The sequence below is a fragment of the Nonlabens sp. SY33080 genome (genome assembly GCF_011784885.1).
Lineage (GTDB): Bacteria > Bacteroidota > Bacteroidia > Flavobacteriales > Flavobacteriaceae > Nonlabens > Nonlabens tegetincola.
Genome location: NZ_CP050461.1, coordinates 2,191,513 through 2,306,855, shown reverse-complemented (window position 1 = coordinate 2,306,855; position 115,343 = coordinate 2,191,513). Strand labels below are relative to the sequence as shown.

Below are 115,343 nucleotides of genomic sequence, written 5' to 3'. Positions count from 1 at the left end.
AATTACAAAACCTCACAGGCCATCGTAGTCCACGACATGGAAACTGCCCTTGCAGCAGCAAGTGAAGATGAAAAACCGTTTATAATAGGTGGTGGAGAAATTTATCAACTAGCTCTACCGTACGCCACTCACATTGAACTTACTAGAGTTCATGGCTCTTTCACTGCTGATGCTTTTTTTCCAGAAATCGATACGAACGAGTGGAATCTTATAAATAAAGAACATCATCCTAAGGATGATAAGCATGACTATGCTTTTGATTTTGAAACTTGGAAGCGTAAATAACAATAATCAAGATAAAGGACACCTGCAAACAAGTTATAGCAAGTAAACCTACAAAAGCCTACTTTTACAACCTGAAAAATTACTAATATGAAAGCATACGTTTTTCCTGGACAAGGAGCCCAGTTCACAGGAATGGGAAAAGACTTATATGATAATCACGCCTCTGCAAGGGCTTTATTTGAAAAAGCAAACGAGCAACTAGGATTTGACATTGCCAAAATCATGTTTGAAGGAACAGCAGAAGAACTTAAGCAAACTAAGGTTACACAACCTGCCGTTTTTTTACATTCTGTAATTCTAGCAAAAACGATGGGCGATGCCTTTAATCCGGATATGGTAGCTGGACATTCTTTAGGAGAATTAAGTGCACTTACTGCTACAAATTGTTTAAAATTTGAGGACGGACTTAATCTAGTTTCTAAACGAGCACTAGCGATGCAAGCCGCATGTGAAATACAGTCTAGTACTATGGCCGCAATTTTAGGCTTGACAGATGATGTTGTAGAACAGGTTTGTAAAGAAGTAAAAGGAACTGTTGTTGCTGCCAACTATAATTGTCCTGGACAATTAGTAATTTCTGGAGCAGTACCTGCTGTTGAGGAAGCTTGTGAAAGATTAAAGGCGGCAGGAGCAAAACGTGCTTTAATACTTCCAGTAGGTGGTGCTTTTCATTCTCCGTTAATGGAACCTGCAAGAGAAGAACTAGCCGCAGCTATTGAAGCTACAGAATTTTCAAAACCAATTTGTCCTATTTACCAGAACGTAACCACGTTTGCTCTAAACAATACCGACGATATAAAAACAAACCTTATTTATCAACTTACGGCACCTGTAAAATGGACACAATCCATTCAAGAAATGATCAAGGATGGTGCTAATGAGTTTATTGAAGTAGGGCCTGGTCGCGCGCTGCAAGGAATGATTAAAAAGATCGATAGAGAAGTTACCACAAGTAGTGCAACTATAGAATAATTCATACTAGAACAAAAGCAAAAAACCCTATTCAATTAAGAATAGGGTTTTTTTTATTCCTTTTAAAATGTTTTACATTTCAAGCGCTTTCTTCACATCGCCATCCATCAATAAATTGATAGGATCTTCTAGTGCTTCTTTAATAGCTACTAAGAAGCCTACAGATTCCTTACCATCGATAATTCTATGATCGTAAGATAAAGCTAGGTACATCATAGGACGTATTACAACTTGTCCATTTTCTGCAATTGGTCGCTCAATAATATTGTGCATTCCCAAAATACCACTTTGAGGTGGATTAATAATAGGAGTACTCATCATGCTACCGAAAACTCCTCCATTTGAAATAGTAAAGGTTCCACCCGTCATCTCATCAACTGTGATTTGTCCATCACGAGCACGCAATGCTAGACGTTTTACTTCTGCCTCTACTCCTCTAAAACTTAGATTCTCTGCATTTCGTATTACAGGCACCATTAATCCTTTAGGACCTGATACTGCAATAGAAATATCTTTATAATCATAAGTAATCATTTCTTTACCATCAATCATACTGTTCACAGCAGGATATAAATCTAGGGCACGTACTACTGCCTTGGTAAAGAAGGACATAAAGCCTAGAGAAACTCCGTGTTTTGCTTTAAAGTCTTCTTTATATTCTTTACGTAAGTCAAAAATAGGTTGCATGTTTGCCTCGTTAAAGGTGGTCAACATTGCTGTTTCATTTTTTGCACTTACTAAACGTTCTGCTACTTTACGACGCAGCATGGATAATTTAGATCGAGAAACTCCTCTAGAGCCAGCTCCAGGTGTTCCCATAGAAGGTGTTGCGCTTACCGCATCTTCTTTTGTTATACGACCATCGCGACCAGTACCTTTAACACTACCAGCATCGATACCTTTTTCATCTAAAATTTTCTTAGCTGCTGGACTAGCTGTACCTGTAGCATAAGACTCTTTAGCCTGTGTAGGTTGTGGTGCTTTATCATGACTAGTAGATTTTGAGTCGGGTGCACTTTTTGCCTGCTCTTTTTCAGCTGCTTGTCCACCACCTTCATCACCACCTTCATAGGTTGAGCTCTCGTTATTTACATCTTGAGAACCTCCATTTGGATTTGGAGCTTCAGTATCAATTAAACAAACTACTTCACCTACTGCAACAGCATCACCTTCTTCTGCTTTTAAGGTTATAATACCACTAGCTTCTGCTGGTAATTCTAGGGTTGCTTTATCACTATCTACCTCGGCAATTGCCTGGTCTTTTTCTACCCAGTCGCCATCGGCAACGAGCCATTCTGCGATTTCTACTTCTGTAATCGACTCGCCTGGTGAAGGCACTTTCATTTCTAGAGCCATAATTTACTTATTGTTATTAAAAACGTCTTCTATTACTTTACTATGACGCAATTTTGAACGAGTTGCACTACCCGTTGCTGGTGCGGCATACATATTTCTTGAACATACTCGCCAGTTTCTTGTTTCTGGCATGTGTAGTAGCAAGTGAGCATATGCTCCCATGTTACGAGGCTCTTCTTGAGCCCAAACGATGTCCTCGCTACCGTAATTTTTTATAATTTCTTGAATTTGATTTACTGGTAAAGGGAATAGTTGTTCAATACGTACGATGGCAACATCGTTACGATTATTCTCTTTTCTATACTCTAATAAATCGTAGTAGAATTTACCTGATGTAAACACTAGTGTTTTTGCTTTCGCGAAAGCGGAATCACCAGCATCACTATCGATAATTTCTTGGAAATGTCCATTTTCAAACTCTTCTACTTTACTTACCGCTGCCGGCAATCTAAGCAAGGATTTTGGAGTGAACACGATAAGTGGTTTACGATAATCCACAACCATTTGACGACGCAATAGGTGGAACATGTTTGCCGGAGTTGTACAATTTGCAACAAACATATTATCTCTAGCACATAGTTGCAGGTAACGTTCGGGACGAGCACTAGAGTGTTCAGCTCCTTGACCTTCATAACCATGTGGTAAAAGCATTACCAGCCCGTTTTGGTTTTTCCACTTATCTTCTCCAGCACTGATATACTGGTCAATCATGATCTGTGCACCATTTGAGAAATCTCCAAACTGGGCTTCCCAAATAGTCAATGTTTTTGGCCTTGCTAGTGCATATCCATACTCAAACCCTACAACACCATATTCTGAAAGATGTGAATTGTAAATCTCAAATTTACCAGTTGCGTCTAGATTGTTATGAAGGATAAACTCTTGCTCTTGATTTTCTGACTTTACAACTGCATGACGGTGTGAGAATGTACCGCGTTCTACATCCTGACCACTCATACGTATGTTATATCCTTCAAGCATTAAGCTACCATAGGCTAGGTGTTCTCCCATTGCCCAGTCTAGCTCATCCTTATCAAACATGGTTTGTCTAACCTCAACAATTTTCTTGATTTTACGTATGAAATTACGATCCTCTGGAAGTTGGGAGATTGTTTTGGTGATTTTTTCAAGCACCTCTCTTTTTACTCCAGTAGGCACTTTTTCCATCATTTTATCCTCAGTTGCTGTGTGGTATCCTTCCCACTCATCTTGCATGAAAGGTGTGATGATGGTATTTTCTTTTTTTCGCGAACTTTCTAGTTCTTCTTCTAATCCTTCTTTGTAGGACTTCTCAAGATTCTTTATGTGATCCTTATTGATCAGTCCTTCTTTAAGCAATTTATCAGCATAAATATCTCTAGAATTCTTATGCTTTTTTATTGCTTTATATAATTGGGGTTGGGTGAACATAGGTTCATCACCTTCATTGTGACCGTATTTTCTATAACCTAATAGGTCAATAAAAACATCACGCCCAAATTCCATTCTGTAATCTAGCGCAAAATTCATCGCATGGACTACAGCTTCGGCATCATCGGCATTTACATGAAGAACTGGTGATAAAGTAACTTTTGCTATATCAGTACAATATGTACTTGATCTAGCATCTAAGTAATTAGTTGTAAAACCTACCTGATTATTAACAACAACATGAATAGTTCCTCCTGTTTTATAAGCTTCTAGCTGTGCCATTTGCACCACTTCATAAACAATACCCTGTCCAGCGACAGCAGCATCACCATGTAATACGATAGGTAATGTCTTACTCATATCATTAGGTGTGTGCATGTCCTGTTTAGCTCTTGCTATACCTTCTACGACCGCTCCTACAGTTTCAAGGTGTGATGGATTAGGAACAATATTGATATTTATATCATTTCCATTATCAGTCTTGCGCTTGCTTGTGTAACCTAAGTGGTACTTAACATCACCATCAAAGATGTCTTGTTCATAATCCTTTCCATCAAATTCTGAAAAGATATCAGTTACTGGCTTACCAAATATATTGGTAAGAACATTAAGACGTCCACGGTGTGCCATTCCTAGTACAAATTGATTAACGCCTTTATCGGCAGCGTTTTCAATTAATGCATCAAGACCAGGAATTAAAGACTCGTTACCTTCTAATGAGAATCTTTTTTGACCTACATATTTTGTATGTAAGAAAGATTCAAAAGATACTGCTTCGTTTAATTTTTTCAGAATTTGTTTTTTCTGATTTTCATTAAATTTTGCGTGATTATTATTTTGGTGTAACCAGTTTTGTATCCACTTTACCTCATCTGGTTTTCTTATATACATATACTCTACACCTATACTTTCACAGTAAACCATCTTAAGATGATCTATGATAGTTTGAAGTGTAGCTTTACCTATACCTATAAGTTCTCCAGAATCAAACTCTTTGCCCAAATCTTCATTAGACAATCCAAAGTTCTGGATATCTAATTTAGGCTCATAGTTACGTCGCTCTCTTACCGGATTTGTTCTTGTAAACAAATGTCCTCTAGAACGATAGGCATCTATAAGTTTAACAACTTGAAATTCTTTTTTAACATTATCGGGAACTGTAACGCTGCTTCCCTGATGTTCTACTACTAAGTCACCTTCATGAGCACTTTCCATACCGAAATCAAAGCCTTGGAAGAAAGCTCTCCATGAAGGTTCAATGCGATCTGGATTGATCAAATATTCGTCGTAAAGCTGAGCAAAGTAAGCAGTGTGTGCTGCGTTCAGAAATGAATACTTATCCATAAAATTGTAAGGAAATTTCCTTTTTTTCAAATATGATAGCAAAAGTAAAGAAAAGTGCTCGCTTGACATCGACTTTTGTATATTTATAACGATTGAAATTCCTAAAACTCAGAATAATGAAAAACAGACATTCTAACATTATTGCATTTTTCATAATTTTTACCTTAGTAATTTGTAAATCTTTCAGTCAGTCTACTACCACAGAGTCAGATTTTTGGAATAAAGTAAGATTTGGAGGAAATATTGGAGCTGGATTTAATAACAATTTCACCTCAATCATTATTGCTCCACAAGCTATTTATCAACTTAAACCTAATTTTGGGGTTGGTTTAGGCTTAAATTACAGCTATTCTGAAAGAGATGTTAATAATGCTAGTTTTCAAGATTTCTCGTCAAATATTTATGGAACTAGTATAATTGGTATTGCAAATCCTATTGATTATTTGCAGGTAAGCGCCGATTTTGAATATTTCTACGTGAATCAAAATTTTGAAAACAGCGCTTTGGATAGAGAGTACTGGGTACCTGCACTATTTCTAGGTGCTGGTTATCGACAAGGGAATTTTGTTATTGGATTTAGGTACGACATTCTTTACAATGATGATAAAAGCATCTACAACAATGGTTTACAACCCTTTGTAAGATTACTATTCTAATTATTGCCTCAATCTAAATTGAATTTTCACCCATTCTCGATACAAGAACCCCATTACTATACCATGTTCCAAATGTCGTTCCTGCACATCTGCCAGGTAATACAATTGCTGTAACTTGGGATCGCTATCTTCTATTGCATCTGACAATAATTGGATAACAGATTCCAGAAAATCGTCTGGCGTGTCAGACTGCACAACTGGATAACCACTGCGCTCCAAATCTTTATTGATTTGATTGCGATACAGACTGAACACATGATGTCGTTGCAGCTTATCTTTAATAAGCTCTAATTGATGAGACATTTTATACTTTTTTGTAAATGGTTTGTTTCACGCTTTCGCGAAAGCGAATCTTTTAATAATTCACTCAAACAACAAATTAAGGTAATAGTAACAACTTTTTACAGACAAAAAGAGTAAAATTGGATAGCATACTCAATACATGACCAATAAAGATCTATTTAAAATTGCCGAAACTTTTTTTGAAGATAAAGGATGGACATCGTTTCCTTTTCAAAAAAACTCATGGAATGCCTTTTTAAAAGGAAAACACGGCTTGCTCAATGCACCAACGGGTAGTGGTAAAACGTATGCTCTCTGGATCGCGATAGTATTAAATTACATCAAACAAAATCCCGATTATAAGAAAAAGCCCAGTAAAGGATTAAAAGCTGTCTGGATAACACCTTTACGATCTCTATCAAATGAAATCGCACAAACCACACAATCCTTTGTAGATGCTATTGAACTACCCTTCAAAGTAGGAATAAGAACAGGTGATACATCGAGCAAGGAAAGAAGCGCTCAAAAAAAGAGCATGCCGGATTTATTAATTACAACTCCTGAAAGTTTACATTTATTACTAGCAAGTAAAGATCGTAATAATACTTTTAAAACCTGTGAAGCTCTAGTCATTGATGAATGGCATGAGCTGCTGGGCACTAAACGAGGTGTACAAATGGAACTAGCCATTTCCCGTTTGAGAACAATAAGTTCAGGAATAAGGATTTGGGGAATTAGTGCTACCATTGGAAATTTAAATCAGGCTCAAGATGTCTTATTAGGCGTTCCTACCCACGAACATAATACGCAATTGAATGACAATGTAATCCCTAAAGATCGTGTTTTAATAAAGGCAAATATTAAAAAGGACATTAAGGTACAATCCATCATCCCAAAAAAGATGGATAAAATGCCATGGAGAGGCCACTTAGGTTTGCACTTATTGGAAGACGTTGTACACATAATAAACTCCAGTAAAAGCACTTTAATATTTACAAACACAAGAGCGCAATGTGAAATATGGTTTCAAGCATTGATGAGCAGCCATCCAGAATTTGCTGGTGAGGTAGCTATGCATCATGGATCTATTAATAAAGAAACTCGCATATGGGTAGAAAACGCGATACGCAATGAGTCGTTAAAGGCTTGTGTTTGTACCTCATCATTAGATTTAGGAGTAGATTTTGCACCGGTAGAAACAATCATCCAAGTAGGTGGTCCAAAAGGGGTTGCGCGATTTTTACAAAGGGCTGGTCGTAGTGGCCATAGACCTGGCGAGACCAGTGTAATCTACTTTTTACCTACACACGCACTTGAACTTATTGAAGCAAGTGCGCTGCAAAAAGCGGTAACAAATCAAGCCGTTGAAGACAGGCTGCCCTACCTATTATGTTACGATGTGCTCATTCAATATCTATGTACACTAGCGGTAGGTGGTGGTTTTTATCCCGATCAAATTTATAAGGAAATTAAACAAACATTTTGCTTTCAATCCATTAGCCAGGAAGAATGGCAATGGTGTCTCAATTTTATTGTTCATGGAAGCAATAGTTTAAGTAACTACGATGAATATAAAAAAGTAGAAATAGATGATACCGGTCGGTATTTTATCGATTCTAGAGCAATAGCGATGAGACATCGATTACAAATAGGAACCATCGTTACAGGACAAGATGTGACTGTGAAATACGTGACAGGCGGATATGTAGGAACTATTGAAGAGTATTTTATAAGTAAACTTAATCGTGGTGATGTGTTTGTATTTGCTGGACGCACTTTAGAATTTGTAAGACTAAAGGGAATGGTAGCACAAGTACGCATTTCAAATAAAAAGAAAGGACAAGTGAGCAATTGGCAAGGTAGTCGTTTACCGCTGAGCTCTCAATTAGGTGAATTGCTTAGGGAGGAGATGATAAATTTTCAAACAGGAAAAAAGAAATCACCAGAGGTGCAAGCTCTTAAAGATATTATTAAACGTCAACAACAAGAAAGCATCATACCACTACCTGATCAATTTTTAATAGAAACCTTTAAAACTAGAGAAGGATACCATTCGGTATTTTATCCGTTTGAAGGAAGATTTGTTCATGAAGCCATGGCAGGTTTGATCGCTTATAGAGTAAGTTTGCTTCAGCCCATTTCTTTTTCACTTGCCTTTAACGATTACGGTTTTGAATTACTAAGTGATCAGCCTTTTAATATGCAAGACCTATTGGATAACAATCTACTTACACCCGATATGCTATCCCAAGACATGATAGCTAGTGTTAATGCCACAGAATTAGCTAAAAGACAGTTTAGAGATATCGCAGTAATTGCAGGATTGGTCTTTACTGGTTATCCTAACAAAATCATTAAAACAAAACATTTACAAAACAGCAGTCAATTATTATTTGAAGTATTCAAAGACAATGAACCAGATAATCTTCTCTTGCGACAAGCTTATACAGAAACTTACGAGCAACAAATAGAAGAATACCGCTTGCGCGAAAGCCTAGAACGTATCAAGTCGCAAGATATCATCTGGAATCAGTGTGATAAACCTACACCCTTTTCATTCCCCATAATTACCGATAGATTGAGAGCTAAATTATCGAGTGAAAAACTAGCTGACCGCATTAAACGAATGCAATTGAAATGGGAATAATTGTATTATGTTCCAGTAAATAAGTATTGTGATAAATCAAGTCTAAACGCCTTGAGAAAAGTAATGCTTACAAGATTTAAAAAGCTATTAAAACTCGTACCTTTTCCCTACTTTTGCACACCTTAAAACACTGGTGACATGAGTACTAAATTCAATGAATACAAAGGTTTAAATCTTCCTGAAGTTGATAAGAAAATCAAACAATTCTGGAAAGATCAGGACATCTTCAACAAGTCGGTAACTACAAGAGAAGGTAACGAACCTTTTATTTTCTTTGAAGGACCACCATCGGCAAATGGATTACCTGGTATTCACCATGTTATGGGTCGTACTATCAAGGATTTGTTCTGTCGTTTTAAGACACAGCAAGGCTACCAAGTGAATCGTAAAGCCGGATGGGACACGCACGGTTTACCAGTGGAACTAGGTGTGGAAAAAGCTTTAGGCATTACCAAAGAAGATATAGGTACTAAAATATCTATTGAAGAATACAACCAAGCCTGTAAAGACGCTGTATTAAAATACACCGATATATGGAGTAACTTAACTGAGGATATGGGTTATTGGGTAGACATGGAAGATCCATACATAACCTACAAGCCTAAATACATGGAAAGTGTATGGTGGTTACTTAAAGAAATTTATAATAAAGATTTACTTTATAAAGGTTACACCATCCAACCTTATTCACCAGCTGCCGGAACAGGTTTGAGTTCGCACGAATTAAATCAACCAGGATGCTACCGTGATGTTACAGATACTACTGTGACTGCGCAGTTTAAAGTAACTGATCCTGCACAGTTACCGTTTACCACTCAAGGTGAAGTTTTCTTCCTAGCATGGACTACTACTCCATGGACTTTACCATCTAACACAGCGCTTACTGTTGGACCAAAAATTGACTACGTACTTGTAGAAACTTTCAACCAATATACGGGTGAATCAATGCAAGTAATACTAGCAGAAGCCCTTGTAAACTATCAGTTTGGTAAGAAATATGAACATTTTGATAATGACGCTTTCGCGAAAGCGAAACAAGAATACAAACTGGGCGACAAAAAAATACCATATACGCTATTAGGAACTTGTAAAGGAGTAGATCTGGTAAATATTAAATACGACCAACTACTGGAATATGCATTACCTTATGAAAATGCAGAAAATGCTTTTAGAGTAATAGCAGGCGATTTTGTAACTACAGAAGATGGAACTGGTATTGTACACACTGCCCCAACCTTCGGTGCAGACGATGCACTTGTAGCAAAACAAGCAACTCCAGAAATTCCACCAATGCTAGTATTGGATGAAAACAATAATCCAGTACCGCTTGTAGATTTACAAGGTAAATTTAGAAGAGACTTACCTTTTATAGGTGGCAAGTATGTGAAAAACGAATACTATAAAGACAATGCTCCAGGACGCAGTGTCGATGTAGAAATAGCCATCGCCCTAAAAGAACAAAATCGTGCTTTTAAAGTAGAAAAATATGTACACAGTTATCCACATTGTTGGAGAACTGACAAGCCTGTACTTTATTATCCACTAGATAGCTGGTTTATCAAAGCTACGGCTTTCAAAGACCGTATGCACGAGTTAAATAAGACCATTAATTGGAAACCAAAATCAACTGGAGAAGGAAGATTTGGTAACTGGCTGGCTAATGCCAATGATTGGAATCTTTCTAGATCACGTTTTTGGGGTATCCCACTACCTATATGGCGCAATGAGACAGGGACGAAAGAAATCATAATAGGCTCTGTAGAAGAACTGGTAAACGAGATAGAAAAATCTATCGCCGCTGGTGTTATGTCAAAAAATCCGTTTGAAGGATTTACACCTGGTGACATGAGTGATCAAAATTATGATTTGATTGATCTACACAAAAATGTTGTAGATCAAATAACACTTGTTGCTGATAATGGAGAGCACTTGCACCGCGAGGCAGACTTGATAGACGTGTGGTTTGATAGTGGTTCAATGCCGTATTCCCAATGGCACTATCCTTTTGAAAACAAAGAAGCCGTAGAGAACGGTTTACGCAAGGCAGATTTTATAGCCGAAGGTGTGGATCAAACTCGTGGATGGTTTTACACACTACATGCTATTGCTACTATGATTAGTGACGATGTTGCTTACAAAAATGTAGTATCAAACGGACTGGTTCTGGATAAGAATGGTCAAAAAATGTCTAAGCGATTAGGGAATGCAGTGGACCCATTTGAGACTTTAGGCAAATATGGCGCCGATGCCACAAGATGGTACATGGTGAGTAATGCAAATCCTTGGGACAACCTAAGATTTGATACTGATGGTATACAAGAAGTGCAGCGTAAGTTTTTTGGAACCTTGTATAATACCTATAGCTTTTTTGCCCTGTATGCAAATGTTGATGGCTTTAAATACGATGAAAAGGATATTCCATTAAATGAACGTCCAGAAATTGATCGATGGATCCTATCTGAACTTAATACTCTTATCAAAGACACAACAGCTTTCTACGAGGAATACGAACCAACTAGAGCTGCAAGAGCAATCACCACCTTTGTGACAGAGAATTTAAGTAACTGGTACGTAAGATTATGTAGAAGACGTTTTTGGAAAGGTAGTTACGAGCAAGATAAAATCGCTGCTTATCAAACCCTATATACTTGTTTAAAAACAGTAGCTCAATTAGGCGCTCCTATCGCTCCTTTTTTCATGGATCAATTATACCGTGACTTGACAAGTGTTTGCGAGAGCAACAGCAGTGAAAGTGTACACCTATCCCAATTCCCTATCGCAAACAACGATCTTATCAATAGTGAGTTAGAGGAAAAAATGCACAAAGCACAAGTGATTTCAAGCCTTACACTTTCATTACGTAAAAAAGAAAGCATTAAAGTAAGACAACCCTTGCAACGTGTTATGATTCCCGTTTTAGACACTAAGGACAAGGCTCAAATAGAAGCTATTGCAGATCTAGTAAAGAGCGAGGTAAATGTTAAAGAAGTGGAGTTAATCGATGACGCAAGTGGGATACTTGTTAAAGAAATAAAGCCAAACTTTAAAGTTCTGGGACCTCGTTTTGGTAAGGAAATGGGCATGATCGCTGGGAAAATCAAAAGTTTTCAACAAGAAGACATCGCTTTGTTAGAAAAAAATGGAGAAATTAACATAAACATTAATGGTACTGATACTATATTGAGCCTCGAAGACGTTGAGATAACATCTTCGGATATAGAAGGATGGCTAGTTGCTAATCAATCAGGCATTACAGTTGCGCTCGATGTAACTATTTCTCCAGAGCTCAAACAGGAAGGGATTTCACGTGAATTAGTGAATCGTATTCAAAACATAAGAAAGGACTCCGGACTCGAGGTAACAGACCGCATAACGATCACAATGCAATCGCACCCAGAAATGGATGCTGCGGTAGAGAAAAATGCCCAGTATATTAAAGATGAAACATTAGCCAATGATTTAACAATAACACAATCTGTAGATAACGGTACGATAATTGAGTTTGACGACATTGCGACCGCAATACAGATAACAAAACAATAAATTATGAGCGATGTAGAAGTAAAAAAGGAACGTTATAGCGATGAAGATCTAGCATACTTTAAAGAGTTAATTGAAGCTAAAATTAAAGATGCACAAGAGCAGTATGAGCTTATTAAAAGCTCCTATGCAAACGATGCTAATAATGGTACTGATGATACCGCACCACAATTCAAAGCATTTGATGAAGGTAGTGAGGTCATGAGCAAGGAAGCAAACGCGCAACTTGCGATTCGTCAAGAGAAATTTATAAGAGATCTTAAAAATGCTCTTATAAGAATTGAGAACAAAACGTACGGTATTTGCCGTAAACTAGGCAAAAAGATCAAGAAAGAACGCCTAGAACTTGTTCCACATGCCACTCTAAGTATAGAGGCTAAAAACATGCAATAACAAATTACTTCTCCCTAAATACAGGCCTTTTATGAGCTATCTGCATGGTATTACAAATCAGATAACTTGTAAAAGGTTTTTTTATACCAGTGTTTTAGTGTTGTTCGCTTTCGCGAAAGCGTACTCTCAAGACAACTCTTCAAATACTAGAGCTACAACATTTACCGCAGGTAACCTGCGCACCTTAATGATTGAACTTAATGAGTATGCCGAAATCCATTTACAAGCTTCTCAAACAACTAATATCTCCATAACGACAACACAACGTGGTGAATATAAAGAAGCCGTTGAACTCACTCATTATATTAAAAATGACACGGTATTTTTTAAAGATCCAATCTCAAATATCTATCAAAAACCTGATGATAAACTAGCTGCTCACAAAGTGACAGACGCAGTAGTAAAAATGGTAATACCACACGATATGAATCTAAATATTGTTGCGCAAAGTGCTTCAATCCATACACGAGGTTCATTTTCTTATATTCAGATTAATTGTACATCTGGGGCTATCACTATTGAAGACCCTAATTGCGACCTGGACATCACCAACATTCTAGGTTCTACGACTATTTATTGCGATTCTATTTCACCAGAAATTAGCCTAGGAAAAAAAGCAACGTTTATTGATAAAAGAAGAAAAAAACGCCCCAATAAAAATGGTGGTATCATTCAAACGTCTTCTGGGAATATTAGCATTTTAAATACAGAGGATAAGTAGTATTTTAGCAGTTCACAAAAGCCGTACATGAAATTATCAAAAGCATTACTTATTGTTTTGTCAGTTCTCCTACTGGATCAAATAAGTAAGATATATATTAAACTTAATTATCAACTAGCAAGTAATTCAAATGATGCCATACTAGATTGGGGTAAATTCAAATTAGTTTTTTATGAAAATGCTGGGGCAGCATGGGGAACCGAAATCCCAGGAGATTATGGTAAGATAATCTTAGTAGTTTTCAGAATTTTTGCTGTAATGGGAATAGGTTATTGGCTATGGAGCAGTATTAAAAAACACAGTCATAAAATACTAATCATATGCATATCATTAATTCTCGCTGGTGCGATAGGAAATATAATCGATAGTGTGTTCTATGGTGTGTTATTTTCTGACAGCTACCATGGTGTAGCAGAATTTTTACCAGAGGAAGGTGGATACGCTCCTATTTTCTATGGAAAGGTAGTAGACATGCTTTACTTCCCTTTATTTGATGGAACTTTTCCTAATTGGGTTCCAGGTATAGGAGGAAATAAATTTACATTTTTCAATGCTGTTTTTAATATTGCAGATAGTGCGATTACGATTGGTGTAATTCTGCTGCTACTTTTCAGTAAAAAAGCTTTTCCTAAAAATTAATTCTAGGAAGAAATCTTATTGAAAATTTCGAGTAAATTTGTTTTAGATAGTGGTTTTGTAATGAAATCACTTACAAGAGCGTGTTTCTTTGCTTTAGCAATTTCATTTTGATTAATACTAGAACTTACCACTAATAAATGTATTCCTTTTTCTTGTAAGGCAGCGGTGTGATCTTCTAAGACATCTAGTAATTCCCATCCATTCATGATAGGCATATTCAGATCTAATAAGACAACCTGCGGCGCCTCGATTTTATCTTTTAAAACGAGCTCAAAAAACTTTAATGCCTGATCACCATTCTCAAAAAGTACAAGTTCATCAACGAGATCATATTTATCTACAATCATACTCATCAAGCTCACATAGAGCCGATCATCATCAATAATACAAGCTTTTTTTAAAACGCTCATTTTTAAAATTTAATAGTAAACGACGTTCCTTTATTTAATTTGCTTTTTACCATGACATCACCACCTAAGCTTTCTACTTGATTTTTAAGAACAAATAAACCTATACCTTGTGACTCACCACTAGCATCAGTTGATTCAAACATTTTAAAGATATAATCTGCCTGTTTGTTCATATCTATACCGACGCCGTTATCTTTAAAAACCAATAGTTTCCTCTTATTTTTAACCTTCGTTCTTACCTTAATTCTAAGAGGTTCTTTTCTACTTCTAAATTTAATACTATTAGATATAAGTTGAATGAAAATATTTTTTAAAAACGAAGGCACATAATTTATCACGGATAGATCTGTGAAATCACTTTTAACTTTTGCATCAATAGCAAGAAGCTCTTCTTTAAACTCAAGTAAACACTCTTTGAAAATTGTTTCTAAGTTAACCCGTTGAACCTTTTTTTCTTCTATATTAATAGTAACGACTTGGTTAAGATGCTCCAATGTGGATGACAGGTTGTTGCTTATTTCGGTTAGATAGTTAAAGAAAGTATCTGTTTGTTGATCTTTATCTCTTATATCATTAAATGCATCTAAAGTAAGCTGTAAATTGCTAGCGTGAGATCTAAGGTTGTGCGAAACTATATGTGCAAAATGGACCAATCTATCATTTTGTTCTTGAATAAGTTTTGCTCTATTTTCAAGCTCATTGCCTCTTCTTACAAACCTATCAATACTGGTGAACACACCTCTAACCCCAACAATGTTATGCTCGCTATCATGTAAAGGTTTACCACTGGCCTTTGCCCAGAAGACATTACCATGATAATCTTTCATTTCAATATCGAGAACAAAGCTACCGCCATTGATACAAGAGTAAAACAGTTCTACTGCTTTCTTACGATCAGCAAAAAAACTGAGTGCAGAGTGAATGTCTAGATTATAGTTTTTAGGTATATCCAAAATATTTCTTCCAATATCATCGATATAACCTTCTCCTGTCTTTAAATTACCACTGTAAGCTCCAGTAACGGTAAGCTCTGCAGTTTCACTTAAAAAATATTCTTTATCCTCTAATAATTTTTTAAGAGGTTGATTGGATTTTTCTATCATCGTTCTTAGGGAAAAACGTGAATCTTATTTATTAGGAACAATTCCTTTAGAATCTAAAACTATGAATTAAATGTTAATTAACAAAAGTCAAAATTTAACTTAGGTAATATTTTTAATCATTCTTTGTTGTGTGGTATACTTTTTCTGGCGTAACAACCATATCTAATGCAGCATCCATGTCGTGAACATCCTCAATTTCATCTATTGGTTCAAAAAAAGAAATACCTATTTTTAATACGTTTGGTCGGCAATTGGCTAAAAACCTATCATAAAAACCTTTCCCGTAACCTACCCTGTAACCTTCTTGATCTGTTATTAATAAAGGAACAAAAACTACATCCATAAGATGATCACTAATTCTTTCTCCATTAATAGGCTCTGGGATTCCATATTTGTTTTCTTTTATTACAGTTTGCTCTTCTAATAAAATATTGATCATTTGAATAGAATCAAAATCACTATGACTAATAACAATATTTTTATCCTTGGACATAAGGATATTCATAATAGGTTGGGTATCGACTTCATTCCACTTCTTTATAGGTAGGAACAAATGGTAATAATCATAATGCCAAATATCTAATTGAAGTAAGTTATTAGCAATTTGAACGCTCTTGTGCTGCACCTCATCTGTAGATAAGGATAGGCGCTTTTTTTTATAAAGTTTACGTAACTGAGCCTTATTCATCTTTAGAAATATGAAAAATAGCATCGCCCTGATAAACTACTGGTCCATAATTAACATTGAGCAAGAAGGTATCATGCGGTGCTTTTATTTCATGTCGCAATTTTCCATACGGATCCGTAATACTAGCGATAATTTCATCTTTTTTTACTTTATCGCCTGCCAGAGCTTTAGGATGAATAAAGCCGGATTTTTTCGCTCTTAACCATGAAGATTTAGTAATCTCTACAGTAGTATGATTAACAGAAATATCCGGTAGACCTTCTGTTACCATATCTAAATGCTCTAAAACTCTTAAAACACCTTTTACAGCCTCGACGGCAATCGTTTTGTCGCTATCGCCTGATTTACCACCTTCATACAACAAATAAGGAATACCTTTTTTTGAACATGTTGCTCTAAAAGTTTTTGAAATATTACTTGAAAAGTACAAGCAAGGTGCGTTGAATACTTTTGCCAATTCAATAGATTTACTCTCTGCGGCATCAACTCTTAGGTGAGGTGCATTATAACGTTGAGCTCCACCGGTATGAAAATCCATAACAATATCAACTATTGGCAACACTTCATTAGAAAGTTGATAAGCAAAACGGCTAGCTAAAGAACCCTTTTTTGTTCCAGGAAAAACTCTATTCAAGTCTCTACCATCAGGAAACTCTCTTTTTAACTGCAAGAAACCAAAAATATTAACTACCGGAATACATATTATGGTCCCACGTTTAGGTTTGTTCCAGCCGTGCGCTATAATTTGACGCACAACCTCAATCCCGTTAATCTCATCGCCATGAATACCACCTGTAAGTAACACAACAGGTCCATCTAGTTCACCACGCTCAATAATGACTGGCACTTCAACTTCAGAAGTTGAATAAAGTTTTACTTTATTGAGATTGAGTGTATAACTATTACCTGCTTTAATTTCGGTTCCTAATATTCTCAATGCTTACATGTTTTTTTCTATGAACTTGATAATTTCACGAGCGATATTATACCCAGTCGCTCCTTCAATTCCTTCTAATCCAGGAGAACTGTTCACCTCGAGGACTAAAGGTCCTCGTGAACTTTGTAATAAATCAACACCACAAACCCCTAATCCTAGCGCTTTGGCCGCGGCAAGAGCCGTGCGTTCTTCTTCAGGAGTTAATTTAATTTTTGATGCTGTTCCACCACGATGTAAATTGGATCTAAACTCGCCTTTTTTGGCTTGTCTTTTCATCGCTCCTACCACTTTATTCCCAACCACAAAGGCTCTTAAATCGGCGCCACCAGCTTCTTTAATAAATTCCTGAATTATTACCCTTGTTCTTAGATCATTATGAGCATCTATAATGGCGTCTGCAGCCTCTAGAGATTCTGCTAGATTTACACCTATTCCTTGTGTCCCTTCTAGCACTTTGATGACTACTGGTGGTCCACCTACTTGCTCACAAATTTCATCTGTGTGTTCACCAAAATTAGTGAAAACCGTTTTGGGCATTCCCACACCGCTACGAGCTAGTTTTTGCAAACTTTGTAATTTATCTCTTGAGGTGACTAGCGCCTGACTACTCACAGTTGTAAAACAATTCATCATCTCAAATTGTCGTACAATAGCGGTTCCATAAAAAGTGATACTAGCTCCTATTCTAGGTATTACAGCATCTGGCACGGGTAATCTCTCACCGTGATAATAAACACTGGGCTTATGTTTTTCTAATTTTATATCGCAATGCAATACATTTATAGCCCTGGCTTTATGTCCTGCATTTTTTGCCTCTTCTAGTAATCGCTTTGTACTGTATAATGTGGTACTGCGTGATAGAATATCAATTTTCATTTTGTGAAAGTATAAAAGAAAGGTCTTGTAATTCGGTATCCACTACAAATTTCTTAGATAAAAATTTACGCCCTATTAAAACAGGGTACCTCATTTCCTTGCGATCGGATAGTGTAAGGGATATTACATAATGTTTTTTGAATAAGGTAATAATAGTTTTTACCTCATACCTTAATTGTGACTGACCGTTACTACTGCGTACTTGGGTAATTTCATACTCCTCAAAATACATTTTACGACCGTTGTACTTAGGATGTTCTGGATCAAGAAAATTTGCAGTAAGCGCACCGTCTTCCTCTCCAATATCAGTACAATAAATGGACGATGTATAAGCTCCTGTATCGATTTTTATATCAATATCTAGAAATCCAAGTTCAGGAAAATGAGCACGATCTGTGCGACCTATGGTTATTTTTTTTGTCAAGTATTTAAAATGATTTAAAAAATGGTTTCTGTTTCGCTTTCGCGAAAGCGAAATCAAGACATTCCATCACATATTACGAAAATTCGCGGCAAAAAAAGACAATTCTTCTCATATATTTATAATGATAACATTCCATTAACGCACACTAAAAATTTTGAGCAGAAATTTGAAAAAAAATTATAATGAATAAATTTTGGATTTTCCTTTTGTTAGTAGCCACTACTTTAAACGCTCAACAAGACTTATTGCAGTCTGGTCCTATGGTAGGATATTCTGCTTATCGAGAAGCCTTAATTTGGGTTCAAACTACACAGCCAGCTCAGGTCAAAATAGGTTATTATAAAGAAGGTGAACAAGAGGTTTTTACTCCGACAGTAACGACAAGTATTGAGGATGATTTTATTGCAAAACTATATCCTAGACAGGTAGAATTTGGTACTCAGTATACCTATAAATTATACATCAATAATGTACATGTACCTAGAGATTACAAGTTGTCATTCAAAACGCAGGCATTATGGCAATATCGTACAGAACCGCCTAACTTTTCATTTGCTATAGGCTCATGTGCTTTTATAAATGAAAAGAAAGACGACAGGCCTAGTCCTTATGGAGGTGGTTATGAAATATTTAATAGTATACTCGCAAAACAGCCTGATTTTATGCTATGGACTGGTGATAATACTTATTTACGCACACCTGATTTTATGACTGAAACAGGAATACGCCATCGTCATAGACATACTCGCAGTACTCCAGAACTACAACCTCTTTTAGGTAGTGTACATCACTATGCTACATGGGACGATCATGATTATGGCCCTAATAATGCAGACAGGAGTTATGTAAATAAACATATTGCAGAAAAAGCCTTTAACGATTACTGGGGTAATCTTAATACAAATGCTGCTGGTAATGGTGGTGTAGCCCAACACTTTTCCTGGGCCGATGTTGAAGTATTCATGCTAGACAACAGGTATCATAGAGCTCCTAATGATAGTAGAGAAAAAAACAAAGCTTATTTTGGAATGGAGCAAGTTAATTGGTTAATCGACGCTCTTCAAAATAGTCGTGCTCCTTTTAAGATTATCGTGAGTGGTGGTCAGGTTGTGAGCGATGCTGCAAAGTTTGAAAACTATGCTACCTATCCTGAGGAAAGAGATTATTTATTCAAGCGTTTACATGAAGAAAGAATAAGTGGTGTTTTATTTATGAGTGGTGATAGGCATCACACAGAAATATCTAGACTAGAACGAGAAAACGCCTATCCTCTTATCGACATTACTTGTTCTCCATTGACCTCTGGAACACATGCTGCGAGAGACGAAGGAAACACACTTCAGGTGAAAGGCAAGACTTTTTATGAAAAAAACTTTGGGATTGTAGAAGTGAGTGGACCGCGTAAAGAACGCAAATTAGTCCTCACTATATATGACCAAAAAGGTAAAAAAGTATTTGACTATAGCATTACCGCAAAAGAATTGAGATATTAGAAAAGTAGTCCTAGCGGCACTACTTTTCTAATGCCTGCTCTAGGTCCTTTATTAAATCCTCAACATCTTCTATACCTATACTTAAACGAATAAGGGAATCCACTACACCAGTCTTTTCTCTTTCTTCCTTAGGAATACTTCCATGGGTCATTGTAACAGGATGACCAGCCAAGGATTCAATGCCTCCTAGGGATTCGGCTAGGGTAAATAAATGTAGATTTTCTAAAATGGTAAGCGCACTTTCTTTGGTATCATTTTTAGTACTGAAAGATATCATACCGCCGAAGTCTCTCATTTGACTGCTGGCAATTTCATGATTAGGATGACTTTTAAGACCAGGCCAGTATACCTTATCAACTTTAGAATGAGATTGAAGGAAGTTAGCAATTTGAGCAGCATTTTCACAGTGCCGTTGCATGCGCACATGCAGCGTTTTAATACCACGCAACACTAGAAAACAATCTTGCGGACCAGGAATGGCTCCGCTTGCATTTTGAATAAAGTACAGTTTTTTAGCAAGTATTTCGTCATCAACCACAAGAGCGCCCAAAACCACATCACTATGACCACCTAAATATTTAGTTGCGCTATGCATTACTATATGAGCACCTAGCTCGATAGGGTTTTGAAGATAGGGCGTTGCAAATGTATTATCAACCACTACGAGTATATCTCTACTCTCTGTCAGTGTAGCTATAGCACGTATATCAATTATACTCATAGTAGGATTTGTAGGTGTTTCTACCCATATCATTTTGGTAGCGCTTGTGATATGCTCCTCAATTAAATGAGCATCTTTCATATCTACAAACTTGAATTTAACACCTAATTGTTCAAAAATTTGGGTGAATAATCGATAAGATCCACCATAAAGGTCACTAGTGGAAATGACTTCATCTCCTGGTTTTAATAATTTAAGAACCGCGTCTATGGCCGCCATACCTGATCCAAAGGTTATTCCGTACTGAGCATTCTCTATACTAGCAATGGCATTTTCTAGCGCTGTTCTAGTAGGATTTGCACTACGTGAATAAGCATAACCTTTATTTTTACCTGGACTCGATTGTTTGTAGGATGTTGTTTGATATATGGGTGGCATTACAGCATTATAAGCTGGATCGATATTTTTTTGACCACCATGTATAGCTTTGGTATTGAATTTCATTTTCTCTTTTTCTAACTTGTGGTTGAAGATAACAAATTGCTATTATAGCGTGGCAATTGATGATTATTACGCTTTCGCGAAAGCGTATACCTTTCTATTTCAATACATAAAATTATATCATAATTCACATTAAGCTAGCGTACCTTTGCAACATGGAAAATAGATTCATTTATTTAAATACATGTAATACATGTAAACGTATTCAGAAAGAGTTGCATCTACCTGAATCTGTTATTCTTCAAAATACCAAAGAAGAACCTGTGACTGAAGAACAAGTGGATTTTTTAAAAGATCAAGCAGGATCTTATGAAGCCTTATTTAATAGAAGATCCCAACAGTACAGAGGTCGTGGTTTACATGAACAAGAGTTATCTGAAAAAGACTATAGATCACTATTGCTGGATCATTACTCCTTTATTAAACGCCCTATTCTAATACTTGATGGAGTTGCTTTTATAGGAAATAGTAAGAAAACTGTAGCAGCAGCTGCACAAGCACTTGGAAATGAGTAAAAGAGCAATTGCTATTGTATGTGCTTTTCTAGTCGCACTTTTTTACGCGTTTAATTTTACCGCAGCCAAAGAGGTTACTCCTGCACATATAGGTCCTTACGGGCTTACTTTGTACCGTGTTTTAATTACCGGACTAATATTCTGGGGTTTAAGTTTTGTTTTTGCTCCTAGAACAAAAATGACCTTAAAGGAGCTTGCTCATATTGCATTGGCAGCTTTTTGCGGTGTGGGATTTAACATGCTTACCTTTATGAAAGGTTTGTCGCTTACATCACCTATAAGCGCAGCAGTTTTAATGGTTACTACTCCTATTTTGGTTCTTGTATTAAGCGCAATATTTCTTAAAGAAAAATTATTTGGGATTCGTATACTTGGGATTTTAATAGGTTTTTCTGGTGCTACTTTTCTTATTTTACAATCAACTGGTATAGGAGCAGATGCTTCAAACCCAACACTGGGGAATTTTTTGATTTTTGTAAATGCTCTTAGTTATGCGTTTTACATTATTCTAGCAAAAAAGCTCACACAGAAATACCATGTTCTAATCTTACTTAGGTGGCTGTATTTCTTTGGAGTATTATTTATTTTACCATTTGGCTATAATGAGGTTGTTACATTTGATATAAGTAGCGCCAGCTGGGAAACTTTAATGTTTATAGGTTACGTGATTGTGTTTGCTACATTAGGAACTTATGGTCTTAATATTATAGCGATCAAAAACCTAAAACCTAGTGTAGTAGCCGTGTTTGTCTATTTACAACCTTTACTGGCGACTATTATCGCTGTAAGTTTAGATAAGGATACTATTACCTGGCAAAAAATAGCCGCTGGGATAATGATTTTTTCTGGAGTGTTTTTAAGCAGTTTAAAGCAAAAGCAAAAAATCAGGACGACTTAACTAGCTCATCATGCAATGCAGCTGCCCATTGAACTGCATCAAGTAAACTTTGGAAGGTTTTGAATTTAGATTTCATGAACAAAGATTCAAGCTTTGCATTCTGTGTACCAACACTTGAATCGGTAACAACGGCATAACCTTTTAGAGAGAAAGTATGCATGAAAAATTTAAGCCAATCTACTGGCTTTACGTCATACTTATTAATCCTATTTGTTATGTATATTAAATTGCTACCATCGGTTTGATCGTAAAAATCAGTTACCTCTTCAATAACTAATTTTGCATGAGTCCAAGAAAAGGTAATACCTTCATCAACTTCGGCAATGACAAATTTTTCAAACAAGTAGAACTTACCAAAAGGAAAATGAAGTTCCTTTAGCACCGAAGGATAAAATGGTGATTGTTCAACTGACTGCATATCTGCAATTTAATAGAATTGCCTGTTTTAAGCAAATAATATCATCGAACAAATCACCACTTTTATCTAATCAACTGATAAGATCATTAGGAGCTTGACCATGTGAACGAGTATCTTCTCGTGTTAACCATTTAAAATCATCTGCTCGTTCCACATTATTAATCTTCTGCAACAATTCATCGGGTAAAGCCGTCATTCGACGTGACGATAGATCCATCCATGCACCCATCATTGTTCCTCTAGTAAGGTTACGACCTTTATAATCGTAAAAATTGTGTCTGAAACTGAATAAACTACCGTCTTCACTTAGACCAATAAGCTCACAAGTAACTGTTATTGGTTTCCCTTGATGAACTTCTTTAAAATAAAAAATATTCTCATTAAAGATGACAGGACCTATATTGTGCTCATGCATTTCTCGTTGTCCAAATCCCATTTCAATGAGATAACCCATACGGGTATGACTCATAAAGTTTTGATAGGCACTATTTGCTAGATGCCTATTGGCATCTATATCGCTCCATCTTACATCAAATTCTTTTTTGTACATTTTTTATTAGTTTAAATGATTAAATTCCGGCGACTTCACAGCCGAATTATCTTTTAATTTCTTCATGGCTTTCCATAGAAAATAAGCCGTAATTAAAGTGGAACTTATATCTGCAATAGGAAAACTTATCCAAACTCCTGTTTCTCCAAAAAAATTGGGTAAAATCAAAAGTAAAGGAATTAAGATAATCGCAGTTCGTAGTAGGGTGAGCAATAAAGCAGGTATTGCTTTACCTATTGCTTGATAGTAAGCCGCTCCAATTAATTGTATACTTATAATAGGCAAGGAAAGAAAAACAAGACCCAACGCAAATGAAGTACGATCAATCACTTGTTGGGTGTCTGTAAAAACATCTCCTATAAAATCCGTATTTAAAATTAATAATAGGAAAATGATAGTTCCTAAAATACAAGCCCAAATAATACTTGTGAAAATCACCTCTCTTACACGGTCATACTTCTTTGCTCCATAATTAAATCCAGCAATAGGTAAAAAACCTTGAGTAATTCCAAGTACAGGGAACAATGCAAACATCATCATTCTACCTATAATTCCAAATACAGCAACACTTTCTTCGCCACCCAGCTCAAACAATATGTTATTTAAAATTAAGTAAAGCACACTGGTAGTTGCTTGTCTGGATAAGGAAACAAAACCCAAAGCTCCTATTTCTCTTATTATTGAAAAGTTAGGCACAAAATCTTTAATTGAGCACAGCAATTCACTTTTACCAGAAATAAAAAAACCGGCTACGTAAAGAAAGCATAATCCATAACTCGCCGTGGTAGCCCATGCGGCACCCATCATTCCCCAACCTAAATACTTAATAAAGACGTAATCCAGCAGCAGGTTACCTATAGAAGGAATAAGCATGGCTATCATTGCGTGAATAGGAGCTCCTTCAGCTCTTATGACATTATTCCCCATCATGCACATAGCAAGAATAGGCACTCCATAAAGTACAATGCGATAGTAAATAGCAGCAGGTTCGTAGATGGCTCCTTTTCCACCAAATGCAGGTACTAAATTCTCAATAAATAACAACCCAACAACAACCAAGACTACGGTTATTATTAAGGTGATGCTTATCATATTACCAAAGGTCGTTTTGGCCTTTGAATAATTATTATCACCCATTGCTCGGGATATAATACTTGAGCCTCCTATACCGATCGCCATTCCCAAAGCGGCTATAAAAAAAGATACTGGCAGAACGACGTTTATCGCTGCAATGGCGACATCTCCAATCCAATTACCTACAAAAATGGTATCTACTAAAATATTTAAGGACATTACAAGAATTCCAATACTTGCAGGAATTGCTTGTTTTATCAATAATCCTTTAATTGGTAAAATACCTAAAGACTGTGATTTATTATGTGCTACAGAGGTTTGGGACATGGCGCACAAAGTTACAGCACGAGTAGCACTCTTGTCTTATAAGAATGTTATTTATACGGTGGCTTCAGCTCCTTGTAATGCCCATTCATCAATCCATCTAGACATTACTTTCACCCAATCTTCTCTTGTATTTAAGCATGGAATAACGTGAAACTGTTTCCCACCCACTTCGTGAAAGATTTCTTCACCTTCCATAGCAATTTCTTCCAAGGTTTCTAGACAGTCACTTACAAAAGCTGGTGTTGCGATAGCGAGCTTTTTAACTCCACCTAGACCCATTTTTTCAATAGTTCGATCGGTATAAGGAGTTAACCATGGATCAAAGCCTAATCTAGATTGAAATGTAGTGCTGTAGGTACCATCTTCTAAATTTAAGTACTCACCTACTAATCTTGTAACCTCATGGCATTGATGACTATAACAAAACTCATGTGCTGGTGATGGTGTAGCACAACAAGTACCATTCATTTTACAATGACCATTTGTTATATCGCTTTTTCTTATATGACGTTTAGGGACTCCGTGATATGAGAATAAAAGATGTTCATAATCCTTACCTTCTAACGATTCCTTAATCGATTCAGACAATACTCTGATATAATCAGGGTGATTATAAAAAGGAGGCAATACAGTAAATTCCATTTGTGGAAATTGTTCCTTTCTTATTTCCTCGGCTAACACAAGTATGGTTTCAGTAGTTGCCATTGCGTATTGAGGATATAACGGAATAAGTAGGACCTCATCAACTCCTTGGTCGTGTAGCTCCTTAAGACCATTCTCAATAGTCATAGAGCCGTATCTCATAGCAAGCGAAATAGGCACACTGGTGTATGCATCTATTTTTTCCTGAAGACGCTCTGAAAGGACGATCAACGGACTTCCTTCTTCCCACCAAATCTTACTATAAGCTTCTGCACTTTTCTTTGGTCTCGTATTAAGTATAATTCCTTTTACTAAAAGAGCTCTTAATATGTAAGGTAAATCAACTACCCGTTCGTCCATTAAAAACTCATCTAGATATTTCTTTACATCTTTAGGATCGGTACTATCTGGCGAACCCAGATTAACAAGAAGAACTCCTTTTTTCATTGAACAAATTTAGAACTACAAAATTAACTTTTGTGTGGTCGTTATTATTTTTAGTCAATTACTATTACTTATAGTAATATTTGGAAATTTTAATCCCAATTTACTCCATTTTCATCAATATCTTCCTTCTCCTTGTCTTTATTCAGGTTGAAACCTGATAAGTCCTTTTTACTATATCTAACCCAAATAAAGGCAGGCATTATGATGAAAAAAATAAACAAGGTAGATAAACCTATAAGTTTATGCCCCATAGCAACGGCATTACCTAAATGCACTAGATAAAACCCTGCACCTATAACGATAACAGCTAGTATCAATAAGACTGCAAGGATTTTCAATGGTTTCATTTAACTAAAGGATATTTGACTAATTATTCTACTGTTACCTTTAAATTTAATTCTTGTAATTGCTCCTGATCAATTGCTGCAGGTGCATCAATCATAACGTCGCGACCACTATTATTCTTAGGAAATGCGATGAAATCACGAATAGTTTCCTGACCACCTAGAATAGAAACCAATCTATCAAATCCAAAAGCAAGTCCTGCGTGAGGTGGTGCCCCATATTCAAAAGCATCCATTAAAAAGCCAAATTGAGCTCTAGCCTCTTCAGGCGTAAAACCTAAATGGTTAAACATAAGCGCCTGTAATTCCTTATCAAATATTCTTACCGATCCACCACCTATTTCATTTCCATTAAGGACAAGATCATATGCATTGGCTCTTACATTACCAGGATCTGTAGAAAGTTTCTCAATATCTTCAGGTTTTGGTGATGTGAATGGGTGATGCATTGCGTGATAGCGCTCTGTATCCTCATCCCATTCTAATAATGGAAAATCAATTACCCACAAAGGAGCAAATTCTTCTGGGTTACGCAGTCCTAATCTTTCTGCCATTTCCATACGTAGTGCGCTTAATTGTGTGCGCGTTTTATTTGTAGGTCCAGACAATACACAAATCAAGTCACCAGCCTGTGCTCCTGTAGCTTCTGCCCATTGAGCTAGATCTTCTTGTGAATAAAATTTATCTACACTAGATTTAAAACTACCATCCTCATTGCACTTTACATACACCATTCCTAGAGCGCCTACTTGAGGACGTTTTACCCAATCAATTAACTTATCAATTTCCTTACGAGTCATGCTAGCTGCACCTGGAACAGCAATTCCAACTACAATTTCTGCTTCATTAAAGATTTTAAAATCTCTCGCTTTCGCGAAAGCGGAAAGATCACCAAACTCCATCCCAAAGCGAATATCTGGTTTGTCATTACCGTATTTTTCCATCGCTTCCTGATAAGTCATACGAGGAAACTTATCAACCTGGACATTCTTAACTTCTTTTAATAAATGTCTCGTCATTTCCTCAAAAATGTTGAGTACATCTTCCTGCTCAACAAATGACATTTCACAGTCTATTTGTGTGAATTCCGGCTGCCTGTCTGCTCTTAAGTCCTCATCACGGAAACATTTAACTATCTGAAAATATTTATCCAGTCCACCTACCATAAGCAACTGCTTAAAGGTTTGTGGAGATTGTGGTAGTGCATAAAACTGACCTTCATTCATTCGACTAGGGACTACAAAGTCACGAGCGCCTTCAGGAGTTGATTTGATCAAAACAGGTGTTTCTACCTCTACAAAATCCTTAGATGCAAGAAAATTACGCACCTGCATAGCTACCTTAGATCGGAAAATCAGATTTTCACGCACGGGATTACGACGTATATCTAGGTAGCGGTATTTCATTCTAAGTTCTTCACCACCATCTGTTTCATCTTCAATAGTAAACGGTGGCGTTTTTGAAGCACTTAGAATTTTTAATTCCTTTACAAGTATTTCAACATCACCTGTAGGTATTTTAGCATTTTTTGATTCACGCTCGATTACGGTACCTTTTACTTGTATTACATACTCGCGACCTAACGTTTGAGCGGTTTTCATAACTATCTCATCTGTACGGTCCTCATCAAAAATAAGCTGTGTAATACCGTAACGATCTCTCAAATCAACCCAAATCATAAATCCTTTGTCACGAGATTTTTGAACCCAACCAGATAGGGTTACCTCTTTATTTACATCGCTCACTCTTAAACTTCCGCAGTCGTGTGTTCTATACATAATATGTTCTATAAGGAGCAGCAAAAATAAACCGATTCCAACGGATATTAAACATTAAATACTTAACATTTTAAATCATAGCAATGACAAAACACGATAAAATATGTGATTTTTAAAATTAATAATATACTATTATTCAATAGCTTACATCTCTAATGTAAATTTAACGTTACCTAATTGTTGTGTATATGTAATTTTAAAGTTAACTTTGGGTAGAACTTAAAAAGTATAGGTCATGAAAAACGTATTGATGGTAGCAGCATTGCTTGTAGGTTTTATAGTAAGCGCTCAAGAAGAAAACAAGCCCCAGTTTGAACAATTAGAAAATGGTATGGTTAAGGCGACTTATTTCCATGACAACGGTTCAATTGCAGAGGAAGGAACATTTTTAAACAAAAAACGCCATGGTGAATGGATTTCTTATGATCAAAATGGTAATAAGATAGCACAAGCAGAATATTCACAAAATGAAAGAAGTGGTAAGTGGTTTTTTTGGAAAGGTGAAACACTAGTAGAGGTTGATTATTCTAATAATGCAATTGTTGCTGTAAACAACTGGACAAATAAGGAGGCAGTAGCCATTAATAAACCTTAACTTTAAAAATTAATACAAAAAAACCTCGCCAAATGGCGAGGTTTTTTTGTTTCTAGTTTTAAGTTCTGAGATCTATTAACGACTAATCTTTAACAAATCTTTGTTTAACTTAATTAACGTATTTGTTAAACAAAATTGTATTTTTACCAAAAGGATTAATTGTTATGGCCACAGTAAAAAAATCTACCACAAAAAAGACAACTAAAAAGAAAACTCCTAATCGCCAGGATATTATAACGGCTTACATGGAATACGTTTTAGAGCATGAAAAAGAACCTAAAAGTGTATACAAGTTTGCCAAGGAAAATAAAATGGAAGAGCAAGAATTCTATGCACATTTTGGAAGCATAGAAGGTTTACGCAAGGAAATTTGGAATACCTTTTTTACTATGACATTGGACGTTGCTCATAAGAATGAGGATTATGCACATTTTTCTAATCGTGAAAAAATACTCACTTTTTTCTACACCTTTTTTGAATTACTAACTATGAATCGTAGTTATGTTTTATTTACTCTAAATGGTAAACAAAGCATGATGAACAAAATGGATGAACTTAAAGGTTTAAGAAAACATGTAAAGGATTTTGCCCGAACATTAATTCAAGAACGTAATGAAAGTAAGACCAATATTTTACTAGAGCGTTCAGAAAGTATCTACAGCGAGGGCGCATGGATTCAAATGCTTTTCCTTTTAAAATTTTGGATGGATGACGATAGTCCAGGATTTGAAAAAACAGACATGGCTATTGAAAAATCCGTTAATACCATTTTTGATGTTTTTGATAACACACCCTTAGATGCAGTTTTAGACTTTGGCAAATTCCTATGGAAGGAGCGCATGGCTTAAAATCTAAATTGATATAAAGAATTTTAAGGTGTAAAAGCATCTAAATCGTTTTGCAATCGGTTACAGCTATAAGCCTTTTGCATGTAAATCAGGTTTTACATTTTCTTGTTATGAAAACAATTGACAAAATACCTACTAGTAAAATAGGCCGCACTACAGAGCTAGTAAAGACTGGTGCCAAAATAGGTGCCAACTACCTAAAGTATTATTCAAAAAAAGCTGTTAATCCAACTCTTGACCGTAGTACTTTGGACGAGGACAATGCTGCCGATATTTATGATGGATTAAAAAGTTTAAAAGGTAGCGCTCTTAAAGTAGCTCAAATGCTTTCTATGGATAAGAGCTTGTTACCTGGTGCTTACGTAGAAAAATTTAGTCTAGCTCAATTTAGCGTTCCACCATTATCAGCACCCTTAGTTCGTAAAACATTTAGAAAGTATCAAAACGCATATCCTGAAGATATATATGATTCGTTTTCAAAAGATTCTGTAAATGCAGCTAGTATCGGTCAAGTGCACAAAGCGACTAAGGATGGTAAACAGCTCGCTGTAAAAATTCAATATCCAGGAGTGGCAGATTCTATAAGTAGTGACCTTGCCCTTGTAAAGCCTATCGCCATCAAAATGTTCAATTTGAAAGGCGAAGACAGCAAGCGTTATTTTGCCGAAGTAGAAGAAAAACTTTTAGAAGAAACCGACTATGAATTAGAGGTAAAGCAAAGTATAGAAGTTACTGAGGCTTGTAGCCATATACCTGGATTAAAATTTCCATCTTATTATCCAGAGCTTTCTAGCAAGCGCATTATAACCATGGATTGGATGCAAGGAACACACTTAAGTGAATTTGCAAAAACAGATTTTAACTCCAAAACTGGGAATAAATTAGGTCAAACGCTTTGGGATTTTTACATGTTTCAAATGCACGGCCTTAAAGCCGTACATGCAGATCCTCATCCTGGTAATTTTCTAATTTCAGAGGATAATGAATTAATTGCAATAGATTTTGGATGTATCAAACAAGTACCTGAAGAATTTTACCAGCCTTACTTTGAGCTTGCGGTACCAGAACATATCAACAACCCTGATACATTCAAGGAAAAATTGAAACAGCTAGAAATCCTACGTCCAGACGATACTGATCAAGAAATTGAATATTTCTCTGCTTTATTCCATGAGATGCTTAGTTTGTTTACTAAACCTTTTCAAGAAAAAACTTTCGACTTTTCTGATGAATCTTTTTGGGATGAAATATCCTCTTTAAGTGAAAAGTATAGCAACGATAAGGAATTGCGTAAAATGAACGGTAATAGAGGTAGTAAGCATTTCCTATATATCAATCGTACTTTCTTTGGACTATATAATCTATTACACGATTTAAAAGCAACTGTAAACACTCACGATTATATAAAGTATCTAAAAGAAAAAGGTCTTAAAAATCATAGTGCGCTCTCATAATGTGAAGCGCGCTATTAGAAATTATAGTATTAAGCAGTTTATAGAATCGATACTTAGTTTTTATAAACCACTCCATCCTTCATAACAAAATCTATTTGCTCTAGAATGGCGATATTCTTTTCTGGATTTTCTGTTACCGCTACCACATCTGCATAGAAACCAGGTTGCAACTGTCCGATTTCATTTTCCATATTAAGGATTATAGCTGGTGTAATAGTGGCGCTTTGTAAGGCTTCCATAGGTTTCATTCCAGCTTCCACCATATAGCCAAATTCCTTGGCATTTTTACCATGGGCAAACACACCAGCATCAGTACCAAAAACAATAGGCACACCTCGCTTGTAGGCTCTCGCAAAGGTCCCTTGTATTTGTGGACCAACTTCTCTCGCCTTGGGTACAACCACTTCTGGATAAAAACCTTCTTCCTCTGCTTTGAGTGCCACTTCTTTACCTGCCGTTATGGTAGGAACTAGATAGCAATTTTTCTCAATCATAAGATCCATTGTTTCTTCACTCATATAGGTACCATGCTCAATGGTTTTAACACCACCTTTAACAGCCCTACGCATGCCCTCGTCACCGTGAGCATGAGCAGCTACATGAAATCCATAATCAGCAGCGGTTTGTGTAATCGAGCGTATTTCTTCAATAGTAAATTGTGGGTTACTGCCGTTTTTTGCAACGCTTAAAACACCACCAGTTGCTGTAATCTTTATACAGTCTGCGCCATTTTTATACCTATGTCTAACAGCTTCCCTACCTTCTTCGGGAGAATTAATTACTCCTTGTCTGGGACCTGGATCACCCATTAATTTTTGATTACTACCATTTGTAGGGTCTGCATGACCGCCGGTACTAGCGATAGATTTTCCAGCCGTAAAAATACGCGGTCCCGGCACTTTCCCTTTATTAATAGCATCTCGCAAGGAAATATTTATACCACTACCACCTAAATCTCTTACTGTTGTAAAACCTGAAAGAAGTGTGATTTCAGCATACTTTACTGAGTCATAAGCAACATCTGCTGGATCGTCTACATATTTTTGGACATATGCATGTGGATTGTATTCTGTCTCCATATGCACATGCATATCTGTAAATCCTGGCATCACCCATTGATCTTTTAAATCTATAAGGTTTATTTGTCCTGTAGGTGTTTTGTATCCCTTCTGCACTGATTGTATTTTATTCCCTTCAATGATTAAAGTCATTTCGGTTTGCCACTCACCTTTTTTGGCATCTAGTAGGTGACCTGCGTGTATGAACGTTGTGGTTGAAGTTTGTTGTGAGTACGCTTTCGCGAAAGCGAGACATACCAACAACATCAGTGCTGCGATATTTTTCATGATTAAGAATTTACAAACTCTAATACTTTGTCTGTTATAAATTTGATTTGCTCGTCATCCAATTCTGTGTGCATAGGTAATGATATACATTCCTTTACTAATCTATTTGTTACTCCAAAGTCCTTTTCTTGATAGCGATCATCGGCATAGGCTTTTTGAAGGTGTAATGGTATAGGATAATACACACCGCAAGGAATATCATGTTGGTTCAAATAGGCTACGAGCGCATCGCGATCGGTATCTTTTACAAGTAAGGTATATTGATGAAACACATGACAATCACAGTTATCACAAATGAGCGGCGTGATAATCTTCTCGTTACCAGCAAGTGCTGCCGTGTATTTTCTAGCAGCGGTTCTACGAGCCTCATTGTATTGATCTAGACGACGTAATTTTGATCTAAGAACAGTTGCCTGAACAGAATCCAATCGTGAATTGACTCCTACAACATCGTGGTGATATCTAACATACATTCCATGATTTACGATTCCTCTTATGGTATGAGCAAGATCATCATCATTAGTAAAAATAGCGCCACCATCACCATAACAACCTAAATTTTTGGAAGGAAAAAAGGAAGTAGTACCTACATTACCTATTGTTCCAGTCTTGGACTTAGTACCATCCTCATTTAGGTAGTTAGCTCCAATAGCTTGTGCATTATCCTCAATCACATACAAGTCATGCTCTCTTGCAATTTCCATGATTTCACTCATGTTTGCTACTTGCCCAAATAAATGAACAGGTACGATGGCCTTAGTCTTAGGAGTAATGGCTTTTCTTATAGCCTCTGGATCAATATTAAAATTGAAAGGATTGACATCTACTAGAACTGGTGTAAGCCTAAGTAGCGCAATTACCTCAACTGTCGCTGCAAACGTAAAGTCGGCAGTAATCACTTCATCACCTGGCTCTAGACCCAATCCCATCATAGCTATTTGAAGAGCATCAGTACCATTGGCACATGGTATCACATGTTTTACATCTAGGTACTCTTCTAGCTCTTTTTGAAAAGCGTGAACTTCGGGACCATTTATATATGCGGTAGATTCTATCACATTCATGATACCTGCATCTACCTCTTCTTTTATTTTTTCATATTGACCTTTGAGGTCAACCATTTGAATCTTACGCATTTGTAATTTAATTTTTGGAAAAAGTCAACGTTTTGACTCTACTTGTAAAAATACGCAATATTAGGAGCATGACCCAAGCGTATTTTTTGTACTATTTTTGAGTAAAATCAATTGTTTTTTGAAAGTTTTATATCGTATTATAATCGCTGCAGCAAAGGCTGGCTTGCCCCTAATCGGATTATTTAATAAAAAGATTAACCTAGGGGCAAAAGGTCGTGGTGCTACGTGGGATATCCTTGATCAAAAGGTAAAGAAAACTACTCCAAAAATCTGGGTTCACGCAGCCAGCCTAGGAGAGTTTGAACAAGTAGTCCCAGTGCTAGAAAAAATTAATCGAGAAAAATATCAAGTTATTTTAAGCTTTTTCTCACCTAGTGGTTATGAAAATAAAAAGCATACTTCGCTGGCTGATGTTGTTTGTTACCTACCTCTTGACACAAGGACTAATGCTCAAAAATTCATAAAGGTTGTTGACCCCAGTCTCGCAATTATGGTAAAATATGAGTTTTGGCCACAATACCTTAATCAACTTAAACTTAAAAAGATTCACACCATACTAGTAAGTGGAGTTTTTAGAGAAAAAATGCCTTTTAATTCCTGGTACGGCAAGTGGATGACACCTTCTTTAGAAGCCTTTTCTCATTTCTTTTTACAAGATGAACATTCATTATACCATCTTAAAAATCTGGGATATACAAATGCAACCGTGAGCGGCGATACTAGGTTTGATCGTGCCAGCCAACTCATTGAGCGTAGTAACCATCTAGATTTCTTAGATGAATTTCTCGCTAACAAAAAGTGCCTCGTGGTAGGTAGTAGCTGGCCAGAGGATATTTCGGTTATGAAGAACTGGTTAAACTCCAATAGTCAAAATGAAGATTACAAGGTAATCATAGCACCACACGAAGTTCATAGTAATGCGATAAAGCAATTAATAGATCAACTTGATCATCCTGTACAATTGTACAGTGAGATTGAGAAAAATAAAGTAGTCGAAGAAACAACTACCCTTATAATCGACAGTATAGGAAAGCTTACTCTAGCCTATAGCTACGCTAGTATTGCTTATGTAGGTGGAGCTATGGGTACAAAAGGATTGCACAATATTCTCGAGGCCGCAACCTTTGGAATACCGGTAGTGATTGGAAAAAACTATGAAAAATTTCCTGAGGCAGGAAAACTTGAAGATTTAGGCGGACTGTTTTCAATAGAAAACAAACAAGAATTCAATGAGATAATCAATAAACTTTTTGAAGATGATTATTTAAGAGACAAAACTGGTATGATTTCTGGACATTGGATTAACAGCAATACGGGTGCCACTCGATTAATACTTAATTATTTAAAAGAATACAATGAAGACATGGTTGTTCATAATTAGCCTTTTCATAAGTTTAATTAATAATGCTCAGGATAACATTGTTGTAGTGGACAATGAAACAAAAGAGGGCATTGCATTTGCTACGGTAAGTTTTGGAAACGGTAATGGAACCTTTGCCGATGGTGATGGCGTATTAAAATTCTCAAAGGCCCTTTATAAGGATGTTGATTCTTTATTTATTAGCTCAATAGGCTATCAAGAACTGGCTTTATCATCAAGTAAAATCGCAGACACTTTATTCCTCAAAGCCAAACAAAACAATCTGGAAACAGTTATTATAAACGCACAACTTACAGGAAAACATAAACGAAAGAAAAAGAAAGAGCTAGCTCATGATAATTATCATGATTGCTGGCTACCTACTGTAGAAAGTGAAATCGCTGTAAGATTTGATCGCTATGAAAACGCACCTACTCAAATCAAAACATTAAAACTACCTATATTACTAGAAGACACGCAGCGCAGCAAAAATCGTAAACAGACCAGAAGATTCTCTACCATGTTTAGAGTTGTGTTTTACGACGTATCACCTGATGGCAAACCAGTAAGAGAATCTATGTGGCCTTCAAAAACTTTTATAATTACCCAAGAAGCTGGCGACGTGTACGAGCTGGATATTGAAGAACTCAATATTAATATTCCTCAAGAAGGCATTTTTGCTTCCATACAAGTTTTAGGCTATACCACGCCCAAGGGCGAATTAATAAAAGCAAAAAAATATCGTGAATTCAAATCTAAGTACGGTACCCAAAAAATAGCCACAACTTATAGACCTCTATTACCTTTTACTGACGAGATAGAAGGAAAGAAAACGTATGTACGTCGTATATTTTTAAACAACAAGCAATGGACACTTTTTGATTTTTCCTATAATCCAAAAAGCAAATTACTGCGCAGTGGTCATGAAAATTACGGCATGGGCGCCGAGTTTAAAGTGTTCTACAAAGACTAATCCAAAGAAAAAATCTAGACTAAACAGTTACCGCCTTATTCAAATAGTCTCTAAAGGGCATCATCTCTTTATAAACATGCACACAATGATCCATAAAATCGGCTTGCATAATTTCCTTTTGGGTAAGAGAATGCGATACAGCATGTGTTTTTTTACGCAATAAATCAATATGTTCATGATCTTGTAAAAATCCTTTAGGCGCGATTTTCAAACTTTCGCCGTCATCGATAAGGTCAAAAGTGTCTTTAAAAGACTTCTTATTAAGCACCTTCTTGAATTCATCGCCATTATAATCAATAGCATCCCTTATAGAGTCTAGCAATTCCTTTTTAGGTTTCCAATAACCACCAGCCAGAAAAGACTCATTTACACCTAAATGGATATAAAAATCACCCTGCTTTCCGCTAGCGTTTAAATCTAATCCTGCCCCAAAATGATCTTTATATATAGGCTTGTTAGGATGATATAACAGGTTGTTATTAATTCGATTAAGCGCCTTTCGTCCATCGGTTGAAATATAATTATCATCAACTTGCATTAGTTTTTGATCCAGCTCATTCAACCAGACTATGTAATCGTCCCGTACCTCATGGTAGCGTTTCCGATTTTGATCCATCCATTCTTTATTATTGTTTTTTTGCAATTCACGCAAAAATTCAAACATCTTTCTAAAATTCATATTTTAAACAATTTGTGTTAAAATAGTTTCGCTTTCGCGAAAGCGTAAACAATTTAACAGTTTTTATAAGTACTTAATATAATTATAAGACTAACTGCTAGGTGAGCTACATATCTTTGATCAAAACAAACACCGACATGAAAAAAATAGTTTTATTACTTGCGATTGCTTGTACCACATTAGTCGTTTCTTGTAGAGAAACTGAAACTAAAACAGTAATCAAAGAAGTTGAAAAGGAAGCTGAAGAAACTGAAGGAGCTCTTGAACGTGCTGCTAAAAAAGTAGATAAGGAAGTTAATGAAGAGATTGATGAGCAAATAGAAAAAATAGGCGACGATAATTAAAAAATTGCTATGAAAAAGATATTATTAGGTCTATTATTCTTATTCACCTTAAGCTTAACCAGTTGTCGTGACGAACGACCTGGGATGGACAAAGTTGAAGTACAAGGACTAGGTGAAGACGCTAACGACAGCGATGCTCAAGAAAGCTATGACACAAACCCTACTCCAGCAGATCCCGATTAATTAACGGCTAAAAATATTAAAGGCACTTTTAAGTGCCTTTTTTTATGCTTTGGATTTAAAGTCTTGCTAAATTCAACCCATAAGTTCAACACATTTGTTTATTTATCTGTTCGATAGGCTTATTATAATTAAACTTATTTAATGCACTTTTCATTTCAATTTAGATTGATGTTGTAAGAATAGTAAAAACATTTAACCTATATTAATCATGAACAACACTGCTCAGTAATACTGGAAAATGATATTGGTTCTACGTCTACTAACATCCAAGCACCTTCGCTTTGTTCATAAAAACCGATCATGCCATTTTCACCAATGAAAGAACCACTACAACAGCCTGTTTCATCTTCTACACTATACTTTATCAAACCTGTCTCAAAATTCCCACAATCACAGTTTTTTCCAAAAGAAAAGTTTAGAAAAAACATAGATATAATTAATACATAGATTTTTAGCTTCATAACAAATTAATTTAAGAATTGCAGTTTATTAAGCTGTCCTAATTTCTGTTTTTGAAGTTCTTGATTATTCCAAGAAGCATTCTCTAAATACATTTTGTTTTTATTATAAAAATCATCCAATAATTTTTTCCTTTTTGGGTCTGATAATTTATAATTTTTGTTTACCAATGAATAAAAAGTAGCCATTGAGGGGATATTAGAATTCATCCTTGACATGTCATTTATTAAAACATTGACTTGCTCTTCATTTAATTGAGAAGTCCTACTATAAAAATTAGTGTGCCACATAGCTAATAAATTGTTATAATACAATTCCGATCGATGTTCATTTTTTTCAGCTTTGTAAACATCAAACAAATCATCAATTGACAACTTATTAAATTTATCCGAATTCCAGCTGACAGAAGATTTTGGAACTGCATACTTTTCTACTTCTGATGGAATGGTCCCTTTTTCTGAATCATCTTTAATCTGTTCAGAATTGTTAGTACACGCCATAAGTATTATAGCTAGTAAAACAAAATAGAATAATTTATTTTTTTTCATAATATAAAAATTTAAACGTTTTGACCTGAACAACAAGATTCTTGTGCGGCTGCCGGTGAAATAAATTCCCTACCAATCCAATGCCATGCTTCACCCTCATTTACATAAGTATCGTAATAAGCGTATTCACCGACCACAGTCCCAGTACAGCAACCTCTACCATTATTCAAAATTTGGTAATGTGTAATACCTCCTTCAAAATCCCCACATCCACAATAATTGTAATCAGATGTTGAAAAATTTGAAAAAGTCATTAATAATCCAATAAGATAAAATGTTTTCATAATTCATTAATTTCCATAAAGTTAAATAAAAAAAAAATTGCATTGTTTAACTTATTAACAAAATATTGATACTATTGTTAATATTAAAAATTAATTATAGCTCTTTATTTTTTTAATTTCTTCTCTTAAACTTTCTAAACCTTCTTGTAAGCTAATCATAGCTTCTTGACCTTCTCGTACCTCTAGGTCAAAACTTAGTTTTGAATTCACTTCCCATAGTTCTGTAATTTCTTCTACAGGTTGTTCAATAACTGGATATTCTCTATTTAATGAAATCAAGTATACCTCGCGACTAGATTCGGTTTTACGTAGTTTTTTAACTAGAACACTATCAGGTGTTACTACAACATGAATACGATTGTTATTTGCAGCAGCCATACTTTCTACCGCTTTACCCATTACCCATTCTTTAGGTTGAAGTACGGGTAACATACTATCTCCTTTTACTTGAAAAGCTCTATAACTACCTTCCTTATATTGAGGTAATGGTATATTAAAAGCAGGCAATTCATTATACCAATCTGTATCTTGCACATTACTGGCATAACCGGCACTAGCTTTAATAGGCACCATAATCATATTCTCGCGTTCATTTGAATCTAGAGTTACCACTTTTGGTGAAGTACTAGCGCTTGTATCCAGCTTCTTATTATAACTTGTACCATACAGCCACATAGGGTTTACTTGAAATTGCTTTAATAGTTCAACTACTACGCTTCCTGTAATCTTCTTTTTGCCGCGTTCAATATCTGCGGTTGATGATCCAGCTCCTAGCAATTGAGCAAATTCAGATTGGGTTTTACCTAACTCTTCTCTAATTATTTTAAAGCGTTTAGCCTCTATTGGAATGTCTTGTGCCATAAAACAAATATACATATTAATGGAATATTTCCAATTTTAACACTGGAATATTTCCTACTTAATGGAATTATTCCATATATTTGACCTGTTAAACGGAATTTTTATTGGAATTATTCCAAAATAAGATTTATTATGTGTGGAAGAGCAACTTTACTATCGTCACAAGCAACATTAGAAAAACGATTTAATGCAAGATTTGCTAGTAAAATACCATTAGTAGAAAATGTAAACATAAGCGCCGGTGACCTCATACCTGTAGTTACATCTAGTAACCCACATCACATACAAATGTTTACATTAGGATTTACTCCACACTGGGCACACAAGCAAACTTATATGCTTAATGCTCGTGCAGAAGGAAGTAACAATAAAGAAAACAACAGTCAATATGATGGAGCACTAGGTATATTCCAGAAACCTATGTTTCGTAAAGCGATAAAAAGCCAGCGTTGTTTAGTGCTAGTCGATGGTTTTATTGAAGGACCTAAACACCAGAAACTAAATAGACCTTATTTTATTTATCCAAATCAAAATCAAGGTCCATTTGCACTAGCTGGTATTTACGACATATGGCAACATCCTCTTACAGGTCAATTACATCACACAGTAGCGATAGTAACCACAGCTGCAAACCGTATCACAAAACGTATCGAGCATCACCGCGCTCCTTTAGTCCTTACAAAAAAACAAGAAGAGCTCTGGCTAGACACAGATCTAGATGCAAAACAGTTATCATCAATTATGAAGCCTTTTGACCCTAAAGGTTTTAACGCATATCCTATTTCTCAAAAAATTAAAAATCCAAAATCTAACGGTTTAGACTTATTAAAACCAATAGGAGATAAATTATTTATGGACTTTAATCGCAGTCCTTATGAAAAGTTGAAATACAAGGAAGAGCATTCTTATAGTATAAGAGAAGAACGCCTGGTTGAAGGGGATCAATTTGTATTGTTTTAATCACCAATACCGTGAATGAAATGTCAATAGAAAAAATTAAATGTGAGGTTGCATCAAGGATTGAACAACTCATGCAGCACAGGAAAAAATCATTACTAGTAGCTCAACTTTTAAAACAAAATGTAAAAAGCTGGCCAGAAAAAGTTGCAGAGACTAATGAACTAGTTAATAAAGCTTACGAGGTCATCAACGAAGTATTGTTACAGCATCAAATCAAATGGAATAATGACCTAGAACGCGAGGGAATAATTAGTTATTTGGAACCTACCGTGCATGACATTGTCATAAAAAACATGGACGATTAAAAATAAAGCTTCCTTTATAACACGAATTGCACCTCACAGGATTTCCTAGTGAGGTTTTTTAACCTCTAATTTTAAAGTAAAGACATAAATGTCAGTTCAAAAAAAGCACATCATGCATTTAGATCTAGATACCTTTTACGTTTCTGTTGAACGCAAAATGGATTCTAGGTTAAAAACAAAACCTATACTAGTAGGTGGCACAAGTGATCGTGGTGTAGTAGCGGCATGCAGTTATGAAACTCGCGGTTATGGGGTACACAGTGGTATGTCCATGAAACTGGCCAGGCAACTGTGTCCAGAAGCTATCGTTATCAGGGGTAATGCTGGTGTGTATTCAAAGCATTCAGACGAAATAACCGAAATAATAAAAGAAGAGGTTCCTCTTTTTGAGAAATCTAGCATAGATGAATTTTATGCCGATTTAACAGGAATGGACAAATTCTACGGCTGTTACAAGTTTGCTACTGAGATGAGGCGTAGGATTATAAGAGAGACCGGATTACCTATTTCATTTGGTTTGTCCATCAATAAGGTTGTTTCTAAAGTAGCTACCGGCGAGGCAAAACCTAACAATCAACTTATGATTGATTATGGTTTAGAAAAACCTTTTCTAGCGCCATTGTCCATAAAAAAGATTCCTCAAGTCGGAGATAAAACATATCAAACCCTACGTAACCTAGGAATCAAAAAAATAAAAACCATACAAGAAATGCCTAGTGATGTTATGCAAAATGTCTTAGGTAAAAATGGTTTACTCATATGGCGTAGAGCACATGGTATAGACAACACGCCTGTTATTGCATTTAACGAACGTAAGTCTATATCAACCGAACGCACATTTGACAAAGACACGATAGACGTAAAACGATTACACAGCATACTTACCGCTATGACAGAAAACCTAGCTTTTCAATTAAGACGCGGTGAGAAATTAACCGCTTGTGTGAGTATTAAAATACGTTACTCTGATTTTAACACCTATAGTAAACAAGTCAAAATACCCTATTGCAGTGCAGATCATATTTTGATTCCCAAGGTGCTAGAATTATTTAAACAACTATACAATCGTAGGTTAAGAGTGCGATTAATAGGTGTGAGATTTTCACACCTAGTCACTGGCAACTATCAAATAAACCTATTTGATGATACAGAACAAGCACTCAATTTATACCACGCCCTAGACCACATAAGAGAAAAATATGGTGACCGCAAAGTAATACGCGCCTCTGGAATGGGTGCCAAAACTATAGGACGTATGATGAATCCATTCAATGGCTTACCACCCGTAGTACTAGCTCATCGCAAGCAATAAATAAGAAAAAACACAATCATATTAGGGATTAAGCTTCAGACAACATGTATTTAAACAATCACACCTATTACTCTTTAAGATACGGTACCTATGATGAGCAATCATTGATTGATTTAAGCTTACAATGTGGTGTAAAACATTTTGTGATTACTGATATCAACAACACTAGTGCTTGTCTAAATTTTGTAAGATTGTGCACCCTGCAAAACCTAAAAAGTATTGTAGGAATCGATTTTCGCAATGACAATAAGCAGTTGTATGTAGGTATAGCTCGTAATAATTTAGGATTTCAAGAACTCAACTCCTTCCTATCCGATCATTTACACAGTAAAAAAACTCTACCCGATAGAGCTCCTGTATTTAAACACGCTTATGTAGTCTATCCTCTAGAACGAGTGATGGAAATGGGAATAGTACGCTTACGCGAAAGCGAAAAAATAGGAATCTCAACAGCATCGATACGCAAATTGATTTTTACCAAGTATGCGAGCTACAAGGACCACCTTGTTATTTTACAAACTACAAGTTTTAGAAACAAAAGGGATTATAACGCACACAGATTGCTACGTGCTATTGATCGTAATCTTTTATTAAGTCAATTACCCGAAGATCAACAAGGACATCCTAACGATAAAATGATTCCCGTAGAAGAACTACAGGAGCACTTTAAATCATTTCCTGAGTTAATCGAGAATACAGAAAAGCTACTGCAACAATGCTCTATAGATTTTAATTTTGATAATGCCCAACTCAATGAAAATCAGCAAATTTTTACAGAAAATAAAGAAGATGATTTCAAGTTACTTAGTCAACTAGCACATGACGGGATTAACTTGCGATATCAGGACGTGGTTGACAAAACTGCTATTTACGAGCGCATTGAAAAAGAACTTACTACTGTAAAACGCAAAGGTTTTGTCGCTTACTTTTTGATTAATTGGGAAATTTGCCGGTATGCCCGTGAACGTAATTATTTCTATGTAGGTCGTGGTAGCGGCGCAAACAGTATACTTGCGTATTTACTACAAATAACAGAGGTTGACCCTATAGATCTAGACTTATACTTTGAAAGGTTCATTAATGACTACCGGACCAGCCCACCAGATTTTGATCTAGATTTCTCATGGGACGACCGTGAAGATATTACACAGTTTATCTTTAAAAGATTCAAAAACACAGCTCTATTAGGAACCTACAACACTTTTCAATTTAGAGCCGTAATAAGAGAATTGGGTAAAGTATTTGGACTACCTAAAAGCGATATTGACAAACTTACCAGCGGGCAACTACCTGCTCATGAAATGGACGATATGCACCGACTGGTTTTTAAGTACGGTAACCTTATACAAGGTATGCCCAATTATATAAGTATTCATGCTGGTGGTATTTTAATTACACAAAAAAATATTCATTATTACAGCGCTACCTACTTGCCTCCTAAAGGATTTGCTACTGTTCAATTTGACATGCACATTGCAGAGGATGCCGGAATTCACAAATTTGATATTCTGGCACAACGAGGTTTAGGAAAAATACGAGATACTGTGAGTATCGTTAAATACAACCAGCCAAATGCCGATATTAAGGATTTGAGAGCTTGTGTAAAAGAGTTTAAAGAAGATCCTGAGATTAATGCCATGATATCGCAAGCAAAGTGTATAGGCTGCTTTTATATTGAATCGCCAGCCATGCGCATGTTGTTAAGCAAATTGCGCACCCATGATTACTTAGGTTTAGTAGCAGCCAGTTCTGTGATAAGACCAGGAGTAGCGCAAAGCGGTATGATGAGAGAGTACATACTGCGTACTAGATATCCCGAGCGTCGCAAGCAAGCACACCCAATCATGTCTAGTATTATGCCAGACACGTATGGAATAATGGTGTATCAAGAAGACGTTATCAAGGTCGCTCATTATTATGCAAAATTAGATTTAGGTGCTGCAGATGTTTTACGTAGGGGAATGAGCGGTAAGTATAGATCTAGAGAGGAATTTAAAGCCGTAGAAAAACAATATTTTGACAATTGTAAAAAACATGGCCGTGACGATAAGCAAGCAAAAGAAATTTGGGAACAAATTAAAAGCTTTGCAGGATATGCCTTTGCCAAAGGACACTCGGCATCATATGCTGTTGAGAGTTATCAAAGCCTGTATTTAAAACGCTATTTCCCATTAGAGTACATGACAGCTACACTTAATAATGGCGGTGGCTTTTACAGACCAGAATTATATGTTCATGAGGCTAAAATGTGTGGAGCAACCATAGAGGCACCTTGTATAAATAACAGTGATTTTCAGAATACTATAAAAGGAACAACCATTTACCTAGCCTTAGGTTACTTAAAAGAACTAGAAAAACGTACTATACAGCGCCTTCTTGAGAGTAGAAATTTTGATGGGCCTTTTAATTCATTTGACGATTTTATAAATCGAGTTCCTATAAGCGCAGACCAAGCGGCTATTCTAATAAGGATAAATGCTTTTAGATTTACGGGTTTAGACAGATGTATTTTACTGTGGCAGGCATACTTTAAACTCAACAAAAAAACCGCAGTTGATGTGCAAAGTAAATTGTTTGCTCCACAAAATAAAAAGGTCAATTTACCGCAACTAAAAACTTCAAAACTAGAACATGCTTTTGAGCAAATGGAACTACTAGGTTTTCCGTTATGTTCCCATTTTGGACTTTTGGCTCAACAGCCCGACAACGATTTAACTCACAAAGATTTACCATCAAAAAAAGGTAAAACAATAACAATATACGGGTATGTAATCAACATTAAAACTACTCATACTTCAAATAGAAAACGTATGCAGTTTGGTACTTTTTTAGACCGTGATGGTGGTTTTTTTGATACCGTAATGTTTCCTCAAGTGGCTTCAAAATTACGCTTTCGCGGAAGCGGAATATATAAAGTCACCGGCAAGGTAGTAGAAGAATTTGACTTTTACTCTATTGAGGTCACACATATGGACAAAATGGATTATATCCAAGATCCTAGATACGCTGAAGACAACCCACAAACCATTCACAGGCTAGATAAACAAACCAGTTTGAGAGATCGCAGACTAGGTAATTCAACCGGAAAACGCAGTGATGAAGTAAACATGAATTAAAATGAATTACGAAAGAATCAAAGAAAAATTAGAAATCCTGGCTGATGCAGCAAAATACGATGTGAGTTGTAGTAGTAGCGGAAGTAAAAGGGCAAATAAAAATGGCGGATTGGGTAATTCTAACGGCACAGGGATTTGTCATAGCTATACGGAAGACGGTAGGTGTGTTTCGTTGCTTAAAATATTGCTTACCAACCATTGCATATTTGATTGTGCATACTGTGTTACTAGAAAATCTAATGATATAAAACGTGCTGCTTTTACAGTACAAGAAGTAGTAGATCTAACTATAAATTTCTATAGGCGTAATTATATAGAAGGGCTGTTTTTGAGTTCTGGAATATTTAAAAATCCAGATACCACGATGGAGAGGCTCATAAGAGTAGCCAAAAAACTGAGAGAAGAAGAGAATTTTAACGGTTACATACATTTAAAATCTATTCCAGGTGCTAGCGATGAGCTTATGAAAGAAGCTGGTCTATACGCTGATCGTTTATCAGTGAACATAGAGATCCCTACAAAAGAAGGTCTTAAACTATTAGCCCCAGACAAGGATCATAAAGATTTTATACAACCCATGAAGGCGGTTAAATCTAACATTGAGATATATCAATCGGAGAAAAGATTAATAAAAAACACACCTATATACGCTCCTGCTGGACAAAGCACACAAATGATTGTCGGAGCAACAGGCGAGTCAGACAAGGATATTATGTATAGTGCTCATTTTTTTTACGAGAAATTTAAAATGAAAAGAGTTTACTACTCTGGGTATATTCCCGTAGCAGATGATAAAAGACTGCCTTCGATAGGTACTGCAGTACCCGTGATACGAGAGAATAGACTTTATCAAACAGATTGGCTACTTAGGTTCTACGGTTTTAATATCAAAGAGTTGTTAAATGAAGATCAACCAAATTTAGATATGGATATTGATCCTAAATTAAGCTGGGCACTACGAAACTTACATTTATTTCCTTTAGATATTAATAGATGTTCCAAGGAAATGCTATCGCGTATTCCCGGTGTCGGAATGAAATCGGTAAGAAAAATAATTAATGCACGTAGATATCGAAAGTTGAATTGGGAACATCTCAAAAAAATTGGAATCGCTTTAAACAGAAGTAGGTATTTTATTACATGTGATTCAACGTATTTTGAGAAAAAAGACCTTACTCCATTACAATTAAAAAATAAGATACTGCAAGAGAGTAGCAGTAAATACTCAACCCATCTAAATAATCAGTTAACCTTGTTTTCATGATTTTAGTATATGATGATACTTTTGACGGTTTACTTAGTGCAATATTCGACAGCTATCTTTATAAGTTTGATTCGGTAGAAATTCGATCCATTCGCGTCTATCAGCCTGAAATATTTAACAAAACCCAAGAAGTAATTACAGACGAGATAAAAGTAAAAAGACTTCAAAAAAAATTGTTGCAACTTTTTGGCATATCTGGTTTACACAAAATTTTTAAAGCTTTCCTTAGTGAGAGTCAGGATGTAGAAAATTTACTCTTCTATATAATTAAAACAAGTATCTCTAATAACAAATCTATTTTAAATGATGCGGCTAATGACATTGTTCTAAGCTTTGATAAACTTGTAAAAAAAGTTCATCGAGAAAAACATCGTATGGAAGCCTTTGTAAGATTTCATTTGATTGAAGGAGATATTTATTATGCTAACATTGAGCCCGATTTTAATGTTCTTCCGCTAATTTCAAAACATTTTAAATCCAGGTACGCGGATCAAAAATGGATTATATATGATCTTAAAAGATCTTATGGCATATTCTATGACCTAAAAACAGTTAAGGAAATAACAATTGATCTAACCACTCAAAATAAAAAAGGAATTTATAACACTATTCAGACTGGACAAGGAGTTAAAAATTTACTCACCACTAAACAACTTAAAGAAAATAATTACACGAATCTTTGGAATCAATATTTTAAGAGTACCAACATAGAATATAGAAAAAATTTAAAACTTCATATACAGCACGTTCCAAAAAGGTACTGGAAATACTTGAGTGAAAAAGTATAACTTTCCCCCTGTTTTTAATCGATGAAAGGTGTAAATCATGGAACAAATTTGATTTTATAACAAATTTTACTGTAGTTTTCTTAAAAAACATACATTTGTTAAATCAATTATCAAAATAAACAAAAAATGAAAAAATTATTAATGGGTGCTGCTGCACTAGCAATGATCTTTGCAGTAAGCTGTAAAGAAGTTAAAGAAGGAATGGAGGATGCGAAAGATGGTGTTGAAAATGCTACTGATAGCGCAAAAGAAGGACTAGAAGAGGCTGGTGAAGGATTAGAAAATGCTGCTGATAAAGCAATGGAAACTGCTGATGAAGCAATGGAAGACGCTAAGGAAGGATTAAATGAGGCTGGAGAGGCGATGGATAATGCAGCAGAAAACCTTGAAGGTGCTGCTAAAGAAGGAGTTCAAAAAGCAAAAGAAGGTATTAAAGATGCTGGAGAGGCTCTAGAGCAGGCAGGTGATGATATGAAAAAAGCCGCTGGAGATGCTAAAGAAGGAATGAAAGATGCTGCCAAAAAAGTTACTGGTAAGTAAATTCTCAAACTTTAATTCATAAAAAAATCCGCTGGAGTTCCAGCGGATTTTTTTATTGGAAACATTTTTATTTTAATATAATAAAAAAGCTCCTGAAATTACAGGAGCTTTTATAAGTACTGAAGACGGGACTTGAACCCGTACGGGCATTACTGCCCATTGGATTTTAAGTCCAACGTGTCTACCAATTCCACCACTTCAGCATGGAAGTGCCCGCGGCACTGTTTAATTCGTATTAATCGAACTTAGAGCGAAAGACGGGATTTGAACCCGCGACCCTCACCTTGGCAAGGTGATGCTCTACCCCTGAGCTACTTTCGCAATTCATTTTGTTGATGAACAATCGACTTTTTCAAATCGGATTGCAAATTTAACAACTTTAATCACAAGTCAAAGAAAAAAATGAAAAATTATTAATCTACTTTGTTTTTACCAATCAACATCCTCTTTATTTCATTAAGTTTCATCAAAGCTTCTACTGGGGTAAGTGTATCAATATCAACCTGTAATATTTCATTTTTAATATCCTCTAACAACGGATCGTCTAATTGAAAAAAACTAAGTTGCATTTCCTCATCCTGTAAAGCACTTATTGCATTTTGATCATCTTGCTGCTTGTGAGAGTGCTCTAACGTCTTTAGAATTTTATTTGCTTTAAGAATAACTTGCTGTGGCATTCCTGCCATCTTTGCTACGTGAATTCCAAAACTATGGTGACTACCGCCTGGAACTAGCTTACGCATAAAAAGAACCTTATCAGTAAGTTCTTTAACCTCAACATTATAATTTTTGATACGTTCAAATTTGTCCGTCATCTCATTAAGCTCATGGTAGTGAGTTGCAAATAAGGTTTTAGGTTTAAAAGGATGCTCGTGCAAATATTCAGTTATAGCCCAAGCAATAGAAATACCATCATAAGTACTAGTCCCACGACCGATTTCATCTAAAAGCACCAAACTATTTTCAGAGATGTTATTAAGAATACTAGCGCTCTCATTCATTTCTGTCATAAATGTTGACTCTCCTTGAGAAATATTATCACTAGCGCCCACACGGGTGAATATTTTATCTACAATTCCCATTTGAACATTCTCCGCAGGAACAAAACTTCCTATTTGGGCTAATAACACTATAAGTGCAGTTTGCCTAAGAATAGCAGATTTACCACTCATATTGGGTCCAGTAATCATAATTATTTGCTGGGATTCCCTATCCAACCTAACATCGTTAGGAATATAAGGAGTATCTGCTGGCAACATTTTTTCAATTACCGGATGACGACCACTTTTTATTTCCAAAACGTCTTCCTCCAGTAATTCTGGTCTAACATAATTGGAAATCATGGCATGATCTGCAAAGGAGATTAAGCAATCTATCTTTCCTAATAACTGTGCGTTTAGTTGAATTGCTTTAATAAAAGGCATTATTTCTCTTACCACCTCTTCATACAATTCTTGTTGTAAAACATTAATGCGCTCTTCTGCACCTAAAATTTTACTTTCATACTCTTTTAATTCATCAGTAATATAACGCTCTGCATTTACTAGGGTTTGCTTTCTAATCCAGGTATCTGGAACCTTATCCTTATGAGCATTTCTCACCTCAATATAGTATCCAAATACGTTATTACTGCTTATTTTTAGACTTGAAATACCGGTTTCTTGAGAACACCTTTCTAGCATTTTATCAAGATATTCCTTACCAGAAGTTGCTAATTCCCTTATCTCATCTAATTCCTTATGATATCCATATGCAATTGTGGTCCCTTTTAAAATATTTACAGGAGCTTCTTCATGTATAGCACTTTTTATAGTGTCTATCAAATGCAAACATGGATTTAATTGTTCACCAATTATATTAAGTGCTTTGTTTCCTGCCGTTTGAGCAAGCTCTTTAATAGGCGCTACAGCCTCGAGACTATTTTTAAGCTGAACAACCTCTCGTGGACAAATTTTGCCTGTAGCGACTTTAGACACTAATCGCTCTAAATCACTCATTTGCTTAAGAAGATCCTTAACACTCTCACGTTGTTCTATTTGTTTTGTAAAAAACTCTACTACATCATGTCTACGTTTGATCTCCTGAATACTTTTTAGCGGAAAAGCCATCCATCTTTTCAACATCCTACCACCCATCGCGGTAGTGGTTTTATCAATCACATCAATTAGTGTGACAGCACCTGAACTAAGCGCTTGATAAAGCTCTAGGTTACGCACAGTAAACCTATCCATCCATACGTAGTTATCATCCTCAATACGGGAAATGCTGGCTATATGGTCTATTTTGTTGTGTTGAGTTTCGGCAAGGTAATGTAGAATCGCTCCAGACGAAATAAGCGCAGTTTCTAGGTTTTCTACACCAAATCCTTTTAAAGAATTTACCTTAAAATGATTTAAAAGCGATTCCCGTGAATAATCTATTTGAAAAACCCAGTCTTCAAGATGGAAAAATGGCAAGTCATAAGGAAACTGTTGTGCAAGCTCTTTCTTCAAGCTACGTGACACCAGCAGTTCACTAGGATTGAAGTTCTGTAATAATTTATCAACTTCCTCTTTATTACCTTGAGACACTAAAAATTCACCAGTACTAATGTCTAGAAAAGCAACACCGTAAATGTTTTTTGAAAAGGTAATTGCTGCTAAAAAGTTGTTCGATTTTGAAGACAGCACTTCATCGTTAAGCGCTACTCCAGGTGTAATTAATTCAGTTACTCCACGCTTAACAATACCTTTTACTGATTTTGGGTCTTCTAATTGATCACAAATTGCAACACGCTCACCTGCCCTTACTAACTTGGGTAAGTAGGTGTTTAAAGAATGGTGTGGAAACCCTGCAAGTTCAGTCTTTTCACCACCATTGTTTCTATTAGTAAGTACTATATTTAATATGCGCGCTGCTCTTACTGCGTCCTCACCAAAGGTTTCATAAAAATCTCCTACCCTAAACAACAGTAAAGCATCTGGATACTTACTTTTTATCCTGTTGTATTGTTGCATTAATGGGGTAACCTTTTTTGCTTTTGAAGCCAAAACCTTTTTTATTTCTGATGAAAATCAAAGGTACAATTACGTGTCGTGATGCGCTATTCAACGCAGGTTCTTTTTTCCACATTTTGTAAAAAGCAAAACGTGCTGTTTTCTACTTCAATTAAACACAGTAGAAAGCTACAAACAGCACGTTTCTATTAAAACTCAAAATTCAACCCTTTATTTCCACGTGTAGTTCTTTTTTTCTGCTTGCTTTTGGATCGCCTTAAAAATGGCTGTTTCTAGGCCATTACCTTCGGCCATATTTTGCTCACTAATGTACTTTTCACGTTTTATGTTTAACCCAGCTATTTGATTTTGTAGTTGTTTTCTAGTTTTTAATTCCGCTTTCGCGAAAGCGACCACCTCATCCACACTTTTATTCTTAAGTGAATCTGGTAAAGTAGATTTATTTTCTTTTATAATCTTTTTCAAAAGCTTGTCATCACCTGCATTATCGACAAGATCCCAGCTCGCATTTTGGTAATTCGAAGACGATTTTGCCACCGATCTTTTTACCTGAACCTCTTCAGACACAACCATTGCCTCAACATCCATCTCAATTTGCAATTTTTGTTTTTGATTACCATAATCACCATAAGCGATATAGGTAGAGTTGAGTTGATTATTAAGTTCCAAAATTTTATCATCATAAGGTGTGGCGACATATACCGTTCTTTTATTAGCATCAATATTGGTGTACTCTCCATTACCTAGTGAAGCACCTTCTTTCCACTTGAGGTTTATACCGGTTTGATATTCACCACAAAAAATAGTGTTTACTGTAATATCTTTTTTTTGCGCATCAATGATACTCTCCTTAAACGAAATTGTTCCTTGTGTAAAACCTTCGTTTCCTGCGATAAAAATCATTTTAAGATCCTGTTTTCCATCACGCCACTCCAGTTTCTTTATAGAATTGTCAATTACTGCTCCACAATACTCGTCACCGCCATTAGTGCGCAGGGCAAATAACTCTTTACTCAACATATCTAGATCTGTAGAAAAAGGTAACACCTGTCTGATGTAATCGTCTTTTTCAGAAAGGCCGGAATTCCCGTACTCATATAATGCAATCTCTAATCCTGCCTGTTGATCGTTACAATGAGCCGAAGTCATTTTATTGACCACATCCCATAGCTGAGATTTTGCCTGATTGATAAGTCCATCCATACTATTGCTCGTATCTAATAATAAAGCGATTTGAATGGTTGCTTTTTTGGATCTATCAACCGATTGATTAATAGGTGCTTGTTGATTAATCGAAAGTCGCACCTTGGTTTCTTTTTTCTCGGCGTTGCATGCTATACTTATTAAAGCTAGTCCTAGCATCAATATTTTCTTTTTCATAGTTATTTATTTTTATTTATTAAGACCAGTCCATAGGGATGATATTTAATCTCCTCGCGCCATACACTGCCATACTTTTGATCCAAATAGGCAGCTATTGCGCAATTGTTTTTAGTAACTTTTACTGACGATAGTGGATCAATAACACATCCCATTGATATAGAGCTAACTCCATATTTATCTTGGAATTCCTTGACATCGTCTCTGGAAGGCGGCACCAAACCGTAAAAAATGAACTGTTTAGGTAAACTATCATTTACCACAATCGCCTCTCGCTCCTGTGCATGACTTAAAACAGTTGCTAGCAGGAATAGCATAATACACACATGCTTTTTCATCTTTCTATATTTTTAAGAATCCGGCATTTGTTTAATGTGAACTGGTCCATCTGGCGAGATCACATATACTTTAGGTTTAGGTGGTGCTGGAGCAGGTGGCGCCGGTTTAGGCTCCTTAGGTTTTTCTGGTTTTGGTTGATATCGTAAGCTCAAATCCATGCCCAGTTGTATTACAGGTTTTGATATACCTGCATTAACCACAACATCATATCCATCGTAAGAGATTGGGTCGTAGTAATAGGAAGTTGGTTTTTTTACTCTGGTTACTTTCTTTTTTTGAGCAGCTTCTACGCTTACATTTTCGGCAGCTTGGTAACTGCGGTAATAATCCTTAGGCACATGATAGTACTTTTTATCGGCCATGAAAACATCGTAGGTACTCATATCAAAACCTAATGCTTCATAATAATTCTTTTTTGCACTAACTTCTTCTAACAGCTTTTCTTGCAGTTTTTTATAGATCTCGTCTAGGTTATTCACATAGTAATCTACCTTGACTAGATTATAAACCTCATTATTTGCACATGCAGTGAGAATTTTTTGAAAGTCATCGTCGTTTTTGTAACTAATCAATAAATTTTGTTGCAGCTCAAATCCTACAGGAACCTCGGTGTAAGTTTTGGAAAATAATTTTTTAGTAACCTCTATCTCATACTGCGGTACAAACGAGATCATATCCATGGAAAACTGTCCTGTGAATCCATCTTGTTTGAGAGCAGCTTTTATAGCATCTACTTTTTGATTCATTAAATCTGTTGCCTCCTGAGCGCTGGCACCTACTTGATTGATATTGAAAACCGCGGTATAATCTGTAGCTTCAATATTGTATAAGGATTTTAAATTTAAGGTAAGTACATTACTAGGTTGCAAGGGTTGAGAATGGTGGCGCTTTTGTTGATTGATATATCCATTACCCATGGACGTAGCAATATTTGCACGTGAGATATCCATTTGAACCGCTTGATTATTAAAATTTCCTAGGTGTTGGGCTGGCATAGCGCTGCATACAGCTAGAAAACAGATACATAGAATAGTTTTCATGTCAATTATTTTTATCAAATGTACCGGCTTGAACTACGTCTATCACAATTATAATGAGTGAACGATAGGTTTGAATGAGTGAAGTATTGTAGGTGTTGAGTACGCTTTCGCGAAAGCATAATAAAAACCCTTAAATCGGCCCATTCTAGGAACTCGACGAGTAACTATCAAATTAATAATGACTAGTTTTACCACATGATGAAAAAGATTCTTGTCATAATAATGTTACTTATAAGCTGCACGTCCTTAAATGCGCAGTCCAAGTTTTCTAAAACCAAAACAGAGCAGACAAGCCTATCCATTTCGGGTAGAGTACTCACGGAAGATGGAAAGCCTATTGTAGGAGTTAATATTGAAGGTCCAAATGGCAGATACGCCAGTACAGATAGTCGCGGGAATTTTCAAATTCCTGCCAATTATGGAGATAGATTAGTTATACGAGGTATTGATTTTGAAACTGTTTATCATACTGTATACAGCAACGACGATTTAGAGATTAGGGTAACTGATGAGGATGATTCCTTAAATAATCTTACTTACTCACAAGCCATAGATAGTGCCCAAGTATATTTTAATAAGGATCCAAAAAAAACGGCAGATTTCCTAATCGCCGCCTTATCAAACAATCCAAAATCATTATCAAAACGACAACAGGCCGTAGCCTATGAAAAATTAGGTGACTTATACTTTAATAATAAACAATATGATCTTGCAATTGACAATTTTAAAGCGTCAATAAACTTTATTGCAAATAAAAGTGTCTCCCTAAAAAGAGCCTCAGCTTTAAGAGAAAATGGTAATTATCAAGAATCCATAAAGGCTTTTATTGAACTAGGTCCTTTTAAAAACAAGGATGATGAAATTAAACGCTTAAAAGGTCTAGCAGATGCTTATGCTGCAACTAACGATCAACAACAAGCCATTGCTGTGTATCAAAAGGCATTACTACTTTCTGAAGAAGTAGGTAACTTAAATGAGGTAACCACCCTAAACACTAAAATAGGAAACAATCTTGATCGCGCTGGACAAACTGAAAAAGCTGAAGGATATTTTAATAAAGCCATTTCAAATTCCACCGTTGAAGGTCGTTCAAACACCATAGTAACCCAATCTCAAACTGCCGATTTTTATAATGCTAATCAGCAATATGACAAAGAAATTGCCCTGCGTAAAAAAAACATACAGCTGTTTGAAGAAGAAGCCAAAGAAAAGGACTCGATAACACCTGATCGTGAGGCATTTTCAGACCCTAGCATATTGTCAAATAAAACAGCTGTTATTACTCCTGAGGCACCAAAGCTTACTCTTCAAAAAGAGCAACTTAAAATTGCTACCGCTCTTAAAGAGCAAAACAAAATTGATGATGCTATTGATTACTATTTAAAAAGTCTGAATGAAGCCGAGAAAAACGAGGATCTAGATGTATTAAAAGATGCATCTAAGGAGCTTTCAAAATTATATCGAATTAAAGGAAACTCTAGCAAGGCGTTAACCTACAGTGAAAAGTACATTGAAGCCGTCGACCAATTGTACCTTGAGAAAGAAAATCAATTAGAAGAAGCTACTCGCAATGCCAAAGAATTAGTCGCAAAACAAACACGTATTCTCACTCTAGAAAAAGACCGTAAACTGACTGACAATAAACTAGCCCTGGCAAGTGCAGAACAGGCATTGTCCATTGAAGCAAATCGCAGACAGCGCTGGATTATCTACTCACTAGGTGCCGCTGTAATCCTGCTTCTTACGTTAGCCTATTTCATGTACCGTAACAATAAACAGCAAAAAATTAATAATCATTTACTAGCGCTTAAATCCCTGCGCAGTCAAATGAATCCTCATTTCATTTTCAACGCGCTTAATTCAGTCAATAACTTTATCGCTACTAATGATGAACGTAAAGCCAATAAATATCTAGCAGATTTTTCCAAACTAATGCGAAGCGTGCTAGAAAACAGTGAATTAGACTTTATTCCTGCTAGTAAGGAAATTGAGTTGCTCAATCTTTACCTACATCTAGAACATGAGAGATTCAAGGACAAATTTGAATTTGAATTAAGTGTAGACCCATCTATAAAGGAGTCTAATATTCCTGTTCCACCTATGCTACTGCAACCAATAATTGAAAACGCTGTATGGCATGGCCTACGATACAAAAAGGAAAAGGGCCTGCTTAAAGTAAGTTTTGAACCGCATAATCAATCTGGGATTAAAGTAGTAATACAGGATAATGGGATAGGTAGAGAAAAATCCAAAGAGCTTAAAACGAAACATCAAAAGAAAAGAGATTCAAAAGGTCTAGGCAATATTAAAAATCGTATCGACTTACTTAATGAACTTCATAATAAAAACATCACTCTTACTGTAGAAGATGCTAATCTTAAGCCCGATATAGGGACAACAGTGATTGTTAAAATAAACTAATCTATCAAAACCATGAAAGCTGTAATCGTAGAAGACGAGCAAATTTCTAGAGAAATTCTCATAAACTATTTATCAAAATACTGTCCCGAAGTAGAGGTAATTGCACAAGCAACCGATGTGGATGAAGCCTTACAAGTACTACGAAAAACAGACATGGATTTAGTTTTTCTAGATGTTGAATTGCCCTATGGGACAGCCTTTGACATACTAGAAAAAGTAGGTCAAAAAGACTTTGAGACTATTTTTGTCACAGCCTATGATCAATATGCCAAAGATGCTCTCAACATGCAGGCAGCCTACTATTTAACTAAACCAATTGAAATTGACGAACTTATTAAAGCTGTTGACACTGTCAAGAATATAAGAGCACGAGAAGAAGAATTACAAGTAGACTTAAAATTACATGCTAGTAGTCCTGTTCTAGAAGACAAAATAACTATTCCTACTCAAGAAGGTTTTGAAGTTCTTGCTATCAATGAAATAACATACTGTCAGGCAGACGATAACTATACACACGTTCATTTGACTAATGACACCAAACTTGTTTCAAAAACACTTAAGCATTTTGAAGAGTTACTAGACGATAAAGGATTTTGCCGTATACATAAATCTTACCTTATAAACACCAGCCATGTAACTGCCTATAAAAAAGGAAAAGGTGGTAGTGTGATAGTAGCAAATACTGAATTATCAGTAAGCCCTAGTAAAAAATCATCGCTGTTTAGTTACTTCAAATAAGGGTTTAAAAATCTAATAAACTAATTGATTTATTATTCACCTCGTTGGTTAATTCTGAAAGTACGTCAGTTTTAAGATTTGAATACAAGTAATGATGCCCTAATTCTTTCTTTAAGTTTAATAGATTAGCGTTTTTAAGTACATGTAAGGTTTGTCTAGCAACAGCTTCACCACTATCAATTATTTTCACTCTCGCTGGTAGCAATTCAGCAAGATGATTTTTGATGTAAGGATAATGACTACAACCTAAAACTAAATAGTCTATACCAGAAATCATGAAAGGTTCAATAATTCCTATAAGTAGTTCTCGCATTTGTACAGTATCCTTTTTTCCGGCTTCAATAAGTTCAACAATTCCTGTGCCTACGATTTCAATTGTATTAACATGCGTAGTAAACTCTGCATGAGTTTTATTAAAAAGTTCACTGGATAACGTCCCTTTTGTAGCAAGCACACCTACTTTTTTTGTAGTCGAATTAAGTGCAGCTGGCTTTATTGCGGGCTCAATTCCAATGAATGGCACATCGTAGTTATCACGTAAATAGGAAATAGCATTTGTAGTGGCTGTATTACATGGAATCCCTATTAATTTACATCCACGATCCAATAAATATTCCGTGTTTTTGACACACAGCTCAATGATTTCTTGCTTACTACGTCTACCGTAAGGTGCATTTTTAGAATCAGCTAGATAAATCGTGTCTTCGTGTGGTAATAATTTGATTACTTCTTTCCACACGCTGGTTCCACCTACTCCAGAATCAAAAAAACCTAAAGGCTGTTTACTCATTATTGTAAAAATAAGAAAGTATAATGGAAGTAGTTATAGTTCGCTTTCGCGAAAGCGTAAAAAAAAGCCCCAACTTAAGTTGAGGCTTCTAATTTTATAAACTTCGCAATGTCTAATTGAGATAAAGAGTTCCTAAGTTCTTTTTATCCTTATTGCTGGCAAAAATAACGTATTCACCTGGGGCCTTTCTATAGGTAATAGCAGGACGTAAAACAAGTTGCTTTTTCTTGTATTCATCAGGATCGGTACGAGTCATTTTTCCTGTGGCATCATCAAATTCAAACAACACCGGAATCATTTTTTTTACATTACGCACCTTGCGCATGTCATCCATTTCAGTGATTCCAATATTTTTAGGGTCATCGTTTACAAGTACAGATAGTTTCCCTTTTTCATACATAGCAATCGAGCTTAAATACTCTGGTCCCTCATTAAGCACTCCTAGCGGAAACATAAATCCTGCAGCAATGTTAACTCCGTTACCACCACCAACAGCAAAAAATCCAATAGACAGTTGAGTCACGGTTACTTTTTGTTCTTTAGGCAATACATTACTCCATTCTAAGTTACCTTCAGCATCCATGGCTGACACGATAACCTCATTAGTAATGTAAGTAATGGGAGTGAAGGCTAGTGGTCCTATACCCGAGCTTTGTCCAACAAATGTTTGATAAAACTCTGACATCACGATTATACCACCATTATCTCTTTCAATGATATGAGTATTGCGATAGAAAGGAAGTAAGTTTTTACCTTTTTTGGCTCTACGTTCACCGATTAATTTTTTCTTTACATCATAAGTAAATGTATTGAAATTGTTTTTTACGACTGAATTAGTCTCCGTATCAACGCTTACGTTGAAAATACCTTCAATTCTATATTCTGATCGACCTCGTTTTGTAAGGTTTGAGTAGAAACCTACTAATTGTAAACGACCTTGTAAGGTGTTTAACATATTACAATTAACCACTTTTTTACCTTTAAGATCTACAGGAATCTCAGTCATTTCATAATTATTATTTGCATAATAAGCATGTATCATCAATCTTGTTACTGTAGTTCTTTTCTTTTTATCTCTATAGGAATCACTAATAACAACAAATACATCACCGTATTCATTTGCGATAAAATCGTCAAAGCTAAAATCAAGATCTTTCCTGTCCTTAAATACTTGCTCATTATGCTTAGTAAACATGGTCTCCATATCGCCGTTTAGCAGTGTTACATCATATGTAAGTGACTCTTCCCAGCTACGAACAGTTACATAAGTTACTATATAATTGCGCTCGTCATATGATGGTTTATAGAAAAAATAACCTCTTTTACTTTTTTTCTCTACATCAATAGCAACAGCTTTTATAGGCTTGCCGAGAGTAAGATTAGACTTAATTGGAAATGCTGCAAGGATGTCTTGTTTTGCTTTTTTATCGTAATAGTTTCCAAAGATGTATGGTTTACCATCGATGATTTCCATGTCCTCGATATTAACACGAGCTTTTCCTATTTTTTCTATCTTCAACTCCTTACTACACTTAAGGTAATCGTTTGAAGAGGCATCAAAGGTTTGAATAAAGAATTTTTTCTTGTGTTTTGCTAGAGCATATCTTACCCCATCTACTTCACCTGCCACTTTAATCACATCACCTTTTGGCGCTGTAACATGACTACCAAATTGTAGTGAGACATTTCCTACAGAGCTTAATTGAGCGTAAGTAAAACAAGCTATTGATAGGAACAATAGCAACGATAACTTTGTTTTCATATTGGTTGGTTAAAATTTTTCACGAATATAAGACAGAATCTTAAACTCGTTAAAACTCTTATTTAACCGAGAAAATCCACTATCTTACTTACATCCACAGTCACCATTACCACAATTGTTTGAGTCTTTAGATTGCCCTATATACTTGCGTAACAACCACAACAGGGCTATAACAAATAGAATTACGACTACAATGATTTGAGCAGTATACATTATTTTAAAATTTGAAATGCAGCCAAGGCACTAGCATAGGCTATTACCGTCATCGCTACAAATTGGATGGCTGGCCATTTCCAGCTATTGGTTTCTCGTTTTACAATGGCTAGAGTACTCATACATTGCATGGCAAATGCATAAAAAAGCAACAAAGAGATACCACTAGCAAAATTGAACAATGGTCCTCCCAAAATGGGATTAACCTCTTCTTTCATCCTGTTTTTAATAGTAAGTTCATCTTCTCCATCACTTTCTACACTATAAATTGTAGCTAGAGTACCTACAAACACTTCTCTTGCTGCAAATGAGCTTACAATGGCAATACCTATCTTCCAGTCATATCCTAGTGGGGCTACTACCGGCTCTATTCCTTTACCTATATATCCTATAAAACTGTATTCCAATTTATGGGATGCGATCTTTTGATTTAAGTCTTTCTCACTTAAATTTTCTGACTCGTACTTTTCTGTAACAATTTGTTCTGCATTAGTATATTGCTCGCCTAGACCATAACTTGCTAACACCCATAGAATAACGGAGATTGCCATTATAATTTTTCCTGCACCAAAGACAAAACTTTTTGTTTTTTCAAGTACTGTATAAAGGACGTTTTTAAGTAAGGGTAGCTTATAGGCAGGCATTTCCATAACAAAAAACGACTTCCTATTAATTGGTAAGATCTTATTAAGCACCCAAGCTCCTAGAATCGCTGTAGCAAATCCTAATAGGTACAGCAACATTAAAGTAAGCGCTTGGTAACTTAATAAACCACCTAAAATGCTACCTTCAGGAATAACCAATCCTACAATAATAAGATAAACAGGCAACCTAGCAGAACAGGTCGTAAATGGCACCACTAAAATGGTGATTAAACGCTCCTTCCAATCTTCAATGTTACGAGTAGCCATAACTGCTGGAATTGCACAGGCTGTTCCAGAAACTAAAGGAACAACACTTTTACCACTTAATCCGAATTTTTTCATCAAGTGATCCATCAAGAAAACTACCCTACTCATATAACCGCTTTCTTCCAAAATTGATATGAATAAAAACAGAAAAGCTATTTGTGGTATAAAAATGACAATACCGCCTAATCCAGGTATTATACCTTCGGACAGCAAGTCGGCTATGGGTCCAGCAGGTAACTTGTTTGACAACCAGCTACTCAAACTAGCAAAAGACTCGTCAATGAAATCCATAGGATAACCAGACCAATCGTAGATAGCTTGAAAAATAACTAGCAACACAGTAAAAAATATTAGGTAACCCCAAATTTTGTGCAAAAGTATACGGTCCAGTCTTGATCTTAAATCTTTGGCTGTTGCGGTATCTATAGACAGCGCCTTTTTAAGTAGACCATTTATAAATTGGTAACGCACAACAGTTTCTTTGTGCTGTAATCTCTTTAAATCTGCTTCAGATTTAATTTCAAAAGACGTGGTTTTAAGATCAGTTAAATCGCGATTTCTATCAATCTTACCAAAATTGACATCCTGTGTAATTACTAACCACAACTTGTACAGCAACTGATTAGGATAAGCCTTTCTAAGTCGCTCAAAATATACAGGATCGATAACCGAGGCGTTAACACAAGGCTCAATATCTAAACTTTTAAAATCAGTGATAGCTTGTTTAAGCTCCTCTACTCCCATATTCTTGCGAGAACTTACTAAAACAACTTTCGTTTTTAAATCTTCCTCTAATTGCTTAATGTCTAGAGAAATTGCCTTCCTTTTCATCCTGTCGGCCATATTAATGACAAGAATTGTAGGAATCTCTAAATCTTTTATTTGAGTAAAAAGTAAAAGGTTGCGCTTTAGGTTTTCTACATCGCTTACCACGACAGCAACATCAGGGAAATCTTTAGAGGTACGATCAAGTAAAGTTTCTATAACAACACTTTCATCTAGCGAGGTTGTATTTAAAGAATAGGTACCTGGTAAATCAAGGATATGAGCTTTAATTCCTCGATCTAGTTTGCATATACCTTCCTTTTTTTCAACCGTAATTCCAGGATAATTACCTACTTTTTGATTGAGCCCAGTCAATCTATTGAACAATGAGGTTTTACCAGTATTTGGATTACCTATAAGAGAAACTTTAATCGATCTAGCCATAACGTTCTACAGAAATTTTTTGGGCCGTTTCTCTACGTATAGCTAGGTGAGTACCATTTATGTTTAGGTAAATAGGATCTTGAAATGGAGCACTTTGCATTACGGTTACTTCATTACCTGGCAAACATCCCATTTCCAATAATTTTAATGGAACATCAATTTCATTAAAATGTAGTATGATGGCGCTTTCACCTCTTTTTAAATGGGCTATTGTTATGCTCAACTGTTATTTAGACTTAATTTGAATAAGCAAAAATAAGGTAGAAATTGAGTTTGAAGAAATTAATGCTTTGTTAAGATTAAAAAAGTCCCTCTTCCTTTTTTTCAAAACCTTCATCAATTAGGTGAGTGGATTTATTGAGAGCGGCGTCTACTGCCAGTTGATCACAGCGCTCGTTCATAGGATTGTTATTATGACCTTTAACCCATTGAAATTTTGCAGGTGCACGATTGTAAGCTCTTATAAAACGTTTCCATAAATCGGGATTTTTAACGTTTTTCCATTGACGTCTTATCCATCCATCGATCCATTTTTTATTTACTGCATCACACACATATTTACTATCTGAAAAAACAGTAATATCAACGGATTGTTTTTTGATCTTTTCTAGAGCTACGATAACTGCAAGCAGCTCCATTCTATTGTTTGTCGTTTTTCTGTAACCTTGAGAAAATTCCTTTTTTATTTTTTTATTGACATCCATCATAACAATACCATAGCCGCCAGGACCAGGATTTCCTCTCGATGAACCATCAGTATAAATGTGTACCACATCCATTAAGACAGTAATTTTTCTATAGTTACTGGAAAATGCTCGTGCTCTAATTGATGAATACGATTTGCAAGTGATTCTATTGTATCATCCATTAAAACAGGACAAGTAGCTTGATGAATTATTCCTCCTTCATCATAATGTTCATTTACGTAATGTATGGTAATCCCACTTTCTTTCTCCTTGTTAGATAGGACAGCACCATGTACATGATTTCCATACATTCCTTTTCCACCATATTTCGGTAATAGAGCAGGATGAATATTAACTATACGATTGGGAAACTCTTCAACCATAAACTCTGGTATCTTCCATAAAAAACCTGCTAGCACGACTAAATCAGGATTAATTTGTTTTAAAATAGAATGAATGGATCCCGCTTTCGCGAAAGCGAACTTGTTAAAACTTATCCCTTCAATACCAGCTTGTGTAGCCCTTTTTAAAACAAATGCGTTAGGTTTATTACTCAAAATATGAGTTACCTGTACTTGATCATTATTTTCAAAATGATTTATAATTGCCTGAGCATTAGACCCATTACCACTAGCAAATATTACAATTTTCTTCATAAATTTATGGCAAGCTTGTTGTTACCCGACTGGTAGAGTTAAGAATAAAATAGATTAATAAATTCAATGGCAAGTTAACTCTAAATAAGTAAAAGACGGTTTTGTCACAAAGTTTGTTATTTTTGCCATTCATTTAAAATTAAAAAAAGAATATTATGTCAGACATTGCATCAAGAGTAAAAGCGATTATCGTTGACAAATTAGGCGTAGATGAAAATGAAGTTGTTGCAGAAGCAAGCTTCACAAACGATCTAGGAGCAGACTCTCTAGACACTGTTGAACTAATTATGGAATTTGAAAAGGAATTTGATATCCAAATTCCAGACGATCAAGCAGAAAACATAGCTACTGTAGGTCAAGCAGTTTCATACATAGAAGAAGCAAAAGCGTAATTTTAATTACATGGAATTAAAGCGAGTAGTCATTACTGGAATGGGAGCCCTTACTCCTATAGGTAACAATTTACAGGAATATTGGGAAGGTTTAATTGCTGGTAAGAGCGGTGCTGCTCCTATCACCTATTTTGATACAGAACATTTCAAGACTAAATTCGCTTGTGAGGTTAAGAATTTTAATGTTCAAGACTTCATAGACCGTAAGGAAGCTAGACGCATGGATCGTTTTGCACAGTATGCACTGGTTGCTGGCGACGAGGCTATAGCTGACTCTGGATTAGACACCGACTCTGTAGACAAATACAGAGTCGGAGTTATCTGGGGTGCAGGAATCGGCGGTCTAGAAACTTTTCAAGAAGAGGTTAAATCGTTTGCCAATGGTAATGGCACTCCTAGATTTAATCCTTTCTTTATACCAAAAATGATTGCAGATATCGCACCAGCTCATATTTCCATTAAATATGGATTTATGGGACCTAACTACACAACGGTTTCTGCATGTGCATCTAGTGCCAATGCGATGCTAGACGCACTCAACTATATTAGACTAGGACATTGTGACGTAATTGTAACAGGTGGATCAGAAGCTGCCGTTACACAAGCAGGAATGGGTGGTTTTAATGCCATGCACGCCTTATCAACTCGCAATGAAAGTCCAGAAACCGCAAGTAGACCTTTTGATGGTACACGTGATGGTTTTGTCCTAGGTGAAGGAGCTGGAGCTCTTGTTCTAGAAGAATATGAGTATGCCAAAGCTCGTGGAGCAAAAATCTATGCCGAAGTTATTGGTGGTGGATTCTCAAGTGATGCCTACCACATGACTGCACCACATCCAGAAGGAACCGGAGTAATTGCTGTAATGAAAAACACATTACAAAATGCCGGTATTAATCCTGAAGATGTAGATCACATAAATACACACGGAACATCAACACCTCTGGGCGATGTTGCCGAACTTAAAGCTATAAAAGCTGTATTTGGTGATCACGCTCCTAACATAAGCATTAACTCTACCAAATCTATGACTGGTCACTTATTAGGAGCAGCAGGCGCCGTAGAGAGCATCGCAAGTGTAATGGCTATTCAAGAAGGTATCGTTCCTCCTACGATTAACCACACCACTGTTGATGAGAATATCGATCCTTCTTTAAAATTAGTATTAAATCAACCTGAAAAACGAGAAGTTAAAGTAGCATTGAGTAACACCTTTGGTTTTGGTGGACACAATTGCTGTATCGCTTTCAGAAAGATTTAATGGCTATTGTTTTGAATGAATAGATTCCGTAAAATATTTTCAAATCGTTCAAAATCTTCCGTAGATCCATTAGCGGTTTCAGTTCAAAATATTACAGGTCTTAAAGTTCAAGACGTATCTCTTTATCATACAGCCTTTACACACAAATCCACAGGTGAAAAGACTGAAGATGGCATTGCCATAAGTTATGAACGTCTAGAGTTCTTGGGCGACGCAATATTGGGCGCTGTAATTGCCGAATATATTTATAATGAAGTACCTAGTGGTGATGAAGGATATCTCACAAAAATGAGATCTAAAATCGTAAGCCGCGAACACCTTAATGAATTAGGAGAAGACTTTGAACTTATCCACTTTATTAAAGCTCAGGTTCCCGTAGAAAACTTTGGAAGAAACATCCATGGAAACCTATTTGAAGCCTTAGTAGGTGCCGTTTATCTAGACCGCGGATACAAGTTTTGCAAACGATTTATTGAAAACAAGGTTATCGAACCCTACGTGGACATTCAAAAATTAGAAGGCAAAATTATCTCCTACAAAAGCTTATTAATAGAGTGGTGTCAAAAGCATAAAAAGCAATTTCGCTATCATACCTATGAAGACACTGGGGCAAGTGAACTTAGACACTACGCTGTTAAGTTGTACCTAGATAACAAGGTTATTGCCAAAGCTAGAGCCACAAGCAAGAAAAAAGCCGAGGAGAAAGCAAGTAAAAGAGCCTACTTTGCTTTACAAGATAAAATGAACAATAGAAAGCGATAACATAGCTTACCCTAAAATCTTCTATTTCTATAAGTTCCTGTTGGTAAAGGAATATGTTTCACTGGCGATAAAGAATATAAAAACATCCCTATATCGTTTTCGTAAAGAATTAACGGTAATACAACATCTTACACTCTTAATTTATCAAGTAGTTAAATATATTTGTGTGGTTATGCATCTCGCTTATGGCAACTTTTAAATTAAGTGATTGGGAAGAAGAAGAGGATGTTTCTCTTATAGGAATTCACTCAAGCCTACCTGCCTATCGTGTTGCGTATTATATCAATAAGCACAGTGAACATTGTTTTGAAAGAAAACAAACAGATCATGAACTGTTTACTGATAGGATAATAGCAACGTTTCCTGTGTACAAGGATTATGACGAGAAACTGCAAACTCAACTTTATCTAGTTGCCAATAGGTTTAAGGGCGTTTTAAAAGGAGTATCTGGCACAGGGCTTTTTGAAACTATAGATGAAGAGGAAATTACTGTGACGTTGCTTAAGGAATATCATAAGGTTGATTTTATCCTTAAAATAGAACAGAATAACATGAGCTATCCTGTGCAAAAATTAATAAATGATCTAAATAAAGCCCAAGCTTTCACAAGCTGTTATTTATTAGATTATTTTAAATTGAAAAATAAAGACTATTTAATCTTTGAATAAATGCCGACATCTAAAAAAACTAAAATAGTAGCCACACTAGGACCAGCAACATCAAGCAAGGAAACACTCCTTAATATGATGAAAGCTGGTGTAAATGTATTTAGAATTAATTTCTCACACGCTGATCACGAGGATGTAAGAGAGCGCGTTCAAATGATTCGTGACTTAAACAAAGAACACGGTTATACTACAGGAATTTTGGGAGACCTACAAGGCCCAAAATTAAGAGTAGGTGTTATGGCAGAAGAAGTAGTAGTACAACCTGGTGATGAAATCACGTTTGTAACCGGAGAGCCTTTTCAAGGAACTAAGGAACGTGTTTATATGAATTATGAACAGTTTCCAAGAGATGTTCAAAAAGGTGAACGCATACTTCTAGATGATGGTAAACTAATATTTGAAGTAAAATCTACTAATAAACAAGATGAAGTAGTTGCCAAGGTTATTCAAGGTGGTCCTTTACGTTCAAAAAAAGGAGTGAACTTACCACAAACGAATATTTCACTACCAGCTCTTACTGAAAAAGATATTGTAGACGCAAAATTTGCTTGTGAACTTCAGGTAGATTGGATGGCATTGTCATTTGTGCGTCACAGCAAAGATCTGATGGAACTGCAAGACTTGATTAAGGAAAATAGTGAAAATAAAATACCTATTGTTGCCAAGATTGAGAAACCTGAAGCAGTAGAAAATATTGATAAAATAGTAGCATATTGCGATGGCCTTATGGTAGCACGTGGTGACCTAGGAGTAGAAATTCCCGCACACGAAGTACCGCTTATTCAAAAACAACTTGTATTAAAAGCTAAAAAAGCACGTATACCTGTAATTATAGCCACCCAAATGATGGAAACTATGATTACTAGTCTTACTCCTACTAGAGCAGAGGTAAATGATGTAGCAAATTCTGTTATGGATGGAGCTGATGCCGTAATGCTTTCTGGTGAAACATCGGTAGGTAAGTATCCTGTACAAGTTATTGAAAAGATGGCGAGTATTTGTAAATCAGTAGAAGACAGTGACTTAATAAAAGTTCCTTATGAACCACCACACATAAGAACAAAACGATATATCACTAAGTCGGTGTGTTATCACGCAGCCAAAATGGCAAATGAAATAGATGCCAAAGCCATAACTACCATGACCAATTCTGGTTACACTGCTTTTCAAATAAGCGCCTGGCGACCAGATGCACACATACTTACATTCACCTCTAATGAACGAATATTAACTCAACTCAGCTTGCTATGGGGCGTAAAAGCTTTTATGTATGAAAAGTTTGTAAGTACTGATGAGACTATTGAAGATGTAAACAAGTTCGCTAAAGAAAAAGGGTTTGTTACCAAGGGAGATTTCTTGATTAATCTAGCTGCAATGCCCGTAACTGATAAAGGAATGGTAAACACTTTAAGAGTTACCGAAGTGGAATAACTTAACTAAAATAAAGCCGCATCATTTAATGCGGCTTTATTTATATCAACTTATATTCTTTCTCAAATGCTATATGATGGGTAAGAACTCCATTTCCATTATATATAGGAAAAGCATCCAGCTCACAACCATATTCTACACCGTCTTTTTTATAATTAAGCAACCTAGCTTTAAAAGCTATACCGGATATCAAAGCCTCACGAGTACGCTCAACAGCATCTAGATCAGTATTGACACCTTGCAATATTTTTGGAGTTTGTCCCACCATCTCATAAGGGTCATAACCGGTCAAATCTTCAATATTCTTAGACGCAAATACGATTTTTAAATCTGAACCAGTAATGATAACCGAATAGTCAGTAGAATGGCTGTATCCATCAACAAAATAATTAAAATGCCAATCATATTTCCTGGCTATCTCGTCCATTTTATTCAATATTCTAGGTGTAAGATCCCACATTAATTTACCTACAACCTTCCAAGGAATCAGTGGTGTTGTTTTCAAATCATGATGTATGATTGTAAATTGTGTGTTTTTAAAAGTCATACTTAAATGTAGTGCAAGTTAGTTAAGTATGAAAATGAACCAGATAAAATTAAGTTACAGTACTAAAACTTAAAATCTAATTGCACCTCTTCAATTTCATGTTCATCTTGTTCAGATTGATCATTATTAAGATTACTAAGAGTTATACCTAATAGTCTTACGCTTTCGCGAAAGCGATCTTGTTCTAACAACTCAATTGCAGTTCTCAGTATAGTCTCCTTATCCCTAATGTAGTAGGGTAAGGTGATACTACGGGTTTGAGTTTTGAAATCACTGTACTTGATTTTGAGCGTTACAGTTTTACCAGTAACATCAGATTTTTCAATGCGTTTTTCTATTTCGCCTGCTATTTGCTGCAAGCGCTCTTTCATAAATAATTCGCTAGAAATATTCTCGGCAAAAGTACGCTCTGCTCCTAGAGATTTACGTATCCTATGAGGTTGTACGGGACTATTATGAATACCTCGTACAATATTAAAATAATGCCTACCGCTTTTACCGAAATGCTCTGCAAGATATTCTAAGGACTTACTTTTTAAATCGGCGCCAGTAAAAATTCCATGTTGATACATTTTGTCTGCGGTTACCTTTCCTATACCATAAAACTTTCTGATTTCTAATTTTTCTAAAAAAGAAACCACTTGATCAGGAGTTATTGTTTTTTGACCATTAGGTTTATTTATATCACTGGCAACCTTAGCAATAAATTTATTTATAGAGATGCCAGCACTAGCGGTAAGACCAGTAGTTTCATAAATACGCCTACGAATTTCATAAGCTATTATAGTAGCACTGGGAAAATTAAATTTATTTGCCGTAACATCTAGATAAGCCTCGTCTAGTGATAAAGGTTCGACTAGATCAGTATAATCATGGAATATTTCTCTTATTTGATTACTCACTTCTTTATAGCGATCAAACCTATGTTTTACAAAAATTAAATGAGGACACAATCGTGCAGCTGTCACACTGGGCATAGCGCTACGCACACCATATTTTCTAGCCTCGTAACTTGCTGCAGCTACTACTCCACGCTTACTACTACCACCTACAGCTATAGGTTTACCTCGTAATGATGGGTTATCATGCTGTTCGACACTTGCATAAAAAGCATCCATATCAACATGAATAATTTTTCTAGATACTTGATGTGATTCGTTTGACATTTTCAACTACAAATATCGTAATAAGCAAATCAAAAATATGGAGCAATGAATAATTTAACCTATTTGTATTTATCTTAATTTATGTGTTCACTGTTAACTATAATGCAACATTAATACGTATATAACCCTTTTGTCTATTTTATTTGTATTTTGTCTATATTTTAAATAAAAGTAATAGTGATTTTAGTTAAAATACACTTTTAACAGGTCGATACGCTATATAGATATTTATATTTATGATAATCAATCTAATACAGCCTATGAAATCACTACTAACCTTAATTTTTATATTCTATAATATAACTTTCATTTACAGTCAAGTTGGAGTAAACACCACCACGCCACAAGCCACCTTAGACATAAATGGAAATGTTATGATACGTAATGTAGATCCAGTTACAAATCCTACTGATAGAAATCTCGCTGCACAAGATAGTATACTTGTGAGATCTAATAACGAGGTGATGAGAGTTTCATCTAGCGATGTATTAAACGCCACCCTTAAAACCGCGGTAAAAGGAGGATTTACAAATGCGACCTCTGCAACACTTGTTCTTTCATCTACCTATACACAAATTCCTTTTGACAGTGAAGAGTTTGATCTTAATGATGAGTATGATCCTGCCACACACACCTTCACAGCAAAACAAGATGGTATTTATACCATAAAAGTTAGAATAAATGCCTCAAATTCAATTAATGCATCTATTAACTATGGTGTTTGTATAAGGAAGAACGGTGTTATTGTTGCTCGTGAGAATTTTGCCAACATTACTGTAGATGTTGTTTTTCCAGAACTTACAGTAGGAATAATAACTATTCCCGAAATAGATCTTCTTGAGCTTCCTGTAACTCCACCAGTAAGAAAAGTTGAGTCACTAGAACAATTAAATACAGGTGACACTATCACATTTGAACTTTTTTCAGACCTTGGAGCTACTGTAAACCTATCAGAAGGTATTGAAGATTGCCAATTTACTATTGTACAAATACGATAACACTTATCTTAGTACTATCCTCAAATCAATCTTTATGGGTTATAGTGCTATAATAATTGGAGCCACTGGTCTATGTGGTAGTGTTTTATTGGAAAAATTATTGCAAAATGAGCAGTATGATAGTGTGATTACGCTTTCGCGAAAGCGTATCAACCACCAAAACCCTAAACATAAAAATTATATTGTTGACCTATTTGATCCATCTACTTATGTGGACCACTTACATGGAGATCATTTATTTATTTGTACCGGTACTACCCAATCAAAGACACCAGATAAAGCCGAATACTACAAAATTGAGCATGATCTACCACTTTTAGTAGCTCAACAGGCTAAGGACAATGAAATATCCACTGTCATAGCCATAAGTGCACTAGGAGCAAATCCTGAAAGCAGATTTCTATATAACCGAGGCAAAGGAGAAATGGAGCGAGACATAAAGGATCTAAATTTCAAAGCCGCCTATTTTGTTCAACCAGCATTGATAAGTGGACCCAGAGATGAAAAACGCCCCTTTGAAAGCATGTGGAAAAAAGTACAGAAATTGATTGATCCACTACTTGTAGGACCTCTTAAAAAATACCGCAGTATTGCGCCAAAAACAATCGCCACTGCTATGATTCTCATAGCATTACATGGGTATGAAAAATCACGGATTGAAAGCGATGAGCTCATTGAAATAGCAAACGTAAAATAACTGTTTCTTAATGGCTTACTATTAATTGTGGTTTATCTTTAGACCACATGATTAATAAACGACTTCTCGTAAAAAATCTATTAGCTCATAATGATGAGAATAGTTTTTATGACAAGAAGTTGCGAATTGATTTAGGCAGTAAAGAAGGAAAGGCTAAGTTTTTAAAACATATTTGTGCGCTTTCAAATTCTAACCCTAAAAACAACAGTTACATTGTTATAGGGATCGATGATGCGAGTAACTCCATTGTAGGCGTAGATTTTTTTGATGATTCTAAACTACAAAACCTTGTCAATGCTTATTTACAAAACGCTCCTGTAATTCAATATGAGAATATTGCATTTCCACACTTACCTACAGGAAAAGTGGTCGGATTAGTTACTATACGAGCACAAAATGGTCTTACTGTCCTACGCAAAAACATATGGAAATATTATGGCGGAGCAGCCTTTTTTAGGGATGGAAGCATTTCAATGCCCAAGGATTTCTATAGCGAAATCAATGACGTTAATTCTGAAATCGTTCGACAAATTGAAAAACAATCGAGCAACCATATTGAACACACACTTGATAGTGTAGTGACGTTTATGGAAAGGCGTCACAACGGTCTACATGCAGAATATAAAGTTTTTAAAGAACAGTTTGTCATATGTTGGTCTGGCAAAGTAAAATATAAAAAAGGCCAAACTTACTATTCACGAGTTGACATTGAAATGGTCAATGAGCAAGTACAACTTTTTTACAGTGCCCTGGATGAAGTTCAAATTACACATGATGATTCCAGTTTTAGTATACTTGAATTTGTGCATTTAGGTATTGGAGCACAACAACGGTATCATCCACTTGAAAAGCAAACGTTTAGATTTCTGCCTAATGGAACCTATACCTTTGAGAATAAAATTCTCTTTAATCCTCCTTACTACGATAGAAGAACGTTACACCACATTTACAATGCAAACCTGGCTTTATTGCAAAAAATAGCAACTGATGCACCGCTTACTGATAGGGAACTAGAGGATCTTAGGCAGTTGCCTGAAACCATGCTTATTTGTAAGTTTAACAATGTAGGTGAACCGATTGAAAAAATGCGAGTTCACAAGCAACATCTCAAAAAATATATAAAAACATATAAGGCATTTAAAGAAGCATTACGCATTTTAAGAAAAGTACAATACAATTCATGAGAACTATAGCAATAGGAGATATACACGGTGGCTACAAAGCCTTACTACAATTGTTAGACCGCATAAATATTAAAGGTGATGATCATTTAATATTTTTAGGCGACTATGTAGATGGATGGTCACAAAGTGTCGAAGTCATTGACTTTTTAATCAATTTTAAAAAAGAAAGAAAAGAAAACGGTCATTTAGAACCGGTTTATCTCATGGGTAACCATGATGAGTTATTGCTGAATTATTTTAAAACCAACCAGAAAAACAATTCTTGGTTACAACACGGCGGACAGATAACTGTAGATAAGTATAAAGCTAAAGAACCTACAACTATCAATAAACATGTAGAGTTTTTGGAAAAACACTTGTTACCCTATTTTGAGAAAGATAACAATGGATTTTTTCATGCAGGGTTTCATAATTTGAAAGGTCCCAAATTCGAATATTATTCAAATATCACATATTGGGATCGATCATTATGGGAACTCGCCTTATGCTTGAATCCTGAACTTAGCGTAGAAAACGAACGGTATCCTGATAGATTAAAATTGTACAATGAGATTTTTATTGGACATACTCCAACAACAAGACTAGACAGTTTTTCACCTATTAATGCAGCCAATGTATGGAATATAGACACAGGCGCAGCCTACAAAGGACCTTTAACAGCAATATGCATTGAAGATAAAACAGTCTGGCAAAGCGATCCCGTTCACACCTTTTATCCCAATGAAAAGGGTCGCAATTAAAAATAGGCTTTTAACTGCACACTGCCCGTGTGCACTGTAGGCGCACTTTCAGTTGCTCTACCGTTATAAGATAAGTTAAGATCTAAAAAGCTGGTGATATTACGTTGAAACAGTAATTGCCAGGTCAAGTTATCACCGTCTTGTAGTCCTTCCAATATTTGAAAACCTGCTGGTGAAAAAGCCTGTCCCTCAAAATCATTTTTGATATATGTGAGAGTACCATTAATAGCATATGCTTGCTGCTTATTAAATGAAAAATTAACCCCAAAATTGTGCTGTTCTAAATTAGCTTGATCATTGACTTTATTCTCCTTTTTTTGATATTGATAAAATAAATCAAATTGATTGCTGGCACTAAATAAGTAACTCAATTTAGGTTTAAACAAGCTTTGATCTATTTTAAAATTTCGATTTTCAAAATTTTCACTCAAACTGGTTGTAGATCCAGATTGTAAGCTTATATCAATAAGCCAACTTTTCTTGATTCGATGGACCATTCCTAACTGGTGACTATTTACTTTACTTAAAAACAAACCTATACTTTGCAAATTTTGCGATTCTGTAGAGATATAGGTATAATTAGTAGTAAAATCTTGTTTACCTCGATTAAAGAAAAGGCTGTTTCTAAAGGATTTGTTCAATCCTAATTGCTCATCTTCATCATTAAAAGGATTTAAGCTAAAACTTGTACCTTCTCTTGCAATCATGCGATCTATTTGATAGCTAGTTTGATTAAAAAAATGAGACAATATCCTTTTATATCCTGTTTTATCATTCCACGAACTAGGATTTAGGTTAAGAGTAAGAGCAAGTTTATTTTGATGAGTAGGAACAAATAGTTGATTAGGAAGTAAGACTCTTACATAATTTGCTTGATCTTGAAATTGGGCTACTTCAAATTCATTCAAATCTTGTATTCCATCATTGTTATAATCAATCCAAGTAAAGGTTCCTTGGCCAGGATTAACCTCGACGTAGGTAAAATCTTGACGTGCGATCGATGCACTGTTAGTCTCATAGGCAGAGGTGAAATTTACTTTCTTATCATAAAAGGATCGTTGGTATTGAACTCTTGAATTAAATGAAACTTCATCTTCAATATTATCGACAGTGGCTTTAAGTTTTCTATAATTTGCGTACAACAGTAGTTTCTGTTTCTCATCTTTAATGGGTTGTGCTCTTATGTAATAGTTGTTTGATTTATTAACCTGTACCAGTTGATTGTCCCTTAAACTATCATTTACTCTATGCCTATAACCCAATTCAACAAAAACTTTAGTAGTATCGCCGCGACCTGCAAAGATCTCATATTGATTAAATCGCTGTGATAAATTTGTAAACCGATCGGTATTTACGTTTTTCTGCTCATTTCCTTCACCGTTCAAATTAGTTCCTATATAGTTTTTTCCAATCTTTCTTTTAACGGCGATATCGTATCTATTAAATTTTGAAGAAAATTCAGTACCACTTGTTTTTAGTACGCTTCCGCGAAAGCGTGACTGCCACAAACTATCGTTATAAGCGCCACTTAAAACGTGTCTATTCCCATTATAGGTATCACTAAATTCTAAATGCTGAAAAGAATAAGTAGTTGTGAGTGTTGAATCTATTTTAAAATCAGTAGACAGTGTAGTAAACAGTTGATTTCCTTGTGGAGTAACTAAATTCCAATCCCTAGCAAACTCGATGTTATAAATACGTTCAACGTTCCTAAAATTCTCATTTATATAATCAAGAGATAGTGATGAGGCTACATCATATTTTTTAGGTTTTTTAATCAATACCTGTTTGATAGCAAATCTACCAGCAACACCATCATTATCATCATCATCTAGATTAGAAAATTTATTAAGATCATTGCGGCTAGCGGCAAACTCGGTTGCTATCTGTGTTTTTTCAGACGGAGCATAGTCAGCCTTAACACCCGTAATGGTTAAATTTTGTGGAGCAAAAAGTCTAACTATAGGTGCATAATTACCTTGTGAAACACCATTCACAGGTGCTACGTATTCATAAATATTTGCGATGGCTTGGTCATTGATCAATACATAATCACCTTGATTGTCTCCAACTAAAGTGAATCGAACTGTAAACAAATCATCATTGGGATCCTGTGAAAACACAAAACGTTCAACACCATTAATAATATCCCGTCTATAAAGAATCTTATTTTCTGAAAAATCATCAGGAATCGCACTAGGTGCTACTTGTAAATCTGGATTATCTCCTGCAGCTGCGAGAGCTTGCACTTGTTGTTCAGAGAGGTTTTGTTGTAAAGGTTGATTTTTTGCATCAGACTCGGTATAAGCATATGCCTCTATATTAAGTTTTTCTGACTGATATCCTGCCGTTCCATAACCCACAAAACGGGTAAAATTACGCTCGCTATATTGATACTCTATAGAAATTCTCATTTCACTTGTTATCGGAAAAGTTGGTGTAAACCTAACCTCACCAGCATTATAGTCGATTACATAATCATTGTTTTCACCACGTTGTAGTAATATTCCATTTACATATACTCGCTCACTACCAGAGACAATTAGAATAAACAGTTCTCCATTTTGCCCAGTTAATTTGTAGGGTCCTTGATTACCTTCTTGACCCACAAATCTAGAAGTATTGAATGTTCCTCTTACCAGAGCACCAGCTGCGTTTATATAACTGTTTGATGAGTCTCCATCAAACCGCACCGATCCAGAAATACCTTGAACTCTTTTGGTAAATTTATTAAAGGCAAATTGTTGTTGCTCTAGATCTACATCACCAGCTCTTATTTTCCATGAGTCACTATATAGCTCAATAAAAATCTGATCAAATTCGTCCAATCTTTGAGAATAACCATTCTGTGTTTGAGGAACATTTGCATCTTGAATGGATGCTCTTAAGGATACTTTATCATTAAGCTTACCCGTTATCCTAAGATCCAACTCGGCATCTACTACACTATTTTGATTATTTCCTATTCTTAAACCTCTGGAAATACTTCCGCTAGTTTGTAAACCATTGAAGGGTACTTGAATCTCTTGCTTTTTGGGCTGGATTAATTGTACTAACTGTTCTTGTGGACTTTCATCACTTAGGATGATAGAAGGATCGTATAATCGAACTCCCTTGAATAATTCCTTGGGAAAAGGTAGGTATTGTACTCGCAATGAGTCGTTAGAGGCTGCTATAATGGGGTTTAAATAAATACGGCCTGTTGCATAGTCAACTGTATATAAACTAGTATCAATCGCAACGCCCTTAATATTGGTTAATTTGAAATTGGATTTTTGAATAGGAAGACTATCTATTAATAAACTATCTGATGGTTTAAAAGTCTTCACCTTTACATTTTCAAAACTTTGAGAATAGCAATTTCCCAATGCCAAAAAGAAGAAAAGAAACAAGACCAACCTCATACTAACAGCAAACTACCACAATTATAAAATATTTTATCAATAACCCGAGAAATAAAAAATCCCAAGCCGAAATGACTTGGGATTTATAAACTAAGTTTAAAAAGGACTACTTTTTCATTTCAAAATCATTCATAAAAGCAGTGGTATAATTACCAGCTACATAATCTGGATGATCCATTAATTGTCTGTGAAAAGGTATCGTAGTTTTAATTCCTTCTATATGGAACTCATCAAGAGCTCTTTTCATTTTATCAATAGCCTCTTGTCTAGTTCTAGCTGTTGTAATTAACTTAGCTATCATAGAATCATAGTTAGGCGGTATTGAATAACCAGCATATACGTGAGTATCTAAACGCACTCCATGTCCTCCTGGAGCATGTAACACTGTTATTTTTCCTGGCGAAGGTCTAAAATCATAGTAAGGATCCTCAGCATTAATTCTACATTCTATCGAGTGTAAAGTAGGCTCATAATTCTTACCAGATATCTTAACACCTGCAGCGACTAATATTTGCTCTCTAATAAGGTCAAAATCAATTACCTGCTCAGTAATCGGGTGCTCAACCTGAATCCTAGTATTCATTTCCATAAAATAGAAATTACGGTGTTTATCTACTAGAAATTCTACAGTTCCGGCACCTTCGTATTTAATAAACTCTGCCGCTTTTACCGCTGCTTCACCCATATCCTTACGTAACTTTTTAGTCATGAAAGGAGAAGGAACTTCTTCAGTTAATTTTTGGTGACGACGTTGAATAGAACAATCACGTTCTGATAGGTGGCACGCTTTTCCATCTTGATCTCCAACGATTTGAATTTCGATATGACGAGGTTCCTCAATGAGTTTCTCCATGTACATATCGTCGTTACCAAATGCCGCTTTTGATTCCGTTCTAGCACTATTCCATGCGTCTTCAAGGTCCTCCTCCTTCCACACAGCACGCATACCTTTTCCACCACCACCAGCACTTGCTTTGAGCATTACTGGGTAACCAGTTTCTTTGGCTACTTTTAAACAAGTTTCAAAATCAGGAATTACACCTTCAGATCCAGGAACACAAGGAACACCAGCCTCTTTCATAGTAGCTTTGGCAGTTGCCTTGTCACCCATTTTGCTTATCATTTCTGGGCTAGCACCGATGAATTTTATATCGTGCTCTTGACAAATACGTGAAAAATCAGCGTTCTCAGATAAAAATCCATATCCTGGATGAATAGCATCTGCATTTGTAATTTCTGCAGCGCTTATAATATTTGACATCTTTAGATAAGACTCGCTACTAGGCGCAGGACCTATACACACAGCCTCATCAGCAAACTTCACGTGTAAACTTTCAGCATCGGCAGTAGAATATACAGCTACTGTCTTGATACCCATCTCCTTACAGGTTCTTATAACCCTTAGAGCAATTTCACCACGGTTTGCTATCAATACTTTTTTAAACATGATAATCAGTTTTTTAGTTACCGCGATAGTGTGTTTTGGATTACGCTTTCGCGAAAGCGTAATTTTCCATGGACACTAACACAAACAATAAATCCCTCTTAAATTAAGAAGGATCTACTAAAAATAATGGTTGATCAAACTCTACTGGAGAAGAATCGTCTACTAATACTTTTACGATAGTACCAGAAACTTCACTTTCGATTTCGTTAAATAGTTTCATTGCTTCAATGATACATAAGGTATCACCTTCTTTTATAGAGTCTCCTACTTCAACAAACAGTGGTTTGTCTGGAGCTGGCTTTCTATAAAAAGTTCCAATAATTGGTGATTTTACTGTAATGTACTTACTGTCATCGCTAGCAGCTGCTGGTGCAGGAGCATCACTTGAAGCCGGTGCAGCTGGCGCTGCTGGTGCAACAGGTGCAGGAGCTGCTGGTTGTGGAGCTGCCATTACTGGTGCTTGTTGTACATAAGTAACAGGTTCGTCTGATTGTGTTTTAATGGTGATTTTTACATCATCCATTTCTAATTTCACCTCACTTGCGCCAGACTTTGCGACAAATTTGATTAGGTTTTGTATTTCTTTTAATTCCATAATTTAAGGGTGGTTAATTAAAGGATTAACTATCATAGGCCCAAGTAAGTAGAACTGATCCCCATGTAAAGCCACCACCAAAGGCTGCAAACACGAGATGATCTCCTTTCTTTAATTGGGATTCATATTCATATAAACACAAAGGTAAGGTAGCACTGGTTGTATTACCATACTTGTGTATGTTCATCATTACTTTTTCTTGTGGTAATTCTACTCTCCTAGCTGTGGCGTCTATAATACGTTTATTTGCTTGATGAGGAACTAACCAATCTATATCATCGTTACTTAAACCGTTTCTTTGAACTACTTGTTCTGCAACATCGGCCATGCTGGAAACCGCGTACTTAAATACACTTTTCCCATCCTGAAAAACATAATGTTGCTTATTTTCTACAGTTTCATGAGAGGCTGGAAGAATTGATCCACCTGCTTCAATTTTTAAGAATTCACGACCTATACCGTCGGTTCTTAAAATTTCATCTTGAACACCATAGCCTTCTTTATTAGGTTCAAAAAGAACCGCGCCAGCTGCATCTCCAAAGATAATGCAAGTAGCGCGGTCTTCGTAATCTATGATTGAGGACATTTTATCTGCCCCAATAAGTAATACTCGTTTATATCGACCTGATTCGATGTAACTGCTAGCTGTACTCATTCCAAAAAGAAAACTTGAACATGCCGCCATTAAATCATATGAGAAAGCATTTGTAGCTCCAATTTGTGTTGCTACATAGGCTCCTGTTGACGCAACCGGCATATCGGGTGTAGCAGAAGCTAGTAATACTAAATCTATTGTTTTAGGGTCGATACCTTTTTTTTCTATAAGGTCTTGTGCAGCTTTAATGGCCATATATGAGGTTCCTTTACCAGGTTCCTTTAGAATACGACGCTCTTTAATACCTGTACGCGTGGTGATCCACTCATCATTAGTATCTACCATTGTTTCAAGAATGGCGTTTGTAAGGCGATATTCTGGCAAATAGGCACCTACACCTGTTATTGCTGCTGTTATTTTACCCATAAGTATCGTTCTAATTAGACGATTAGAGCTGCGAAAGCTACTAAAAAACAGTCTAAAACCACAAAAAATGACACATTTTTAATTGAAAATGTGTCATTTTAATAATTTTAAAAATAAGTTATTATATCGAATAACCTGTGTTAAACGATAGAGACTAAGCCTCTACTTCTTCTGTTTTGTCAATTAAAACATTACCACGGTAGTATAATTTACCTTCGTGCCAGTGAGCTCTGTGGTATAAGTGAGATTCTCCTGTTGTTGAATCTACTGCGATTTGAGGAACACTCGCTTTATAATGAGTTCTCCTTTTATCTCTTCTTGTTTTACTGATTTTTCTCTTTGGATGCGCCATGGCTATTAATTATTATCCGTTTTTAATTTTTTTAATGCGTCCCATCTGGGATCTACTTGTTCTGTCTCTTTCTCTTCTGGAGCTGCTACACTTAACTCATCAAGTTTATCTAACACTTCTGAGTCTAGTGTGCCGTCTTCAACACCTGGATGTACTCTTTTTTGAGGAATTGATAAAACAATCATCTCATATACGTACTGGCTGATATTGAACTGGTATTCACCATGAGGTAAAATTAACAACTCTATATTTTCATCGTTAAACTCCTCACCGAATTTGATTACCAAATCCATATCTACCTCAACAGGTAAATCAAAGGGTTCATTAGTCACATCACAATTAACGTTAACCACTCCATGAGCTGTTAATTTAAGATCCATAATTGTGGTTCTTTTATCTAGTACCGCAGTTACAGCAAGGGATGAGCTATTAAACTCTTCAAATCCGAAATTTTCAAAAAACGTATTATCGACCTCGTACTCAAATTGATGCTGCCCTACTTTAAGACCAGCAAACGCAATATTAAAAGCTTTGAGTTCCATAATATAGCTCTTATAAAGAGCGTGCAAAGATAATAAAAGTTATTAAAAATCAACTGTTAATATCATCTTCGTTTTTTAGATTGTATTTTTAATACGTTTGAAGTCAGTTCATCATATTCCTTTCTAGCATTAAAAATATCTGCAGCCATATGTACAGCAGCAGTAAAACTACTAGCACTTGCTTCATTTTTTCCTGCTATGTCAAAACCAGTTCCATGATCTGGACTGGTGCGCACATGACTTAATCCTGCTGTGTAATTAACACCTTCACCAAAGCTTAATGTTTTAAATGGAACTAAACCTTGGTCATGATAGCTTGCCAAAATAGCGTCAAATTGTTCGTGACGTTTCTGACCAAAAAAAGAGTCGGCTGCGTAAGGGCCAAATATCAAAGTACCATCATTGCGTAATTCCTCTAAAACAGGTATTAGCTGTTTTTGATCATCATCTCCTATAACGCCATTATCTCCTACATGTGGATTAATTCCTAGAACTGCAATTTTTGGTTTGGAAATTTTAAAGTCTCGTTTTAATGACTCTTTTATTGTTCCTATTTTGGTTTTAATACTTTTAGCCGTAATGTTTGACGGAACATCTTTTACAGGAACATGGTCGGTAAGCAAACCTACCTTTAATTTATCCGAAACCATAAACATTAAGCTTTCTCCTGATAGTTCCTGATTCAAATAGTCCGTATGTCCCGGGAATTTAAACTCTTCACTTTGAATGGACTCTTTATTAATAGGCGCCGTTATAAGTACGTCAATATTCCCTGACTTAAGCGCCTTGGTTGCTTCTTGAAGACTTTTAACCGCGATTTCTCCTGCTTTTTTATCTACTTTTCCCCAATCAACATGAAAAGGCTCCTTAAAAAGACGCATAACATTAATTTTACCCGGCACGACATCTTCCAAAGACTTTATCCCTTGAAACTTTGTGTTGATTTTAAAAACTTTTGCGTAGTAGGAAAACAATTTTGTACTACCAAAAATTATAGGCGTGTACATTTCTAGCATTCTATTATCTTCAAAAGCTTTAAGAATAATTTCACCACCTATTCCGTTAGGATCTCCTATTGATATACCTACTTTGATATTGTCAGTTTTTACCATGTATTGCGCTATTTAAGCCGTATTTTTGAAAAAGTAAAATTAAGGTTTTTTCACAAGTTATGTTTACAGGAATTATTGAACAAACTGCACGTGTAGTTGAAATAAAAAAAGAAGGGTCTAATATTCATTTTACATTACAGTCGGATATTACAAGTGAATTTAAAATTGATCAAAGCATAGCACATAATGGAGTGTGTCTCACTATTGTTGATCTGAATGAAGACTTATATACAGTTACTGCAATCGACGAAACACTTAAAAAAACCAATTTAGGCGAACTTAAAGTTGGCAACACCGTAAATATTGAACGCGCCATGCTTATGAATGCCCGTTTAGACGGACATATTGTTCAAGGACACGTGGACCAGACTGGAACCTGTATAAATGTAGAGGAACAAGATGGGTCATGGATATTCACTTTCAGATACGACTCTGCTTTGAATAATGTGACTATTGAAAAGGGAAGTATTTGTATTAATGGCGTAAGTCTCACTGTAGTAAACTCAAAAATCAATGAGTTTTCCGTCGCTATAATACCTTATACATATGAACACACTGGTTTTCAGGAGATGAAATCAGGTGATATCGTAAATCTAGAGTTTGACGTTATAGGAAAATATGTAAAACGTTTAATGGAATTACAAAATAATTAAAAGCTTTTTAAGCTTTTGTAATTCTTCTTCTTTGTAAAACGGAGTAAATTCCTATAGCAAGTGCAGCAGCAATAAGTATTAGAATACCACTATCAACTGGAACTACATCACCAACAGGTGGCGGTGGCCCCATAGGAGGCGGCGGTGGCGGTGGCGTAGGTCCACCAGTACCTGTACCAAGTATTAATAATAACAAGAATTGCATAGGGGCATTTTCTTTAAGTTGCGAATATATTTATTTATCAATCTTCTCCAAAAAAAGAGCTGTAAACTTAATGTCAATTTAAACAAATTTACCGTTTATCGATTTTTTAATGTTTATTATCTATAATATTCGCTATGATTAAGTTTTAAATTTACACTACAATCTATATCAAAAAAAATGCCTCACTATATTAATGAGGCACTTTTATTAGTAATATAAAAACAGCTTCTTACATTTTTGAAGCAAGTATTAAAGCATTATAAAGGTTTGCCATTCTACCCGATTTAGTAATCTCTTTAAACGGCTTTGTTGTCTCTCTATTTCTACTTAAAGTCATGTTTGCGTTTGTAGTCAATCCACTTTCCATAATAACTTGCTTCACTTGACCTGCACTCAATTTAGGAAAATAACTTCTCACTACGGCAGCAACTCCTGCCACTGCTGGAGAAGCCATAGACGTACCTTGCGCAAATCTATACTCACTATTTGGAGCAGTTGAATAGATTTTCACTCCAGGACCAAAAACATCTACACTAGATTTACCGTAATTAGAAAAACCAGCAATCATATTAGCTCCATATTCCGGACCCATAGCTCCTACAGTTAAAAAGTTATCAGATATTTCTTCTCCTACTCCTTGTTGGTCTTGAGGATATACTTGAGTAAAATCTGTGTCAATACCTTCATTTCCAGCAGCATTTACAATAAGAACATCCTTACTAGCAGCATATTTAATTGCTTCCCATACCCATTCTGGATTAGGAGAATGGTATTTACCAAAACTTGTATTAATCACTTTAGCACCATTATCCGCAGCATATCGTATCGCCTTAGCAATATCTTTATCGTATTCGTCAGCGGTAGATACAGCTCTTAGAACCATTATCTCTACATTTTCAGCCACTCCATTAACACCTAATCCATTATTACGCTCTGCAGCAATTATCCCAGCAACGTGTGTTCCATGAAAAGCATCTTCTTTCTTTGGATCTGGACCACTATACTCATTATTTCCATAGACAGGAGTGTCCCATACATAAGGATCATCACCTAGGATATCTTTTCTATAATTTGTCTTTAACTTAGATCCGTTTAACAAATCTGTTTGATCGTTAATAAGCTCGGTAATAGTGTCTATTGCATCTTTGTTAGACTCTAAACCTTGAGAGAACAAGAACATCATCAATTGCTTGCCTTGTTGTACAGCTTGATCTTCAGATTCAACGGTTTTTAAATCCTCTGATTTGTATACGTCTTTTCCAGTCGCTTTTTTCAACAACGGATCAACTTGATTTATTTGCTGAAGGATTTGTTCATAACGACCCTTTGCAACTTGAGCTTGCTCTAGTTTTTCGTCGTACTCTTTTTGAGCTTTAGCCACTAGATCTGCAGGTAGCTTATCCTTATCACGAACAATACGTTCATATTCTAAATTTTCATCAACAATATCTCCTAAAAAGTTCCATCCATGAACATCGTCGATATAACCATTGTTATCGTCATCAATTCCATTATTTGGGATTTCATCATCATTTACCCAAATAACATCATCTAGATCCTCGTGTTCAACATCAATACCACTATCAATAACTGCGACTACAACAGTTTTACCTTTTTTTCCTTTTAGGATTTCATTATAAGCTCTATTAACACTCATTCCAGGAATAGTATCCTGTTGAAGATCGTAGTCCTTCCAATTTTTCTCTTGCTCTTCAGTAAGGGCAGTTGTCTTAATAGGAGTAGTATCAATATTTTCAATAGGTGGTGATACTATATCAAATCCACTACCACAGCTAGCTAGCATACCAGCAACGGCTGTTACCACAAGGGTATTTTTAAATGTAAACTTCATATTCTAATTATTAAAAAAGTCATTAAATGTATAAACTTGGTCCAATCGCACACCTTTATCGGTGTGTTTAACCGTAATAATCTCATTAAAAGGATCGTGTTCTAAAATGAGGTAGTACTTCTCAGTGGCTGCCTTTTGTAAAAACCTCTCTTTTTCATCAAGAGTCAGTAAAGGCCTTGTGTCATATCCCATAACATATGGCAGGGGCAAATGTCCTGCGGTAGGCAATAAGTCGGCCATAAAAACAAATGTTTTACTATCATACTCAATATGCGGTATCATCATTTTTTCTGTATGACCATCAACAAACAAAATGTCAAAATCCATTTCATTTGCTTTCTCAAAAGTTTGATTTTGTTTTACAAACTCTAATTGACCACTTTCTTGAATCGGGATAATATTTTCTTTTAAAAATGAGGCCTTTTCTCTAGCGTTAGGTTCAATTGCCCATTGCCAGTGTGATTCGTTGGTATAAACACGGGCATTTTTAAAAGCAGGTTCATATCCATCGTGATTACCAGCTTTTTTTATAACGCCACCACAATGATCAAAATGTAGGTGTGTCAAAAAAACATCGGTAATATCATCTCTATTAAAACCTAGATTTTTTAGACTGGAATCTAAGTCAAATCTATGGTCCATGTAATAGTATCCAAAGAATTTTTCCGATTGCTTAGTACCCATTCCGGTATCAATTAAAGTCAACCGATCACCATTTTCAATTAACAAACATCTCGCCGCCATGTCGATCATGTTGTTTGAATCGGCTGGATTTGTGCGTTGCCATAAAGATTTAGGCACTACACCAAACATAGCACCGCCATCTAATTTAAAATTCCCAGATTCTACCTTATGTATTTTCATTGCTGCAAAATACAAAATAGGCATTGGTAATCAGTGGTCATTTATCAGTTTTTTAATAGCTAATTATGCATCATGAATCTATGTTAAAATCAATAGCGGTATATCATAATTGCACGTTAAGAATGTGGTAATTACGCTTTCGCGAAAGCGGAACCTCAACATCTATTTAAAAAAGGTCGTAAATTGGCCCTAAAATCTATCCAAATATGCTAGAACTAGCAGGAATTATAATTTTAGGTATACTAGCGCAATGGGTCGCATGGCGTTTTAAAATACCCGCAATTTTACCCCTTATCATCATTGGACTGTTAGTAGGTCCCATCGCAACCATTTATACGGAAGATCACACGAAACTCATTCACCCCATTTGGAATGGTGATAACGGACTGTTTCCTGGAGAAAGTTTATTCTATTTTGTCTCATTAGCAATTAGTATAATTCTTTTTGAAGGTGGTTTAACCCTGAAACGAGCCGAAATTCTAAATACTGGTCCTGTTATTGGAAAACTAATATCTGTGGCTGTAATAATTACGTTTATAGGTGCTGGTGTTGCTGCTCACTATATCTTTGACTTGAGCTGGGAAATTTCACTTTTATTCAGTGCGTTGATTATTGTTACTGGTCCTACCGTTATCTCTCCTATTTTACGAAACATTCCATTGAAAAAAGATATAAGTTCTATTCTTAAATGGGAAGGAATACTCATTGATCCTATAGGAGCTCTATTTGCCGTATTGGTATTTGAATTTATAAGCACCGGATCTGGCGGGAAATTTACCATAGTGGCACTTGAAGAGTTTGGTAAGATTGTGTTGTTCGGATTTGCTTTTGGTTTTTCTTTTGCTCATGCGCTTGCCTTTGCTATCAAGAAAAAATTTATTCCACATTACTTGCTTAATGTAGTGACTCTAGCTGCTGTATTGGGCGTCTTTGTTTTGAGCGATACCTTTGCCAAAGAATCTGGTTTACTTGCCGTGGTAGTTATGGGAATGGTGATGGGTAACATTAATTTACCCAATATTAAGGAACTCCTTTACTTCAAAGAATCCCTAAGTGTTTTATTAATCTCCATCTTATTCATTTTGCTAGCAGCAAATATTAACATGGAAGATCTATACTTAATCTATACATGGAAAACTGCAGTGCTTTTTGCCATAGTTGTACTTTTAATAAGACCATTGGGTGTGTTTGCGAGTTCTGTCAACAGCGGACTTAAAATAAATGAAAAACTCTTCATATCATGGGTAGGTCCTCGTGGTATCGTGGCAGCTGGTATTGCATCTTTATTTGGATCAAAATTAGTTTCTCAAGGTATTGAAGGGGCAGAGTATATTACACCTCTCGTTTTTATGATCGTATTAGGAACTGTACTTCTTAATGCTACCACGGCACGTGCCTTTGCAAAAATTGTAGGAGTTTTTCTTAAGAAATCTAATGGAATCATGATAATAGGAGCCAGTAAGTTCTCAAGACTTGTGGCTGACTACTTAAAAAAACACGAACGTGCGGTTGTGCTAGTTGACAGTAATGCTAATAATGTAAGACTGGCTAAGGAAAAAGGTCTAGACGCTGTCATCGCTGATGTATATAGTGACGCTCTTACAGATGATGTTGAATTTAATAACATTGGATTTTTGCTAGCTCTCACTGGAAACTCTCAAATTAATGAGTATGCGGTTGAAAGGTTCGGTAATCAATTTGGAGAGAACGGCACCTTTAGATTGGTACATGCCAATGAAATAAACAATCCTAATCAAAATCCTGAGGAAGGTTTATTCTCTCCTACCGACGATTTTATCAATATTAATGAAGTAGCTAGATATCACGGTCACATAAGAGAAATTGAATTAAAATCTCAAGAACATTTTAATGCTCTTCTAGAAATAACAAAAACCGACTCTAATATCATTCCATTATTTATACGCAAAGGAAAGGCAATAGATGTTATACCATCACTTAATCAAGATCTTGAAATAGATGAAGGATCCTTGCTGGTATATCTAGGTAAAGAAATAGTAGAAACTACCACCGGTGAAGTACTACTTGAAGAAAATTAATAAAAAAACAGCGCCCAATTGGTCGCTGTTTTAATTTATAAAGCATATTGAATTAATCATTCAACTTCAATACCGCCATAAACGCCTGTTGTGGAATTTCTACATTACCTACCTGGCGCATACGCTTTTTACCTTTCTTTTGTTTTTCTAGTAACTTACGCTTACGAGAAATATCACCACCGTAACATTTTGCCGTCACATCTTTACGCAACGCTTTGATAGTTTCACGAGCAATAATTTTGGCTCCTATGGCTGCTTGTACCGGTATATCAAATTGCTGTCTAGGGATTAACTCTCTTAATTTTTCAACCATCTTTTTACCGATAGTATAAGCATTATCAAAATGCACAAGCGCACTAAGAGCATCCACTGTTTGAGCATTTAACAGAATATCTACTCGCACAAGTTTTGACTCTTTCATACCAATAGGCGCATAATCAAAACTAGCATAACCTTTACTTACTGTTTTTAATCTATCGTAGAAATCAAAAACAATTTCTGCCAACGGCATGTCAAAAACTAGTTCCACACGCTCTTGAGTAAGGTAGGTTTGATTTTTTACTTGACCACGTTTTTCAATACACAATGACATTACATTACCCACAAAGTCAGATTTTGTAATAATCGTAGCTTTAATAAATGGCTCTTCTACTCGATTAAGTGTTGATGGTTCAGGTAAATCACTAGGATTATTAACGATTACAATGTCGTTAGGATTTTTGTTAGTGTAAGCGTGATAGGATACGTTAGGTACCGTAGTGATCACCGTCATATCAAACTCACGTTCTAATCTTTCTTGTATAATCTCTAGATGTAACATTCCCAAGAATCCACATCTAAAACCAAATCCTAATGCAGCACTACTTTCAGCTTGAAATACAAGCGAGGCATCATTAAGCTGTAATTTTTCCATACTAGCTCTCAAATCCTCGTAATCTTCAGTGTCTACAGGATATATACCTGCAAAAACCATAGGCTTAACATCTTCAAAACCTTCAATTGCATTCTTAGTCGGATTATCATGATCAGTTATAGTATCACCTACTTTAACTTCCTTTGCCTCTTTAATACCTGTAATCAAGTAACCTACATCACCACAGCTTATTTCTTTCTTAGGTTCTTGTTTCAATTTAAGAGTTCCAATCTCATCGGCATAGTAGCTTTCACCGGTTGCAACAAACTTAATATGTTGACCTTTTTTAATACTACCATTTATAACTCTAAAGATGGTTTCTACACCTCTAAATTGATTATATTGAGAATCAAAAATCAATGCCTGCAACGGCTCATCGGGATTACCTACAGGAGCTGGTACACGCTCAACGATAGCGTCTAGAATCTCTTGGATTCCTATTCCTGTTTTGGCGCTTGCCGGTATTACCTCTTCTGGGGCACAACCCAACAAGTCTACAATATCGTCGGTTACTTCTTCTGGATTTGCACTAGGTAAATCAACTTTATTAAGCACAGGTATGATTTCGAGATCGTTTTCTAATGCTAGATAAAGGTTAGAGATCGTTTGTGCCTGAATACTTTGTGCGGCATCAACTACCAACAAAGCACCTTCACAAGCAGCAATAGATCTAGAAACTTCATAGGAAAAATCTACGTGACCAGGAGTATCTATCAGATTAAGAATATATTGCTCGCCATCTGGAGCTGTATAATTCATCTGTATCGCGTGAGATTTAATGGTAATACCACGCTCACGCTCTAGATCCATATTGTCTAATAGCTGTGCTTGAGCCTCACGCTTTGTAACAGTTTGAGTAGCATCTAACAGCCTGTCTGCCAGTGTACTTTTACCGTGGTCAATATGCGCAATAATGCAAAAATTACGTATGTTCTTCATAGTCGTTTCAATCGAGATGCAAATATAGTCGAATTTAAAGTCGGTATTTTCCTATCCCTTTTTTATTTTAGTGGTCTAAATTCCAACTCAAAAGCCTCATGAATAGATTTTTCCCTTACCTATTCTTCCTTGTTTCTTTTAGTTCGTTTGCACAGCACGAGCTTACAGCAAGACTCATCGATGAAAAGAATGAATCCCTACCCTATCTAAATAGTATTCTTTACAAAATGCCAGACAGTACGTTTTATCAAGGTACAAGCAGTGACGATCTGGGCAAAGTCCTTTTTAAGAACATAGAAGATGGTGAATATACGATGGTGGTTACAGGTGTAGGTTATGTTACGCTTTCGCGAAAGCTTACCATTAACAGCAATCAAAATCTAGGTGACCTTATAGTCCAAGAGCAAATTGAATCCATGGATGCGGTCACTGTCACAGCCAAAAGACCTACTGTAACTAAGAAAGCGGATAGGCTCATTTTTAATGTAGAGAATACCAGTCTGAGTAATACTGATGCATTGACCATATTACGCAGTTCGCCTGGTGTTTTTAAACAAAACAACACTTATATAGTTAAAGGACAGGCCGCTCAAATTTATATTAATAATAAAAGAGTATACCTAACCGATGATGAGCTCAATCAATTACTAGCTGGCTACAGTGGTGATAATGTCAAAAATGTAGAGGTCATTACCAATCCACCGGCAAGTTACGATGCCGAAGGTGGAACAGTCATCAATATTAACACTAGTAAAGGAATCTCATTAGGTTACAAGGGTAATGTGATGGGTAGTTATACTATCGACGAGCTTGCCAAATACAAAATAGGTACTTCACATTTTTATAAAAATAATTGGGTAAATATATATGCCAACTACAGTTACAACCCAAGAGAAGATCTTTATATAGAAGAAAACGAAATCGGCTTTTTTAATGCTGATGGTACTAGATCGCAACGCTGGTTCACTGATTATAATAATGTGAATGAAAGTGATGCTCACAGCCTGAATACTGTTATAGATTTTAGCTTAAGCAGTAAAAGCTACCTAAGTGTTTCTGGAAATATTAACGTTAACAACAATCAAGATGGTGATGCTTTTACACGCACATTAATTCTTCAAGAAGGTGATACCGATTTTTCAGGCTTAGAAACTAACGGTCTCAATGAACGAGACGCAACAACTGGTTTTGTGAATGCCGACTACAACTATTATGCAGATAACGGGAATGTCCTTAGGCTTTATGGAAATCATGTATTTACCAATAAAGACAACTATCAGGATGTTTTTACAAGATTTTTTGACACTCAAAATAATACCACTGGAAGTAATAGTTTTTTGTCGGACATAGATCTTGATGTGGCTATTTACACAGCTGGGATAGACTATCAATTCGCATTAGGTGAATACCAATTAAGCACTGGAGCTAAGTATAATCAAATTGATTCACAAACCGTACAGGATTTCTTTGATTCAAATGGAACTTCACCGATTATTGTTCCTGCTAACTCGGATAACTATGCCTATGATGAAAAAATCATTGCTTTCTACGGACAAATGGAACGCAATTGGGAAAAGTGGTTTCTGACCGCTGGACTAAGAGCTGAGCAAACTGATATTACAGGTGATTCAAGAAGTCTAGGAATAGTGAATACTCAAAACTATCTTTCATTGTTTCCTACGGCATCATTAGGACATTCGCTTGATGAAAGCAACACACTTACTTTAAGTTACAAAAGAAGCATTGAAAGACCACGTTATGAGAGTCTAAATCCCTATAGGATTTTTGTAAATGAAACCAATTTTAATTCTGGTAATCCCAATTTAATGCCATCATTCAACAATAAATATAGTGTTGCATGGAATCATAATGACACCTGGTTTTTTGACGCTTATTATTTGTATTCAAAGGACTTACTTTCTATTCTACCTTTTCAAAATAATAATGCAAACAGTTTAAATTTTCAAAATGCTAATTTGAACTACGAGCTACAATATAGTCTAGATATTGAAACCTTTCAATACCCAACTGATTCATGGTTGCTTGCACTTTCTGCTAGTTTCTTTTATTTAGAAAACGAATTTGTTGCAGTACAGTCCGGCGGTGTAGACCAAAAGCAGGACGTGACAGGAGTTTATCTCTCTAGCTTTAGTAGATTTAGTCTTTCAGAGGATCGTACCTGGTCTTTGGATGCCGAGCTAAATTATGTAAATGATATCTTATTTGGTTCGTTTAGAATGCAAAATATGATCGTGAGTAACTTTGCCATAAACAAATCGTTATGGAATCGTAGAGCAAATCTTAGGATTGCATATAATGATGTTTTTAGAGGTCAAAACAGATTAATGGAGTCTATTTATCGTAATCAAGATGTAGGCGTTACTTATTTACCAGAGACTAACACCTTTAGTGTCGCATTCACTTACAATTTTGGAAATTATGGTCTAAGAAACAATGAAGTAGAAGAACCTGAAGAGAAAGAACGCACACAACAACAATCTCTAGGACTTTAATCCAGTTTTTTAATCAAGGCTTTCTTTATAAACCATTGCTCATAAATAAAAAGCATCATAGACCAACAGCTTCTTAAAAAAGAGTAATTAAGGTGGTAGCGATATACAGCATAGTTATATTTAATCAGACTACTTTTTCGTGAACTCAACCCATTGCCTGCTCTATAACTTGCAATGGGTTTTTCTATACCGATAGCAGTACCCGATAGTTTAATCACATCCAACCACATGGCCCAATCTTGTCTTTTACGTAATGAAGACACAGCAACCTTTCCTATTTTATGGGTATCGTAAATTCCTGTCAAATTCCCTACATAGTTTGCTCGGAGTAACTTTTTATAAGTTAGTGAATTGAAAACCTTTTGAAGGTATTTAGGCTCACTCGCATTTTCTGTGAATATCTCATAAGCACCATAGGACATCGCCGTTTGTGACAGTCTCATTTGTTCGATTTGCAAGGAGAGTTTATAGGGTTTCCAAAGATCATCGGCGTCTAAAAAGGCAATATATCTACCCTTTGCTAGCTCGACTGCCCGATTACGAGTAAAACCAGCTCCTTTGTTTTCTTTATTTTCTTGAATTATAAAACTTATTCCTTGAGAAGAATTTTTTGTAGAATACGCTTTCGCGAAAGCGTGACTATCATCAACACTGCAGTCGTCAACAATTATTAATTCAATAGGCCGGTAGTCTTGATTTAAAACGCTATCTAGGGTTTCTCCTAATGTATCCTGGTTGTTGTAAGTTGGTATTATAACACTTACTAAATCCATTAATATGCCTTTTCCTCACCTTTAAACACGTTGGTGATTGTTTTAATTATAATCTTGATGTCCAAATTAATATTCCAGTTCTCAATGTAGTAAATATCATTGCGCACGCGACCTTTAATATCGTCTTCTGTTTCTACCTCGCCGCGATATCCACTTACCTGTGCTAGTCCTGTTATTCCTGGTTTCACAAAATGACGCACCATGAATTTATCGATACGTTCGGCATACATGTGTGTGTGACTAACCATATGAGGTCTAGGACCTACCACACTCATGGAGCCTAGTAACACATTAAAAAATTGAGGTAATTCGTCAATGCTGGTTTTCCTTAAAAACCTACCAATTTTGGTTATTCGTTGATCGCCACGTGTTACTTGTTCCAGGTGTGCCTTGTTGTTAGGAACCATGGATCTAAACTTAAAACACGTGAACTCTTTATAGTCCAAACCGTTACGCTTTTGCACAAAAAAGACAGGTCCCTTGGATTCTAGTTTGATAATCAAAGCTATCAAAGGTGTTAACCATGACATTAAAAAAACAATAACAAATAAAGAAAAAAGAATGTCAAAGGCTCGTTTTATAAATTGATTACCAAAATCATCTAAAGGTATTTGACGTAGGGATATTATTGGTGTACGACCGTAGTACTCATAATGTAATTGCCTAGAAAGAGGCATATCAGTATCGGGTATGAATTTAAGTGTCCTTAAATTATTGTCAACAAATTCAGTAAGATCAATAAGATCTTCATTTTTAAGTTCTCTAACCGAACAAAAGATTTCGTCTATTTGATTGTCTAAAACATATTCTTGAAATTCCTGCATGGAAAACTCGCTAGAACTAGTGTCAATAATATTTTGAGTGCGATAACCGTAATCCTTGTGCTTATTAAAAAAACTTGATAACTGCTTGGTATCCTTGTTGACTCCTAGTAGTACTACATTTCTAAAATTACCGCCTAAAACCGACCTATAATGTTTTAAAATATAGAACAAACTTATTTTTATTATCGAGATTGTTCCCATGGTCCACAGTAGGTATTTGGAAACAATCATAGTATTATTATTTATCTCATAATAAAAGCCAAAGAAGGCAAATACCATAAATGCAAAAACTACGGCTTGTTTAACCAGTCTTCCTAAAAGGGTTATTATATCAGTATTGCGTTGAGTTTTATAAAAATCAAACTGCATGGATACTAGCACCCAGCAAATACCAATAAAAATTCCATAGGTAAGCACGTCAAAGGAGCTCGCAAAAAAATGTGAAGCAAATATGACGATCAAACTTAAATCAATGAGATACGATAATGGCCTTATAAACCCAGAATACCGTTGATCTCTATAAGTGATTTTATCTTCGGTTATGTTGTGTAAAGTCTTTGTGCTCACGTTTATCTAATTCTTCTGGAGATAACGTTTTAAAATACTCAAAAGTACGTCGCATCCCTTCTTCTCTTGAAACTTGTGGTTCCCAGTTTAAAATTTCTTTGGCAAGTGAAATATCAGGTTTACGCTTCATAGGATCATCTTGTGGTAAGTCCTTATAAATCACCTTTTGATCAGTACCTGTTAATTTAATTATTTCTTGTGCAAAATCACTTATCGATATTTCATTGGGATTACCAATGTTTACTGGCATGGGATAGTCACTCATTAATAACCTAAAAATACCTTCTACCTGATCATCTACATAACAAAAAGACCTGGTTTGTGATCCATCTCCAAAAACAGTGAGATCCTCACCACGCAGCGCTTGCCCCATAAAAGCAGGAATTACCCTACCATCATTAAGTCTCATACGAGGTCCGTAGGTATTAAAAATGCGTACAATTCTAGTTTCTAAACCATGGAACCTGTGATAAGCCATCGTTATAGACTCTTGAAATCTCTTTGCTTCATCATATACACCACGAGGACCTATTGTGTTTACGTTACCATAATAATCTTCTGCTTGTGGATGAACAAGAGGATCACCGTAAACCTCGCTAGTACTAGCGATAAGCAACCTGGCTTTTTTATTTTTGGCTAGACCAAGTAAGTTGTGAGTTCCTAGCGAACCTACCTTTAAGGTTTGTATAGGGATTTTAAGATAATCTATAGGACTAGCTGGGCTCGCAAAATGCAGAATATAATCTAAATCTCCTGCAACATGGACGTACTTTGAAACATCATGGTGAAAAAATTCAAATTGTTCTAGTGGAAATAAATGCTCTATATTTTTAAGATCTCCTGTAATCAGGTTATCCATTCCAATAACATGAAAGCCTTCTTTTATAAATCTATCACATAGATGAGACCCTAAAAATCCCGCTGCTCCTGTTATAAGTACGCGCTTTTTCATAGATGAGGTTGTAGAAGCAAATATAAGTAATTACCCTACTTACTCGAGAAATGACATAGGGTCTAATACTATATCCTTATAATGTTCAAGCTCCTCTTTAGCGGCTACTCCTGGGAAATCTCCTTGATATCCTTTCATATCTGTCATTACTTGAAAATGTAAATGCGGACTATAACCACCATTTTCTTGAGGTGTTCCTAAATGAGCTATTATTTCGCTTTCGCGAAAGCGATATCCAACTTCCCATTTGTTTACATCATCCAAACTCAAGTGACCATAAAGTGTATATATCGTTTGACCATCAATATCGTGTTGCAAGATCAACGTAGGACCATAATTTCCAGGATCACTATTGTGAGCATAACTGTGAACTACACCATCATACATTGCATGAACAGTGGTTCCTGCTGGCGCCCATATGTCTACTCCTAGATGAATGTCACGTACAATTCCTTTATTGAATCTTTCATTTTTTTGATAAAGAGCTCGCTGTTCTAAGTAGCCACCGATGGCCATAAAAGCGCCGTGAGATTGACGCTGTTGCTCGATATACTCATGACACACCGATATGTCGGCCACATCATTATGTTTCCAAAAAGGATTATTGATTGAAAGGTCAAGAGGGAAATAACCTTTTTGTGACAATTGTGGATCAAGCAAATGTCTTCTCATAGGAGCCTTACTTATAAGGACATTTCAGGAATATCACCTTCAACGATAAGAGTTCCTTCGGTTGCTGCTTTTATATCGTCTACAGAGACGCCTGGAGCTCTTTCTAGTAATTTAAAGCCATCATCAGTAACCTCGAGCACAGCAAGATTGGTAACCACTTTATTAATACAGTTTACACCGGTAAGAGGTAATGAACATTTTTTAAGAAGTTTACTATCACCAGCACGGTTTGTATGCATCATAGCTACGATAATATTTTCGGCACTAGCAACTAGATCCATGGCTCCACCCATTCCTTTTACCATCTTACCTGGAATTTTCCAATTTGCTATATCACCGTTCTCGGCTACTTCCATAGCTCCTAGTATCGTTAAATCAACGTGCTGTCCACGTATCATCCCAAAACTTGTTGCGCTATCAAAAAAACTGGCTCCAGGTAAAGTTGTAATAGTTTGTTTACCTGCATTAATTACATCAGCATCTTCATCTCCATCAAAAGGAAATGGTCCCATTCCTAACACACCATTTTCAGATTGAAATTCAACCTGAACACCTTCCGGAATATAATTTGCAACTAGGGTAGGAATTCCGATCCCTAGATTGACGTAGTAACCGTCTTGTAGTTCTTGAGCGATTCTTTTTGCAATTCCTGTTTTATCTAGACTCATGGTGTGTTTTGTTTACGTGATCTACTATCAAAGATAAATAGTTTTTAAAGAGCTAAAAAACTATTTATGGTAGTTTCTAAAGAAGGTTGACTAGGTCTTGCAGCATTGTTATCTACCAGTCTACCATTTTTATCAAAAAGCATATATCTAGGTATGCGACTCACATCGTTTTTTTGGAACAAGGAGGCTTTTGGATAATTTTTTGCATGAAAGGAGTATTCATTAATATCATATTGTTGAATTCCTTGTTTCCATCTTTCCTCTGCTTGATCGATGGATATGTAAGCAAATACAACTTCCTTACCCGCGAACTTTTCTTTAAGTTTTTTGGCGTGAGGAAATTGAGCTTTACAAGGTCCACACCAGCTTGCCCAAATATCTAGATAAACTACTTTGCCACGGTTTTTCTCTAGAAAATTTTCCCAATTATCGTAAGTCCCATCAACTGTTGACAAATGAACTACATCATTACTGCTCATGTCCACTTCACTTACCTTTCTGGGTTTCTCTGTCTTTTCTACGGTTTTACTCTCATTACAAGAGGTAATGATCAATAACAAACAAATTATAATAGATAAATATTTCATTATTTAAGTTTTACGCAAAAAGGTATCTAACTAAGTCTTCAATTTTTGAAAAGGCAACAACCTGAGCAGTAGAGTTTTTAAAATTTTGTTTGGCTGGTGCAATACAAATTCTTTCAAAGCCTAATTTACCAGCTTCATTAATACGTTGCTCCATTCTACTAGCTGTTCTTATTTCTCCGCCCAGACCAACCTCAGCACTGAAACAGTGTTTTGGATTGAGAGCTATATCAAAATTTGATGACAATATAGCTGCGACCACTGCAAGGTCGATTGCTGGATCATCAACATTAATACCGCCAGTGATATTTAGAAAAACATCCTTTTGTCCTAATTTGAATCCTGCCCTTTTTTCTAGGACTGCTAGTATCATATTAAGACGTTTTAAATTATAACCCGTTGCACTGCGTTGTGGTGTTCCATAAACAGCCGTACTTACTAGTGCTTGAACCTCGATCATAAGTGGTCGCATACCTTCCATTGTTGCTGCAATTGCGGTTCCACTAATTTCAAGATCTTTGTTTGCAATCAATATTTCACTAGGATTAGTTACTTCACGCAATCCATGGCCTAACATTTCATAAATGCCTATCTCATGCGTGCTACCAAAACGATTTTTAAGAGCTCGCAAAATTCTATACGTATGGTTGCGATCTCCTTCAAATTGTAGCACGGTGTCTACCATGTGCTCAAGAATTTTAGGCCCAGCAATGTGACCATCTTTTGTAATGTGGCCTATTACAATAACGGGAGTAGCTGTTTGTTTAGCAAATTTTATTAATTCACCTGTACATTCTCTTATTTGTGAAACACTACCTGCAGTACTTTCTATGTGTTGTGTTTGTAAAGTTTGAATCGAATCGATTATTAAAACATCAGGCTCAATATCACTTACTTGTTTAAAAATGTTTTGAGTCTTCGTCTCAGTGAGTATGTAGCAATTTTCGGCGTTTTTGTTAATACGATCTGCTCGCATTTTTATTTGTTGCGCACTTTCCTCACCACTTACATACAAAGTTTTAAAAGGCAGATTCAAACACACTTGCAACAATAGTGTTGATTTACCTATACCTGGTTCACCACCTAGCAAGGTAACCGATCCAGGAACCAATCCACCACCTAGCACTCTATTGAATTCTAGATTAGTAGTATCCAATCGTGGACTTTCTTGTGCATTTATTTCGGAAATACGTTGAGGTTTTGAATTACGCTTTCGCGAAAGCGTACCTGGCGCATCACCTGTTTGCCAACTAGGAGTTTGCTCTTTTTGAACTACTTCTTCTACCAAAGAATCCCACTTTTTACAGGTGGTGCATTGTCCTTGCCATTTTGCGTACTGGGCACCACAATTTTGACAGTACCACGTTGTCTTTACTTTTGCCATTATTCTTTAGCTTGTAAGGCCTCTACCTTATCTAAACAATCATCCTTTGTTAAACCTACAGCCTCTTCTAATATATAGGCCTGTTCAAAAGATTTGATCGCACGACCGTATCTACCTATACCTTCGTATCCCATTCCTTCTATAAACTTACCGTACATGATATCTGGATATTCCTTATCAACAATGGTTGCCATATCGAGTAATTGTTCCCAGTCTTTTTCTCTAATAATATATTCTGACATAGTTACGAGGTCCTTTAATCTCAATTTCATGTCGATGCCATATACTTTTTTCACATATTCATATTTGTCCAGCAAAGTTTGTACGGCTGTTTTCATATCAGCAGTACGATTTGCACTTTCTTTAGAGGTATCCTGAGCAAGATTCGAATTTAATAGTTGCTCACCTTCTACCAATTGGTATTCATTAAATATGAAATCCAATCCGCGTGGTATAGCTTGCGCTGCAACGTTATAAAAATTAGTTTCTTCAATACTTTCGTACTTCAACTTCACATTCTCTTTAGTAGAAAACAGAGAATCTGTTTGTTCAGAGAACAACTCGCTGGCGACATTTTTTTGTGCGCTGGTAGCTACATAAAAATAATTGTACTCATCCAGACTAGATATTTTGTTAACTAGATTCTCTTGAATAATCGTAGTGTAATCCGGTTCTATTTGTAAAAAAGCATCTATAGCCACTTTTTTACGCATGAGAAAAAAGCTCGCAAGATTTGCATTTATATCCTTTGCCACTAGAACGGTAAATGGTGCAACTCGATATTCTTTTTGCATGGTCGTCACAAGTTCCATGATGAAATCCATGTAACGTTGAGCTTGCTCCTCGGGAAAGCCTGATTCGACGTTGATAGCTGTATCATCGTACCTGCTTTTACGTTGATTTATTCCTACTACAAAGGATTCGGGTATTTGATCCCAATAAGACAAATAATCCACAACTCCTGAAACGGGTTCAAATAGATAATCACCATCTAAGACTAGGATTAATGGATAAGTTTTTTCTTGGTTACTATTGTAGTTACGTGGTTTAAGAATTTTTACGTTGCGTTCTTCTCCTAAAACATCGCTAGGAAATGACCTGTACAATGCTTGTGCATACGTGGTTAAACAGGACAGAAAAGCAAACGCAATAACAATATTTTTCATCTCCGTTTTTTGAGATGCTGAATTTAAGAAAAATGAAGAGATTATTTTTTTAAACTCAATAATATGAAGGAAATTAATCCGTACACTAGAACCAGTGCTGTTTGTGATAGCCACAATATCCAGCCCAATGAAGTTCCTACCGTTTCTGGTACTTGAAACAATAATAACACCTGAGCAATCAAAAAAGGATAAGCTCCAAATCCTCCATTTGTAAACGCTACTGCAAAACTACCTGCTACAAAGGCTGCTAATATAGCAGCAACAGCAAATGTTCCCTCATATGAAATTGCAAATACACTCACGTAAAACATGGCTAGGTACATGGACCAGATAAAAAAAGTATGTATTAAATACAGCCACTTTTTTTTCATTGTCCAAATGGTTGAAAAGCCTTCTTTCATACCTTTTAAAAAGTCAAGTACTTTTCGGTACAATCCTAACTTTTTGATTAAAAATATTCCCAGTAGTATTACTAAGATTACGATTGCTAAGTATAGCAATAGTTGTGATGAGTTCGCTTTCGCGAAAGCGGACTTAAAACCACCAATAAAGTATTCTAAAAAGACGTCTTGTGATAGTAATAAAGCGATGGCGGTTATTAATAGTAAGATACCAAAATCCAGCACACGTTCCGCAACTATAGTACCTATTGCTTTATTAACAGGTATACCGTGGTTACGATTTACAACTATCGCTCTAGATAATTCACCACTACGAGGAATAAAAATATTCATAGCATACCCTATTCCAATTGCAGTAATATTTGTCAAAAATGTAGGTGGTTTTCCAAACTGGGAAAGCATGTAATTCCATCTCCAAGCTCTAGACAAATGACTGAGTAAGGCTAGAATTAAACCTACAATAACATAGTAATAATTTGCACCTTTAATTTGTGCATATATTTGTTCTAACTGCTCGTTTGTGAACTGATTATATGAATAATAAATGAGCCATACACCTATAAATAAAGGCAAGCCTATTTTCAAAAATTTAATCAGATTGTTTTTCAAAGATTAGGTGAGCAAGTTGTTCTCCTCATTAGGAAATAAAAGAGATGGTTTAAAACTGCGAGCTTCTTCCATGGTCATTTGTGCGTAGGTAATTAAGATAAGAACATCACCTGGAGAGACTAATCTAGCAGCAGCACCATTAAGTGTGATTTCTCCACTTCCTCTAGGACCAGGTATTGCATATGTTTCTAGCCTATGCCCGTTGTTGTTATTTACTATTTGGACTTTTTCACCTTCTACAATATTTGCACCGTCCATTAAATCTTCATCAATGGTGATACTGCCTATGTAATTAAGATCTGCTCCTGTGACCTTAACACGGTGAATTTTTGATTTGACAACTGTAATTAACATGGTGCAAAGATACGATTATGTAATAATTAGATTAACATATAGTCTAACAGACTTTTAAAAAATGATTTACAAATCTAATGCCAGGTTATCTATAAGTCTTACACCTTCAACGTGCACTACTATAAACGCCCTTAAAGCAGTGTTTTTTGATTTACGAATTGCAGGTTTTAAATCGCTTTCTCGATTAATGGTAAAATATTCTAATTCAAAATTAGGTAGCTGTGCAAACTTGTTTTCTACCATTTGAATGGTTTTTGAAATGCTATTATTCTTTATATAGCGACGAGCATCTTTCAAAATTTTATAAATGATAGCAGCCTCTTTTCGAGTGGATTTACTCAGTCGCTCGTTACGACTGCTCATAGCAAGACCGTTTTCTTCTCTTTTGATCGGGCAACCTATAATTTTAACGGGAAGCGCTAATTTCTGAACCAGTTTTTTAACTATCTGCAATTGTTGGTAATCTTTTTCACCAAAGTACGCCTTATCGGGTTGTACCACCTTAAATAAAAATTCTAGTATAGTTCCAACACCATCAAAATGACCTGGCCTATTTGCGCCTTCCATTACTTTCTCTAATCCATTGTACTGGTAAGAATTTGAATGTACATTTTCCCCATACACATCCTGCACACTAGGTGTGTAAACTAAAATAGTAGCATCATTAAACTCTTTCTTAATTAATGCGTAATCTTTTTCAATCGCCCTAGGGTATTTCTCTAAATCATCTTGATTATTAAATTGAGTAGGGTTTACAAATATGGAAACCACTAGGACATCATTTTCATTAACTGCCTGTTGCATAAGAGATAAGTGTCCCTTGTGTAATGCTCCCATTGTAGGGACAAAACCAATGGTTTTACTCTTTAGCTGTATTGATTTGAGTTGCTTTTTAAGGCTGTTGTGAGTTTTAACAATCATAGTGCTTAACAATCATTAGCAGTTGTTATACAAGGGTTTTGACGCAAAAGTGGTTAAAAATGCTTATTTTTGCATCTTGCTAAATGTAAGGCTACAATAATACAATATATGAAGGAAAAAAGAGTACTGTACGTATCTTCAGAAGTAATTCCCTACTTACCAGAAACCGAAGCATCTTCAATGTCTTATTTTTCACCTAAAATGGTTAATGATCGAGGTGGACAAATACGCATATTCATGCCGAGATTCGGTAATATCAATGAGCGTAGACACCAACTGCATGAAGTAATACGTTTAAGTGGAATGAATCTTATCATTAATGATCTAGACATGCCATTGATTATAAAGGTTGCTTCTATCCCAAAGGAACGTATGCAAGTTTATTTTATCGATAATGAAGAATACTTTAAACGTAAAGCAACTCTTACGGATGAAGACGGAAATCTGTTTCCTGATAACGATGAAAGAGCCATTTTCTTTGCCAAAGGAGTTATAGAAACTGTGAAGAAATTGAACTGGGCACCAGACATTATACACGTTCATGGTTGGATGGCTGGAATGTTACCCTTATACCTAAAGAACTACTACGGGAACGACCCATTATTTGAAGATAGTAAAATTGTTACCTCGGTATACAATCAATCATTTGATGGTTCGTTAGATAATGAAATGATAGATAAGTTAAGGTTTGATGCATTGGATGAAGAAGCACTAGAGTTTCTTGAAGAACCTACTTATGATAATATAATGAAAACATCATTAAAATACAGTGATGCCATTATTAAAGGTAGTGAAGAACTAAGTCCAGAAATAGAATCTTTTGTGAATTCATTAGATAGACCAGTATTGGAATATCATGCACCTGATTCATTTGCTGACGCTTATGAGAACTTCTATCTTAATGATGTTCTAACTGAAGAAAAAGAAGAAGCTTAGTTGCACATGAAAAAAATTGCTTTACGATTAACAACCCTTCTTGTCGGGATGTTATGTATCCTATCTTGTGACCAAGATCCTACAACAATTGGTCAAGATCTTATTGGGGTGGATCCTAATGACATTATAAAAGAAACAGAATTTGAAGTAACTGCTTATTCACAACGACTAGACGCTGTTCAAACGGGTCGTCAAATTGTGAGCACAGCAGATAGACCTCATGTCTTAGGTATTTATGACGATCCTATTTATGGTCGAACTGAATACAGTTTTGTAAGTCAATTATCGTTGCCTTTTGCAGGTCTTGATTTCGGATCACATGATACCGATACTGATATGACAAATCCTGTTCCTGCACCTTTAATTGAAAGAGTAAGTATTGAAATCCCATACTATTCAACGATTACAGGTATCGATGGAGAGTCAAGAGAGTTTGAATTAGACTCACTATTTAATGGTGACGTAACCTATAAAGTCGAAATTTTTAGAAACAACTACTTTATTAATTCACTGAATCCAAACAACCTAGATGAAGACCAAGTTTATTTTAATGATGAAAAATCCTTGGTGGAAAATTCTCTAGATCCAACTCCTATATACTCAAATTCTTCCTTCAAACCTGATAATCTTGAGGTGGAAGTGCTAGATCGAGATTTTGAAGTTGAGCAAAGGAAAACCCCAAGATTTATTATATCTGAGCAGTCTGATATCTCTTGCATTGCCGGTTGTGAGGATCCTAACGTACAGGATCAATATGTGTTAAACTCTCCATATACCGAATTAATTCAATATTTTCAAGATACAATTCTGAATCAAGAAGGATCTTCGGTACTTGCTAGTGATTCAAATTTTCAAAATTATTTCAGAGGATTATATTTTAAGGTTACACCTTCTGGGGCTGGAGGTAATGCTATCTATGTCAACTTAGCAGATGCTCATGTGAATCTGCAAGTTTTAGTTTCAAATAGGGACACTTCAGATTTAGACGGTGACGGTGACGTTAATGAAATAAACACGATAAGCAGTGCATTTAGATTTGACTTCTCTCCTCGATCTGTACAGTTTATTGATCAAGAAATTCCGGTAAATATTGAAAATGAAATAACTTCAAATTCTAATAATAATGGCGCGGAACGACTTTTTCTAAAAGGAGGTCCAGGAAGCGCTGCTATAATAAAACTGTTTCCATCCGATTCTGAATTTGATGCTTTTTTAGAAAATAATTGGCTCATTAATGATGCTTATCTTGATTTTTATGTAGACCAGTCGCGTTTTACTGGCATAAATGGAGAAATGGAGCCTGAGCGTATTCTTGCATATAATGCAAGAAATGGAGAAATTCTAGCAGATTACAACTTCACCTCAAGTAATGTAAGTGCTCTAAATTCCAACACCGTTCATTTAGGGAGACTAGAAAGAGAAACAGAAGATGATTTATCGAGTAGAGGCGTTAAATATCGAATTAGGTTGACAAATCATCTTAATTCATTACTAAACTCAACCAATCCGATTAATGATCCAATAGCCGTGGTAGTTTCTCAAAATGTAAATGTAATCACAGGACAAAGAATTAAAGATGCTACAGATTCTATTGAATTAGAAAATGTACCTTTGTCAACTGTAATCGCTCCTGAAGGTACTGTACTTCATGGTAATCTTTCTACAGATCCTGATAAGCGATTACAACTTAAAGTTTTTTATACAGAAACAAACTAACCTATTATGTGTGGAATTGTAGGATACATAGGCCATAGAAAGGCTTATCCAATCGTTTTAAACGGTTTAAAACGACTTGAATATAGAGGATATGACAGTGCCGGAATCGCAATTTATGACGGTTCTGAATTAAGCTACTCAAAAACTAAAGGTAAAGTAGCAGACCTAGCTACAAAATTAGAATCAGAGATAAGCACCGAAGGTACTATAGCAATCGGTCATACTAGATGGGCAACACATGGTGTTCCTAATGATGTAAATTCTCACCCACATTTGTCAAACAGTGGCGACCTAGTTATAATCCATAATGGAATTATTGAGAATTATGAACCATTAAGACAGGAACTTACTAATAGAGGTTACACCTTCAAATCAGATACCGATACCGAAGTGTTGGTAAACCTTATTGAAGATGTTAAAACTAAAGAGAAGGTTAAACTAGGGAAAGCCGTTCAAATAGCTTTAAATCAAACCATTGGCGCCTATGCAATAGCTGTGTTTGATAAAAACAAACCTAATGAAATTGTGGTTGCAAGATTGGGTTCTCCACTGGCGATTGGCGTAGGAGAAGATGAATTTTTTATAGCAAGTGATGCAAGTCCTTTTTTAGAGTTCACAAAAAATGCTATTTATCTTGAGGATGGAGAAATGGCTGTGGTAAGAACACATAAGCCTATGAAGGTACGTAAGATTAAAGACGATAGTCTTGTACAACCTTACGTTCAAGAACTTCAAATGAATCTTGAGCAAATAGAAAAAGGAGGTTATGATCACTTTATGCTTAAGGAAATATATGAACAGCCTGACGCCATTAAAGACACTTTTAGAGGTAGGATGCTAGTGGATCAAGGCCTAATCAAAATGGCCGGAATTGATGATCATATAGATAAATTCTTAAACGCAAGAAGAATTTTAATCGTTGCCTGTGGAACGAGCTGGCATGCGGGATTAGTTGCTGAATATATTTTTGAAGAATTAGCAAGAGTACCTGTTGAGGTGGAGTACGCTTCTGAATTTAGATATAGAAATCCTGTTATTTATGAGGACGACATTCTAATCGCGATATCACAATCGGGAGAAACCGCTGATACTATGGCAGCTATTAAGCTGGCTAAGGAAAATGGTGCTTTTGTATTCGGAGTATGTAATGTGGTTGGAAGTTCTATTTCTAGACTTTCTGATGCCGGTGCCTATACCCATGCAGGACCTGAAATAGGTGTTGCTAGTACAAAGGCATTCACAACTCAAATAACTGTCCTTACTCTTATAGCATTGCAATTAGCTAAAAAGAAGGGTAAAATTTCTACGAGTGATTTCCATACTTATTTAGCCGAATTAGAAACGATACCTGCTAAAGTAGAAAAGGCATTGCAATCAAACGATCATATACTACAAATAGCAAATATCTACAAGAACGCTCAAAACTGTTTGTATTTAGGAAGAGGTTTTAACTTCCCTGTAGCTCTAGAAGGAGCCTTAAAGCTTAAAGAGATTAGTTACATTCATGCTGAAGGATATCCTGCGGCAGAGATGAAACATGGTCCTATTGCCTTAATCGATGAGCAAATGCCCGTGGTAGTTATTGCCACAAAAAAAGGACATTATGAGAAGGTTGTAAGTAATATTCAGGAGATTAAATCCCGTAGTGGTAAAATTATTGGTATAGTGACCGAAGGTGATAAGGATGTAAAAAACATGGCCGATCATGTAATTGAAGTTCCTGAAACCATCGAGTTTATGACTCCATTATTAACTACGATACCTCTACAGCTTCTATCGTATCACATCGCTGTTTTATTAGATAAAAACGTAGATCAACCTCGTAATCTTGCTAAGTCAGTGACTGTAGAATAATCTTAAGGTTAATTCACTTACAATACAAAAGGCCACTATTATTAAAATAGTGGCCTTTTTACTTAAAAAGAGGTTACTACCTTAAAACTTGAATTTCACAGGGACTTCTAAGCTGTCAATAACCGGAACTGTAATAGAAAAAACACCTTTTTCTATATCTACTGAGCCATCATACTTTACAGCTACCTTTTTATTGCCCAATACCTGAAGGGCGATATCAATCATTTGATTACCTCTTTTTCCGATTAAATCTTTAGGCGATAACTGAGCCTTGATGGGAAATTCAAATTCTGAATTTCCTGGCATTATTGCATCTGATGTTTGATGAATATTAGCAGACTTATAATTATTGATGTACACATCAAAATCAGCTTGTTTTAATTGTAGTCCAATATCATTAGGGTTATACATAACACAAACTGCTTGTAGCTCAACAGAATCTCTTGTAATATTTAATAACTCTGCTTGCTCGATTCGCAAGAACACTACATCCTCATATGGATTGGAACAAGAAAAGGAAACCAATACAACGACAAAAAGTATAAAAATCTTTTTCATTATTTAATTATTCTTATAGAAACAAAAATATCAATACCGATATCACTGTCATGATAAAAGTACACGTAAATATCTTTTAATAAAGATTTTACTAGATAGGTGCTTCCTTCAAAAAAGGTTTGCACAACTTGTACTTTGACTCCATCATTACCAACAATCTCAATGCCATGAGGATAGACTAGCAACTCTTTATTATTATTAAGATATCCTGGTGGTATCACATTCACCTCTTCAAATAAAGATGCTGTGTAGAAGGTATTGGGATAATTATAAATATTATGAGTATCACCTTTAATTTCTATATGACCATCTTTCATCACAACAGTACGGTTTGTAAACGATAGAACATCATTCCTATCATGAGTAGCAATCATGCACGCTATCCGCTTGTTTTTTAAATAGGTAAATAACCTACGCCTTAATTCATTTTTCCTAAAATTATCAATGTGTGAAAATGGCTCATCTAGTAATAAAAGCTGTGGCTCTTGCGCAAGTGCCTTAGCTAGGGCTACTCTTTGTTTTTGTCCACCAGAAAGGTTTTTAACCACTGTATTCTTAAATGACGTAAGATCAACTGTATCTAAAAGTTCATCAATACGGTTTACTCTGTCATCATTTTGAATTGATAGATGTTCACCTATATTTTCGGCAACGGTGGTAAATGGCATCAAATCAAATTCTTGTGGCACGTATTTCATCATTGAATGCCCGGGAACCAAATGATAATCAGGACCTAGTAATTCTTCATCATACCAATAAACTTTACCGCTTTGTTGTTGTAATAATCCATATGTCAATTTCAACAACGTACTTTTCCCACATCCACTTTCACCAATAATTGCCGCAATCTCACCTGTTTTGATTTCCAGGTTAATATTTTTTAGATTGTACGATGATTCTTGATTTTGATTATCCGCTTTCGCGAAAGCGAAATTTATATCTACTAATCGTAACATAAATACAAAGATAAGAGACAGAAAACCCTAGCCATTTGACTAGGGTTATTTCTAATTTAATGCGTGTAATTGATTACATTTTTACTTGTTGCTGACCATTAGGTAATTCAGTGAATCCCATATTGTATAAAGCAAAACTGTATATATCTGTTTGCTCATTAATGGTTTGTTCTGTGGATTTACCTGCGCCATGACCAGCGTCAACATCGATACGAATCAATGTAGGCGCGTCACCTGCTTGTTTAGATTGAAGCTCAGCTGCAAATTTAAATGAATGCGCTGGTACTACACGGTCGTCATGATCTGCAGTGGTAACCATTGTTGCTGGATATTCTACACCTTCCTTAACATTGTGTAAAGGAGAATAGCCTTTTAGATATTCAAACATCTCTGGGCTGTCCTCTGCCGTTCCATAATCATATGCCCAACCTGCGCCAGCTGTAAATTTATTATAACGCAACATATCTAAAACTCCTACGGCAGGAAAGGCAACTGCTGCAAGGTCTGGACGTTGAGTCATAGTAGCTCCTACTAATAAACCTCCATTTGATCCTCCTTGAATAGCGAGGTACTCTGTAGAAGTGTAGTTATTTGCTTTGAGCCACTCACCTGCTGCTATGAAATCATCAAATACGTTTTGCTTTTGCATTTTAGTACCTGCATCGTGCCATTTTTTACCGTATTCTCCACCACCTCTTAAATTTGCTACTGCGTAAACTCCGCCCATTTCCATCCATGCTGCTCTAGAAGTTGAAAATGATGGATTTAAGCTTATATTGAATCCACCATATCCATAAAGTATAGTTGGGTTTTTACCGTCCAGTTTAAGACCCTTTTTATGGGAAATAATCATAGGTACTTTTGTGCCATCTTTTGAGGTGTAAAATACCTGGGTACTTGTATAGTCATCACTATTAAAATTCACCTTGGACTTGCGATACATGGTTGAGGTACCATCTTCAATATTCAATTCGTAAATACTTGATGGTATAACATAGTTTGTAAATGAATAATACAATGTTTTCTCGTCTTCCTCTGCACTAAAACCGCTTGCGTTACCAATCCCTGGAAGCTCTATCTCTCTAACTTCAGTACCATCATAATTATACTGTACAACTTTTGAAACTGCATCTACCGTGTATTCAACAAAGAAATAGCCACCAGCTTTTGAAGGACTCATTACTTGTTCGGCCTCTGGAATTATATCAATCCATTTATTTGGGTCTAGGTTGCCCAACTTTGTTTTCACAATTCTTTGATTCGGTGCGTTGTAGTCAGTCACTAACCAAAACATGTCACCTTCATTGTGAATTGGATAGGTATTAGTATCAAAATTGTCGATAATTGCGACCGGTGGTGTATTTTTTACTAAATCCTTTACAAATAGCTTATTCCCATTTGTAGAAGTGCTTGCTGTTATAATAAGGTATCGCTCATCCTTGGTAACATTTCCTCCTACATAACGATATTTCTCTTGTGGAACACCTCCAAAAACTACTTTGTCTTTATCTTGGGAAGTCCCTAAAATGTGATAATACAGTTTATGCTGGTCCGTTTTGGCACTGAGCTCACTACCATCTGGTTTGTCGTAGCTAGAGTAGAAAAAACCATCATTACCTCTCCAAGATATACCAGAGAATTTTACGTCTTTAAGGGTATCGCCAACCATTTCTTTAGTCTGAGTATCCAGTACTATAATTTTACGCCAATCACTACCACCTTCAGATATTGCATAGGCAAAAAGGGAACCATCCTGAGTAAAACTACTGCCTGCTAGAGAAGTTGTTCCATCTTTGCTAAACGTATTTGGGTCAAGGAATAGTTCGGCATTTTCTGGTTTATCACCTATTTTATATCTGTAAAGAACACTCTGATTCTGTAAACCATCATTTTTAGAAAAATATTCCCAATCACCTTCCTTAGATGGAGCGCTCACTCTCTCATAATTAAAAAGCTCAGTTAATCGATTTTTTATCTTATCTCTATAGCTTATTTGGTCAAGAAATGAGAAGGTTGTTTTGTTTTGTTGAGCTACCCATTGTGCAGTTTCATCGCTCTTATCATCTTCTAGCCATCTGTAGGGATCTTTTACTTCTTTTCCGTGATAAACATCTACTGTGTCTACTTTTTTAGTTTCTGGATAAGTCATCGCCATTGTTGCGTCATCATTCTTTTTGTTTTCATTTTCACAAGAAATGAACACAGCTACTGCGGCCATTCCTAAAAGAATTTTTTTCATAGTATTTCAGTTTTGGTTTTTTATATTTTAACTAGCCTAAAGGTCTTATAACTAGTTGAGTTGACCGTTTTTCCACTATTTAAAGCCTCCTTACTTTCTATCGTTAATAGATAAGTTCCTGTCTTAAGGTCACTTATTGATATTTCTTCTACATTAAATTCCTGCTTAACTACTCGTCCATTTAGGTCGTATATCATAATCGCGTCAAATGAAGTTGCTATTGTGAACCTAACGATATCGGTAGCTGGATTAGGAAACATTGTGAGTGATGCTTGCTCTTCTTCTGCCAAGTTAAGAACGTTGCTGTCATAAACAAACATACCGTCAACAGTTGAGGATATATTAAAACCACCGCTATATCCCGTATCTTCATTAAAAAACGCCACATCTAAATGCTGGTTTGTATCAATATTAATCCAGGTTACTCCATCATCTAGACTATATGAACTTCCTGAATAAGTAGTTCGTTGCCCACAACTCACAATTCTATTGGAATCGGGCACATATGCTATAAAATCACCATATGGAAATCCGGTTCCTGAAATATTAATTCCTTGCCAGGTAGCTCCCGAATCATTGGTTCTATATAAGTTACCATTGTTATCCTGAATAATCCCTTTGTTTGAATCAGCAAATGAAATATCTCCAAAAACAGTTGTCCCACCAAAATCTGATAACGGTGACTGATATGCTGTCCAATTCACACCACGATCTGAGCTGTGAATGATTCGTCCTTTACTAGTAGTAAACCAGATATTATTACCATAGTAAGTATACTGTCCAAAATATCCGAATTCACCTGGTAAAACAGCTGGTATATTTGCACTAGGAACTCTTGTATAAGTAGAACCTCCATTGCTAGAAACATATATTTCCCAAAACCCATTTACAGGGTCACCTGCCGTCACACCAGCGTTGTCAAAAAAATGCACAAAATTTGGAAAACTACTTGAATCTTGATATAGCGCTCCTGCCTGTCGTGTCCAAGTTAATCCAGCATCGGTAGTTTTCCACACTCCACCTTGATCTCCTGCATTTAATGGATGAGCTGCTACATAAGCTGTAGTTCCTCCTGCATCACAAACATTTGATATACCAAGATTGACATTTCCTAAATCGAAACTTCCTGGTATCCATGATTGGCCAGCATCATTAGTTCTAACAAATTCCTGAATATTGTTACTAGGAGTTATTCCATCATAAGCAACACCCCATGCAGTTGTAGCAGTTCCTATGTGGATTTTATTGACACCTCTAGAAGTATTAGAAAATCCAGAAGCTTCTACACGCCAAAATTGAGCTTGAACCGTTGATGTCGTAAATACTACTGCTATTAGTGCAAGTACTAGTTTCATACTTAGTAAATTCTTTACATTAAGAAGTAAAGATACTACCTGATAAAACTAATCACAACCACTATACTAACTTGTTTTCAATTAAATACTGAGCGATTTGAACGGCGTTTGTCGCAGCTCCTTTTCTCAGGTTATCTGCCACAATCCACATATTAAGTGAATTCTCTTGCGAGTGATCTCTACGTATACGACCCACAAAAACATCATCCTTACCATGTGCCATAAGTGGCATAGGATAATTATTCACATCAACATTATCTTGCACTGTAACACCATCAGTTTGTGAGAGTAATCGACGCACGTCTTTTACATCAAAATCAGACCTGAATTCAACATTTACAGATTCTGAGTGGCCACCTACAACCGGTATACGAACAGCTGTGGCTGTAACAGCAACTGTATTATCATCAAGAATTTTTTGAGTTTCCCTTACTAACTTCATCTCCTCTTTGGTATACAAATTATCCTCAAAAACATCACAATGCGGTAAGGCATTACGGTGAATTTGATATGGATAAGCCATCTCTCCTTTTTTACCATCATATTCATTCTCTAACTGTTGAACAGCTTTTACACCAGTCCCAGTTATAGATTGATAGGTAGAAACTACAAGCCTTTTTATACGATACTCCTTATGTAAAGGAGACAAAGCAAGCACCATTTGAATAGTTGAACAATTGGGATTTGCAATAATTTTATCGTCTTTAGTTAAGGTATGCGCGTTAATTTCAGGAACTATTAATCGCTTATCTGCATCCATTCTAAAAGCACTAGAGTTGTCAACAACTGTGGTTCCTACTGCAGCAAATTCAGGAGCATATTTTAAACTAACGTTCCCGCCGGCAGAAAATAAGGCAATTGCAGGTTTCATTTCAATAGCCTGTTTCATACTTACTACCTTATACTGTTTACCCTTAAAAGTAATCTCGCTACCTACTGATTTTTCTGAGGCAACAGGTATCAAGTTTGAAATTGGGATGTTTCGCTCTTCCAGCACTTGTAACATCACTTGGCCTACCATTCCGGTAACACCTACTACTGCTATATTCATGAAATAAAAATTTAAGTCTACAAAAATATATCATAAACAATGACGGTAAGGCCTTTAAGAAATAATTAATAATGAGAAACTCAAGAATACTATTACCGTTTTGTAAGATGGTTTACGCTTTCGCGAAAGCAAAACACAAAAACACAATAGCCTTAATACAAGCTATTTAGACCACACAACGCAATAGGCTAAAAAAATCCAAATCAATAGATACAATTTAAACATTTTAAGCAGTATCTTTGCACGACGAAAAAACAGCTCTAATGAGCTGCAATTATTTAAGTACTAAAACATTATATAAATGTCTCAAGTAAAAGGTAGCGTTTCACAGATCATCGGACCGGTGGTTGACGTAACATTTGACGCGGCACAAGGTGCCCTTCCTAGAATTTATGACTCACTAGAAATAGCGCAAGCTGACGGTACAAAACTTGTATTAGAGGTTCAATCTCATATAGGTGAAGATACTGTGCGTACTATATCTATGGACTCTACTGATGGATTAAGTAGAGGTGCAGAAGTTGTAGCTACGGGTAACCCAATTCAAATGCCTATAGGTGACGATGTATACGGTCGTCTTTTTAATGTAATAGGTAGTGCAATTGACGGATTAGGTGAATTACCTAAAGAAGGTGATAATGGTTTACCTATTCACCGTGCAGCGCCAGCCTTTGAAGATTTATCGACTTCTACAGAAGTTTTATTCACTGGTATTAAAGTAATCGATCTTATCGAACCTTATGCAAAAGGAGGTAAAATTGGTCTTTTCGGTGGTGCTGGAGTAGGTAAAACGGTACTTATACAAGAATTAATTAACAACATTGCAAAAGGTCACGGTGGACTTTCTGTATTTGCTGGTGTAGGAGAGCGTACTCGTGAAGGTAATGACCTTTTACGTGAGATGCTTGAATCGGGAATTATCAAGTATGGTGATGACTTCTTACACTCTATGGAAGAAGGTGGATGGGATCTTCAAAAGGTTGATAAGGAAGCAATGAAAGAATCTAAAGCTACCTTTGTATTTGGACAAATGAATGAACCACCAGGAGCACGTGCTCGTGTTGCTTTATCTGGTCTTACAATAGCTGAATACTTCCGTGATGGAGCAGGCGATGGTCAAGGTAAAGACGTTCTTTTCTTCGTTGATAATATTTTCCGTTTTACTCAAGCAGGTTCTGAGGTATCGGCACTATTAGGTCGTATGCCTTCGGCGGTAGGATATCAACCTACACTTGCTACTGAGATGGGTGCTATGCAGGAACGTATTACCTCAACTAAGAAAGGTTCGATTACATCTGTACAAGCTGTATACGTACCTGCGGATGACCTTACTGACCCAGCACCGGCAACAACGTTTGCTCACTTAGATGCGACAACGGTACTTTCTCGTAAGATTGCTGAGCTTGGTATTTATCCAGCGGTAGATCCATTAGATTCTACTTCTCGTATTCTTACTGCTGATATTTTAGGTAACGAGCACTATGACTGTGCACAACGTGTAAAAGAGTTGTTACAACGTTATAAAGAGCTACAAGATATTATCGCCATCCTAGGTATGGAAGAATTATCTGAAGAAGATAAACTTGCGGTATCTCGTGCACGTAGAGTTCAACGTTTCTTATCACAGCCTTTCCATGTAGCAGAACAGTTTACTGGAATACCAGGTGTATTAGTTGATATTAAAGATACTATCAAAGGATTTAACATGATTATGGATGGTGAACTAGATCACTTACCAGAAAGTGCTTTTAACCTTAAGGGTACTATTGAGGAAGCTATTGAAGCAGGAGAAAAAATGCTTGCTGAAGCTTAATTATGAAAAACACTATTATGAAATTAGAAATTGTAACTCCAGAATTAACTGTTTTTAGTGGTGAAGTGGAATCTGTAGCTGTACCTGGTGTCAATGGTGAATTCCAGATGCTTGACAATCACGCGCCTGTAGTTTCTCTTCTAGTAGAAGGTGATGTTCGTATTTATGGATCAGTTACTTTAAATGAAGATCAACAAAAGTTGTTTGTTTCTAATGATGGCACAACTAATTATAAAATTTCTGGTGGTGTGATTGAAATGAAGGATAACAAAGCAGTTGTACTGGCAGACTAATACAACTTACTTACTTATAAAAAAAACCAGCTCAATGAGCTGGTTTTTTTATGTCATAATATTTATAAAGTGATTAAATGTTTTTATCGCTCCCATCACGATTTCATCCATTTCAGACGTTGAATAATCCTCTTTAAGTAATTTTAAAGTAGCTTTCCATCTAGCCCGCCTTTCTTCATTAGAAGAAGTATAAAACTGCATGGAATTGATATTATAATCTAAGTTTTTATTCTCTGATAGCTTTTTACCTATTACTGCAGCGCCCAATAAAGATCCTTCTACTACGTATAACGCACCTATCATTTCTAAAGGTGTGAAAGAAATGGATTCAATATTTGGCAAGTGAATATCTCGTTGTGTAAGCTCAAAATAATCATGCTCAATCCACCTAGATATGGGTTGCCTTTCCATACTTAATGATTTTTCAATTGGTAGATAAGCTTTATAATTAAGCATTAATATTTCTAAAAAATATTCTCTTGAAATATTCTGATTAAAAATGGCAATAGAATGAGGAGCCTTATCCAATTTCTCATGTAACTCCTTAGTTCTCGATCTTAGGTTATTAATTAGTGTCATACCCTAAAAAAAGAAGAAATATTCTCATCAAGATCCTGTATTACTTTATCATAATACTCTTTCAATTTAAGATCTTTTTCATCTGTTCTTGCAGCAGATTTTAAAATTTCATGAATACGTCGTAACTCCTCTCTCCTTAATTTTAGTTCGTTTAATTTATCCAATGTTTTTTGCTTTTTTACAATGATATCCTGGACTAATGGTTCTAACCGTTTATGAAGATTACTGATATCGTTCTTTAATAAATAACCAGATGCTCCACTCAAAATAACATTAGCTGCTAATTCTTCATTATTCAATGTACCTGTTATTACAATTATAGGAGTACTAGGCTCGATCTCTTTTACGGCATTAATTACATCAATTGCTGTAAACCCAACCAAATCATAGTCTGTACAAACCAAATCAGGTATAAAATCTTTAAGAGCATAACGCACATTACTGAGCTTATCAGAAATTCTAATTTCAGGTTCTGAAACAAACTTTTCAAACTGTCGTTGCAGTAGAATGGTATCGCTTACTAGATCTTCAACGATAAGGATTCGTAAGTTTTGGTTGATCATTTTAACTTAGATTAATTTCAACCCAATACTTTACAGCGTTTACAACAGTATATTTTAACGACTGAAAAGATTTAGGTTTTTCCACATAAGAGTTAGCTCCTAGATTATAAGCGTGTTCGATATCACTATTTATAGTACTTGAACTAAACATTATTTTTGGAATTCTACGGAATTCTTGTTTATTTAAATCTCCCAAAAGCTCCAATCCAGAAACTTTTGGCATTTTCAAATCAATAAAAATTAAATCTGGTCTAATTTTTTCAAATTCATTGTTCTCAATTAAATGCCGTACTTTTTCTGAATCATCGAAAGATATAAAATTTGAGTCAGAAAATTCTTTCTTAATGATTCTTTTAAACAATTGTATATCTTCTAACCTATCTTCTATATAGACAATATTTTTTCTTTGAATTGAA

General features: G+C 35.8%; 109 protein-coding genes and 2 tRNA genes (2 of these 111 only partly in view). 44 read left to right on the top strand and 67 right to left on the bottom strand.

Annotated features, from left to right (window positions below):
• Both HCN53_RS10420 and fabD read left to right on the top strand, forming a co-directional pair.
• Positions 1-285 carry the end of a dihydrofolate reductase gene (locus HCN53_RS10420; protein WP_317168764.1) on the top strand. The gene continues 639 nt to the left of window position 1, outside the view, so 285 of the gene's 924 nt are visible here — the last part of the coding sequence; the start codon falls outside the window, past its left edge; the stop codon is at positions 283-285.
• An 87-nt stretch (positions 286-372) separates the two neighbouring features.
• The gene (fabD, locus tag HCN53_RS10415) at positions 373-1,257 is read left to right on the top strand and encodes an ACP S-malonyltransferase (RefSeq protein ID WP_167342901.1); all 885 of its coding nucleotides are present in this window, start codon (positions 373-375) and stop codon (positions 1,255-1,257) included.
• A gap of 72 nt (positions 1,258-1,329) precedes the next feature.
• Here fabD and odhB read toward each other — a convergent pair whose 3' ends face one another.
• Both odhB and HCN53_RS10405 read right to left on the bottom strand, forming a co-directional pair.
• Positions 1,330-2,613 carry a 2-oxoglutarate dehydrogenase complex dihydrolipoyllysine-residue succinyltransferase gene (gene odhB, locus HCN53_RS10410; RefSeq protein WP_060523334.1) on the bottom strand — a complete coding sequence of 428 codons (1,284 nt, stop codon included), beginning with the start codon at positions 2,611-2,613 and terminating at the stop codon, positions 1,330-1,332.
• A gap of 3 nt (positions 2,614-2,616) precedes the next feature.
• Positions 2,617-5,367 (bottom strand): 2-oxoglutarate dehydrogenase E1 component, encoded by a 2,751-nt coding sequence (locus HCN53_RS10405; RefSeq protein WP_167342900.1) that lies wholly within the window; start codon positions 5,365-5,367, stop codon positions 2,617-2,619.
• A gap of 116 nt (positions 5,368-5,483) precedes the next feature.
• On the opposite strand from HCN53_RS10405, the gene HCN53_RS10400 reads away from it, so the two are divergent.
• Entirely contained in the window at positions 5,484-6,023 is a 540-nt protein-coding gene (locus tag HCN53_RS10400; protein ID WP_206063922.1) for an alpha-ketoglutarate decarboxylase, read from the top strand.
• On the opposite strand, the gene HCN53_RS10395 is transcribed toward HCN53_RS10400, so the two are convergent.
• Positions 6,024-6,326, bottom strand: coding sequence for a hypothetical protein (locus tag HCN53_RS10395; protein WP_167342898.1), 303 nt, complete (start codon positions 6,324-6,326; stop codon positions 6,024-6,026). It lies immediately after the preceding gene.
• Between the two features lie 139 nt (positions 6,327-6,465).
• On the opposite strand from HCN53_RS10395, the gene HCN53_RS10390 reads away from it, so the two are divergent.
• The 5 genes from HCN53_RS10390 (at position 6,466) to HCN53_RS10370 (ending at position 14,245) form a co-directional block, all read left to right on the top strand.
• The gene (locus HCN53_RS10390) at positions 6,466-8,952 is read left to right on the top strand and encodes a ligase-associated DNA damage response DEXH box helicase (RefSeq protein WP_167342897.1); all 2,487 of its coding nucleotides are present in this window, start codon (positions 6,466-6,468) and stop codon (positions 8,950-8,952) included.
• 138 nt (positions 8,953-9,090) lie between these two features.
• Positions 9,091-12,495, top strand: a complete 3,405-nt coding sequence (gene ileS / locus HCN53_RS10385; protein WP_167342896.1) for an isoleucine--tRNA ligase — start codon at positions 9,091-9,093, stop codon at positions 12,493-12,495.
• 3 nt (positions 12,496-12,498) lie between these two features.
• Complete coding sequence (locus HCN53_RS10380) at positions 12,499-12,885, top strand: TraR/DksA family transcriptional regulator (protein ID WP_042276339.1); 387 nt, start codon at positions 12,499-12,501, stop codon at positions 12,883-12,885.
• A 31-nt stretch (positions 12,886-12,916) separates the two neighbouring features.
• Positions 12,917-13,606, top strand: a complete 690-nt coding sequence (locus HCN53_RS10375; RefSeq protein ID WP_167342895.1) for a hypothetical protein — start codon at positions 12,917-12,919, stop codon at positions 13,604-13,606.
• Positions 13,607-13,633: 27 nt separating this feature from the next.
• Positions 13,634-14,245: a lipoprotein signal peptidase gene (locus HCN53_RS10370; RefSeq protein WP_167342894.1), complete on the top strand. Its 612-nt coding sequence runs from the start codon at positions 13,634-13,636 to the stop codon at positions 14,243-14,245.
• A 2-nt stretch (positions 14,246-14,247) separates the two neighbouring features.
• Here HCN53_RS10370 and HCN53_RS10365 read toward each other — a convergent pair whose 3' ends face one another.
• The 6 genes from HCN53_RS10365 to HCN53_RS10340 all read right to left on the bottom strand — a co-directional run bounded on the left by HCN53_RS10365 (position 14,248) and on the right by HCN53_RS10340 (position 18,683).
• A complete protein-coding gene (locus HCN53_RS10365) occupies positions 14,248-14,655 on the bottom strand; it encodes a response regulator (RefSeq protein ID WP_167342893.1) in 408 nt (135 codons plus the stop codon).
• Positions 14,656-14,657: 2 nt separating this feature from the next.
• Positions 14,658-15,758, bottom strand: a complete 1,101-nt coding sequence (locus tag HCN53_RS10360; RefSeq protein ID WP_167342892.1) for a sensor histidine kinase — start codon at positions 15,756-15,758, stop codon at positions 14,658-14,660.
• A gap of 112 nt (positions 15,759-15,870) precedes the next feature.
• Positions 15,871-16,446 (bottom strand): 5-formyltetrahydrofolate cyclo-ligase, encoded by a 576-nt coding sequence (locus HCN53_RS10355; RefSeq protein ID WP_167342891.1) that lies wholly within the window; start codon positions 16,444-16,446, stop codon positions 15,871-15,873.
• The gene (locus HCN53_RS10350; RefSeq protein WP_167342890.1) at positions 16,439-17,383 is read right to left on the bottom strand and encodes a succinylglutamate desuccinylase/aspartoacylase family protein; all 945 of its coding nucleotides are present in this window, start codon (positions 17,381-17,383) and stop codon (positions 16,439-16,441) included. Before HCN53_RS10350 ends, HCN53_RS10355 begins: the two co-directional genes overlap by 8 nt.
• A gap of 3 nt (positions 17,384-17,386) precedes the next feature.
• Entirely contained in the window at positions 17,387-18,259 is an 873-nt protein-coding gene (gene rimK, locus HCN53_RS10345) for a 30S ribosomal protein S6--L-glutamate ligase (protein ID WP_060523344.1), read from the bottom strand.
• Entirely contained in the window at positions 18,249-18,683 is a 435-nt protein-coding gene (locus HCN53_RS10340) for an ATP-dependent zinc protease (RefSeq protein WP_042277260.1), read from the bottom strand. Before HCN53_RS10340 ends, rimK begins: the two co-directional genes overlap by 11 nt.
• A gap of 182 nt (positions 18,684-18,865) precedes the next feature.
• Between HCN53_RS10340 and HCN53_RS10335 the strand changes: the two genes are divergently transcribed.
• Positions 18,866-20,176, top strand: coding sequence for an alkaline phosphatase D family protein (locus HCN53_RS10335; protein WP_167342889.1), 1,311 nt, complete (start codon positions 18,866-18,868; stop codon positions 20,174-20,176).
• 19 nt (positions 20,177-20,195) lie between these two features.
• On the opposite strand, the gene HCN53_RS10330 is transcribed toward HCN53_RS10335, so the two are convergent.
• The gene (locus tag HCN53_RS10330) at positions 20,196-21,341 is read right to left on the bottom strand and encodes a trans-sulfuration enzyme family protein (RefSeq protein WP_167342888.1); all 1,146 of its coding nucleotides are present in this window, start codon (positions 21,339-21,341) and stop codon (positions 20,196-20,198) included.
• 152 nt (positions 21,342-21,493) lie between these two features.
• On the opposite strand from HCN53_RS10330, the gene HCN53_RS10325 reads away from it, so the two are divergent.
• The gene (locus tag HCN53_RS10325) at positions 21,494-21,853 is read left to right on the top strand and encodes an arsenate reductase family protein (RefSeq protein ID WP_042276359.1); all 360 of its coding nucleotides are present in this window, start codon (positions 21,494-21,496) and stop codon (positions 21,851-21,853) included.
• A complete protein-coding gene (locus HCN53_RS10320) occupies positions 21,846-22,751 on the top strand; it encodes a DMT family transporter (RefSeq protein ID WP_167342887.1) in 906 nt (301 codons plus the stop codon). The genes HCN53_RS10325 and HCN53_RS10320 overlap by 8 nt, the downstream gene beginning before the upstream one ends.
• Here the strand turns inward: HCN53_RS10320 and HCN53_RS10315 are convergent.
• From HCN53_RS10315 to aspS, 6 genes are all read right to left on the bottom strand, one after another.
• A complete protein-coding gene (locus HCN53_RS10315; RefSeq protein ID WP_167342886.1) occupies positions 22,738-23,169 on the bottom strand; it encodes a hypothetical protein in 432 nt (143 codons plus the stop codon). The genes HCN53_RS10320 and HCN53_RS10315 overlap by 14 nt on opposite strands.
• 70 nt (positions 23,170-23,239) lie before the next feature.
• A complete protein-coding gene (locus HCN53_RS10310) occupies positions 23,240-23,719 on the bottom strand; it encodes an acyl-CoA thioesterase (RefSeq protein ID WP_105017713.1) in 480 nt (159 codons plus the stop codon).
• Positions 23,720-23,725: 6 nt separating this feature from the next.
• Positions 23,726-25,120 carry an MATE family efflux transporter gene (locus tag HCN53_RS10305; protein ID WP_167342885.1) on the bottom strand — a complete coding sequence of 465 codons (1,395 nt, stop codon included), beginning with the start codon at positions 25,118-25,120 and terminating at the stop codon, positions 23,726-23,728.
• 51 nt (positions 25,121-25,171) lie between these two features.
• On the bottom strand, positions 25,172-26,209 hold the full coding sequence (gene hemH / locus HCN53_RS10300; protein WP_167342884.1) for a ferrochelatase: 1,038 nt from the start codon (positions 26,207-26,209) through the stop codon (positions 25,172-25,174).
• An 89-nt stretch (positions 26,210-26,298) separates the two neighbouring features.
• Positions 26,299-26,556: a hypothetical protein gene (locus HCN53_RS10295; RefSeq protein ID WP_060523351.1), complete on the bottom strand. Its 258-nt coding sequence runs from the start codon at positions 26,554-26,556 to the stop codon at positions 26,299-26,301.
• 23 nt (positions 26,557-26,579) lie between these two features.
• Positions 26,580-28,331, bottom strand: coding sequence for an aspartate--tRNA ligase (aspS, locus tag HCN53_RS10290; RefSeq protein ID WP_167342883.1), 1,752 nt, complete (start codon positions 28,329-28,331; stop codon positions 26,580-26,582).
• A 235-nt stretch (positions 28,332-28,566) separates the two neighbouring features.
• Here aspS and HCN53_RS10285 point away from each other — a divergent pair, with 235 nt between their 5' ends.
• The 3 genes from HCN53_RS10285 (at position 28,567) to HCN53_RS10275 (ending at position 31,228) form a co-directional block, all read left to right on the top strand.
• Positions 28,567-28,926: a toxin-antitoxin system YwqK family antitoxin gene (locus HCN53_RS10285; protein ID WP_042276378.1), complete on the top strand. Its 360-nt coding sequence runs from the start codon at positions 28,567-28,569 to the stop codon at positions 28,924-28,926.
• A 164-nt stretch (positions 28,927-29,090) separates the two neighbouring features.
• Entirely contained in the window at positions 29,091-29,774 is a 684-nt protein-coding gene (locus tag HCN53_RS10280; RefSeq protein WP_167342882.1) for a TetR family transcriptional regulator C-terminal domain-containing protein, read from the top strand.
• A gap of 110 nt (positions 29,775-29,884) precedes the next feature.
• Entirely contained in the window at positions 29,885-31,228 is a 1,344-nt protein-coding gene (locus tag HCN53_RS10275) for an ABC1 kinase family protein (RefSeq protein WP_167342881.1), read from the top strand.
• Between the two features lie 53 nt (positions 31,229-31,281).
• Here HCN53_RS10275 and HCN53_RS10270 read toward each other — a convergent pair whose 3' ends face one another.
• Complete coding sequence (locus HCN53_RS10270) at positions 31,282-32,574, bottom strand: metal-dependent hydrolase family protein (protein ID WP_167342880.1); 1,293 nt, start codon at positions 32,572-32,574, stop codon at positions 31,282-31,284.
• Between the two features lie 2 nt (positions 32,575-32,576).
• Positions 32,577-33,710: a DegT/DnrJ/EryC1/StrS family aminotransferase gene (locus HCN53_RS10265; RefSeq protein ID WP_105017717.1), complete on the bottom strand. Its 1,134-nt coding sequence runs from the start codon at positions 33,708-33,710 to the stop codon at positions 32,577-32,579.
• A 118-nt stretch (positions 33,711-33,828) separates the two neighbouring features.
• Here HCN53_RS10265 and HCN53_RS10260 point away from each other — a divergent pair, with 118 nt between their 5' ends.
• Together HCN53_RS10260 and HCN53_RS10255 are read left to right on the top strand one after the other, a co-directional pair.
• A complete protein-coding gene (locus tag HCN53_RS10260; RefSeq protein WP_167342879.1) occupies positions 33,829-35,091 on the top strand; it encodes a 3-deoxy-D-manno-octulosonic acid transferase in 1,263 nt (420 codons plus the stop codon).
• Positions 35,066-36,043 carry a carboxypeptidase-like regulatory domain-containing protein gene (locus HCN53_RS10255; protein ID WP_167342878.1) on the top strand — a complete coding sequence of 326 codons (978 nt, stop codon included), beginning with the start codon at positions 35,066-35,068 and terminating at the stop codon, positions 36,041-36,043. Before HCN53_RS10260 ends, HCN53_RS10255 begins: the two co-directional genes overlap by 26 nt.
• Positions 36,044-36,062: 19 nt before the next feature.
• Here HCN53_RS10255 and HCN53_RS10250 read toward each other — a convergent pair whose 3' ends face one another.
• Positions 36,063-36,722, bottom strand: coding sequence for a DUF2461 domain-containing protein (locus HCN53_RS10250; protein ID WP_167342877.1), 660 nt, complete (start codon positions 36,720-36,722; stop codon positions 36,063-36,065).
• Between the two features lie 137 nt (positions 36,723-36,859).
• On the opposite strand from HCN53_RS10250, the gene HCN53_RS10245 reads away from it, so the two are divergent.
• Positions 36,860-37,066 carry a hypothetical protein gene (locus HCN53_RS10245; RefSeq protein ID WP_042276388.1) on the top strand — a complete coding sequence of 69 codons (207 nt, stop codon included), beginning with the start codon at positions 36,860-36,862 and terminating at the stop codon, positions 37,064-37,066.
• A gap of 9 nt (positions 37,067-37,075) precedes the next feature.
• The gene (locus HCN53_RS10240) at positions 37,076-37,249 is read left to right on the top strand and encodes a hypothetical protein (protein ID WP_167342876.1); all 174 of its coding nucleotides are present in this window, start codon (positions 37,076-37,078) and stop codon (positions 37,247-37,249) included.
• A 206-nt stretch (positions 37,250-37,455) separates the two neighbouring features.
• Here the strand turns inward: HCN53_RS10240 and HCN53_RS10235 are convergent, their stop codons facing one another.
• The 4 genes from HCN53_RS10235 to HCN53_RS10220 all read right to left on the bottom strand — a co-directional run bounded on the left by HCN53_RS10235 (position 37,456) and on the right by HCN53_RS10220 (position 39,401).
• Positions 37,456-37,710 carry a hypothetical protein gene (locus tag HCN53_RS10235; protein ID WP_105017722.1) on the bottom strand — a complete coding sequence of 85 codons (255 nt, stop codon included), beginning with the start codon at positions 37,708-37,710 and terminating at the stop codon, positions 37,456-37,458.
• Between the two features lie 6 nt (positions 37,711-37,716).
• A complete protein-coding gene (locus tag HCN53_RS10230; protein WP_042276389.1) occupies positions 37,717-38,256 on the bottom strand; it encodes a hypothetical protein in 540 nt (179 codons plus the stop codon).
• Between the two features lie 11 nt (positions 38,257-38,267).
• Entirely contained in the window at positions 38,268-38,540 is a 273-nt protein-coding gene (locus HCN53_RS10225) for a hypothetical protein (protein ID WP_042276391.1), read from the bottom strand.
• Positions 38,541-38,630: 90 nt separating this feature from the next.
• Positions 38,631-39,401: a LexA family transcriptional regulator gene (locus tag HCN53_RS10220; protein ID WP_105017723.1), complete on the bottom strand. Its 771-nt coding sequence runs from the start codon at positions 39,399-39,401 to the stop codon at positions 38,631-38,633.
• A 132-nt stretch (positions 39,402-39,533) separates the two neighbouring features.
• Between HCN53_RS10220 and HCN53_RS10215 the strand changes: the two genes are divergently transcribed.
• The 7 genes from HCN53_RS10215 to HCN53_RS10185 all read left to right on the top strand — a co-directional run bounded on the left by HCN53_RS10215 (position 39,534) and on the right by HCN53_RS10185 (position 47,686).
• On the top strand, positions 39,534-40,361 hold the full coding sequence (locus HCN53_RS10215; RefSeq protein WP_167342875.1) for an SOS response-associated peptidase: 828 nt from the start codon (positions 39,534-39,536) through the stop codon (positions 40,359-40,361).
• A gap of 20 nt (positions 40,362-40,381) precedes the next feature.
• Positions 40,382-40,666: a hypothetical protein gene (locus HCN53_RS10210; RefSeq protein WP_042276396.1), complete on the top strand. Its 285-nt coding sequence runs from the start codon at positions 40,382-40,384 to the stop codon at positions 40,664-40,666.
• 112 nt (positions 40,667-40,778) lie between these two features.
• Entirely contained in the window at positions 40,779-41,978 is a 1,200-nt protein-coding gene (dinB, locus tag HCN53_RS10205; RefSeq protein ID WP_240919350.1) for a DNA polymerase IV, read from the top strand.
• A gap of 44 nt (positions 41,979-42,022) precedes the next feature.
• The gene (locus tag HCN53_RS10200) at positions 42,023-45,094 is read left to right on the top strand and encodes a DNA polymerase III subunit alpha (protein WP_167342874.1); all 3,072 of its coding nucleotides are present in this window, start codon (positions 42,023-42,025) and stop codon (positions 45,092-45,094) included.
• Position 45,095: 1 nt separating this feature from the next.
• Complete coding sequence (locus HCN53_RS10195; protein WP_167342873.1) at positions 45,096-46,358, top strand: putative DNA modification/repair radical SAM protein; 1,263 nt, start codon at positions 45,096-45,098, stop codon at positions 46,356-46,358.
• Positions 46,355-47,146: a TIGR03915 family putative DNA repair protein gene (locus tag HCN53_RS10190; protein WP_167342872.1), complete on the top strand. Its 792-nt coding sequence runs from the start codon at positions 46,355-46,357 to the stop codon at positions 47,144-47,146. Before HCN53_RS10195 ends, HCN53_RS10190 begins: the two co-directional genes overlap by 4 nt.
• A gap of 126 nt (positions 47,147-47,272) precedes the next feature.
• Positions 47,273-47,686: a hypothetical protein gene (locus HCN53_RS10185; RefSeq protein ID WP_105017729.1), complete on the top strand. Its 414-nt coding sequence runs from the start codon at positions 47,273-47,275 to the stop codon at positions 47,684-47,686.
• A gap of 117 nt (positions 47,687-47,803) precedes the next feature.
• Here HCN53_RS10185 and HCN53_RS10180 read toward each other — a convergent pair.
• The 6 genes from HCN53_RS10180 to HCN53_RS10155 form a co-directional block, all read right to left on the bottom strand.
• Positions 47,804-47,889: transfer RNA gene (locus HCN53_RS10180), tRNA-Leu, on the bottom strand.
• A 46-nt stretch (positions 47,890-47,935) separates the two neighbouring features.
• Positions 47,936-48,007: transfer RNA gene (locus HCN53_RS10175), tRNA-Gly, on the bottom strand.
• A gap of 92 nt (positions 48,008-48,099) precedes the next feature.
• Entirely contained in the window at positions 48,100-50,715 is a 2,616-nt protein-coding gene (gene mutS, locus HCN53_RS10170; protein ID WP_167342871.1) for a DNA mismatch repair protein MutS, read from the bottom strand.
• 177 nt (positions 50,716-50,892) lie between these two features.
• Positions 50,893-52,062: a vWA domain-containing protein gene (locus HCN53_RS10165; RefSeq protein ID WP_167342870.1), complete on the bottom strand. Its 1,170-nt coding sequence runs from the start codon at positions 52,060-52,062 to the stop codon at positions 50,893-50,895.
• A 2-nt stretch (positions 52,063-52,064) separates the two neighbouring features.
• Entirely contained in the window at positions 52,065-52,400 is a 336-nt protein-coding gene (locus HCN53_RS10160; RefSeq protein WP_167342869.1) for a hypothetical protein, read from the bottom strand.
• A 12-nt stretch (positions 52,401-52,412) separates the two neighbouring features.
• Complete coding sequence (locus HCN53_RS10155; protein ID WP_085775548.1) at positions 52,413-53,441, bottom strand: SIMPL domain-containing protein; 1,029 nt, start codon at positions 53,439-53,441, stop codon at positions 52,413-52,415.
• Between the two features lie 195 nt (positions 53,442-53,636).
• On the opposite strand from HCN53_RS10155, the gene HCN53_RS10150 reads away from it, so the two are divergent.
• Complete coding sequence (locus HCN53_RS10150) at positions 53,637-55,862, top strand: histidine kinase (RefSeq protein ID WP_167342868.1); 2,226 nt, start codon at positions 53,637-53,639, stop codon at positions 55,860-55,862.
• A gap of 12 nt (positions 55,863-55,874) precedes the next feature.
• Entirely contained in the window at positions 55,875-56,600 is a 726-nt protein-coding gene (locus tag HCN53_RS10145) for a LytR/AlgR family response regulator transcription factor (protein WP_060523371.1), read from the top strand.
• A gap of 4 nt (positions 56,601-56,604) precedes the next feature.
• On the opposite strand, the gene murI is transcribed toward HCN53_RS10145, so the two are convergent.
• The 6 genes from murI to purN all read right to left on the bottom strand — a co-directional run bounded on the left by murI (position 56,605) and on the right by purN (position 62,827).
• Positions 56,605-57,390, bottom strand: coding sequence for a glutamate racemase (gene murI / locus HCN53_RS10140; RefSeq protein ID WP_167342867.1), 786 nt, complete (start codon positions 57,388-57,390; stop codon positions 56,605-56,607).
• A gap of 112 nt (positions 57,391-57,502) precedes the next feature.
• Positions 57,503-59,152 carry a hypothetical protein gene (locus tag HCN53_RS10135; RefSeq protein ID WP_167342866.1) on the bottom strand — a complete coding sequence of 550 codons (1,650 nt, stop codon included), beginning with the start codon at positions 59,150-59,152 and terminating at the stop codon, positions 57,503-57,505.
• Positions 59,153-59,364: 212 nt separating this feature from the next.
• Positions 59,365-61,485 carry a ferrous iron transport protein B gene (feoB, locus tag HCN53_RS10125; protein ID WP_167342865.1) on the bottom strand — a complete coding sequence of 707 codons (2,121 nt, stop codon included), beginning with the start codon at positions 61,483-61,485 and terminating at the stop codon, positions 59,365-59,367.
• Complete coding sequence (locus HCN53_RS10120) at positions 61,478-61,708, bottom strand: ferrous iron transport protein A (protein WP_042276422.1); 231 nt, start codon at positions 61,706-61,708, stop codon at positions 61,478-61,480. Before HCN53_RS10120 ends, feoB begins: the two co-directional genes overlap by 8 nt.
• Before the next feature lie 76 nt (positions 61,709-61,784).
• On the bottom strand, positions 61,785-62,264 hold the full coding sequence (rnhA, locus tag HCN53_RS10115; RefSeq protein WP_105017739.1) for a ribonuclease HI: 480 nt from the start codon (positions 62,262-62,264) through the stop codon (positions 61,785-61,787).
• Positions 62,264-62,827, bottom strand: coding sequence for a phosphoribosylglycinamide formyltransferase (gene purN, locus HCN53_RS10110; RefSeq protein ID WP_105017740.1), 564 nt, complete (start codon positions 62,825-62,827; stop codon positions 62,264-62,266). Before purN ends, rnhA begins: the two co-directional genes overlap by 1 nt.
• 155 nt (positions 62,828-62,982) lie before the next feature.
• Between purN and HCN53_RS10105 the strand changes: the two genes are divergently transcribed.
• The 5 genes from HCN53_RS10105 to pyk all read left to right on the top strand — a co-directional run bounded on the left by HCN53_RS10105 (position 62,983) and on the right by pyk (position 67,338).
• Complete coding sequence (locus HCN53_RS10105) at positions 62,983-63,219, top strand: acyl carrier protein (RefSeq protein WP_042276429.1); 237 nt, start codon at positions 62,983-62,985, stop codon at positions 63,217-63,219.
• Positions 63,220-63,229: 10 nt separating this feature from the next.
• Positions 63,230-64,477 (top strand): beta-ketoacyl-ACP synthase II, encoded by a 1,248-nt coding sequence (gene fabF, locus HCN53_RS10100; RefSeq protein WP_042276431.1) that lies wholly within the window; start codon positions 63,230-63,232, stop codon positions 64,475-64,477.
• Between the two features lie 15 nt (positions 64,478-64,492).
• On the top strand, positions 64,493-65,239 hold the full coding sequence (gene rnc / locus HCN53_RS10095; RefSeq protein WP_042276433.1) for a ribonuclease III: 747 nt from the start codon (positions 64,493-64,495) through the stop codon (positions 65,237-65,239).
• 185 nt (positions 65,240-65,424) lie between these two features.
• The gene (locus tag HCN53_RS10090; RefSeq protein ID WP_105017741.1) at positions 65,425-65,907 is read left to right on the top strand and encodes an IPExxxVDY family protein; all 483 of its coding nucleotides are present in this window, start codon (positions 65,425-65,427) and stop codon (positions 65,905-65,907) included.
• Positions 65,908-67,338, top strand: a complete 1,431-nt coding sequence (gene pyk / locus HCN53_RS10085; protein WP_167342864.1) for a pyruvate kinase — start codon at positions 65,908-65,910, stop codon at positions 67,336-67,338.
• A gap of 40 nt (positions 67,339-67,378) precedes the next feature.
• On the opposite strand, the gene HCN53_RS10080 is transcribed toward pyk, so the two are convergent.
• On the bottom strand, positions 67,379-67,885 hold the full coding sequence (locus HCN53_RS10080) for a PAS domain-containing protein (RefSeq protein ID WP_052510254.1): 507 nt from the start codon (positions 67,883-67,885) through the stop codon (positions 67,379-67,381).
• 62 nt (positions 67,886-67,947) lie between these two features.
• Complete coding sequence (gene dinB / locus HCN53_RS10075; RefSeq protein WP_167342863.1) at positions 67,948-69,051, bottom strand: DNA polymerase IV; 1,104 nt, start codon at positions 69,049-69,051, stop codon at positions 67,948-67,950.
• Positions 69,052-69,311: 260 nt separating this feature from the next.
• On the opposite strand from dinB (HCN53_RS10075), the gene HCN53_RS10070 reads away from it, so the two are divergent.
• From HCN53_RS10070 to HCN53_RS10055, 4 genes are read left to right on the top strand one after another with little or no spacing between them, the layout of a single operon-like run.
• Complete coding sequence (locus HCN53_RS10070; RefSeq protein WP_167342862.1) at positions 69,312-70,049, top strand: hypothetical protein; 738 nt, start codon at positions 69,312-69,314, stop codon at positions 70,047-70,049.
• 34 nt (positions 70,050-70,083) lie between these two features.
• A complete protein-coding gene (locus HCN53_RS10065) occupies positions 70,084-70,746 on the top strand; it encodes an NAD-dependent epimerase/dehydratase family protein (RefSeq protein WP_167342861.1) in 663 nt (220 codons plus the stop codon).
• 47 nt (positions 70,747-70,793) lie between these two features.
• Positions 70,794-71,930: an ATP-binding protein gene (locus HCN53_RS10060; protein WP_167342860.1), complete on the top strand. Its 1,137-nt coding sequence runs from the start codon at positions 70,794-70,796 to the stop codon at positions 71,928-71,930.
• Positions 71,927-72,670, top strand: a complete 744-nt coding sequence (locus tag HCN53_RS10055; protein WP_167342859.1) for a metallophosphoesterase — start codon at positions 71,927-71,929, stop codon at positions 72,668-72,670. The genes HCN53_RS10060 and HCN53_RS10055 overlap by 4 nt, the downstream gene beginning before the upstream one ends.
• Here HCN53_RS10055 and HCN53_RS10050 read toward each other — a convergent pair.
• The 7 genes from HCN53_RS10050 to pdxA all read right to left on the bottom strand — a co-directional run bounded on the left by HCN53_RS10050 (position 72,667) and on the right by pdxA (position 81,143).
• On the bottom strand, positions 72,667-75,999 hold the full coding sequence (locus HCN53_RS10050; protein ID WP_167342858.1) for a DUF2460 domain-containing protein: 3,333 nt from the start codon (positions 75,997-75,999) through the stop codon (positions 72,667-72,669). The genes HCN53_RS10055 and HCN53_RS10050 overlap by 4 nt on opposite strands.
• A gap of 181 nt (positions 76,000-76,180) precedes the next feature.
• On the bottom strand, positions 76,181-77,521 hold the full coding sequence (accC, locus tag HCN53_RS10045; protein ID WP_105017747.1) for an acetyl-CoA carboxylase biotin carboxylase subunit: 1,341 nt from the start codon (positions 77,519-77,521) through the stop codon (positions 76,181-76,183).
• 103 nt (positions 77,522-77,624) lie between these two features.
• Positions 77,625-78,116 (bottom strand): acetyl-CoA carboxylase biotin carboxyl carrier protein, encoded by a 492-nt coding sequence (gene accB / locus HCN53_RS10040; protein ID WP_042276449.1) that lies wholly within the window; start codon positions 78,114-78,116, stop codon positions 77,625-77,627.
• Positions 78,117-78,141: 25 nt separating this feature from the next.
• Positions 78,142-79,137, bottom strand: a complete 996-nt coding sequence (locus tag HCN53_RS10035; RefSeq protein ID WP_167342857.1) for a beta-ketoacyl-ACP synthase III — start codon at positions 79,135-79,137, stop codon at positions 78,142-78,144.
• Between the two features lie 154 nt (positions 79,138-79,291).
• Positions 79,292-79,489, bottom strand: a complete 198-nt coding sequence (gene rpmF / locus HCN53_RS10030; protein ID WP_042276454.1) for a 50S ribosomal protein L32 — start codon at positions 79,487-79,489, stop codon at positions 79,292-79,294.
• A gap of 5 nt (positions 79,490-79,494) precedes the next feature.
• Complete coding sequence (locus tag HCN53_RS10025) at positions 79,495-80,031, bottom strand: YceD family protein (protein ID WP_042276456.1); 537 nt, start codon at positions 80,029-80,031, stop codon at positions 79,495-79,497.
• Positions 80,032-80,093: 62 nt separating this feature from the next.
• Entirely contained in the window at positions 80,094-81,143 is a 1,050-nt protein-coding gene (pdxA, locus tag HCN53_RS10020) for a 4-hydroxythreonine-4-phosphate dehydrogenase PdxA (protein WP_167342856.1), read from the bottom strand.
• Between the two features lie 59 nt (positions 81,144-81,202).
• On the opposite strand from pdxA, the gene HCN53_RS10015 reads away from it, so the two are divergent.
• Positions 81,203-81,796 carry a riboflavin synthase gene (locus tag HCN53_RS10015; RefSeq protein WP_167342855.1) on the top strand — a complete coding sequence of 198 codons (594 nt, stop codon included), beginning with the start codon at positions 81,203-81,205 and terminating at the stop codon, positions 81,794-81,796.
• 7 nt (positions 81,797-81,803) lie between these two features.
• Here the strand turns inward: HCN53_RS10015 and HCN53_RS10010 are convergent, their stop codons facing one another.
• From HCN53_RS10010 to HCN53_RS10000, 3 genes are all read right to left on the bottom strand, one after another.
• Positions 81,804-82,001: a PID-CTERM protein-sorting domain-containing protein gene (locus HCN53_RS10010; protein ID WP_167342854.1), complete on the bottom strand. Its 198-nt coding sequence runs from the start codon at positions 81,999-82,001 to the stop codon at positions 81,804-81,806.
• Between the two features lie 229 nt (positions 82,002-82,230).
• Positions 82,231-83,853 carry a S8 family peptidase gene (locus HCN53_RS10005; RefSeq protein ID WP_167342853.1) on the bottom strand — a complete coding sequence of 541 codons (1,623 nt, stop codon included), beginning with the start codon at positions 83,851-83,853 and terminating at the stop codon, positions 82,231-82,233.
• Positions 83,854-83,856: 3 nt separating this feature from the next.
• A complete protein-coding gene (locus HCN53_RS10000; protein ID WP_105017753.1) occupies positions 83,857-84,717 on the bottom strand; it encodes an MBL fold metallo-hydrolase in 861 nt (286 codons plus the stop codon).
• Between the two features lie 206 nt (positions 84,718-84,923).
• Between HCN53_RS10000 and HCN53_RS09995 the strand changes: the two genes are divergently transcribed.
• On the top strand, positions 84,924-86,774 hold the full coding sequence (locus HCN53_RS09995; RefSeq protein WP_105017754.1) for a cation:proton antiporter: 1,851 nt from the start codon (positions 84,924-84,926) through the stop codon (positions 86,772-86,774).
• 52 nt (positions 86,775-86,826) lie between these two features.
• On the opposite strand, the gene lepA is transcribed toward HCN53_RS09995, so the two are convergent.
• Positions 86,827-88,626: a translation elongation factor 4 gene (lepA, locus tag HCN53_RS09990; RefSeq protein ID WP_105017755.1), complete on the bottom strand. Its 1,800-nt coding sequence runs from the start codon at positions 88,624-88,626 to the stop codon at positions 86,827-86,829.
• Between the two features lie 98 nt (positions 88,627-88,724).
• On the opposite strand from lepA, the gene HCN53_RS09985 reads away from it, so the two are divergent.
• Positions 88,725-91,139, top strand: a complete 2,415-nt coding sequence (locus tag HCN53_RS09985; protein WP_167342852.1) for an outer membrane beta-barrel family protein — start codon at positions 88,725-88,727, stop codon at positions 91,137-91,139.
• On the opposite strand, the gene HCN53_RS09980 is transcribed toward HCN53_RS09985, so the two are convergent.
• From HCN53_RS09980 to panC, 11 genes are all read right to left on the bottom strand, one after another.
• Positions 91,136-91,912 carry a glycosyltransferase family 2 protein gene (locus tag HCN53_RS09980; protein ID WP_167342851.1) on the bottom strand — a complete coding sequence of 259 codons (777 nt, stop codon included), beginning with the start codon at positions 91,910-91,912 and terminating at the stop codon, positions 91,136-91,138. The genes HCN53_RS09985 and HCN53_RS09980 overlap by 4 nt on opposite strands.
• Positions 91,912-93,303: an undecaprenyl-phosphate glucose phosphotransferase gene (locus tag HCN53_RS09975; RefSeq protein WP_105017758.1), complete on the bottom strand. Its 1,392-nt coding sequence runs from the start codon at positions 93,301-93,303 to the stop codon at positions 91,912-91,914. The genes HCN53_RS09980 and HCN53_RS09975 overlap by 1 nt, the downstream gene beginning before the upstream one ends.
• Positions 93,266-94,255, bottom strand: coding sequence for a UDP-glucuronic acid decarboxylase family protein (locus HCN53_RS09970; protein ID WP_060523391.1), 990 nt, complete (start codon positions 94,253-94,255; stop codon positions 93,266-93,268). Before HCN53_RS09970 ends, HCN53_RS09975 begins: the two co-directional genes overlap by 38 nt.
• A gap of 39 nt (positions 94,256-94,294) precedes the next feature.
• Positions 94,295-94,927 carry a peptidoglycan DD-metalloendopeptidase family protein gene (locus HCN53_RS09965; RefSeq protein ID WP_167342850.1) on the bottom strand — a complete coding sequence of 211 codons (633 nt, stop codon included), beginning with the start codon at positions 94,925-94,927 and terminating at the stop codon, positions 94,295-94,297.
• 11 nt (positions 94,928-94,938) lie between these two features.
• Positions 94,939-95,595, bottom strand: coding sequence for a CoA transferase subunit B (locus HCN53_RS09960; RefSeq protein WP_167342849.1), 657 nt, complete (start codon positions 95,593-95,595; stop codon positions 94,939-94,941).
• Between the two features lie 44 nt (positions 95,596-95,639).
• Complete coding sequence (locus HCN53_RS09955) at positions 95,640-96,182, bottom strand: TlpA family protein disulfide reductase (RefSeq protein ID WP_167342848.1); 543 nt, start codon at positions 96,180-96,182, stop codon at positions 95,640-95,642.
• A gap of 10 nt (positions 96,183-96,192) precedes the next feature.
• Positions 96,193-97,563, bottom strand: a complete 1,371-nt coding sequence (gene radA / locus HCN53_RS09950; RefSeq protein ID WP_167342847.1) for a DNA repair protein RadA — start codon at positions 97,561-97,563, stop codon at positions 96,193-96,195.
• Positions 97,563-98,729: an alpha/beta hydrolase gene (locus tag HCN53_RS09945; RefSeq protein WP_167342846.1), complete on the bottom strand. Its 1,167-nt coding sequence runs from the start codon at positions 98,727-98,729 to the stop codon at positions 97,563-97,565. The genes radA and HCN53_RS09945 overlap by 1 nt, the downstream gene beginning before the upstream one ends.
• Positions 98,730-98,770: 41 nt before the next feature.
• Complete coding sequence (locus tag HCN53_RS09940; RefSeq protein ID WP_240919349.1) at positions 98,771-99,715, bottom strand: lysylphosphatidylglycerol synthase transmembrane domain-containing protein; 945 nt, start codon at positions 99,713-99,715, stop codon at positions 98,771-98,773.
• A gap of 27 nt (positions 99,716-99,742) precedes the next feature.
• A complete protein-coding gene (gene panD / locus HCN53_RS09935) occupies positions 99,743-100,093 on the bottom strand; it encodes an aspartate 1-decarboxylase (protein WP_042276495.1) in 351 nt (116 codons plus the stop codon).
• A 66-nt stretch (positions 100,094-100,159) separates the two neighbouring features.
• Entirely contained in the window at positions 100,160-101,014 is an 855-nt protein-coding gene (gene panC, locus HCN53_RS09930) for a pantoate--beta-alanine ligase (RefSeq protein WP_167342845.1), read from the bottom strand.
• Positions 101,015-101,122: 108 nt separating this feature from the next.
• Here panC and HCN53_RS09925 point away from each other — a divergent pair, with 108 nt between their 5' ends.
• The 3 genes from HCN53_RS09925 to glmS are packed head-to-tail and all read left to right on the top strand — an operon-like array spanning position 101,123 to position 105,520.
• Positions 101,123-101,950, top strand: coding sequence for a glycogen/starch synthase (locus HCN53_RS09925; RefSeq protein WP_042276500.1), 828 nt, complete (start codon positions 101,123-101,125; stop codon positions 101,948-101,950).
• A gap of 6 nt (positions 101,951-101,956) precedes the next feature.
• A complete protein-coding gene (locus tag HCN53_RS09920; protein ID WP_167342844.1) occupies positions 101,957-103,666 on the top strand; it encodes a DUF4270 domain-containing protein in 1,710 nt (569 codons plus the stop codon).
• Positions 103,667-103,672: 6 nt separating this feature from the next.
• Positions 103,673-105,520: a glutamine--fructose-6-phosphate transaminase (isomerizing) gene (gene glmS, locus HCN53_RS09915; protein WP_105017764.1), complete on the top strand. Its 1,848-nt coding sequence runs from the start codon at positions 103,673-103,675 to the stop codon at positions 105,518-105,520.
• Between the two features lie 81 nt (positions 105,521-105,601).
• Here the strand turns inward: glmS and HCN53_RS09910 are convergent, their stop codons facing one another.
• From HCN53_RS09910 to HCN53_RS09890, 5 genes are all read right to left on the bottom strand, one after another.
• A complete protein-coding gene (locus HCN53_RS09910) occupies positions 105,602-106,078 on the bottom strand; it encodes an LEA type 2 family protein (protein ID WP_042276506.1) in 477 nt (158 codons plus the stop codon).
• Positions 106,078-107,034: an ABC transporter ATP-binding protein gene (locus HCN53_RS09905; RefSeq protein WP_167342843.1), complete on the bottom strand. Its 957-nt coding sequence runs from the start codon at positions 107,032-107,034 to the stop codon at positions 106,078-106,080. The genes HCN53_RS09910 and HCN53_RS09905 overlap by 1 nt, the downstream gene beginning before the upstream one ends.
• Before the next feature lie 73 nt (positions 107,035-107,107).
• Entirely contained in the window at positions 107,108-109,273 is a 2,166-nt protein-coding gene (locus HCN53_RS09900) for a prolyl oligopeptidase family serine peptidase (protein WP_167342842.1), read from the bottom strand.
• Positions 109,274-109,293: 20 nt separating this feature from the next.
• On the bottom strand, positions 109,294-110,628 hold the full coding sequence (locus tag HCN53_RS09895) for a T9SS type A sorting domain-containing protein (RefSeq protein ID WP_167342841.1): 1,335 nt from the start codon (positions 110,626-110,628) through the stop codon (positions 109,294-109,296).
• A gap of 61 nt (positions 110,629-110,689) precedes the next feature.
• Positions 110,690-111,679, bottom strand: coding sequence for an aspartate-semialdehyde dehydrogenase (locus HCN53_RS09890; protein WP_167342840.1), 990 nt, complete (start codon positions 111,677-111,679; stop codon positions 110,690-110,692).
• Between the two features lie 301 nt (positions 111,680-111,980).
• Between HCN53_RS09890 and atpD the strand changes: the two genes are divergently transcribed.
• Entirely contained in the window at positions 111,981-113,492 is a 1,512-nt protein-coding gene (atpD, locus tag HCN53_RS09885) for a F0F1 ATP synthase subunit beta (protein ID WP_105017770.1), read from the top strand.
• Positions 113,493-113,509: 17 nt separating this feature from the next.
• Positions 113,510-113,785, top strand: coding sequence for a F0F1 ATP synthase subunit epsilon (locus HCN53_RS09880; RefSeq protein WP_042276521.1), 276 nt, complete (start codon positions 113,510-113,512; stop codon positions 113,783-113,785).
• A 48-nt stretch (positions 113,786-113,833) separates the two neighbouring features.
• Here HCN53_RS09880 and HCN53_RS09875 read toward each other — a convergent pair whose 3' ends face one another.
• The 3 genes in view from HCN53_RS09875 to HCN53_RS09865 are tightly spaced (at most 1 nt apart) and all read right to left on the bottom strand, a layout consistent with a single transcriptional unit that may run on beyond the window.
• The gene (locus HCN53_RS09875; protein WP_167342839.1) at positions 113,834-114,364 is read right to left on the bottom strand and encodes a biliverdin-producing heme oxygenase; all 531 of its coding nucleotides are present in this window, start codon (positions 114,362-114,364) and stop codon (positions 113,834-113,836) included.
• The gene (locus tag HCN53_RS09870; RefSeq protein ID WP_105017772.1) at positions 114,361-114,927 is read right to left on the bottom strand and encodes a response regulator; all 567 of its coding nucleotides are present in this window, start codon (positions 114,925-114,927) and stop codon (positions 114,361-114,363) included. Before HCN53_RS09870 ends, HCN53_RS09875 begins: the two co-directional genes overlap by 4 nt.
• Before the next feature lies 1 nt (position 114,928).
• Positions 114,929-115,343: the 3' portion of a response regulator gene (locus HCN53_RS09865; protein ID WP_105017773.1), read on the bottom strand. 5 nt of this gene lie beyond the right edge of the window; 415 of the gene's 420 nt are visible here — the last part of the coding sequence; its start codon lies off the right edge, out of view; it ends in the stop codon at positions 114,929-114,931.

Excerpts from the sequence above, each read along its gene's own strand:
- fabD (WP_167342901.1), top strand. The coding sequence starts at position 373 with ATGAAAGCATACGTTTTTCCTGGACAAGGAGCCCAGTTCACAGGAATG.
- odhB (WP_060523334.1), bottom strand. The coding sequence starts at position 2,613 with ATGGCTCTAGAAATGAAAGTGCCTTCACCAGGCGAGTCGATTACAGAA.
- HCN53_RS10405 (WP_167342900.1), bottom strand. The coding sequence starts at position 5,367 with ATGGATAAGTATTCATTTCTGAACGCAGCACACACTGCTTACTTTGCT.
- HCN53_RS10400 (WP_206063922.1), top strand. The coding sequence starts at position 5,484 with ATGAAAAACAGACATTCTAACATTATTGCATTTTTCATAATTTTTACC.
- HCN53_RS10395 (WP_167342898.1), bottom strand. The coding sequence starts at position 6,326 with ATGTCTCATCAATTAGAGCTTATTAAAGATAAGCTGCAACGACATCAT.
- HCN53_RS10390 (WP_167342897.1), top strand. The coding sequence starts at position 6,466 with ATGACCAATAAAGATCTATTTAAAATTGCCGAAACTTTTTTTGAAGAT.
- ileS (WP_167342896.1), top strand. The coding sequence starts at position 9,091 with ATGAGTACTAAATTCAATGAATACAAAGGTTTAAATCTTCCTGAAGTT.
- HCN53_RS10380 (WP_042276339.1), top strand. The coding sequence starts at position 12,499 with ATGAGCGATGTAGAAGTAAAAAAGGAACGTTATAGCGATGAAGATCTA.
- HCN53_RS10375 (WP_167342895.1), top strand. The coding sequence starts at position 12,917 with ATGAGCTATCTGCATGGTATTACAAATCAGATAACTTGTAAAAGGTTT.
- HCN53_RS10370 (WP_167342894.1), top strand. The coding sequence starts at position 13,634 with ATGAAATTATCAAAAGCATTACTTATTGTTTTGTCAGTTCTCCTACTG.
- HCN53_RS10365 (WP_167342893.1), bottom strand. The coding sequence starts at position 14,655 with ATGAGCGTTTTAAAAAAAGCTTGTATTATTGATGATGATCGGCTCTAT.
- HCN53_RS10360 (WP_167342892.1), bottom strand. The coding sequence starts at position 15,758 with ATGATAGAAAAATCCAATCAACCTCTTAAAAAATTATTAGAGGATAAA.
- HCN53_RS10355 (WP_167342891.1), bottom strand. The coding sequence starts at position 16,446 with ATGAATAAGGCTCAGTTACGTAAACTTTATAAAAAAAAGCGCCTATCC.
- rimK (WP_060523344.1), bottom strand. The coding sequence starts at position 18,259 with ATGAAAATTGATATTCTATCACGCAGTACCACATTATACAGTACAAAG.
- HCN53_RS10335 (WP_167342889.1), top strand. The coding sequence starts at position 18,866 with ATGAATAAATTTTGGATTTTCCTTTTGTTAGTAGCCACTACTTTAAAC.
- HCN53_RS10330 (WP_167342888.1), bottom strand. The coding sequence starts at position 21,341 with ATGAAATTCAATACCAAAGCTATACATGGTGGTCAAAAAAATATCGAT.
- HCN53_RS10325 (WP_042276359.1), top strand. The coding sequence starts at position 21,494 with ATGGAAAATAGATTCATTTATTTAAATACATGTAATACATGTAAACGT.
- HCN53_RS10320 (WP_167342887.1), top strand. The coding sequence starts at position 21,846 with ATGAGTAAAAGAGCAATTGCTATTGTATGTGCTTTTCTAGTCGCACTT.
- HCN53_RS10315 (WP_167342886.1), bottom strand. The coding sequence starts at position 23,169 with ATGCAGTCAGTTGAACAATCACCATTTTATCCTTCGGTGCTAAAGGAA.
- HCN53_RS10310 (WP_105017713.1), bottom strand. The coding sequence starts at position 23,719 with ATGTACAAAAAAGAATTTGATGTAAGATGGAGCGATATAGATGCCAAT.
- HCN53_RS10305 (WP_167342885.1), bottom strand. The coding sequence starts at position 25,120 with ATGTCCCAAACCTCTGTAGCACATAATAAATCACAGTCTTTAGGTATT.
- hemH (WP_167342884.1), bottom strand. The coding sequence starts at position 26,209 with ATGAAAAAAGGAGTTCTTCTTGTTAATCTGGGTTCGCCAGATAGTACC.
- HCN53_RS10295 (WP_060523351.1), bottom strand. The coding sequence starts at position 26,556 with ATGAAACCATTGAAAATCCTTGCAGTCTTATTGATACTAGCTGTTATC.
- aspS (WP_167342883.1), bottom strand. The coding sequence starts at position 28,331 with ATGTATAGAACACACGACTGCGGAAGTTTAAGAGTGAGCGATGTAAAT.
- HCN53_RS10285 (WP_042276378.1), top strand. The coding sequence starts at position 28,567 with ATGAAAAACGTATTGATGGTAGCAGCATTGCTTGTAGGTTTTATAGTA.
- HCN53_RS10280 (WP_167342882.1), top strand. The coding sequence starts at position 29,091 with ATGGCCACAGTAAAAAAATCTACCACAAAAAAGACAACTAAAAAGAAA.
- HCN53_RS10275 (WP_167342881.1), top strand. The coding sequence starts at position 29,885 with ATGAAAACAATTGACAAAATACCTACTAGTAAAATAGGCCGCACTACA.
- HCN53_RS10270 (WP_167342880.1), bottom strand. The coding sequence starts at position 32,574 with ATGAAAAATATCGCAGCACTGATGTTGTTGGTATGTCTCGCTTTCGCG.
- HCN53_RS10265 (WP_105017717.1), bottom strand. The coding sequence starts at position 33,710 with ATGCGTAAGATTCAAATGGTTGACCTCAAAGGTCAATATGAAAAAATA.
- HCN53_RS10255 (WP_167342878.1), top strand. The coding sequence starts at position 35,066 with ATGAAGACATGGTTGTTCATAATTAGCCTTTTCATAAGTTTAATTAAT.
- HCN53_RS10250 (WP_167342877.1), bottom strand. The coding sequence starts at position 36,722 with ATGAATTTTAGAAAGATGTTTGAATTTTTGCGTGAATTGCAAAAAAAC.
- HCN53_RS10245 (WP_042276388.1), top strand. The coding sequence starts at position 36,860 with ATGAAAAAAATAGTTTTATTACTTGCGATTGCTTGTACCACATTAGTC.
- HCN53_RS10240 (WP_167342876.1), top strand. The coding sequence starts at position 37,076 with ATGAAAAAGATATTATTAGGTCTATTATTCTTATTCACCTTAAGCTTA.
- HCN53_RS10235 (WP_105017722.1), bottom strand. The coding sequence starts at position 37,710 with ATGAAGCTAAAAATCTATGTATTAATTATATCTATGTTTTTTCTAAAC.
- HCN53_RS10230 (WP_042276389.1), bottom strand. The coding sequence starts at position 38,256 with ATGAAAAAAAATAAATTATTCTATTTTGTTTTACTAGCTATAATACTT.
- HCN53_RS10225 (WP_042276391.1), bottom strand. The coding sequence starts at position 38,540 with ATGAAAACATTTTATCTTATTGGATTATTAATGACTTTTTCAAATTTT.
- HCN53_RS10220 (WP_105017723.1), bottom strand. The coding sequence starts at position 39,401 with ATGGCACAAGACATTCCAATAGAGGCTAAACGCTTTAAAATAATTAGA.
- HCN53_RS10215 (WP_167342875.1), top strand. The coding sequence starts at position 39,534 with ATGTGTGGAAGAGCAACTTTACTATCGTCACAAGCAACATTAGAAAAA.
- HCN53_RS10210 (WP_042276396.1), top strand. The coding sequence starts at position 40,382 with ATGTCAATAGAAAAAATTAAATGTGAGGTTGCATCAAGGATTGAACAA.
- dinB (WP_240919350.1), top strand. The coding sequence starts at position 40,779 with ATGCATTTAGATCTAGATACCTTTTACGTTTCTGTTGAACGCAAAATG.
- HCN53_RS10200 (WP_167342874.1), top strand. The coding sequence starts at position 42,023 with ATGTATTTAAACAATCACACCTATTACTCTTTAAGATACGGTACCTAT.
- HCN53_RS10195 (WP_167342873.1), top strand. The coding sequence starts at position 45,096 with ATGAATTACGAAAGAATCAAAGAAAAATTAGAAATCCTGGCTGATGCA.
- HCN53_RS10190 (WP_167342872.1), top strand. The coding sequence starts at position 46,355 with ATGATTTTAGTATATGATGATACTTTTGACGGTTTACTTAGTGCAATA.
- HCN53_RS10185 (WP_105017729.1), top strand. The coding sequence starts at position 47,273 with ATGAAAAAATTATTAATGGGTGCTGCTGCACTAGCAATGATCTTTGCA.
- HCN53_RS10165 (WP_167342870.1), bottom strand. The coding sequence starts at position 52,062 with ATGAAAAAGAAAATATTGATGCTAGGACTAGCTTTAATAAGTATAGCA.
- HCN53_RS10160 (WP_167342869.1), bottom strand. The coding sequence starts at position 52,400 with ATGAAAAAGCATGTGTGTATTATGCTATTCCTGCTAGCAACTGTTTTA.
- HCN53_RS10155 (WP_085775548.1), bottom strand. The coding sequence starts at position 53,441 with ATGAAAACTATTCTATGTATCTGTTTTCTAGCTGTATGCAGCGCTATG.
- HCN53_RS10150 (WP_167342868.1), top strand. The coding sequence starts at position 53,637 with ATGATGAAAAAGATTCTTGTCATAATAATGTTACTTATAAGCTGCACG.
- HCN53_RS10145 (WP_060523371.1), top strand. The coding sequence starts at position 55,875 with ATGAAAGCTGTAATCGTAGAAGACGAGCAAATTTCTAGAGAAATTCTC.
- murI (WP_167342867.1), bottom strand. The coding sequence starts at position 57,390 with ATGAGTAAACAGCCTTTAGGTTTTTTTGATTCTGGAGTAGGTGGAACC.
- HCN53_RS10135 (WP_167342866.1), bottom strand. The coding sequence starts at position 59,152 with ATGAAAACAAAGTTATCGTTGCTATTGTTCCTATCAATAGCTTGTTTT.
- feoB (WP_167342865.1), bottom strand. The coding sequence starts at position 61,485 with ATGGCTAGATCGATTAAAGTTTCTCTTATAGGTAATCCAAATACTGGT.
- rnhA (WP_105017739.1), bottom strand. The coding sequence starts at position 62,264 with ATGGATGTGGTACACATTTATACTGATGGTTCATCGAGAGGAAATCCT.
- purN (WP_105017740.1), bottom strand. The coding sequence starts at position 62,827 with ATGAAGAAAATTGTAATATTTGCTAGTGGTAATGGGTCTAATGCTCAG.
- HCN53_RS10105 (WP_042276429.1), top strand. The coding sequence starts at position 62,983 with ATGTCAGACATTGCATCAAGAGTAAAAGCGATTATCGTTGACAAATTA.
- fabF (WP_042276431.1), top strand. The coding sequence starts at position 63,230 with ATGGAATTAAAGCGAGTAGTCATTACTGGAATGGGAGCCCTTACTCCT.
- rnc (WP_042276433.1), top strand. The coding sequence starts at position 64,493 with ATGAATAGATTCCGTAAAATATTTTCAAATCGTTCAAAATCTTCCGTA.
- HCN53_RS10090 (WP_105017741.1), top strand. The coding sequence starts at position 65,425 with ATGGCAACTTTTAAATTAAGTGATTGGGAAGAAGAAGAGGATGTTTCT.
- pyk (WP_167342864.1), top strand. The coding sequence starts at position 65,908 with ATGCCGACATCTAAAAAAACTAAAATAGTAGCCACACTAGGACCAGCA.
- HCN53_RS10080 (WP_052510254.1), bottom strand. The coding sequence starts at position 67,885 with ATGACTTTTAAAAACACACAATTTACAATCATACATCATGATTTGAAA.
- dinB (WP_167342863.1), bottom strand. The coding sequence starts at position 69,051 with ATGTCAAACGAATCACATCAAGTATCTAGAAAAATTATTCATGTTGAT.
- HCN53_RS10070 (WP_167342862.1), top strand. The coding sequence starts at position 69,312 with ATGAAATCACTACTAACCTTAATTTTTATATTCTATAATATAACTTTC.
- HCN53_RS10065 (WP_167342861.1), top strand. The coding sequence starts at position 70,084 with ATGGGTTATAGTGCTATAATAATTGGAGCCACTGGTCTATGTGGTAGT.
- HCN53_RS10060 (WP_167342860.1), top strand. The coding sequence starts at position 70,794 with ATGATTAATAAACGACTTCTCGTAAAAAATCTATTAGCTCATAATGAT.
- HCN53_RS10055 (WP_167342859.1), top strand. The coding sequence starts at position 71,927 with ATGAGAACTATAGCAATAGGAGATATACACGGTGGCTACAAAGCCTTA.
- accC (WP_105017747.1), bottom strand. The coding sequence starts at position 77,521 with ATGTTTAAAAAAGTATTGATAGCAAACCGTGGTGAAATTGCTCTAAGG.
- accB (WP_042276449.1), bottom strand. The coding sequence starts at position 78,116 with ATGGAATTAAAAGAAATACAAAACCTAATCAAATTTGTCGCAAAGTCT.
- HCN53_RS10035 (WP_167342857.1), bottom strand. The coding sequence starts at position 79,137 with ATGGGTAAAATAACAGCAGCAATAACAGGTGTAGGTGCCTATTTGCCA.
- rpmF (WP_042276454.1), bottom strand. The coding sequence starts at position 79,489 with ATGGCGCATCCAAAGAGAAAAATCAGTAAAACAAGAAGAGATAAAAGG.
- HCN53_RS10025 (WP_042276456.1), bottom strand. The coding sequence starts at position 80,031 with ATGGAACTCAAAGCTTTTAATATTGCGTTTGCTGGTCTTAAAGTAGGG.
- pdxA (WP_167342856.1), bottom strand. The coding sequence starts at position 81,143 with ATGGTAAAAACTGACAATATCAAAGTAGGTATATCAATAGGAGATCCT.
- HCN53_RS10015 (WP_167342855.1), top strand. The coding sequence starts at position 81,203 with ATGTTTACAGGAATTATTGAACAAACTGCACGTGTAGTTGAAATAAAA.
- HCN53_RS10010 (WP_167342854.1), bottom strand. The coding sequence starts at position 82,001 with ATGCAATTCTTGTTATTATTAATACTTGGTACAGGTACTGGTGGACCT.
- HCN53_RS10005 (WP_167342853.1), bottom strand. The coding sequence starts at position 83,853 with ATGAAGTTTACATTTAAAAATACCCTTGTGGTAACAGCCGTTGCTGGT.
- HCN53_RS10000 (WP_105017753.1), bottom strand. The coding sequence starts at position 84,717 with ATGAAAATACATAAGGTAGAATCTGGGAATTTTAAATTAGATGGCGGT.
- HCN53_RS09995 (WP_105017754.1), top strand. The coding sequence starts at position 84,924 with ATGCTAGAACTAGCAGGAATTATAATTTTAGGTATACTAGCGCAATGG.
- lepA (WP_105017755.1), bottom strand. The coding sequence starts at position 88,626 with ATGAAGAACATACGTAATTTTTGCATTATTGCGCATATTGACCACGGT.
- HCN53_RS09985 (WP_167342852.1), top strand. The coding sequence starts at position 88,725 with ATGAATAGATTTTTCCCTTACCTATTCTTCCTTGTTTCTTTTAGTTCG.
- HCN53_RS09980 (WP_167342851.1), bottom strand. The coding sequence starts at position 91,912 with ATGGATTTAGTAAGTGTTATAATACCAACTTACAACAACCAGGATACA.
- HCN53_RS09970 (WP_060523391.1), bottom strand. The coding sequence starts at position 94,255 with ATGAAAAAGCGCGTACTTATAACAGGAGCAGCGGGATTTTTAGGGTCT.
- HCN53_RS09965 (WP_167342850.1), bottom strand. The coding sequence starts at position 94,927 with ATGAGAAGACATTTGCTTGATCCACAATTGTCACAAAAAGGTTATTTC.
- HCN53_RS09960 (WP_167342849.1), bottom strand. The coding sequence starts at position 95,595 with ATGAGTCTAGATAAAACAGGAATTGCAAAAAGAATCGCTCAAGAACTA.
- HCN53_RS09955 (WP_167342848.1), bottom strand. The coding sequence starts at position 96,182 with ATGAAATATTTATCTATTATAATTTGTTTGTTATTGATCATTACCTCT.
- radA (WP_167342847.1), bottom strand. The coding sequence starts at position 97,563 with ATGGCAAAAGTAAAGACAACGTGGTACTGTCAAAATTGTGGTGCCCAG.
- HCN53_RS09945 (WP_167342846.1), bottom strand. The coding sequence starts at position 98,729 with ATGAAAAATATTGTTATTGCGTTTGCTTTTCTGTCCTGTTTAACCACG.
- panD (WP_042276495.1), bottom strand. The coding sequence starts at position 100,093 with ATGTTAATTACAGTTGTCAAATCAAAAATTCACCGTGTTAAGGTCACA.
- panC (WP_167342845.1), bottom strand. The coding sequence starts at position 101,014 with ATGATTGTTAAAACTCACAACAGCCTTAAAAAGCAACTCAAATCAATA.
- HCN53_RS09925 (WP_042276500.1), top strand. The coding sequence starts at position 101,123 with ATGAAGGAAAAAAGAGTACTGTACGTATCTTCAGAAGTAATTCCCTAC.
- HCN53_RS09920 (WP_167342844.1), top strand. The coding sequence starts at position 101,957 with ATGAAAAAAATTGCTTTACGATTAACAACCCTTCTTGTCGGGATGTTA.
- glmS (WP_105017764.1), top strand. The coding sequence starts at position 103,673 with ATGTGTGGAATTGTAGGATACATAGGCCATAGAAAGGCTTATCCAATC.
- HCN53_RS09910 (WP_042276506.1), bottom strand. The coding sequence starts at position 106,078 with ATGAAAAAGATTTTTATACTTTTTGTCGTTGTATTGGTTTCCTTTTCT.
- HCN53_RS09905 (WP_167342843.1), bottom strand. The coding sequence starts at position 107,034 with ATGTTACGATTAGTAGATATAAATTTCGCTTTCGCGAAAGCGGATAAT.
- HCN53_RS09900 (WP_167342842.1), bottom strand. The coding sequence starts at position 109,273 with ATGAAAAAAATTCTTTTAGGAATGGCCGCAGTAGCTGTGTTCATTTCT.
- HCN53_RS09895 (WP_167342841.1), bottom strand. The coding sequence starts at position 110,628 with ATGAAACTAGTACTTGCACTAATAGCAGTAGTATTTACGACATCAACG.
- HCN53_RS09890 (WP_167342840.1), bottom strand. The coding sequence starts at position 111,679 with ATGAATATAGCAGTAGTAGGTGTTACCGGAATGGTAGGCCAAGTGATG.
- atpD (WP_105017770.1), top strand. The coding sequence starts at position 111,981 with ATGTCTCAAGTAAAAGGTAGCGTTTCACAGATCATCGGACCGGTGGTT.
- HCN53_RS09880 (WP_042276521.1), top strand. The coding sequence starts at position 113,510 with ATGAAATTAGAAATTGTAACTCCAGAATTAACTGTTTTTAGTGGTGAA.
- HCN53_RS09875 (WP_167342839.1), bottom strand. The coding sequence starts at position 114,364 with ATGACACTAATTAATAACCTAAGATCGAGAACTAAGGAGTTACATGAG.
- HCN53_RS09870 (WP_105017772.1), bottom strand. The coding sequence starts at position 114,927 with ATGATCAACCAAAACTTACGAATCCTTATCGTTGAAGATCTAGTAAGC.